Origin of the sequence: Mycolicibacterium chengduense (assembly GCF_033741155.1) — a bacterium.
Taxonomy (GTDB): Bacteria; Actinomycetota; Actinomycetes; order Mycobacteriales; family Mycobacteriaceae; genus Mycobacterium.
Genome location: NZ_JAWQNH010000002.1, coordinates 1 through 110,733, shown reverse-complemented (window position 1 = coordinate 110,733; position 110,733 = coordinate 1). Strand labels below are relative to the sequence as shown.

Sequence of the window (110,733 nt, the reverse complement as noted above, 5' to 3'; positions counted from 1 at the left end):
CGCCACCGCCTTGGACGTCGCGGCCGGGGAGCGGACCGACCCGCTTCGGGTCAGGGAGGCCGTGCTGGCGCTGCGGGCCGCGAAGGGCATGGTGCTCGACGCCGGCGACCACGACACCTGGAGCGCCGGGTCGTTCTTCACCAATCCGGTGGTCGAGCCGGCGGTCTTCGAGCGCATCCAGGCCGCGCACCCGGGCCGGGTGCCCAACTACCCGGCTGCAGACGGGGTCAAGTTGGCCGCCGGCTGGCTGGTCGAACAGGCCGGATTCGGCAAGGGATTCCCCGGTCCCGACGCGGTGGCGACGTTGTCCAGCAAGCATGCGCTGGCGCTCACCAACCGGGGCGGCGCCACCTCCGAGGACCTGATCGCGCTGGCCCGGACGGTGCGCGACGGGGTGCGCAACCATTTCGGGATCGAACTCACACCCGAGCCGATTCTGCTTGGCTGCCGGGTCTAGGTACCCTTGATCCACGTGAGCCCTGCAGGTGAGACGTCCCCGCTAGTGAATCGGCGGCGTGCCCTCACCGTGCTCGCCGCCGGCAGTGCCGGTCTGCTGGCCGCGTGTGCGGGCAAATCGATCAGCCCCCACGCCGAGTCCGCGGCCCCGCCGCCGACGCCGGTGATCACCTACACCCCGGTCGACAAGGCCGACGACGTCGCGCCGACCTCGCCGATCGGTGTCTCGGTCAGCGACGGGTGGTTCCAGCACATCAGCCTCACCAACGCCACCGGCAAGACGGTGGCCGGGGCGCTCAACCCGGACCGCACCGGCTTCAAGGTGACCGAACCGCTGGGTTACGGCGTGCAGTACACCTGGGCCGGGTCGGTGGTCGGTCGTGACGGCAAGGCCGTGCCGGTCGAAGGCAGCTTCACCACCGTCAACCCGACGACCACCGTGAACGGCCAATTCCAGTTGGCCGACGGCCAGGTGGTGGGTGTCGCGGCGCCGATCATCCTGCAGTTCGACGCGGCCATCGACGACAAGTACCGGGCCGATATCGAGAAGGCGCTGAAGGTGACCACCACGCCGCCGGTGGAGGGCAGCTGGGCCTGGCTGCCTGACGAGGTGGGCGGGTCCCGGGTGCACTACCGGACCAAGGAGTACTACCCGGCCGGCACCAAGGTGAATGTGCGGGCTGCCCTCTACGGCGTGCCCTTCGGTGAAGATGCTTACGGCGCAACCGATTCCACCCTCGACATCAGCATCGGCCGGCGTCAGGTGGTCAAGGCCGAGGCGTCCAGCCACCGCATCCAGGTGATCACCGACGAGGGCGTCATCATGGATTTCCCGTGTAGTTACGGCGAGGGCGACCTGGATCGCAACGTCACCCGCAGCGGCATCCACGTGGTCACCGAGAAGTACGAGGACTTCTACATGACCAATCCGGCTGCCGGGTACGCTAATGTCCGCGAGCGTTTCGCGGTGCGGATCTCCAACAACGGCGAGTTCATCCACTGCAACCCGAACAGCGTCGGCGCGCAGGGCAACACCAACGTCACCAACGGCTGCATCAACCTGAACCTGGAGAACTCGCAGCAGTACTTCAACAGCGCGATGTACGGCGATCCGGTGGAGGTCACCGGCACCCGCATCGAGCTGTCCTACGCCGACGGTGACATCTGGGACTGGGCGGTGCCCTGGGACGAGTGGAAGGCCATGTCGGCGCTGAGCTCCCAGAAGCCCAAGGACATCCCGGTATCCGCGCCGGCCACACCGACCGACGCGCCCACCCTGTCCGGCACGCCGACCACCACGACCCCGACGACCACCACGACCCCGACGACCACCACGACCCCGACGACTACTGCCACGACGAGTCCGGCCGCTACCCCCGGCGGTTGAACCGCCCGTGGGGGGCCTGATCGCGCGGGCGGATCACGATCTGGTCCAGGTTGACGTGCGCGGGGCGCGATGCGACGAAGCCGATCACCTCGGCGACATCCTCGGCCACCAACGGGGTGATGCCCTCGTACACCTTGTCGGCGCGGCCCTGGTCACCCTTGAACCGCACCAAGGAGAACTCGGTCTCGACCGCGCCGGGCGCAATCTCGGTGAGCCGCACCGGTTTTCCGAGTAGTTCGCCGCGCAGCGTGCGGTGCAGTGCGCCCTGGGCGTGTTTGGCCGAGGTGTAGCCCGCCCCGCCGTCGTAGGTTTCGGACGCTGCGATGGAGGTGACCGTGACGATCAGCCCGTCACCGGAGTCCACGAGTTTGGGCAGCAGCGCCCGGGTCACCCGCAGCGTACCCAGCACGTTGGTCTCCCACATCCACCGCCAATCGTCGAGGTCGGCATCGGCGACGGGCGCCAGGCCCTTGGCTCCGCCGGCGTTGTTCACCAGCACCGAGACGCCGTCCAGTGTCTCGGCGAGCCGGGCGACGTCCGCGTCGGAAGTGACGTCCGCCACAATTGCCGACCCGCCGATCTCGTCGGCGAGCGCCTCGATGCGGTCGGCGCGGCGAGCCACGCAAGCCACGTGAAAGCCAAGGCCGGCAAGGGTTTTCGCGGTCGCCGCACCGATGCCGGAGCTGGCGCCGGTGACCACGGCGACGCGAGGGGGGACTGAAGAGGAACTCATATCCCGAACTTTAGTTGCCGTGCTAAGTTCACCGTGTGTTGCAGACCAGTCCGGTGATGTTCGTGCGGCGTGCGTGTTGTTGTTGCGCATCCCGCCGCGCCCGACTGTTCTAGCGAACTCTTTCGTCCTCGCTGAAGTCGACGGTGTGGCAGAAGCCCCCACCCCGAACTTCAGACAAGGACCCCCGCTATGCGCACCGCCACCCTCACCGCCACTTCCGCCTCCACCGCCGCTGCCGCCCCGAGCGTGGCCCATTCCAAGGCCCAGGCTCACGCCAAGCGCGCGTTGTTGGCCCGCCACCACATCGTCGCCCCGTCGCTGAAGGTCGCCGACGCGGCCGCCGCGGCCGTGTTCGGCGCCGCCCGCCAGCGCGGACCGATCGCCCGCGACGCCATCGCCAGGATCACCGGCCTGAGCATCGCTACGGTGAATCGGCAGGTCACCGCCCTGCTGGAGGCGGGCGTGCTGCGTGAGCGCGCCGACCTCGCGGTCTCCGGTGCCATCGGGCGGCCGCGTGTTCCGGTGGAGGTCAACCACGAACCCTTCCTCACCCTCGGCCTGCACATCGGCGCCCGCACCACCAGCATCGTGGCGACCGACCTGTTCGGCCGCACCCTCGACGTCGTCGAGACCCCCACCCCGCGTGGCGCGCAGAATGCCGCGCTGGCCTCGTTGGCCGGTAGCGCCCGGCGTTACCTGAGCCGCTGGCACCGCAGGCGCCCGCTGTGGGTCGGGGTGGCCGCCGGTGGTGTCCTCGACAGCGTCTCCGGCTACCTGGACCACCCGCGGTTGGGCTGGTCGGAGGCGCCGGTCGGCCCGGTGCTGGCCGAGACGCTGGGCCTGCCGGTGTCGGTGGCCTCGCACGTCGACGCGATGGCCGGTGCCGAGTTGTTGCTCGGGGTGCGCCGACCGGGTAGCCAGAGCGGCACCAGCTTGTACGTCTACGCCCGCGAGACGGTCGGTTACGCATTGTCCATCGGCGGCCGGGTGCATTCGCCGGCCAGCGGCCCCGGCACCATTGCCGCACTTCCGGTGAACTCCGAATTGCTCGGTGGCAGTGGACAATTGGAGTCCACCGTTAGTGACGAGGCGGTGCTCACCGCGGCCCGGGCCCAGCGCATCATCCCGGCCGAGGGGCCGGCGTCGACGCTGACCGCGGTGCTGCGGGCGGCCCGCGCCGGACACGAGGGCGCCGTCGCGCTGCTCAACGAGCGAGCCAGGGTGCTCGGCGAGGCGGTGGCCCTGCTGCGCGACATGCTCAACCCCGACGACCTGGTGGTCGGTGGACAGGCCTTCACCGAGTACCCGGAGGGCATGGAGGTGCTGGAGCGGGCGTTCGTCGCGCGCTCGGTGCTGCCGGCCCGGGATATCCGGGTGACCGCGTTCGGCAACCGCGTGCAGGAGGCGGGCGCCGGTGTGGTGTCTCTGGGCGGCCTCTACGCCGACCCGATCGCCGCCATGCGCCGCGCGCAGCTGCGCCGCGGTGAGCTCGTGACGCCCGGGGTGTAGACATGTCGGTGTGCGTCTTCCAACGGATCTGAGCGCCGTCGCCCCTCCGGTGGCCAAGCGGGTGGCAGTGCTGTCGGTGCACACCTCGCCGTTGGCCCAACCGGGTACCGGTGACGCCGGCGGGATGAACGTCTACGTGCTGCAGACCGCGCTGGAACTGGCTCGGCGCGGCGTTGAGGTGGAGATCTTCACCAGGGCGACATCCTCGGCCGACGAACCGGTGGTGCGGGTCGCTCCCGGCGTGCTGGTGCGCAATGTGGTGGCCGGTCCGTTCGAGGGGCTGGACAAAAACGACCTGCCGACGCAGTTGTGCGCGTTCACCGCGGGCGTGCTGCGCGCCGAGGCCAACCACGAACCCGGCTACTACGACATCGTGCATTCGCACTACTGGTTGTCCGGTCAGGTCGGCTGGCTGGCCCGCGACCGATGGGCGGTGCCGTTGGTGCACACCGCGCACACGCTTGCGGCGGTGAAGAACGCGTCGTTGGCCGCCGGGGACACCCCGGAGCCCGCGTTGCGCGCGATCGGCGAGCAGCAGGTGGTGGACGAGGCCGACCGTCTGATCGTGAACACCGAACTCGAAGCGCAACAACTGGTTTCGCTGCACCACGCCAACCGCGCCCAGATCGACGTGGTGCACCCCGGAGTCGACCTGGAGGTCTTCACGCCCGGCGGCAAGGGCGCCGCGCGGGCCGCGCTCGGGCTGGATCCGGCCGAATCGATCGTGGCCTTCGTGGGCCGCATCCAGCCGCTGAAGGCACCCGACGTGCTGCTGCGCGCGGTGGCTGCGGTACCGCGCGTGCGGGTCGTGGTGGCCGGCGGACCGTCCGGGTCCGGGCTGTCCGCCCCCGACGGCCTGATCCGGCTGGCCGACCAGCTCGGCATCGCCGACCGGGTCACCTTTCTGCCGCCGCAGTCGCGCAGCCAACTGGTCGAGGTCTACCGCGCCGCCGACCTGGTTGCGGTGCCGAGCTACTCGGAGTCGTTCGGGCTGGTCGCGGTCGAGGCGCAGGCCTGCGGCACCCCGGTGGTGGCCGCCGCGGTGGGCGGCCTGCCGGTCGCGGTGCGCGACGGCGTGACCGGGGCCCTGGTCGACGGTCACGACCCCGGCGACTGGGCCGCGGCTATCAGCGCGCTGCTGGCGAGCGGGCCCGAACGGCTGAGCGCGGCGGCCGTCGCGCACGCCGCCGGCTTTTCCTGGGCGCACACCGTCGATGCCCTGCTGGGCAGCTACGGTCGGGCCATTGCCGACTACCGGGCGCGGCATCCGCGCCGGGATGCCGCGGCGCGCCGCGCCGGACGGCGGTTCAGCATGCGTCGGGGGGTGCGGTTGTGACGACGACGCCGGTGCACGATCTCATCGAGGCGACGCTGCAGGAGCACGAGCTGGAGTACGCCCACCACCCGGGTGCCCATGGTGGGCTGCCCGGGCTGGTGGTGGCGCTGCCGGGGGAACGGCGCCTGAAGACCAACACCATCCTGAGCATCGGCGAGCATTCCGTGCGGGTGGAGGCGTTCGTGTGCCGCAAGCCGGACGAGAACTTCGAGGGCGTCTACCGGTTCCTGCTCAAGCGCAACCGCAGGCTCTACGGCGTCGCCTACACCCTGGACAACCTCGGCGACATCTACCTGGTGGGCCGGATGGCATTGGAGACCGTCACCGCCGACGAGATCGACAGGGTGCTCGGTCAGGTACTCGAAGCGGTCGACTCGGACTTCAACACGCTGCTGGAGTTGGGTTTCCGGTCCTCCATCGAGAAGGAGTACCAATGGCGGGTCGCTCGCGGGGAATCGCTGAAGAACCTGCAGGCCTTCGCGCATCTGATCGACCAGGCCGACTCATGACAGAATGCCCGTCATGCCGACCCTGATCCTGCTGCGCCACGGCGAGAGCGACTGGAACCAGAAGAACCTGTTCACCGGATGGGTCGATGTCGACCTCACCGACAAGGGCCGGGCCGAAGCGGTGCGCGGCGGCACGTTGTTGCGTGAACAGGGTGTGCTGCCCGACGTGCTGTACACGTCGCTGCTGCGGCGCGCCATCACCACCGCGAACCTGGCGCTGGACGCCGCCGACCGGCACTGGATTCCGGTGCACCGCGACTGGCGGCTCAACGAGCGGCACTACGGCGCGCTGCAGGGCCTGGACAAGGCCGAGACCCTGGCCAAGTACGGCGAGGAGCAGTTCATGGCCTGGCGGCGCAGCTATGACACCCCGCCGCCGCCCATTGAGAAGGGCAGCGAGTTCAGCCAGGACGCCGACCCGCGGTACGCCGACATCGGCGGCGGCCCGCTGACCGAGTGCCTGGCCGACGTGGTCGCCCGGTTCGTGCCCTATTTCGAGCAGGCCATCGTGCCCGACCTCAAGGCGGGCAAGACCGTGCTGATCGCCGCGCACGGCAACTCACTGCGCGCGCTGGTCAAGTACCTGGACGGGATGTCCGACGACGAGGTCGTCGGCCTGAACATCCCCACCGGCATCCCGCTGCGCTACGACCTGGACGCGGATCTCAAGCCCACGGTCCCGGGTGGTCAGTACCTGGACCCGGAGGCCGCCGCGGCGGGCGCGGCGGCGGTGGCCGCGCAGGGCGCCAAGAAATAGCCCGGCAAACAGGGGGTTAACTCAGGTGAACGCGGGCCGAACTCCTGTGTTTGCTTGTGTGACATGTCCCGATTTGGCCGCACGCTGCTGGGATGACGTTCACCGGATGCGTACGATTTTCGCGTGAGTGTGGCATCCGTGCTGCTGCTGACGGCAGCCGTGACGCTGCTCGCGCTCGGGATCGGCGTGGCGGCGGGCGCCGTCATCTCCCGGGCCCGCCAGCAGCGCCGAGCGCGTCGTGATGCCGAAGAGGGCGGGATCACCGTCTCCCAGATGCTCAGCCACGTGGTGGGTCTCTCACCGATGGGCGTCGTGGTGGTCGACGCGTTCCGCGATGTGGTCTACATGAACGACCAGGCGGCCGAACTCGGGCTGGTGCGTGACCGTCTGCTCGACGAACGTGCGTGGAATGCCGTCCAGCGCTGCCTGTCCACGGGCGAGGATGTCGAGATCGACCTGTCACCACGCAAACGCGCACCCGCGGGCCGGTCCGGGTTGTCCGTGCGCGGGCACGTCCGTCTGCTCACCGAGGAGGACCGCCGGTTCGCGGTGGTGTTCGTGGGGGACCAGTCCGAGCAGGCGCGGATGGAAGCCACCCGCCGCGACTTCGTGGCCAACGTCAGCCACGAGCTGAAGACCCCCGTCGGGGCGATGGGGGTGCTGGCCGAGGCGCTGCTGGCATCGGCCGACGATCCCGAGACGGTGCGCCGGTTCGCCGACAAGATGCTGGTGGAGTCGCACCGGCTGGCCAGCATGGTGGGCGAGCTGATCGAGTTGTCTCGATTGCAGGGCGCCGAGCCGCTGCCCGATCTCGAGGTGGTCGACGTGGACTCCGTGGTGTCCGAGGCGCTGTCCCGGCACAAGGTCTCGGCCGACAACGCCGACATCTCGATCACCACCGACGCCCCGACCGGCTACCGGGTCCTCGGCGACCAGGGCCTGTTGGTGACGGCCATCGCCAACCTGGTGTCCAACGCCATCGCGTACTCCCCGAACGGGTCGAGTGTGTCGATCAGCAGGCGCAGGCGCGGCAACGATATCGAGATCGCGGTGACCGATCGCGGTATCGGTATCGCCAGGGCCGATCAGGAACGGGTCTTCGAGCGGTTCTTCCGGGTGGACAAGGCCCGGTCCCGCGCCACCGGAGGCACCGGGCTCGGCCTGGCGATCGTCAAACACGTTGCGGCCAACCACAACGGCACCATCAGGCTGTGGAGCCAGCCAGGAACCGGCTCGACGTTCACCCTGTCGATTCCCGCCTACCCCGACACCGACGACTCGTACGAACGAGACGACCGAGAGGACTGAGTAAACCGATGACCAGTGTCCTGATCGTGGAAGATGAAGAGTCCCTGGCGGATCCGCTGGCCTTCCTGTTGCGCAAGGAGGGGTTCGAGGCCACCGTCGTGGGCGACGGCCCGTCTGCGCTGGCCGAATTCGAGCGGGTGGGCGCCGACATCGTCCTGCTCGACTTGATGCTGCCCGGCATGAGCGGCACCGACGTCTGCAAGCAGCTGCGGTCGCGGTCCAGCGTGCCGGTCATCATGGTGACGGCGCGGGACAGTGAGATCGACAAGGTGGTCGGCCTGGAGTTGGGCGCCGACGACTACGTCACCAAGCCGTACTCGGCGCGTGAGCTCATCGCCCGGATTCGTGCGGTGCTGCGCCGTGGCGCCGACGCCGACGAAACCGCTTCCGGTGACGGGGTTTTGGAGGCGGGCCCGGTGCGCATGGATGTCGAGCGGCACGTGGTCAGCGTGAACGGCGAGCCGATCACCTTGCCGCTCAAGGAGTTCGACCTGCTGGAGTACTTGATGCGCAACAGCGGTCGGGTGCTGACCCGCGGTCAGCTCATCGACCGGGTCTGGGGTGCCGACTACGTGGGGGACACCAAGACCCTGGACGTGCACGTCAAGCGGCTGCGCAGCAAGATCGAGGCGGATCCGGCCAACCCGGTGCACCTGGTCACCGTGCGCGGCCTGGGGTACAAGCTGGAGGGCTAGGTGTACTGACCAGCCAGGCGCGCTACTCGGCGGCGCGGGTCGCCGGGTGCACGGCGATCAACCCGAGCAGGCCGCGGCGCCGGCACATGGCGGCCAGTTCGGCGTAGGCCTTCTCGCCGAGCAGCTCGGTCAGCTCGGGCGCGTAGGACTCCCACACCGGCCGGGCGCCGACGTGGGCGGCCGGGTCGCCGGTGCAGTACCAGTGCAGGTCCGCACCGCCCTCGCCCCAGCCGCGCCGGTCGTACTCGGTAATCGTGGTCTTGAGGATGTCGGTGCCGTCCGGGCGGGTCACCCACTCCTGCGTGCGCCGTATCGGCAGCTGCCAGCACACCTCCGGCTTCATGGTCAGCGGTTCCACACCCAGCTTGAGCGCCTTGCTATGCAGCGCGCAGCCGATACCGCCGGCGAAATCCGGCCGGTTCAGGAAGATGCACGCGCCCTTGTACTTTCGGGTACGCAGGTTGGGCTTACCGTCGTACTCGTCCATCTCCAGGTAGCCCTTGCGGCCCAGTCCCTTGTCGCGGTACTGCCAGTCGTCGGCGGTCAGCTGTTTCACCGCATCGTCGAGCGAGGCGCGGTCGTCGTCGTCGGACAGGAACGCGCCGTGCGAGCAGCAGCCGTCATCCGGGCGCCCGGCCACCGTGCCCTGACAGGCCGGTGTGCCGAACACACAGGTCCATCTGGACAACAGCCAGGTCATATCCGCGGCGATGACGTGCTGCGGATTCTCGGGGTCGAAGAACTCGACCCATTCCCGGGCGAAGTCCAGTTCGACCTCGTTGCCCAACCCGCCGACGTGCGATGTGCTCACGGGAGTAAACGGTAAACCCACTAACGTGGTCCGCGTGCGATTGGGCGTGCTCGACGTAGGCAGCAATACGGTTCATCTGTTGGTGGTCGACGCGCGCCGCGGCGGCCATCCGACGCCGATGAGCTCCACCAAGGCAGCGTTGCGCTTGGCCGAGTCGATCGACTCCTCGGGCAAGCTCACCCGCAAGGGGGCCGACAAGCTGGTGGACACGGTCACCGAGTTTGCGAGCATCGCCACCAGTTCGGGCTGCTCGGAACTGATGGCCTTCGCGACCTCGGCGGTCCGCGATGCCACCAACTCCGAAGAGGTGCTGGCCCGGGTGCAGACCGAGTCCGGGGTCTCGCTGCGGGTGCTCAGTGGCGTGGACGAATCCCGGCTGACGTTCCTGGCGGTGCGCCGCTGGTACGGGTGGAGCGCGGGCCGGATCATCAACATCGATATCGGCGGCGGTTCGTTGGAGCTGTCCAGCGGTGTCGACGAGGAACCCGAGGTGGCGTTGTCGCTGCCGTTGGGGGCGGGCCGGCTGACCAGGGAGTGGCTGGCCGACGATCCGCCGGGGCGGCGCAAGGTGGCCGCGCTGCGGGACTGGCTGGCCAACGAGATGTCGGAGGCGGGCTCGACGATCCAGGCAGCGGGCAGCCCGGATCTGGCGGTCGCCACCTCCAAGACGTTCCGTTCGCTGGCCCGGCTCACCGGCGCGGCGCCGTCTGCGGCCGGGCCGCGCGTCAAGCGCACCCTGACCGCGGCGGGATTGCGGCAGCTCATAGCGTTCATCTCTAGGATGACAACGGCCGACCGAGCCGAGTTGGAAGGGGTGAGTGCCGAACGGGCGCCACAGATCGTGGCCGGAGCCCTGGTAGCTGAAGCCAGCATGCGCGCGCTCGGTATCGAGCAGGTGGAGATCTGCCCCTGGGCGTTGCGGGAAGGGCTGATCCTGCGGAAACTCGACAGTGAGGCCGACGGCACAGCCTTGGTGGAGACACCATTGCCCAAAGGCAAAACACGATGACAGAACCGAACGACACCACCAGCACCCGCCCCATCTCGGTGGCAGAACTGCTGGCGAAGAACGGCAACATCGGCGCCCCGTCGCCGGGCGGTCGACGCCGCCGCCGGCGCGGCAACGCCGATGCCGTCACCGTGGCCGAACTCACCGGCGAGATCCCGATCGTCAACTATCACACCGACGAGCACCAGGCGATCGACACCGACATCGCCCCGGACACCGACACCGACACCGACACCGAAGTCACCGTCGAAGCCCAGTCGGTACTGGAACAGCCCCAGGTCACCGAGCCGGACGACTCAGAGCTAGACAACCCAGAGCCCGAGGCCCAGTCCGAGCCCGAACCGCACCACACGCACCATGGCCTGCGCCGCTCGGCTGCGCTGCCCGCGGGCGGCGCCGAGGAGATGAGCCCTGACCCGCTGATCGACGACGACGAACTCGGCCCCGTCGATCTCACCGATGTCGATCTCACGGCTGTCGATCTCACCGATGTCGAACCCGGGACGGACGCAGCCGCGGACGGGTCGCCGTCGGCCTTCCCGTCCTACCTGTCCCGGGCGCCCCGCCCGGAGGACATCGACCTGGGCGGCCCGGACGCCGCGGCCACCCTGGCCGACACCGCCGTGGTCACCGACGAGCCCGACGAGCTCACCGTTGACGCCGAAGCGGAGCCGGCCGCCACTCGGTCGCCGTTCCTCAACGGGGTATGGATCGTCGCGCAGAGCATCTTCGCCGTGCTCTTCGGTGCCGGTTTGTTCGTCGCCTTCGACCAGCTGTGGAAGTGGAACAACATCGTTGCGCTGGTGTTGTCGGTGCTCGTCATCCTGGGCCTGGTGGTCGGGGTGCGCGTGGTGCGCAGAACCGAGGACATCGCCAGCACCCTCATCGCGGTGGCCGTCGGGGCGCTGGTGACACTCGGCCCGCTGGCCCTGCTGCAGTCCACCTGATTCGGTGCGTCCCGCCATCAAGGTCGGCCTGTCCACCGCCTCGGTGTACCCGCTGCGGACCGAGGCTGCCTTCGACTACGCCGCCCGCCTGGGGTACGACGGGGTCGAGTTGATGGTGTGGGCCGAACCGGTCAGCCAAGATATCGACGCCGTCGAGGCGCTGTCGCAGCGCTACGGCATCCCGGTGCTGTCCGTGCACGCGCCGTGCCTGCTGATCTCGCAGCGGGTGTGGGGCGCCAACCCGATTCCCAAATTGGAGCGCAGCGTGCGCGCCGCCGAGCAGCTGGGCGCCCAGACGGTGGTGGTCCACCCACCGTTCCGCTGGCAACGGCGCTACGCCGACGGCTTCGCCGCGCAGGTCGCCGAGCTGGAGAGCGGCAGCGAGGTGCTGGTGGCGGTGGAGAACATGTTCCCGTTCCGCGTCGACCGGTTCTGGGGTACCGGGGCGCCGTCGGTGGAGCGGATGCGCAAGCGCGGGGGCCGGCCCGGCCCGGCGATCTCGGCCTTCGCGCCGTCCTACGACCCGCTCGACGGCGGCCACGCGCACTACACCCTCGACCTGTCGCACAGCGCCACCGCGGGCACCGATGCGATCGAGATGGCGCGGCGGATGGGTGCGGGGCTGTCGCATCTGCACCTGTGCGACGGCAGCGGCGCGTCCACCGACGAGCACCTGGTGCCCGGCCGCGGCACCCAGCCCGCCGCGGAGATCTGCCGGATGCTGGCCGCTTCCGACTTCACCGGACACGTGATCCTGGAGGTCACCACCTCACAGGCCCGCACCGCCGCCGAGCGGGAGGCGCTGCTCGTCGAATCGTTGACCTTCGCCAGACAACACCTGCTGCGCTGAGGCTGCCCACGGTGCCCCGGCGGGGCTGTCCGTGCAATGCTTTGCCCGTGTCAAGGATTGCAATCATCGGCGGGGGCAGCATCGGTGAAGCGCTGCTCTCGGGACTGTTACGGGCCGGCCGCCAAGTCAAGGACCTGGTCGTCGCGGAGAAGTTCGCCGAGCGCGCCCGGTACCTGTCCGACACCTACTCGGTGTTGGTCACCTCGGTCGCGGACGCGGCCGAGAACGCCACCTACGTGATCGTCGCGGTGAAACCGGGTGACGTGGACGCGGCGCTGGCCGATATCGCCGAGGCGATCGGCAAGGCCGAGGACGACAGTGCCGAGCAGGTCGTCGTCAGCGTGGCGGCCGGCGTCAGCACGTCGTTCTACGAGTCCAAGCTGCCCGCTGGCGCCCCGGTGATCCGGGTGATGCCCAATGCGCCGATGGTGGTCGGCGGGGGCGTCAGCGCGCTGTCACGGGGCCGCTTCGCCACCGAGGAGCAACTCAAGGAGGTGTCGGCGATCTTCGACACCGTGGGTGGGGTGCTCACCGTGCCCGAGTCGCAGCTCGATGCGGTGACGGCGGTGTCGGGATCCGGCCCGGCGTACTTCTTCCTGATGGTCGAGGCGATGGTCGACGCAGGGGTCGATGCGGGTTTGCCACGGGCGGTGGCCACCGACCTGGTGGCCCAGACCATGGCGGGTTCGGCGGCGATGCTGCTGGATCGCCTGGACAGCGCACCAGATGCCGCATTGGACACCACAGCGGCACAGTTGCGGGCTATCGTGACCTCACCGGGTGGTACCACCGCCGCTGGGCTGCGCGAACTGGAACGCGGGGGCCTGCGGGCAGCGGTCGGCAACGCCGTGGCGGCGGCGAAAACCCGCTCTGAGCAGCTCGGAATTACATCAGAGTAATTCAAGAATTTCGGACGGATTACCCCACACCCGTCGCAATAACCCCAATGGCCACGCTATTCTCCTCGTTGTATGCACGCGTTCGTGCCAGCGGTGGGGAAGCCGCTGGAACTGGCCGTGCCTTAAGGATTGGGTTGCGATGACGTCAATGAACGGGCCATCGGCGCGGGATTCGGCTGGCGATGGCCAGCCCAAAGCTCAATTTCTCACCGTTGCCGAAGTGGCCAGCCTGATGCGAGTCAGCAAGATGACCGTTTATCGGCTGGTGCACAACGGTGAGCTGCCGGCGGTGCGGGTGGGCCGGTCGTTCCGCGTGCACGCGAAGGCCGTCCACGATCTGCTGGAGACCTCGTACTTCAGCGCGGGCTAGAAGCCGGTTTCCGCTGGCATCGGGTTGCCCGGTAATGTGGCCCGGTCAGTTCCTTCATTTTTTGGTAGGTAGCGGAGTTCATGGGTTCAGTCATCAAGAAGCGGCGTAAGCGCATGTCGAAGAAGAAGCACCGCAAGCTGCTTCGCCGTACGCGGGTCCAGCGCAGAAAACTCGGTAAGTAGTCTTTCGCGCTTCTCGGTAGGCTCGCCCGATGGATGCGCAGGGATCCGGCGACAGCGGTGACACCAGGGGTACTGGAGGCTCGGCAGCGAGCCCCAAGGTCGTCCTGGTCACCGGTGCGTGCCGGTTTCTCGGTGGCTACCTGACGGCGCGCCTTGCCCAGAACCCGGCGATCGACCACGTCATCGCGGTCGACGCCATCGCGCCGAGCAAAGATCTGCTCCGCCGGATGGGGCGCGCGGAGTTCGTCCGCGCCGACATCCGCAACCCGTTCATCGCCAAGGTCATCCGGAACGGCAACGTCGACACCGTCGTGCATGCCGCCGCGGCGTCCTACGCGCCGCGGGCCGGCGGCCGGGCCACGCTCAAAGAGCTCAACGTCATGGGCGCGATCCAACTGTTCGCGGCGTGCCAGAAGGCGCCGTCCGTGCGGCGGGTGGTGCTCAAGTCGACCTCTGAGGTCTATGGGTCCAGTGCCCGGGATCCGGTGCTCTTCACCGAGAACGAGAGTGCGCGCCGCCCGTTGGGTGAGGGTTTCGCCAGGGACAGCATCGACATCGAGGGGTACGCGCGCGGGCTGGCCCGGCGCAGGCCCGATATCGCGCTGACGATCCTGCGGCTGGCCAACATGATCGGCCCGGCCATGGACACCGCGCTGTCGCGGTATCTCGCGGGTCCGGTGGTGCCCTCGGTGCTCGGTCACGATGCCCGGCTGCAACTGCTGCACGAACAGGACGCACTCGGCGCGCTGGAGCGCGCCACCATCGCCGGTCGTGCGGGCACCTTCAACATCGGCGCCTCGGGCATCATCATGATGAGCCAGGCGATCCGGCGCTCGGGCCGGGTCGCGCTGCCGGTGCCGCGGCAGGCGCTGCAGCTCGTCGACTCGCTGAGGCGCGCAACAAGTTACACTGAGCTCGATCGCGAGCAGCTGAACTACTTGAGTTACGGCCGGGTGATGGACACCGCGCGGATGCGCAACGACCTAGGCTACCTGCCCAAGTGGACCACTGTGGAGGCATTCGACGACTACGTGCGTGGTCGTGGTTTGACGCCGATCATCGACCCGAAATGGGTACGCTCAATGGAGAGCCGCGCCGTAGCTGTGGCGCAACGATGGGCGGGGTAGCGGCAGCCGACTCGGGCACTCCAACGGGGCGGGGGAGAGGGTAGCGACGTGGCGGGTGAGTCAAAAGCCAAAGTGATTCCGCTGCATTCGAATTCGGGACGGTCCGCGGCCGCGCAGCGTCGTGCGGCGCAGCGTGCGGACAGCGTGCGCCGGCATCCTTCCCTGCTCACCGATCCGGGCACCCGTGCCTCCGCCGAGCAGATCGCCGCGGTGGTGCGTGAGATCGACCAGCGCCGCGGCGCGGGCGCGACGGACGAGCAGGACACTCCCAACGAACTGTCAAGGGCCATCACCGCCATCGCCGATTTCGCCGTGAAGCGGATGACCGGTGACTACACCGTGGACGAGTTCGGCTTCGACCCGCACCTGACCAATGCGGTCGTAATGCCAATGTTGCGAGTGCTTTTCACGTCATGGTTCCGGGTTGAAGTCAGCGGGATCGAAAACCTCCCGCGCGAAGGCGCCGCCCTGGTCGTGGCCAACCACGCCGGTGTGCTGCCGTTCGACGGGCTGATGGCCTCGGTCGCCGTGCACGACCACCACCCGCTGCACCGGGACCTGCGGCTGCTGGCGGCCGACCTGGTATTCGACCTCCCGGTGGTCGGTCAGGCCGCACGCAAGGCCGGCCATACCGTCGCGTGCACCTCCGACGCGCATCGGCTGCTGGCCGCCGGTGAGCTGACGGCGGTGTTCCCCGAGGGCTTCAAGGGCCTCGGTAAACCTTTCAAGGACCGTTACAAACTGCAGCGCTTCGGTCGCGGCGGGTTCGTCTCGGCGGCGCTGCGGGCGCAGGTGCCCATCGTGCCGTGCTCGATCGTGGGCTCAGAGGAGATCTACCCCAAGATCGGCGATATCAAGTTGCTGGCCCGGCTGTTCGGGCTGCCCTACTTCCCGGTGACGCCGCTGTTCCCGCTGGCCGGCCCGCTCGGGGTGGTGCCGCTGCCGTCGAAATGGCATATCCAGTTCGGTGAGCCCATCCCCACCGCGGATTACGACGAGTCGGCGGCCGAGGATCCGATGGTCACGTTCGAGCTGACCGACCACGTGCGCGAGACCATCCAGCACACCCTGTATCAGTTGCTGGCGGCCCGCCGGAACACCTTCCTGGGTTAAGCCTTCTGACTCGCGACCATCTTGGCGATGGCGGCGTCGCGGGCGGCGGCGATCTGCGCGCTCACCTCGTTGGCCTCGTCGATCTGCGCCTCGCCCAGCATGGTCACGATGCTGGTGGCCACCGGCGCGCCGGCATCGTCGGTCACCTCGGCCCGAACCTCGCAGATCACCGTGCCGTGGGACTCGATCACCGAGTCCAGGTAAGAGTCGAACCACAGCTTGTCGCCAACCTTGATCGGCCGGTGGAAGATCAGCTTCTGATCGCGATGCAGCACCCGCTCCAGGTTGATCGGCACGTCGAAGTTCTCGAACAGATCGAGCTGCACCCGGCGCCCGGCCACGGCCAGGAAGGTCAGTGATGCGACGGTCCCGTCCTGGTGCGCGGGGTGCTCGTCCTTGACGGCGCTTGCGAACTCCCGGATCTTCTCCCGGCCGACCTCGAAGTAATCGGGGTAGCGGTAGTGGGTTCCGATGATGTCGTCCGCAATGCCCATGGCGGGAGAGCCTATCAGCGGCGACGGGACGCAACCGCGGCCAGCGCCCCGCCGGCCGCACCCAGGGCCAGCGCCGATGGCACCCCGATCCGGGCCGCCTTGCGCGCGGTCCGGAAGTCACGGATCTCCCAACCACGTTCCCTGGCAACGTCGCGCAGCGCGGCGTCGGGGTTGATCGCCACCGCGGTACCCACCAGCGACAGCATCGGGACGTCGTTGAAACTGTCCGAGTACGCCGTGCAGCGGCGCAGGTTGAGGCCCTCCCGGATGGCCAGCGCGCGGACGGCGTGGGCCTTGCCGCTGCCGTGCAGGATGTCGCCCACCAACCGGCCGGTGAACACCCCGTCGACCGATTCGGCGACGGTGCCCAGTGCGCCGGTCAGCCCCAGCCGCTCGGCGATGGTCGCCGCCAGCTCGTACGGGGTCGCCGTGACCAACCACACCTGCTGACCGGCGTCCAGGTGCATCTGGGCCAGCGCCCGGGTGCCCGGCCAGATCTTGTCGGCGATGATCTCGTCGTAGATCTGCTCGCCCAGCTCCGCCAGTTCGGCGGTGGAGCGCCCTTCGATGAAGGCCAGCGCCTTGCGTCGCCCGGCGGCGACGTCGTCGCTGTTCTCCTTGCCGGTGAACTGGAACTTGGCCTGCGCGTAGACGATTCCCAGGATGTCCCGGTAGGTGAAGTACTTGCGGGCGGCCAGCCCGCGCGCGAAGTGCACCAGCGAAGAACCGTGCACCAGGGTGTTGTCGACGTCGAAGAAGGCGGCCGCGGTCAGATCGGGCGGCGGCGGTGGGGGCGGCGTGGTGGCCGCTTCGGCGCTGGCCTCGCCAGCGATCACATCGCTTTCGACCCCGTCGATATCGGCGGCACCGGACTCGGACACCTCACAACCCTAAGTCACGGCACCCCCGATACTGGTGGTGTGGACCATGAGGTGGTGTTGCTCACCCGGGCTGGGTGCAGCATCTGTGAACGCGCGGCCCGGACGCTGGCCGCGCTGGCCGACGAACTGGGCTTCACCCTGCGGAGCACCGACGTGGACGTGGCGGCCGCCGCAGGAGACCCCCGGCTGCGGGCCGAGTTCGGCGACCGGGTGCCGGTGGTGCTGCTCGACGGCGCCGAGCACAGCTACTGGGAGGTCGACGAGCAGCGCCTGCGCGCCGATATCGCGCGGGCCTGAACGAGCCGAGAACCGGCGCTGAACCGGTACAGCAAATTTGGTAGCACGGCTGGTAAACGGCTACTTTGGGAGCCGGACCGGGCAAGCGAAGCGACGGCGAGAAACCGTCCTGGGCGAGCGAAGCGACGGGGAGAAGAAGACCAGGTGATGATGCCGTGAGCGTCCTGCTATTCGGGGTATCGCACCGCAGTGCGCCGGTCTCCGTGCTCGAACAGCTGAGCACCGACGAGTCGGATCAGGCCAAGATCATCGACCAGGTGCTGCAGTCCTCGCTGGTCACCGAGGCCATGGTGCTGTCCACCTGTAACCGGGTCGAGGTCTACGCGGTGGTCGAGGCCTTCCACGGCGGCCTGTCGGTGATCGGTCAGGTGCTCTCCGAGCATTCCGGAATGGGTCTACAGGACCTCACCAAGTACGCCTATGTGCGCTATGCCGAAGCGGCCGTCGAGCACCTGTTCGCCGTGACCAGCGGCCTGGACTCGCTGGTGCTCGGTGAGCAGCAGGTGCTGGGCCAGGTGCGCCGGGCCTACGCCGCCGCCGAGTCCAACCACACCGTCGGCCGCACCCTGCACGAGCTGTCCCAGCGCGCCCTGTCGGTCGGTAAGCGGGTGCACTCCGAAACCGGGATCGACAGCGCGGGCGCCTCGGTGGTGTCGGTGTCGCTGGACATGGCCGAGAAGCGGGTGGGCTCGCTGGCCGGTCGCACGGCCGTGGTGATCGGCGCCGGCTCGATGGGGGCCTTGGCGGCCAAGCACCTGGTGCGAGCCGGGGTGGAACGCGTCGAGGTGGTCAACCGGTCGCTGCCGCGGGCCCGCCGACTGGCCGCCAACATCGCCGAACTCGGGGTGGCGGCGCACGCCCATGTGCTCGACGACATCTCCACGGTGCTGGCCGACGCCGACATCGTGATGAGCAGCACGGGCGCGGTGCGCCCGGTGGTGTCGCTGGCCGATGTGCACCACGCGCTGGCGCGGCGTGACAACGAGGGCGCCGGCGCCCGGCCGTTGGTGATCTGCGACCTCGGCATGCCGCGCGACGTCGACCTGGCCGTCGCCGGCCTGCCCGGCGTGCACGTCATCGACATGGACCGCATCCAGCGTGAGCCGGCGGCCAAGGGTGCGGCGTCCGACGCCGAGGCGGCCCGCGCCATCGTCGCCCACGAGGTTGCCCAATACCTGGCCGGCCAGCGGATGGCCGAGGTCACCCCGACCGTGACGGCCCTGCGCCAGCGTGCCGCCGACGTCGTCGAGGCCGAATTGCTGCGCCTGGACAACCGGCTGCCCGGCCTGGACGCCGCGCACCGCGACGAGGTGGCGCGCACCGTCCGCCGCGTCGTCGACAAGCTGCTGCACGCGCCGACGGTGCGGGTCAAGCAATTGGCCGGCGCACCCGGCGGCGACAGCTACGCCGAAGCCCTGCGTGAGTTGTTCGAGCTCGACCCGCAGGCCGTCGACGCGGTGTCGGGCGGCGAATTGCCGCTGATCGCGACCGAAATCGACGCGCCCGAGTGATCCGAATCGGCACCCGTGGCAGCCTGCTGGCGACCACTCAGGCGGGCGTTGTCCGCGATGCCCTGATCGCCTCGGGGCACCCCGCAGAGCTGGTCGTCATCAGCACCGAGGGGGACCGCAACCAGGGCCCCATCGCCGAGATCGGGGTCGGCGTGTTCACCGCCGCGCTGCGCGAAGCCATCGACGACGGGCGGGTCGACATGGCGGTGCACTCCTACAAGGATTTGCCGACGGCCCCCGACGAGCGCTTCGTGATCGCCGCGATCCCACCACGCGAAGACCCGCGCGATGCCCTGGTGGCCCGCGACGGGATGGTGCTGGGGGAGTTGCCACCGGGCTCGGTGATCGGCACGTCGAGCCCGCGACGGGCCGCACAGCTTAGAGCACTGGGTCTCGGTTTGGAAATCCGCCCCCTACGAGGCAACCTAGACACCAGGTTGAACAGGGTAAGTAGCGGTGATCTCGACGGTATCGTCGTCGCCCGGGCGGGGCTCGCTCGCATCGGACGACTCGGTGATGTCTCCGAGTCCCTGGAACCGGTGCAGATGTTGCCGGCACCGGCTCAGGGCGCGCTCGCGGTGGAGTGCCGTGCACGCGACGCAGACCTTGCCGCGGTGCTGGCGGAGTTGGACGACCCCGACACCCGCGCAGCGGTCACCGCCGAACGAGCCTTGCTCGCCGAACTGGAGGCGGGGTGTTCAGCGCCGGTGGGTGCGATCGCGGAAGTGGTCGAGTCCATCGACGAGGAGGGCCGAGTCTTCGAGGAGCTGTCGCTGCGCGGTTGCGTGGCGGCGCTGGACGGATCCGACGTGATCCGTGCGTCCGGTATCGGTTCGCCCGATCGGGCCCGGGAGCTGGGGCTTTCGGTGGCCGCGGAGCTGTTCGAGCTGGGTGCACGCGACGTGTTGGCAATTGAGCGGAGTGACAGATGACTGGGCACGCAGGGACCCGAGGCCGCAAGACCAAGCCGGGCCGCATCACGTTTGTGGGGTCCGGTCCCGGGGACCCCGGGCTGCTGACCAGCCGGGCGCGCACGGTACTGGCCAACGCCGCCCTGGTGTTCACCGATCCGGACGTGCCCGAGGCGGTGCTGGCGCTGGTCGGCTCCGAGCTGCCGCCGCCGTCCGGACCGCAGCGCGAGGAGGCTACCCCGGCCGACGGTGCCGCCGAGGCGGCGGCCCCCGTCATCCCGGGTGGCCCCGATGTGCGGCCTGCGCTGGGTGATGCCGCCGAGGTCGCCAAGACGCTGGCCAACGAGGCCCGGCACGGTGTCGACGTGGTCCGGCTGGTGGCCGGCGACCCGCTGTCGGTGGACTCGGTGATCACCGAGGTGAACACGCTGGCCCGCACCCACCTGAATTTCGAGATCGTGCCCGGCTTGCCGGACACCACCGCGGTGCCGACCTACGCCGGGTTGCCGCTGGGGTCGTCGCACACCGTCGCCGACGTGCGCGGTGACGTGGACTGGGCGGCGTTGGCCGCCGCGCCGGGCCCGCTGATCCTGCACGCCACGGCTTCGCACCTGCCCGACGCCGCGCGCACGCTCATCGAGTACGGACTGGCCGACAGCACGCCCGCGGTGGTCACCGCGCACGGCACCACCTGCCAGCAGCATTCGGCCGAGACCACACTTGCGGGCTTGGGGGACAAGGCAATTCAGCAGGCCGCCGAGATCCCGGTGGGCACCCCCGGCTCGCTGGCCGGCCCACTGGTGGTCACCATCGGCAAGACCGTCGCCAATCGCGCGAAGCTGAACTGGTGGGAGAGCCGCGCGCTGTACGGCTGGACCGTGCTGGTGCCGCGCACCAAGGACCAGGCCGGCGAGATGAGCGAGAAGCTGATCGGCCACGGCGCGTTGCCGGTCGAGGTGCCGACCATCGCCGTCGAACCGCCCCGCAGCCCAGCCCAGATGGAAAGGGCCGTCAAGGGATTGGTGGACGGCCGGTTCCAGTGGGTGGTCTTCACCTCCACCAACGCCGTGCGGGCGGTGTGGGACAAGTTCAACGAGTTCGGTCTGGATGCACGGGCCTTCTCCGGCGTCAAGATCGCCTGCGTCGGCCAGGCCACCGCCGACCGGGTGCGCGCGTTCGGCATCAACCCCGAACTGGTGCCCGTCGGTGAACAGTCCTCGCTGGGCCTGCTCGACGAATTCCCGGAGTACGACGACATCTTCGACCCGGTGAACCGGGTGCTGCTGCCGCGTGCCGACATCGCCACCGAGACGCTGGCCGAGGGTCTGCGCGAACGCGGCTGGGAGATCGAGGACGTGACCGCCTACCGGACGGTGAGGGCGGCTCCGCCGCCGGCGCACACCCGCGAGATGATCAAGACCGGCGGCTTCGACGCGGTCTGCTTCACCTCCAGCTCCACGGTCCGCAACCTGGTGGGTATCGCGGGTAAGCCGCACGCCAGGACCATCGTGGCCTGCATCGGTCCCAAGACCGCCGAGACCGCGGCGGAATTCGGCCTGCGCGTGGACGTGCAGCCCGAGACCGCGGCCGTCGGCCCACTGGTCGAGGCGCTGGCCGAGCATGCGGCCCGGTTGCGCGCCGAGGGTGCGCTGCCGCCGCCGCGCAAGAAGAGCCGCCGGCGATAGACGGAGTCCTTCCTGTGTCTTTTCCGAGGCACCGGCCCCGCCGGCTGCGCTCCACGCCGGCCATGCGCCGGCTGGTGGCGCAGACGTCGTTGGAGCCACGGCATCTGGTGCTGCCGATGTTCGTCGCCGACGGGATAGCCGAGCCGCGCGAGATCTCCTCGATGCCCGGCGTGTACCAGCACACCCGTGATTCACTGCGCCGTGCTGCCGCCGACGCGGTGGCCGCCGGGGTGGGGGGATTGATGCTGTTCGGCGTGCCGCGCGACGAGGACAAGGATGCGACCGGCTCGGCGGGCGTCGACCCCGAGGGCATCCTGAACGTGGCGTTGCGGGACCTGGCCGCCGACCTCGGTGATGCCACCGTGCTGATGGCCGACACCTGTCTGGACGAGTTCACCGCGCACGGGCACTGCGGCATCGTCGATGCCCGCGGCCGGGTCGACAACGACGCCACCAATGACCGCTACGTGGAATTGGCTGTCGCCCAAGCACATTCGGGCGCACAGGTGGTGGGTCCGAGCGGCATGATGGACGGTCAGGTGGCGGCCATCCGCGACGGACTGGACGCCGCCGGGCACAGCGACGTCGCCATCCTGGCCTACGCGGCGAAGTTCGCCTCCGCCTTCTACGGACCGTTCCGCGAGGCGGTGTCCTCCAGCCTGGTCGGTGACCGCCGGACCTACCAGCAGGACCCCGGCAATGCCCGCGAGGCCGTGCACGAGATCGAGCTCGACATCGACGAGGGCGCCGACATGGTGATGGTCAAGCCCGCGATGAGCTACCTGGACGTGGTGCGGGCCGCGGCGGACATCTCGCCGGTGCCGGTGGCCGCGTACCAGATTTCCGGCGAGTACTCGATGATCTGCGCGGCCGCCGCCAACGGGTGGATCGACCTGCAGGCCTCGGCTTTGGAGTCGCTGATCGGGATCCGGCGCGCCGGTGCGGACATCGTGCTCACCTATTGGGCGGCCGACGTCGCCGGCTGGCTGGCGTGACCGAACCCGACGACAAGCCCGCCGGTCGCCCGGACGACGTCGACACCGGCTTCTGGCTCTGGATGACGGCGCTGCCGTTGATGGTGATCGGCCATGTCATCGATGCCGTCTCGGCGCCGACGAAACCGTTGCCGGCGGTCGCCTACGCGTTCACGGGGTTGTTCCTGGTGATCGCCGCCGCGCTGGTGGTCACGTTTGCGGTGCTGATGCGGGCCGGCTACCGGTGGGCGCGGACCCTGCTGACGGCGGGTGGTCTGACTGCGGTGGTGTATTCGGTGACCAGCCTGTTCACCGTGGACCGCGGGCCGGTCGCCGCACTTGCGTATGCGGCATGCACGATCGTCGGATCGGTGCTGATCGTGGGCGGCGTGTACCTGCTGCACCGCCAGGACAGCCACGAGTACCTCACCCGCTAGGCTGGCCCGACCATGTCCACAGCACCGCGTCCTCGGATCATCACTGTTGCGTTCTGGCTGACGATGGTGGGTGCGGTGTTGCTGCTCGCCGGTGGCCTGATCGGCGTGAGCACCTCCCTGACCACTCCGGCGAGCGCGTTCCCGGATTCGCTGGGCCAGGGACAGGCGCACCGCATCCTGATGATGCACGGCGGCGTCGGCGCGGTGTTGGCCGTGGCGGGTCTTGGCCTCAGCTTCCTGGCCGGGCGCACCCGTAACGGCGACAAGCGGTTCCGCCGTGCCCTGGCGGCCCTGGCCGGCGGGGTGGTGTTCGTCGTGTTCCTGCTGGCGCTGTTCGCGCCCTACAACCTCGAACTGCTCGCGTTGATCGGGGTGGTACCCGTCGCGGTCGGCGCGACGCTGTTCACCCGGCCGGCGGCCGCGGCGTGGTTCGAGGACGCGACGTGACCGAACCCGCCCCGCCCACGACCGACGATGTGCTGTTCCGTGAACCGGGCGCCAGTTGGTGGTGGCTCATGGTCGGGCCGGCCTCGGCGGTCGCGATGGCACTCATCCAGCTGACCGGTGGCGCCGGTGTGCAGCTGGCCGTGCCCGCGGTGTTCCTGGTGCTGGTGACCGGGTTTCTGGCGATCCAGATCAAGGCCGCACGTATTCACACCTCCGTCGAGCTGACCCCGCGCACCCTGCGGCAAGGCACCGAAACCATCGACATCGCCGATATCGTGCGGATCTTTCCCGAGGCGAAGGGCGCCGAGGCCGCGAAATGGCAGTCCTACCGGGCGCTCGGGGAACTCACCGGGGTGCCCAGGGGCCGCACCGGGATCGGCCTGAAGCTGACCGATGACCGATCGGGTCAGGCCTGGGCGCGGCGGCATCGCACGCTGCGTGCCGCGCTGGAGGGACTGGTCGGGGAGGCGTTGCCGTGAACCGTCGTGCCGTCATCGAGCTCGTGCTGGCCGCCGTCGCGGTGCTGGGCTGTGTGCTGAGCTGGCAGGCCGCGAGCGAGACCGCCCGGGTGGACCCCATCCTGGAGGGTGAGCCGGCGACCACCTCGGTGGTGTACTACCCACCGTTGGTCGTGCTGGCGCTCATCCTCGCCACCACGGCGGGCGTGCTGGTGGTGCTGGGCATCGCGCGGATACGCCGTCAGAACGGCGGCTCGTCGGGATCGCACACCCGCGGCGGCGGCGACCAATCATCGGGCAGCTCTTCGGGTTCCATCGGCTCGTTGACGTAGGTGCACCACGGGCTGGTGCTCGGGGCGTCGCCTTTGAATACCCGCTTCAACCGCCGCATGTGGTTGCGGTCGGCGATGCGCCCGAGTTCGCGGCGACGCGCGAACTCGTAACGTCGCCCGGCTTCGTTGATGGGTCGTAGCCGTCGGTTGCGGGCGCGGGCACGCTCCCGGCGCGCGGCCCGAGACGGAAGCCGGCGCGGCGGCGAGGGTTCTCGGCAGTGGGCCCGCCCGAACACCCCGAACAGGTCCGCCCCGCCCGGTGTGGTTTGGTACGTGCGACCGCCGGGAGCGGTCCAGATGACGGTGCCCACAGAGATTTTTCTCGGATACAGGTTGTCGTGCGTGTCGCACGACCGATTTGTCGGACGCCGCCGGTAACGTCAGGCGGTTAATTCGAGTTCTGGAGGTGGCACCGTGGCGAAGCCCGACGACGAGGCTACTCGCAATGCGATCGGCGAAGCATTACGCGTAGACGAGGGTTTTCCCGCGCCACAGCCGATTGGAACAAAGTTCAAAGTCTGTAACACTGTACCCATGACCGAACTGGCCGAGCAGCCGCAGCAGACCGACGCCCTCCCGCTGGGCCCCGACTCGCTGGTGTGGAAGTACTTCGGTGACAACCGGATGTACCTGATCGGTCCGCGGCCCGCCGTGCTGCAGAACATGCTGGCCGAACTCGGCCAGGGCGTGCTGGACCACTCCACCTTCTTCTCCGACACCGCCGAGCGGCTCAAGCGCACCATCCCGCCGATCTTCCGCACCGTGTACGGCACCGAGCAGGACAACGCGGGCATCCAGGTCCGCGACTTCCATCACCACGTCAAGGGTGATATGCCTGGTCCCGATGGCGAACCGGTGGGGCGCTATCACGCCCTGGATCCGGACACTTACTTCTGGGCGCACGCCACCTTCGTCGAGCAGATCTATTACTTCGCCGACACCTTCGTCAAACGCCTCACCGCACAGGAGAAGGAACAGATCTGGCTGGAATCCAAGACCTGGTACCGCCGCTACGGCGTCAGCGACCGGCCGATGCCGGCCACCTACGCCGAGTTCGAGCAATACTGGGACCGGATGATGAACGAGGTGGCCGTCGCGCACAAAAGCGCCAAATACGGTGTGGGCTATGTGACCAAAGGCTTCCCGTGCCCCAAGGCCGTGCACCCGGCCATCTGGAAGCTGGTGGCCATGGTGTTCGATCCGCTCGCCGCGTTCCTCACCACCGGTGGTCTGCCGCCGCGCGCACGTGATCTGCTCGACTTACCGTGGACCGAGCGGCAGGAGCGCAACTACCAGCGCTTCGCGGCGTTCTGGCGGTCCACGCCGGTGAACTGGGTGTGGGACCGGCTGCCGATGTCGGTGCGCTACAACAAGTTCGCACAGCGGGCTTATGCCCAAGCCGACGCCCAAGCCTGATATGACGCCCGACGCCACCCAGGCCATCCTCGACGCGGCGCTCGTCGAATTCGAGCGGCACGGTTTTCGCCGGGTCGCCCTCGATGACGTCGCCAAGCGAGCCGGGGTCAGCCGCACTACCATCTACCGCCGGTTCGCCAACCGCGACGAACTGGTCGGCGCGGTCATCGAGCGCGAGAACGTGGCGCTGTTCGCCGATATCGCACACGAACTGAAAAGTGCCGGGCCGCAAGCCAACTACTACGTCGAGGCATTCACCCTGTCGATCCTGCGGTTCCGCAGGCATCGGGTACTCAACCAGATGATGGTCGACGAACCGGCGCTGGTGCTGGAGCTGATGCACCGGCATTACGGCGCCGCGGTCGAGCGGATGGCCGACGCGCTGCGGGTCATCTTCCCGCCCGGCTTCGCCGACCGGATCGGCGCGCAGGCCGTCAACGAGTTCGCCGACACCATCCTGCGTTACGCGGCAATGGTCCTGCTGTTGCCCAGCGTGGAGCCGGTGCAGACGGCCGAAGAGATCCGGGCGTTCGCCGCCAAGCACTTCCTGCCGAGCCTGCCCGCGGCGGTGCGCACCGTCAGCACGTAACACGGGCGTCATCGTCCCCACCTGGGCGCGTTACACGCGATGTCTAGCTTCGGTAGGTGCCCGGACCTCGACTCAAACAGCGCACCGCGACCCTGGGCGGTGTCAGCTACACGTTCAACGGCCTCGTCGACGTGCTGGCCAAGGCCACCCCGCTGCGTTCGGGTGACCAGCTGGCGGGTTGCGCGGCCGCCTCGGATGCCGAGCGCGCCGCCGCCCAGTGGACGCTGGCCGATATCGGCCTGGACGTGTTTCTCGAAGAACTCGTCGTGCCCTACGAGGACGACGAGGTGACCCGGCTGATCATCGACAGTCACGATCGGACTGCGTTCCAGAAGATCTCCCACCTGACCGTGGGCGGGCTGCGGGACTGGATCCTCGACGTCGCGGCGGGACCGGACGCGGCCGACACCCTGGCGTCGGTCGCGGCGGCCATCACACCCGAGATGGCCGCCGCCGTCAGCAAGATCATGCGCAACCAGGACCTGATCGCCGCCGCCAGGGCCATGCCGGTGAGCGCGGCGTTCCGCACCACCGTCGGGTTACCCGGCACGTTGGCCACCCGGCTGCAGCCGAACCACCCGACCGACGATCCTCGCGGGATCGCCGCGGCCGTGCTGGACGGGCTGCTCATGGGCTGCGGTGATGCGGTCATCGGGATCAACCCGGCCACCGACTCGCCGGAAGCGACGGCCGACCTGCTGCTGCTCCTCGACGAGATCCGCACACGCTACGGCATCCCGGTGCAGTCCTGTGTGCTGTCCCATGTCACCACCACCATCGACCTGATCGGGCGGGGCGTGCCGGTGGACCTGGTGTTCCAGTCGGTGGCGGGCACCGAAGGCGCCAACGCCGCGTTCGGTGTCGATATCGCTGTGCTGCGTGAGGGTTTGGCGGCGGGCCGGTCGCTGCACCGCGGCACCGTCGGCGACAACGTGATGTACCTGGAGACCGGTCAGGGCTCGGCGCTGAGTTCCGGCGCGCACCTGGGCATGGGCGGGCTGCCCGTCGATCAGCAGACGCTGGAGGCCCGCGCCTACGCCGTCGCCCGGGACCTGGAACCACTGCTGGTCAATACCGTGGTCGGGTTCATCGGTCCGGAGTATCTGTACGACGGGAAGCAGATCATCCGGGCCGGTTTGGAGGATCACTTCTGCGGCAAGCTGCTCGGCCTGCCGATGGGGGTGGATGTCTGCTACACCAATCACGCCGAAGCCGACCAGGACGATATGGACACCCTGGTGACGCTGCTGGGCGCGGCCGGTGTCGCCTTCGTGATCGCCGTTCCCGGCGCCGACGACGTCATGCTCGGCTACCAGAGTCTGTCCTTCCACGACGCCCTGTACGCCCGCCAGGTGCTCGGCCTGCGCCCGGCGCCCGAGTTCGAGGCCTGGCTGCGCAGCTTGGGTATGAGCGATGCACACGGGCGGGTGCTGCCCGTCGACGTCGACCAGTCCCCGCTGCGTGCACTGGCGGGCGCATGACAAGCCCTGCGGCGCAGCAGTTCTGGAGCGAGCTGCGGCTGACCACCCAGTCCCGGATCGGGCTGGGCCGGGCCGGCAACGCGCTGCCGACCACCCGGGTGCTGGAATTCGCCGCCGCGCATGCGGCGGCCCGCGATGCCGTGCACCTGCCGCTGGACCTCGAGGCCACCGTGGCCGCTGTCACCGCGGTGGGCATCGGCGCACCGGCTGTGGTCGCCAGCCAGGCCGACGGGCGCAGCGAGTATCTGCGCCGGCCGGACCTGGGGCGGCTGCCCGCCGATCTGGAGGCGGTGCCGCGCGGCGATGCCGATATCGGGGTGGTACTCGCCGACGGACTGTCCCCGCGCGCGCTGACCGAGCACGGCGCGGGTCTGCTCACCGCATTGGTCGACGTGCTCGACGAGCGGTATTCCATTGCGCCACCGGTGATTGCGACCCAGGCGCGGGTGGCGCTCGGGGACCATATCGGGGCGCGGATGGGGGTGCGCACGCTGCTCGTGCTGATCGGTGAGCGGCCGGGCCTGTCGGTGGCCAGCAGCCTGGGCATCTATCTCACCCATCTGCCGATGCCCGGGCGCACCGACGCCGACCGCAACTGCATCTCCAACGTGCATCCGCCGGAAGGCCTCGGTTACGCGGCCGCGGCTCGGGTGGTGGCCGGGCTGGTCGATGGCGCACGCCGGTTGGGCCGCTCCGGTGTCGACCTGAAGGACACCTCCCGCGCCGACGAACTCGGACCGGGGGCGCGGGCGATTTCGTAGCCTGGACGGTGTGACGACACTGGACTTGATCGCGCCCGCGTTCATCGAGATGGCCCATTCGATCGTGTGGGCCTCGGTGGCCACCGTCGACGCCGACGGCCGGCCCCGCAGCCGGATCCTGCACCCGATCTGGGAGTGGGACGGCACCGACCTGTTCGGCTGGATCGCCACCGCGCCCACCCCGATCAAGAAGGCGCATTTGGCGGCGCACCCGTACGTTTCGGCGAGTTACTGGACTCCGAGCCACGACACCTGCAGTGCCGACGCGTTGGTGGAGTGGTACACCGACGACGAGACGCGCACCCAGGTGTGGGACAAGTTCGCCACCGGACCGGCGCCCGTCGGGTACGACCCGAGCATCATCCCGGGATGGGACGGGCCCACGTCGCCGTCGTTCGCGGTGCTGCGGCTGACGCCGTATCGGCTGCGGGTGATGCCCGGTTCGGCGATGCTGACCGGCACCGGCGGAGTGCTCACCTGGCAGCGCTGATTGGTTTGGCGGTGACGGGGTACGAGACCCGACGTGACTTCGATCATCGCCGATGTCCTGACCGTTCTCGATCCCCGCACGGGTGATGTGGTGAGCCGGGTTCCGGTTGCGGAGCCCTCCTCGTGCGACGGCGCGGTACGCGCCGCCACGCTGGCCTTCCCCGAGTGGGCCGCCACCGCCGCGGCCGAGCGGGCTGCCGCAGTGAGCGCCGCAGCCGACGATGTCGAGGCCGCGGCCGACGAGCTCGCCGACCTCGTCGAGGGTGAGACCGGGAAGCCGGCGCAGGATGCCCTCGGTGGGGTGCGCGCGGGTGTCGGGAAGCTGCGCCAGTACGCCGAACTGGGTCCGCTGCACCGCGGCGCCGCACTCCAGGGCAAGTGGGCGGCCACAGATCTGATGATTCCGCAGCCGCGCGGGGTGGTGGCCGTGCTCACCCCCTGGAACGATCCCGTCGCGGTGGCCGCCGGGCTGCTCGGTGCGGCGCTGGTGACCGGAAACACCGTGGTGCACAAGCCCAGTGAACGCTGCCCACGTGCGGGTCGGCGGTTCGCGGAGCTGCTGGCGGCGCATCTGCCCGACGGTGTGTTGCAGATCGTCGACGGGGACGGCAGCGTCGGAGCGCGGTTGGCCGGCGCCCCCGCGGTCGAGCTGGTGGCCCATGTCGGGAGCAGCCAAACCGGCCGCGCCATCGCCCGGGTCTGCGCCGAGCGCGGCGCCAAGGCACTGCTGGAGAATGGCGGCAACGACGCGCTCATCGTGGACGCCGGGGTGGATCCGGGGTGGGCGGCCGAGCAGGCGGCGCTCGGTGCGTTCGCCAACGCCGGACAGATCTGCGTCTCGGTGGAGCGGGTGTTCGTCGTGGAGTCGATCGCCGACGAGTTCGTCGCCGCCCTGGTCGAACAGGCCCGGCGCTGGGCCGACCGGATCGGTCCGCTGGTCGACGAACGGCATCGCGACCTGGTGCACTCGCACGTCACCGATGCCGCGCGGCGCGGGGCCCGCGTCCTCACCGGTGGGGAGAAGTCCAGCGGCCCTGGCACTTTCTATCCGCCGACGGTGCTCACCGACTGCGCCCCGCCGATGTTGGTGATGTGTGAGGAAACGTTCGGCCCGGTCGCGCCGGTGCGGGTCGTCCCGGATTTCGACACGGCGCTCACGGAGGCCGCCGACGACCGATACGGCCTGGCCGCCACCATCCTCACCGCCGACATGGTGCACGCGCAGCAGGGTTGGCGGCGCCTGCCGGTCGGCACGGTGAAGATCAACGACGTGTTCGGGGGAGCGCCGGGCGGAGCGGCGCAGCCGCGGCGGGCCAGCGGGTCCGGATTCGGTTTCGGCCCAGAACTGCTCGACGAGATGACCGCGACCAAGGTGGTGCACTGGTCGGCGGTTCAACCCCGCTGACACGGGGAACCCTCATCGCATGGCTACGTATCGAGTGCTCAATCCCAAGGGCGAGGTCGTCGACACCAAGGACATCGAAAGCGCCGACGACGCGCACGCCTGGTTCGTCGACCAGAAGGCCGAACCCGAGCTGGGCTGGCGGATGGAAGTGGCGTCCGCCGACGGTGATTGGGCGTTCTTCGACAGCAGCGAAGGCGACCGGAAGTACTAGTCTGCGCGGCGCAGCAGCACGGCCTGTTCGAACGGCAGCCTCGCGAACAGGAAGCGCACCGGCCCGGTGACCGCTTGTGCCGCTGCGGGTTTGGAGACCACTCGCGGGTCGGTGTAACGGGCGGTGCGGCCGCCGCGCGTGATCCGGCCGCCGCCGCTGGCTGTGATGTTCTTGAGCCAGTCGCGATTCGGGCCGTAGGTGAGCATGATCGCCACGCCGTCACTGGTCCCGAACACCGATAGCGGTGTGCGGTAGGGCTTTCCGGACGTGCGGCCGACGTGGTGCAGGATTCCCATGGTGGGCAGCCAGCCCGCCCACAGTCGCTGGATGGGATTGGTGACGTGCCGGTTGAACCGGGCCAGCCATTGCGGGAGCTGCATGCCCTCGATCCAACTCGCGTTCGCGCCCGATCTCAAGACCCGGTGAACCGCTCGACCAGCAGTCGCAGTCGCGCGTCGTGGTGGTCCGGGCGCAGCCGACCGGTGCGATTGAGGGTGAGCAATCCGTGCAGGGCGGACCAGAACACCTCGGTGAGCGTGTCCGCGTCCGGCTCGCCGACCACGCCGGCCACGGCGCGGCGCAGTTCGGCGAAGGTCGCCGCGAGTGGGGCCGGGGTGTCGTCGGCGGCGAAGCGCAACGTGGTGGCCCGGGTGAACATGGCGTCATAGACGGCGGGGTGCTCGCGGGCGAAGGTGAGGTAGGCCTGTGCGATCCGAGTCAGCGCGGTGTCGGCGGTGCCCGCGTCGGTGCGGGTGGCTCGAAGTGCCTGGGCGAGTTCGTCGAATCCCTCGAGGGCGACCGCCTCGGCGATCTGCTCCATGCCGGCGAAATGTTTGTACAACACCGGCTGGCTGTATTCGATCTCGGTGGACAGCCGGCGTGTGGTGACGGCATCCCACCCTTCGGCCTCGGCCAACGTGCGCGCTGTTGCGACGATCAGTCGTCGGCGCGCCTGTCGCTCCCGCTCGCGGCGGTCCTCGATCGCCATGCTCGGACATTAACATGGCTAGCTTAAATAGCGCCGCTATCGGAGTCGTTATCGGGAACGGGGATTGCCGAACAATTCCAGCACCGCCCGGACCATCGCGGTGCGGTCGGAGCGTCGGATGTAGGCGCCGATGGTCAGCGCGGGGCGGTCCTCGATCCCCAGGACCACGGCGTCGACGAGGTCGAGGCCGGCGGTGAAGGCCCGGGGAACCACGGCGGCGCCCAAGCCCTGTGCGGCACAACGGGCCACGTCGGTGATCTGACCGAGCTCGAAGATGATCTCTCGATGCAGCCCGGCGTCGCGGAACAGGGCGTCCACCATGGTGCGCAATTGCGAGCCCGCATGGAACTCGATGAACGGTCCCGACGCCGCCAACTCGGCGAGGGTTGCCGTGCCGGCCACGGCGCGGGACATGGCGACCGGTGCGATGGCCACCAGTGGTTCCGGCGATGACAGCGGGTGAAAGACCAGCCGCGGGTCCGGCGGCGGTGACACCGCCCCGGTCAGCGCGATGTCGAGGGAGCCGTCCGCCACAGCACCGAGCAGCTCCGCACTCGGCCCCGCCGTCATGGTGATACGTGCGCCAGGATGCCGGCGCCGCAGATCCCCCAGAACGGCAGGCAGGTCCAGCACGCGCGTCGCCGTCTGGGTGCTGCCGACGCGCAGGGTGCGCAGCGCGCCGGCCGTATGCGCGCTCATCTGGGCGCGTAACTCGTCGGCCAGTTCCACGATGCGGCACGCCGTGGGCAGGAACAGCCGGCCGGCCTCGGTCAGCACCACTCGACGGGTGGTCCGTTCGAACAGCCGGACGCCGAGTTCGGCCTCCAGCTGCGCGATCTGCGTGCTCAGCGCCGACTGCGAGAGGTGGCAGCGGCGGGCCGCGGCAGTGAACGAGCCGGCCTCGGCCACCGCCATCGCAAAGGTGAGCTGACGTAGTTCCATCTGTCTAGCAGATTAATGCCCACCGATCTATCCATCAATCAGATGTCTTATCTGTGCCAGACTCGTGCGGCCATGTCCGGACAAATCAGGAGAGTGATCGACGTGAATCGTGCCACCGGGCCGATCGCGGTACTCGGTGCCACCGGCGCCCAGGGCGGTGCGGTGGCCGCCGCCCTGCGCCACCACGGCCTGCCAGTGCGCGCGGTGGTGCGTAATCCGACCGCCCAACGGGCCAGGGCATTGGCGGACGCCGGCGCCGACGTGGTGGTCGCCGACCTCGCCGACGAGCAGGCGCTCGCGACAGCCTTTACCGGTACCGCAGGCGTCTTCGCGGTGACGACACCGTTCGAGGAAGGGCCCGAGGCCGAGGTCGAACAGGGCCTGCACATCCTGGCCGCCGCCGAACGGGCCGCCGTGCCGCACCTGGTGTTCTCCTCGGTGGCCGGTGCCGACCAGCGATCCGGTGTCCCGCATTTCGAGAGCAAGGCCGCCATCGAAGCCGCCCTCGCCCGGTCCGCGGTACCACACACCATCGTGGGTCCCACCTACTTCTTCGACAACCTGTTGGGCGGTGGCGAACAACTCGACGCCGGCGTGCTGGAGCTGGCGCTGCCGGCCGATCTCCCGCTACAGCAGCTGGATCGTCGGGACCTGGGCGCGTTCGTCGCGCACGTCTGCGCCGAACCCGAGCAGTTCATCGGACGTCGTATCGACCTGGCTTCCGACACGATCACGCCGCATCAGATGGCCCGGGCCCTGCAGCGCGCGCTCGGCAGGCCGATCCGCGTGGTCAGCCCCGACCCGGCCGATATCGCGTCGGCGGATATGCGGGCCATGTACACCTTCCTGACCGACCGCGGCTACGCGGCCGACACGCGGTGGTTGCACCGCACCTACCCGGATATCGGCTGGCATCGGTTCGACGACTGGCTCGACGACACCCTGTCCGCGGATCGGGAGGGCTGAACCCGTGCGCGCACTCGCCGTACTGGTCGCCGCTCTCGTGGCGGTGTGCGGAGCCCCGCCCGCGGCGGCCGATGCCACCGATGCCGTTGGCCCGCAATACGATTCCGTCCACGTGTACGTCGACCCCGGGCAATTCGACGCGTTCACGCACAGCTGGGTCGACACGTTCGGCGGCACGACGAGCACCGCGGTCACCACGCACGTCACCCCGACGCCGAGTACCACCCGGTCCCAGCTCATCCTGTCGCCGGTGGGCACCCTGTCGGTGTTCGGATTCCACACGCCGATCCCGTACCCATTCGGTACCGAACGCGGCGGCTGGCTGACCACCGACCTGGACGCCGCGCTGGCCCACGCGCAGGCGGCGGGCGCCGGCACGCTGGTGCAGCCCTTCGACGACCCCATCGGCCGCGATGCCGTCATCCAGTTTCCCGGTGGCGTGAACACGCAGCTCTACTGGCACACCACCGCGCCCGCCTACCCGCCCCTGCAGACCGTTCCCGACAACCGGATCTACCTGACGCCGGACACGGTCGAGGCCTTCCTCCGGTCCTACCGCGAATTCACCGGCGCAACAGTCGATTCCGATCAGCCGGCCGCAGACGGTGCGCTACTGGGCAAGCCCGGCACGTCGTTCCGCCAGATTCACCTGTCCGGCCCGTTCGGCAACACCATGGTGTCGGTCACCGACGGACACCTGCCGTATCCCTTCGGACGCGAGGTCGCCGGTTACGCGGTGGCCGATGTCGACGCCACGCTGGCCAAAGCGCAATCCGCAGGCGCACATGTGCTTTCGCCGCCGGCCGGGGACGCCGGGAGCGCGGTCCTGCAATTCCCCGGCGGTTATATCGCCGAGATCCACCGGACATGAGGAGTGCCATGGTCGCCGTCGGAATGATCGGGCTCGGAGACATGGGCGCGCCGATGCTGGCGCGTCTGCTGGCCGCCGGATACCGGGTGAGCGCCCATGACGTCGATCCGGCGCGGTCGCATTCGGCCGCCGACGCCGGCGCCCGCACGGTCGAGTCACCCGCCGAGGTGGCGGCCGACTCCGATGTCGTCATCAGCCTGGTCATGTCGCAGGACATCCCCGCCGCTCATTTCGGGGAACAGGGGGTATTGGCGGGGCTGCGCCCGGACACCGTGCTGGTCGTCGGCTCCACCACCACGCCGGAGATGGTTCGGCAGATCCGTCAGCGGGCGGGCGAGGACGCGCTGCTGGTCGATGCCCCCATCGTCGGGGGCGTCCGGTACGCCCGTGAAGGCACGGTCACCTTCCTCGCCGGGGGCAGCGCCGAGGCCGTCGACCGGGCCGAACCCGTGCTCTCGGCGCTGGGCACTGTCGAACGCGTCGGGCCGTACGGATCGGGGGCGGCCTACAAGCTGATCACCAACGCCTTCGTGATGGCAGCCGAAGCAGGATTGCGGGAGGCGCTGGACCTCACCGACATCCTCGGTGGCGACTACGCCACGGCACTGCGACTGTTCGGTCTGGGCCCGATGGCTGCCGTGACGGCCAGGGCGCTGGACTCGTCGAACCCGCGGCCGTTACGCGCCTCCGCGCAGGATTTCGACACCTTGTTGTCCGTCGTGGACGACGCCGCGTCGTTGCCGATCTCGGCCGCCGGTCGGGACCGGCTGTGGGCCGCGGTGAACGCCGCACCCGGGTTCGAGCCCCAATTCGTCGACCTGACCCGGCGCACCACCGCCCGCAGCCCGTACCGGGCGGACTGAGCAGCGGCAAGCACCGTTCGGAGGCCTCCACTACACCCTGTAGTTGGTGTGCCGGGCGGAACTGGGACACTGGACACCATGACAAGCACGGCTGCCTCCGCTGCATTGTTCGCCGACGCCTGCTCCGTCATCCCCGGTGGGGTGAACTCGCCGGTCCGGGCGTTCAGCGCGGTCGGCGGCACCCCGCGGTTCATCACCAAAGCCGACGGCTACTGGCTGACCGACGCCGACGGCAACCGCTACGTCGACCTGGTCTGTTCCTGGGGCCCGATGATCCTGGGCCACGCCCACCCGGCCGTCGTCGACGCCGTGGCGCGGGTGGCGGCCGACGGGCTGTCCTTCGGTGCGCCGACCCCGGCCGAGACCGAGCTGGCCCGCGAGATCATCGACCGTGTCGCCCCGGTGCAGCGCATCCGGTTCGTCAACTCCGGCACCGAGGCCACCATGAGCGCCATCCGGCTGGCTCGCGGATACACCGGCCGGCCCAAGATCATCAAGTTCTCCGGCTGCTATCACGGCCACAGCGACGCGTTGCTGGCCGACGCCGGTTCCGGCGTCGCGACACTGGGCCTGCCGTCCTCGCCCGGTGTCACCGGCGCGGCCGCCGCGGACACCATCGTGCTGCCCTACAACGACGTCGCCGCCGTCGAAGAGGCATTCGCCGCGCACGGCGAGCACATCGCCTGTGTCATCACCGAGGCCTGCCCCGGCAACATGGGCACGGTCGCGCCGCAGCCCGGCTACAACGCCGCGCTGCGCCGCATCACCGCCGAACACGGCGCCCTGCTGATCCTCGACGAGGTGATGACCGGATTCCGGGTGAGCCGCTCCGGCTGGTACGGACTGGACCCGGTGGAGGCCGACCTGTTCACCTTCGGCAAGGTGATGAGCGGTGGGCTGCCCGCCGCGGCGTTCGGCGGCCATGCCGAGGTGATGGAACGGCTGGCCCCGCTGGGCCCGGTGTACCAGGCCGGCACCCTGTCCGGGAACCCGGTGGCGATGGCCGCCGGGCTGGCCACCCTGCAGGCCGCCGACGACACCGTGTACGCCGCCCTGGACGCCAACGCCGACCGGCTGGCCGGGCTGCTCACCGAGGCGCTCACCGAAGCCTCGGTCGCCCATCATGTTTCGCGGGCCGGGAACTTCCTCACGGTGTTCTTCGGCGACGCCGCGCCCACGAACTTCGCCACCGCCAAGGCCACCGAGACGTGGCGTTACCCGGCTTTCTTCCACGCCTTGCTGGACGCGGGTGTCTATCCGCCGTGCAGCGCGTTCGAAACCTGGTTCGTCTCAGCGGCGCTCGACGACGCCGCGTTCGACAAGATCGCCGGGGCCCTGCCGCACGCCGCCCGAGCCGCCGCGGAGGCCACCCAGTGACAACCGTGCCGGTCCGCACGACGGTGCACGTGATGCGCCACGGCGAGGTGTTCAACCCGGAGAAGGTGCTCTACGGTCGGCTGCCCGGCTATCACCTGTCCGATCGCGGTCAGGCCCAGGCGCGAGCCGCGGCCGACTGGCTGGCCTCTCATGACGTCACCTATATCGTCGCCTCCCCGCTGGAACGCGCCCAGGAGACCGCCGCCCCGATCGCGGACAAGCACGGGCTTGTCGTCGACACCGACGACGGCCTCATCGAATCGTGGAACCAGTTCGAGGGCAAGCGGGTGGCCCCCGGCGACGGGGCGTTGCGGGATCCGCGCAACTGGCCGCGGCTGCGCAATCCGATGAAACCGTCGTGGGGCGAGCCGTACGACGAGGTGGCCACCCGGATGACGGCCGCGCTGCATCGGGCCCGGCTCAAAAGCCAAGGGCACGAGGCGGTCTGCGTCAGCCACCAGCTCCCGGTGGAAACCCTGCGCCGGGCCATGACCGGACGCCGGCTGGCGCACCTGCCGTTACCGCACAGCCGGTTGTGCAATCTGTCCTCGATCACCTCGTTCGTCTTCGACGACGACCGCCTGGTCCGGTGGGTGTACACGGAGCCCTGGGGTCTGTAGTGCGTATCGTTGCCGCGCTGGCGTTGCTGCTGGCTGTCCTCACCGGTTGTTCGACCGGTGACGATGCCGTCGCGCAGGGCGGCACGTTCGAATTCGTCGCCCCCGGCGGCAAGACCGACATCGTCTACGACCCACCCGAAAAACGCGGTACCCCTGGCAAGATCAGCGGACCCGATCTGATGGACCCCAACCGCACGCTGTCCCTTGACGATTACGCGGGCAAGGTCGTCGTCATCAACGTGTGGGGCCAGTGGTGCGGGCCCTGCCGTTCGGAGATCCCGCAGCTGGAGCAGGTGTTCGAGCAGACCCGGGCCGACGGTGTGCAGTTCCTCGGTATCGACGTGCGCGACTACAACCGAGACGCGGCAAGGGATTTCGTGGTCGACCGCAAGGTCAGCTACCCGTCGATCTACGACCCCGCGATGCGCACCATGATCGCCTTCGGCGGTAAGTACCCGACCACCGTCATCCCGTCCACCGTGGTGCTGGACCGGCAGCACCGGGTGGCCGCCGTGTTCCTGCGCGAACTGCTGGCCGCCGACCTGCTGCCGATCGTGCAACGGCTGGCGGCCGAAAAGTGACGGCGCAGTGACCGATATCGACCAACTCGTCGCCACCGGCCCGGTGCTGCTGGCCCTGGCGATCAGCATGCTGGCCGGGCTGGTGTCCTTCGCGTCGCCCTGCGTGGTGCCCCTGGTCCCCGGCTACCTGTCGTATCTGGCCGGTGTGGTCGGCGTGACCGAGGCCCCGGAGACCGGCGGCTCGCGCACCGGACGGTGGCGGGTAGTCGGCGCGGCCGGCTTGTTCGTGGCCGGGTTCACCGTGGTGTTCGTGCTCGGCAGCGTCGCGGTGCTCGGCATGACCACCGCCGTCATCACCAATGAGGCGTTGCTGCAACGCATCGGTGGTGTGGTCACCATCCTGATGGGTCTGGTGTTCATCGGTTTCATCCCGCTGCTGCAGCACGAGGCCCGGTTCGCGCCGCGCCGGCTGTCGACGCTGGGCGGGGCACCCCTGCTCGGCGCGGTGTTCGCGTTGGGGTGGACGCCGTGCCTGGGACCGACGCTGACCGCGGTGATCGCGGTGGCCTCGGCCACCGAGGGCTCGGCGGTCGCCCGCGGCCTCGCCCTGGTCATCGCGTACTGCCTCGGCCTCGGCGTGCCGTTCCTGCTGCTGGCGTTCGGATCGTCGCGGGCGGTGCGCGGGCTGGGCTGGCTGCGTGCGCATACCCGCGGCATCCAGATCTTCGGTGGGGTGCTGATGATCGCGGTCGGCATCGCCCTGGTGACCGGACTGTGGGGGGACTTCGTGGGCTGGGTGCGCGACGCGTTCATCAGCGACGTGAGGTTGCCGATATGAACCCGCTGATGAAGGTGTGGGCGCTGATCCGCAACACCTGGCGCACGCTGACCTCGATGGGCACCGCGCTGGTGCTGCTGTTCCTGTTGGCGCTGGGCGCCATCCCCGGCGCGCTGCTGCCGCAACGCAGTCTCAACGCCGGCAAGGTCGACGAATACCTGGCCCAGCACTCGACCATCGGGCCGTGGCTGGACAAGGTCCAGGCCTTCGACGTGTTCTCCAGCTTCTGGTTCACCTCCATCTACGTGCTGCTGTTCGTCTCGCTGGTGGGCTGCCTGACCCCGCGGCTGGCCGAACACATGCGCAGCCTGCGCGCCGTGCCGGTGGCCGCCCCGCGCAACCTGGCGCGGCTGCCCAAACACCACGAGGCCGAGGTCAGCGGTGACGCCGCCCAGCTGGCCGCCACCATGAGCGAGCGGCTGAAAGGCTGGCGGCGCACCACCCGTACCGAGAGCGACGGCTCCGCCGAGGTCACCGAAATCTCGGCGGAGAAGGGGTATCTGCGCGAGTTCGGCAATATCGTCTTCCACTTCTCGCTGCTGGGTCTGCTGGTCGCCGTCGCCGCGGGCAAGCTGTTCGGTTACGAGGGCAACGTCATCGTGATCGCCGACGGCGGCCCCGGATTCTGTTCGGCCTCACCGGCGGCATTCGACTCGTTCCGGGCCGGCAACACCGTCGACGGCACGTCGCTGTACCCGATCTGCTTGAAGGTCAACGACTTCGACGCCCAGTACCTGCCGAGCGGGCAGGCGGTCAGTTTCGCCGCGAACATCGAATACCAGGACGGCGCCGACCTGTCCACCGACACCTGGCGGCCGTACCGCCTGGAGGTCAACCACCCGCTGCGCATCGGCGGGGACCGGGTGTACCTGCAGGGCCACGGCTACGCGCCGACGTTCACCGTGACCTTCCCGGACGGGCAGCAGCGCACCACCACGGTGCAGTGGCGTCCCGACGACCCGCTGACCCTGCTGTCCTCCGGCGTCATCCGGGTGGATCCGCCGGGGGGCACCTATCCCAACCCCGACGAGCGGCGCAAGCACCAGATCGCGGTGCAGGGCCTGCTCGCGCCCACCGAACAGCTGGACGGCACCCTGCTGTCCTCGAGTTTCCCGGCGCTCAACGACCCCGCGGTGGCCATCGACATCTACCGCGGTGACGCCGGCCTGGACACCGGCCGGCCGCAGTCGCTGTTCACGCTCGACCCGCGGCTGATCGGGCAGGGCCGGCTGACCAAGCAGGCCCGGGTCAACCTCAAGGCCGGTGAACAGACCCGCCTCAACGACGGCACCACAGTCCGGTTCGACGGCGCGGTCCCGTTCATCAACCTGCAGGTCTCGCACGACCCGGCGCAGGTGTGGGTGTTGGTGTTCGCCATGTCGATGATGGCCGGGCTGCTGGTGTCGCTGGTGGTGCGGCGGCGCCGTGTCTGGGTTCGGCTTACCCCGGGCCCGGCAGGTACCGTAAGCGTCGAGCTGGGGGGTCTGGCCCGAACCGACAATTCCGGGTGGGGTGACGAGTTCGAGCGGCTCACCGTGAAGCTGCTGGGAGAAGAGTGACGCGCGCATGAATACAACGCATATCGATATCGGGCTGTCCCGCTACTCGGACTGGGCCTACACGTCGTCGGTGGTGGTGCTCGTCGTCGCGTTGATCCTGCTGGCCATCGAGTTGGCCTACGCGCGGGGCCGCAAGGTCGAGGCGCGCGAGCTGGTCGGTGCCGGCGGGCCTGCCGCAGTGGGCGCCGACAGCGCGACCCCCGGCGTCGTCGCCGACACCCCGTCCCGCCCCGCGGACGAGCGCATCGGGCGCGCCGGGCTGGCGCTGGTGTACGTCGGCATCGCGCTGCTGGCGGTCTGCATCGTGCTGCGCGGCCTGGCCACGGCCAGGGTGCCGTGGGGCAACATGTACGAGTTCATCAACCTGACCTGCTTCTGCGGTCTGATCGCCGGCGCAATCGTGCTGCGCAAACCGCAGTTCCGTGCGCTGTGGGTGTTCGTGCTGGTGCCGGTGCTCATCCTGCTGACGGTGTCCGGGCGCTGGCTCTACACCAACGCCGCCCCGGTGATGCCGGCGTTGCAGTCCTACTGGCTGCCCATCCATGTCTCGGTGGTGAGCCTGGGTTCCGGGGTGTTCCTGGTCGCCGGCGTGGCCAGCATCCTGTTCCTGCTCAAGATGTCACCGCTGGCCGATCGCGACAACGGCTTGGGCCGGATGATCCGGCGGTTGCCCGACGGGCAGACGCTGGACCGGATCGCCTACCGCACCACCATCTTCGCGTTCCCGATCTTCGGGTTCGGCGTCATCTTCGGCGCCATCTGGGCCGAGGAGGCGTGGGGCCGCTACTGGGGCTGGGACCCCAAGGAGACGGTGTCGTTCATCGCCTGGGTGGTGTATGCGGCGTATCTGCACGCGCGGTCCACGGCCGGCTGGCGGGACCGCAAGGCGGCCTGGATCAACGTCGTCGGGTTCGTGGCGATGGTGTTCAACCTGTTCTTCATCAACCTGGTCACCGTCGGGCTGCACTCGTACGCGGGGGTGGGCTGACAGTGCCGTTGCCGCCGGACCAACCCGCCAATTTCCGTCAGCAGCAACGCTTCAGTGTTCCCGGCCAAGATCCGGCGCAAGAGGTGCCACCGGAGTGGACCGCCCCCACGCCGCCGCACGGCATCCCCGCCGTCGTGGTGCCGCCCGCCGCTGCGGCACCGGCACCGGCCGACCAGACCAGCCCCTTCCCGCTGCCCGCGCCGTACCTGGACCTGTCCACGGTGGCGCTGCTCGGCCAGCCCAAGCGGGCACCCTCGCGGGGCTGGCGGCGCTGGGTGTACCTGGCCACCTTCAAAACCCTGAATCTGGGGGAGAGCCCCAAGGTCACCGATTACAACAACCTGCTCGGCGAGGTGGGCCGGCCGCTGCGCGGCTGCTATCGGATCGCGTTGCTGTCGCTGAAGGGCGGCGTCGGCAAGACCACCATCACCGCCACCCTCGGCGCCACGTTCGCCTCTACGCGCGGTGACCGCGTCATCGCGGTGGATGCCAACCCGGACCGCGGCACGCTGAGCCAGAAGGTGCCGCTGGAGACCCCGGCCACGGTGCGGCACCTGCTGCGCGACGCGGAGGGCATCAACAGCTACAGCGATGTCCGCCGCTACACCAATCAGGGGCCGAGCCGGCTGGAGGTGCTGGCCTCGGAGAGCGATCCGGCGGTGTCGGAGGCGTTCAGCTCCGAGGACTACACCAGGACCTTGGACGTGCTGGAGCGGTACTACAGCCTGGTGCTCACCGACTGCGGTACCGGGATGCTGCACTCGGCCATGGCCGCTGTGCTGTCCCATGCCGACGTGCTGATCGTGGTCAGCTCGGGATCGGTGGACGGGGCCCGCTCGGCGTCGGCCACCTTGGACTGGCTGGACGCGCACGGGCATCAGGACATGGTGCGCAATGCGATTGCGGTGGTGAACGCGGTGCGCCCGCGCTCGGGCAAGGTGGACCTGCAGAAGGTCACCGACCATTTCGCGCGGCGCTGCCGGGCGGTGCTGCAGGTGCCGTTCGACCCGCATCTGGAGGAGGGCGCGGAGATCAGCCTGGAGCGGCTGAAGCCGCAGACCCGCGAGGCGTTGATCAAACTGGCCGCGGTGGTCGCGGCGGGATTTCCCGGCTCGGCTTAACGCTCAACTGCGCGGGTTGTTGTCCCCGTGGCCGAGGCGGCGCAGGAAATCGGGGTCGTCGTCGGGACCGATCACCCGGGTACGTGGGCGGGTGGCCGCTGCCCGGACCACCCGCCACACCGCGTAGGAAAGCCCGGCCACGATCAGGACCAGGAGCAAGTACTGCACGGAAAACCTCCTTGATCCGAATATACGCGCCGTGGGTAGGCTCGGGCCCGTGTCTGATGGTCGACCGGGAACCCGGATGTTGCGTGACGTCGGAGCCTATCTGCTGGCCCGGCTGGCGCTCGCCGCGGTGCTCACCGCGGTGATCGTCGGAATCGGCCACCTCTTCGGGATCCGCGAGTTCCCGTTGATCGTGGCGGTGTTGTTCGCCATCGTGTTGGCGCTCCCGCTGGGTATCTGGCTGTTCGCGCCGCTGCGCCGCCGTGCCACCGCCAGCATCGCGGCATTCGACGAACGCCGCCGCAAGGATCGGGAGTCGTTGCAGGCCCGGTTGCGTGGTGACGACGGGTCGGAACAGACCTAGCACGCCGCGGCCCGCACGACGCCGCGCAGCCAGGCGTGCCGGTGGTCGGTGTCGAACACGCGGTTCCAGATCATCTGATACGGCAGCAGCGCCACCTCCGCGGGCGCCGGTAGTGCCCGCAGTGTGTCGTCACGATCCCACGCCGCGCATAGTCGGGCGGGAAGTGTTGCGATCAAATCCGTTCCGGGCAGCAATGCCGGTGCCGACGAGTGGTACGGCACCGTGACGGCGGCCGTGCGCGGGCGGCCCAGCGCCGCCAGAGGGCGGTCGACGGCGGTCTGGCGGCCGTCGGCGGTGTCGATCACGATATGCGGATGGCGCAGGTAGTCGTCCAGCGTGATGCCGGCCGCACCCGCCAGCGGATGGTCATGGGCCAGCACACAGACGAAGTCTTCCACGAAGAGCGTTTCGGCCTGCAGGTCCGGCGGCAGATCCCCACCGTACAGTCCGATATCGACTGCACCACTGCGGATCTGGTCGATGATCCCGTCCAGGCGCAGGTTGTGGAAGCGGACCGCGGTGGCGGGGGACTGGGTGCGCACCTGCTGGCAGATCGCCGGGCCGAAGGTCTGCACGGCGTAGTCGCTGCCGGCCAGGTTGATCGGCGCGCTGGACTGGCTCGGGTCGAAGTCGTTGGGGGACAACAGATGTTGCAATAGCGGGACGACGGTGGTGAGCTGGTCGTAGATGTCCTGCGCCCGGGCCGTCAGCCGGAAACCGTCCGGGTCGCGCACCAACAGCGGATCGTCGAGCACCCGGCGCAGCCGTTGCAGCGCGCGGCTCATCGCCGGCTGGCTCAGCCCCACCCGCGCCGCGGCCCGGGAAACCTGGCGTTCCTCCAGCAGTGCTACCAGCGGGGTGAGCAGGTTGAGGTCCACCCGATCGATATGCGTGGTGAGCATACTTTGCATCATAGATATGCATGTGACAGATGGGTGGGGAACGCGCAGGCTGGGTGTATGAAGATCTCCGGCAACACCGTTTTCATCCCCGGCGCCACCAGTGGTATCGGCCTGACCCTCGCACTTGCGCTGCGGGACAAGGGAAACAAGGTCATCGTCGGCGGACGCCGGCAGGAGCTGCTGGACCGGATCGTGGCCGAGCACCCCGACGTGGACGCTGTCCGGATCGACACCGCCGACCCGGCCGGCATCACCGCGGCCGCCGCGCAGGTGCTGGCCGCCCATCCGGACCTGAACGTGTTGATCACCATGGCCGGGGTGATGAGCATCGAGGACTGGCGTCACCCCGAAACCTTCCTGGCCTCGGCCGAATCAACCATCACCACCAACGTATTGGGCCCGATCCGGTTGATCGCCGCATTCATCGAACACCTGCAGAACCAACCGGCGGCCACGGTGATGACGGTGTCCTCGGGACTGGGATTCACCCCGTTGCGGGTGACACCCAGCTACAACGCCTCCAAGGCGGCCATCCACCTGTTGACCGAGACGTTGCGCCTGCAATTCGCCGGGACGTCGGTGGAGTTCAAGGAACTCGAGCCGCCGGCGGTGCGGACCGACCTGGTCCCCGGGCAGCGCGACAGCCAGTGGGCCATGCCGCTGCAGGATTTCGTCGACGAGGTGGTGGACATCCTGGAAAACCAGCCCGACGCCAACGAGATTCAGGTCGAGAACGTCAAGTTCCTGCGCTACGCAGAGGTGCGTGGGGACTACGAGCACGCCATCGCGGTGCTCAACTCGGCCGACCCGCACGCAAGCTAACCGAAGGTCAGGGCCACCGCCACCGCGACCGACCACACCAGCATGGTGAGTCCGGTGTCGCGCAGTACCGGGATCAGCTCCCGCCCGCCGAGGCCGCGCCGCACCGGTCCGGTGGCTCGCACCGCCAACGGTGCGGCCAGCAGGCCGACGGCGCACCACGGGGTGGCCACCATGAGCACGAACGTCATGGCGAACGCCACCCCGACCAGTACCTGGTACAGCAGCCGGGTGCGGGCGTCGCCGAGTCGCACGGCCAGGGTGATCTTGCCGGTTTCGCGGTCGGTCGGGATATCGCGCAAGTTGTTGGCGACCAGCACGGCCGAGGACAGACAGCCGACGGCCACCGCGGCCGCCAGTCCCACCCAGTCCACTCGCAGTGCCTGTGTGTACTGCGTACCCAGCACGGCGACCAGCCCGAAGAAGACGAAGACGGCCACCTCGCCCAGCCCGCGATAGCCGTAGGGCGTCGACCCGCCGGTGTAGAGCCACGCACCGGCGATGCACGCGGCACCGACGGCGATCAGCCACGGCTCGCTGACGATTGCCAGCGTCAGGCCCGCCGCCGCGCCGACCGACAGGCTGACCAACGCCGCCGTCAGCACCGCCCGCGGGGAGGCGACCCGGGAACCCACCAGCCGCAGCGGGCCGGAGCGCACATCGTCGGTGCCGCGGATGCCGTCGGAGTAGTCGTTGGCGTAGTTCACCCCGACGATCAGGGCCAATGAGACCAGCAGTGCCAACAGCGCCTTCCACCACACCGCGCCGTCGAGCGCGGCGGCTGCCCCGGTCCCAGCCAGCACGGGGGCGACGGCGTTGGGCAGGGTACGAGGGCGTGCGCCTTCCACCCACTGCGCGAAGGTTGCCATGCGGGCCATCGTCGCATGGTGTTTCGAAATGGCGTGACGAGCGGCACCTTGTCACGTGGCGCACACCACGTGACACTTGTCTCATGACCGACCGACTGAGCAAGACCGAGATCGCCAAAGACGCCTTGCAAGAGGGCGTCGAGTCGGTGGCGTCGACCGTGGGCGAAGTTGCCAGCATCATCACCACCGCGGTCAAGGACGTGGCCAACGCGATCGGTGGGCTGGCCACCGACGCCTTTGCCATCCGCGACGCCGCCAAGCAGGCCGCCGAAAAGGCGGACCTCAACGCCGAGCTGGCGGAGCCCACCGCCGACTGACCCAGCAGAATGGGCGGATGCTCGGAGTAATCGGCGGTAGCGGCTTCTATTCGTTCTTCGGTCCCGATGCTCGCCGCATCAACCTGGACACGCCCTATGGCGCGCCGAGCGCGGCGATCACCGTCGGTTCCGTCGGCGAGCACGAGGTCGCCTTCCTGCCGAGGCACGGCGTGCGCCACGAGTTCTCACCGCATACGGTGCCCTACCGCGCCAACATGTGGGCGATGCGCGCGCTGGGTGTCCGGCGCATCTTCGCGCCGTGCGCGGTCGGCAGCCTGAACCCGGCGCTGGGTCCCGGTGCCATGGTGGTGCCCGACCAACTGGTCGACCGCACCAGCGGGCGTGCGGACACCTATTTCGATGCCGGTGGGATTCACGTGGGATTCGCCGATCCGTACTGCCCGGCGTTGCGGGCGGCAGCCGCCGAGCTCCCCGATGTCGTCGACGGCGGCACCATGGTGGTGATCCAGGGGCCGCGGTTCTCCACAAGGGCCGAGAGCCGGTGGTTCGCCGATCAGGGGTTCAGCCTGGTCAACATGACCGGCTACCCGGAGGCCGTGCTGGCCCGCGAACTGGAAATATGTTATGCCGCAATAGCGTTGGTGACAGACTTGGATGCCGGTGTGGAGGCCGGGGCCGGCGTGCGGGCGGTGGACGTGTTCGCCGAGTTCGAGCGCAACATGGTCGGCTTCAAGAAGCTGGTGCGGGAGGCCATCGAGAATGCCGCGGCGGCCGCGCCGCAGCGGGTCTGCACGCACTGCCTGGCGCACGATGGTGTGACGCTGCCGTTCGAGTTGCCCTAGCTTCCATCGAACTTGACAGGTGTCGATAATGAGCGGATGACACCGACGTCCCCCTCGGCGCTCTGCGCGCACTATGGCATCGACTTCCCGCTGTTCGCCTTCAGTCACTGCCGCGATGTGGTCGCCGCGGTGACCAACGCCGGCGGCTTCGGGGTACTGGGTGGCGCCGCCTTCACCCCCGAGCAGCTGGACCGCGAGCTCACCTGGATCGACCAGCACGTGCACGGTAAGCCCTACGGCGTCGACATCATCGTGCCTGCCAAATTCGAGGGCAAGGGTGAGCAGCTCAGCAAGGCCGATCTGGCCGCCCGGATCCCGCAGGACTACCGCGACTACATCGACAACCTGCTCCGCGAGCACGGCATCGACCCCGACCCCACGCCGCGCACCGGCGCCCCGGTGCTGGCCGGTGGCACCGGCTCGGACCTGCTGCAGGTGGCGCTGAGCCATCCGATCAAGCTGATGGCCAATGCGCTCGGGGTGCCGCCGGACTACATGATCGAGGCCGGCCGCGAGCACGGCATTCCGGTGGCGGCGCTGGTCGGCGCCAAGGAGCACGCCGTCAAACAGGTCGCCGCCGGCGTGGATCTGATCGTGGCGCAAGGTACCGAAGCCGGCGGGCATTGTGGTGAGGTGTCGACCCTGGTGGTGGTCCCAGAAGTGATAGATGCGATCGATGATGCGGTCCCGGTGCTGGCCGCCGGTGGCATCGTGACCGGCAAGCAGATGGCGGCGTCGGTCGCGCTCGGCGCGGCAGGGGCGTGGACCGGCTCGGTGTGGCTGACGACCGAGGAAGCCGAGACCGAGCCGCACACCGTGGCCAAGATGCTGGCCGCCAGCTCGCGTGACACCGTGCGGTCGGCGGGCCGCACCGGTAAACCGTCCCGGCAGCTCGTGTCGGATTGGACCGATGCCTGGGCGCCCAAGGGTGGCCAGCAGCCGTTGCCGTTGCCGTTGCAGAACATGCTGAGCGAACCCGTGCTGCGGCGTGTCGATGCGCTGGCCGCCCAAGGGCATGAGGGCGCCCAGGCACTGGCCACGTATTTCGTCGGTCAGGGTGTTGGGTTGATGAACAAGGTGAAGCCGGCCCGGGACGTGGTGTTGGAGTTCATCGAGGATTACGTCGCCGCCACCGAGCGGCTCAGCGGCTCGCTGCCGGACTAACCTGGCTCTCTATGTGCCGGCTGTGCGTGAAAGCCGTTGTCTCACAGCGGGCATAAAGATTACGACGGCATGATGTCGGTGTGACGATCCTGCTCGCCGACGCCGCCGCAGCGGATCCCTACCATCACGGTCTTTCGTTGCTGCGGGGCTGGCTGCCCATCGTGATCCAGCTGGTGGCCGCCGCGATCCTGATCGCGGCCATCGGGTGGCGCACCAGGCGCTGGCGTCTGCTCTGGTTGCCGCTGGCGCTTTTGCTCGGCGTCGCCGCCGCGGCCTGGGCGAACTGGTTCATCGACTCCCAGGGCATGGCAGACGACCCGGCCCCCGACGAACTGTGGGTGTGGATCGGCCTGAGCGGGCTCGCGATCGGTGTCGCGGTGTTTGGTTGGGCGACGGCGCCGTGGTGGCGGCGCGGTGTCTCGGCGCTCGCGGTGGCGGGATGTCTGCTCAGTTCGGCACTGGCGGTCAATCTGTGGGTCGGCTATTTCCCGACCGTGCAGACGGCGTGGAACCAGCTGACCGCTGGGCCGCTGCCCGACGAAACCGACCTCGCCACCGTGCAGGCGCAGAAGGCCGCCCACAGCGTGCCCGCCCACGGCGCCGTCGTCCCGGTGACCATTCCGGCCGACGCCTCGGGATTCAAACATCGCACCGAACTGGTCTACCTGCCGCCGGCCTGGTTCGCCGGTGCTACCCAGCTGCCGGCCGTGATGATGATCGGCGGTGAATTCAACACGCCTGCGGACTGGCTGCGCACCGGGGACGCTGCCGCGACCATGGACGCTTTCGCCGCGGCGCACGGCGGCAATGCCCCGGTATTCGTCTTCGTCGACAGTGGCGGATCGTTCAACAACGACACCGAGTGCGTCAACGGACCGCGCGGCAACGTCGCCGACCACCTCACCAAGGATGTTGTGCCGTATGTGAATTCGACCTTCGGGGTGAGTTCCGCGGCGGCCAACTGGGGTATCGTCGGGTGGTCGATGGGCGGCACCTGCGCGGTCGACCTCACGGTCATGCATCCCGACCTGTTCAGCGCGTTCGTCGACATCGCCGGGGACCTGGGGCCGACCGCCGGCACCCACGACCAGACCGTCAGCCGATTGTTCGGGGGCAGCGAGGCTGCGTGGGCCGCCTTCGACCCCACCACGGTGATGAACGCGCACGGCAGCTATCGGGGCGTCGCCGGGTGGTTCGAGATTTCCACCACCCCGCAGACCCCGCACAAGATGGATCAGGCCGCCGCTGCCGATGCGGTCGGGCTGGGCGGCCGGGATGCCGGTGGCAATCCCGGTGATCAGACGGCGGCCGCCCACTCGTTGTGCGCGCTGGGCACCGCCAAGGGGATGGACTGCGCGGTGATCGCCGCCCCTGGCAAGCATGACTGGCCGTTCGCCAAGGCGACGTTCACCGCGTCGCTGCCCTGGCTGGCGGGCCAGCTCGGTACCCCGGGAGTGCCCCGTACCGGTTTCCCGGCGGCCGCGACTGCCGGGCCGACCTCGGTATCGACCAATGTGGCGGAGCCGGCTACCGGTAAGTGATGCGCACCGAGATGGGGTCGCTTTCCATGGCTCGCATGGTCAGCGCCGTCGCAGTGCCGCCGAACGTGCGGGCCCGGGTGCGCACGTCGTCCTCCGGCTCGAAGGTGGCTGTGCCCGCTCGCCATTGATCGTTCACCCGCACGCGGACCTCGGGGTGCGCGGCGATGTTGTGTGCCCACCCGGCGCGTCGCCCGTGCTGGGAGATGACCCATACGCCGTTCTCGTCGGCGCGGCCGGCGAGCGGGACGCGGCGCGCCACGCCGGTCTTGGCGCCGGTGGTCTCGAGTTCGACGATGAGGCGGGGCCGCAGCCCGAGCTTGTCGAGCGTGGCGACCACGGGGTTCATCACCCACCGACCGAGCCGGCGCTCGAACGTGAACTTACGCAATCCGTCAGACATGGTTACCGACGTTAATAGAACAATCACTCAATAACAAGAGCCTCAGTCCGGTGGCTCCTCTTGTGGGGTGTCGGTATCGACGTCCGGGGTGTCCTTGTCCAGGTCGCCGTCCTCCGTCGTGATCGGCGGGGGCTGATCGGCTGGGTCGTCGGCGTAGATGCCGTCTCCGCGGGGCATGGTCACTCCTCGCTGTCAGGACGGGGCGCCCGTGTCGGTGCGCTCGGTCGGGGTTCCGGTGAGCGTCGTACCGGGGGCCACCGTCGACGGTGTCTCGGTCATGACCGAACTCGACGGCTTGGTTTCGACCGGGGTGCTCACCATGGGCTTGTCCTGGCCACCGCAGCCGGTCGATATGCCGACGGTCAGGGCGGCGGCGCCGATGGCGATGGAGATGCGCCGGAAACTCGGCATGGGTTTCTCCTCAGTTCGGGGATGGTTTTCACGTCGGCGAGGTGCTGCTGTGCGGTAACCGCCCGGACGCCTGGAACACGACGCGGCGGGCGATGCTGACGGCATGGTCGGCGAACCGCTCGTAGAACCGGCCGAGCAGCATGACGTTGGCCGCGGCGATCGGCCCGTGCTCCCAACGATCATCGAGCACCATCGTGAACAGCCTGCGGTGCAGCGCATTCATCGCCTCATCGCCGTCGGTGATGTGCTGGGCGGCAACGAGATCGGTACGGAGCACCGCCGAGTGCGCGCCTTCGGCCAGCGCCACGGCTTGCCGGCCCATGGCGGCGAACACATCCAAGGCGACCGGTGGCACCGGGGTGGATGCGCGCCGCCGGCTCACCTTGCTGATGTTGGCAGCCAACCCGCCCATCCGGTCGGCATCGGCCGAGATGGCGAAGGCCGACATCACCACCCGCAGGTCGTGGGCCACCGGCGCCTGCCGGGCAAGAATGGCAAACGCCCGCTCGTCGACACGATGGTGCAGGGAGGTCAACCGGGCCAGTTCGATTCCGACCCGATGTGCGGCATCGTCATCGTCGTGCACCAACGCCGCCGTCGCATATGTCATCACGGAGGCCGCGAGTTCACACATCTGCCCGAGCTCGACCGTCAGGTGGTCGATCTCGGCGTGGAACTCGGTGCGCATGGTGCCGGATACCCGTCGGCGTGACCCGACAAAACTCCTCACTCAAGCCCGTCGGTCGGCGCAATGGTGCCGTCGTCGGTGTGCACCGCCGGCCGGCCCAGCAACACCCCGAGGCCCACCATCGCCAACCCCAGGGCCAGGTGAAGCCAGTTGTCGGCGGTGTTCAGCGGCACGAAGTTGGCGCTGCTGGCGTGGTCGATCACCACCCCGTAGAGCGTCAGAACGAGGTAGATCACCCCGGCCACCACGAGGAAGCCGCGGGCGGCGGTGCCGGTGCGCGACGCGAGCAGCCCGGCGATCCCGAAGGCCAGATGCACCACGTTGTGCAGGACCGAGACCGCGAACACCCCGAGCAACATGCTGCCCGAGTGATGCCCGGCCCAGGTCAACATGTCGGTGTGCGTGGTCAGTCCCGGTATGAAGCCGGCAATGCCGACGACGAGGAACAAGGCGCCGACCACGAGGGCCGCGATGCGCACGGCCGGCATGTGGGTGCGGGTGTGGGGAGTGGAAGTGGTCATGGCCACGGGTTACCCCGGACTGTGCCGTTGAGCCGGTCTTGATTGGTCGCGCGCGAACGGGGGTACCCGCAGCCGGAAGTCATCTGCGTAAAGGAGCGAATTGATGAGTGAGTTCACCATTCCCGGACTCTCCGACAACGACAGCCGCGAGATCGCCGATTTGCTTCAGCGGCAGCTGAGCACCTACAACGATCTGCACCTCACGCTCAAGCATGTGCATTGGAATGTGGTGGGGCCCAACTTCATCGGCGTGCACGAGATGATCGATCCGCAGGTGGAGCTGGTGCGCGGCTTCGCCGACGATGTCGCCGAGCGGATCGCGGCGCTGGGTGCCTCACCGCAGGGTACGCCCGGGGCGATCCTCAAAGACCGGGTGTGGGACGACTATTCGGTGGGCCGCGACACGGTCCAGGCGCACCTGGCCGCACTGGATCTGGTGTACAACGGGGTCATCTCCGATATTCGCAAGTCGATCGAACGGCTCGACGAGCTGGATCTGGTGTCCCAGGATCTGCTGATCGACCAGGCGGGTCAATTGGAGAAGTTCCAGTGGTTCGTCCGGGCGCACCTGGAGAGCGCGGGCGGCACCCTGGCCAACGAGGGTGAGCAGACCGAGAAAGGTGCTGCCGCGGCGGCGCGCTGATCAACTGCTGCTGCGCAGGCCCGCGGCGAAGCGGAGGTCTTCTACGAGTGACGTGAAGGCGGCCGCACGTCCGTCGTCGGGCCCGCGCAGCACCGCCGACGGGTGAATGGTGACGACGACGTCGGGAGCCGGTGCCTCCTCCGCGTCCGGAAACGCGAGTACCTCCGCGTCTGGAAATGCGAGTACCTCCGCGTCCGGAAACGCGAGTACCTCGCGGCGGTGCGCCGTGAGCCGGAAGTCGTTGCCCAGCAACGATTGCGCGGCGGTGGCACCCATCAGGACCACGGTGTCCGGGGCCACCGCCGCCAATTCGGCCAGCAGCCAGGGCGGCATGCCACCACCTCGGTCCGGCTCGGCTTCTGGTGAATGCGGCGCTTGCCGCGCTCGGTGAATTTGAAGTGTTTGACGGCATTGGTGACGTACACCTGTGTGCGGTCCACCGACGCGGCGTCGAGCGCCTTGTCCAGCAGCCGGCCCGCTGGCCCCACGAAGGGCCGGCCCATCCGGTCCTCCCGGTCGCCGGGCTGCTCACCGACCAGCATCAGGCGTGCCGACCGCGGTCCGGCGCCGAACACCGCCTGATCGGCATCGTGGTACAGATCGCAGCCGCGGCACCCGCCGGAACGGACAAACTGCGGGTGGCCGGTACGAAGTCCGCGGCGCCGGGCTGGTCCATGCTTCGGGGTACCCGCGGGACGACCGGCGGAATCGGCCAGACTGGTCGGATGCCCGAGCATCCTGTTCGTGCCGTCCTGCGGCTTTCGGCACCCATCGGCCTGGCATTCGTCCCGCTGGGCATGGCGTTGGGATTCCTGGTGGTGCACGCCGGGCTGGCGTGGTGGTGGGCGCCGGTGTTCGCGGCGGTCATCTATGCCGGCTCGCTGGAGTTCCTGATGGTCGGCCTGGCCGCGGCCGGCGCACCGATCGCCACTGTGGCGTTGACCAGTTTCGTGGTGAACTCCCGGCACGTGTTCTACGCCCTGTCGTTTCCGCTGCAGCGGATCGACGGCGCGGCCGCCAAGCTGTACAGCACGTACGTGCTGTCCGACGAGGCCTACGCTGTCGGCGTCAGCCCGGCGGCCGCCACCTGGACCAGCCGCCAGATCCTCTTGATGCAGTGCGCTTTTCACCTCACCTGGGCCGCTTCGGCCGGACTGGGCGGGTTGGTGGGTGCGGCCCTGCCGGTGCAACGCCTGCAGGGGCTCGACTTCGCGCTGACCGCGTTGTTCGTGGTGCTGGCCATCGACGCCTACCGTCAGCACCCGGACCGGCTCACCGCGGTGATCGCGGTGCTGTGCGCGGTAGTGGCCTGGCTGGTCGCTCCCGGGCAGCTGCTGGTGTGCGCGTTCGCCGCGTTCACCGCAGCACTGTTGGCGCGGTTCGTGGTCGATCGTCGGCGGACCGATGGCTGAGCCCGGACACATCGCCGCACTGGTGGCGGTGAGCGCGGCGGTGACGTGGGCGCTGCGGGCGTTGCCGTTCGCCGCGTTGGCTCCCATGCGACACAGCGTCGTCATCAGGTATCTGAGCGTGCACATGCCGCTGGGCGTGATGGTGATACTTGCCATGTACACCCTGCGTGACGTGCCCGAAGCCGCTGTGCGTCAGCAGGTTTGGACGGCGATCGCGGTGGCCGTCACGGCGGGTCTGCATTTGTGGCGGGGCCACGCCTTGGTGTCCATCCTGGCGGGCACCGTAATCTACGTGACATTGGTGACGGCGTGGTGAGACGGTGAGCGTCGTGAACATCTTCCCGGGAACCGAGCTCGCCGCGCGGATCGAGGCCGCCGAGACGGCGCTGATCAGTGCCGGCGCCACCGATGTCCGTCCGCTGGCCGGGGGCGCGGCGTGCTTCGCCGGGCCCGATTCACCGCTGACCAAGGTGGTGGGCCTTGGCTTCGGCGGAGTCCCGGCCGACGCCGACCTCGACGAGATCGAACGGGAGTACGCCCGCCGCGGAGCGGCCGTCCAGGTGGAGCTGTCGAATCTGGCTGACCCGCAGATCGGCGCCATGTTGACCGGCCGCGGCTACCGGCTGGTGTCGTTCGAGAATGTGCTCGGCACCCGGCCCGTCGCCGAGCCCGGCGTACCGGGCGTCCGGGTCGACAAGGCCCGTGCCGACGAGCTGCGAGCCTGGGTCGACGTGGTCGTCGACGGTTTCGCGCACCCCGACGCCGAGGGGGTGCCCAGCCATGAGGAGTTCCCCCGCGACGTGCTCGCCGCGGCAGTGCGGGATATGGTCGCCGCCGGTGCGGTGACCTACCTGGCGCGCTGCTCGGCGAGCGAAGCGACGGGGGATGAGCACGGGGTGAGCGCCATCGCGGGCGGGGCCAGCATGCGTATCACCGATGGGGTCGCTCAGCTGACCGGGGCCGCCACCGCGCCGGCGTTCCGTCGGCGCGGCGTGCAGAGCGCGCTGCTGTCCGCACGGTTGTCCGATGCGGATGCCGCAGGCGCCGATATCGCCGTGGTCACCACTTCACCGGGGTCGCGATCGCAGCAGAACGTGCAGCGCAAGGGTTTTCAACTGCTCTACACCCGGGCGATCCTGGTGCGCTGATCGGTGCACCCAGTCAGTAGAGCAGGGTGCGCAGGTGATCCTCGGCGTAGTACGCCTGCAGTTGTTCCAGCGTCTGTTCCGGCTTGAACGAGTGGGCGAGCTGTGCCGTGCTGGGCACCGCTTCGGGGTTCCAGGTCTCCGGCTTCCACGCGTCCGAACGCAGGAACGCCTTGGCGCAATGGAAGAACACTTCTTCGACGGTGACTTCGAGGGCCAGGATGGGGCGTTTGCCCTTGACGGCCATCGCGTCGAAATACGGTGCGTCGGAAACGATCTTGGCGCACCCGTTGACGCGCACGGTGTCCCCACGCCCGGGGATGACGAACAGCGTGCCCACCCGCGGGTTCTGCAGCACGTTGAGGTAGCCGTCCACCCGTTTGTTGCCAGGGCGTTCCGGGATGGCGATGGTGTGCGCGTCCAGCACGTGCACGAACCCGGCCGGGTCACCCTTGGGGGAGACGTCGACCCGGCCCTGGGCGTCGGTGGTGGCGACGAAGCACAGTGGCGAGTGCGCGATCCAATCCCGGTGGATATCGGAGAGCCGGTCGCTGACCTTGTTGGCGACGGCGGCGGTCGGCTCCCCGACGATGGTCCGGAGTTCTTCGGCGGTCGTGACCTCGGTTCGCATACCGTCCATCATCCGGGGTCCCCGAACCGCAGGGAAAGTGCTTTTCGGTCCAGCTTGCCGATCCCGCGCCGTGGCAGCGCATCGACGACGTGGATCTCGCGCGGTGCGGCGGTCACGTCCAGCGTCTCCGCGACGAGCGCGCGGATCTCGGTCAGGACCGGCACCGTGGCACCGGGAACCATCACCACGGCCGCGGCCACCCGCTGTCCCAGCCGCGCATCGGGAACCCCGAACACGGCGCACTCGGCCACTGCGGGATGGCCGGCCATGGCGTTTTCCACCAGTTGCGGTAACACCGTGAGCCCACCGGTGCTGATGGCGTCGTCGACCCGGCCGAGGATGGACAGCGCCCCGGAACCGTCGAGCGCGCCGAGGTCGTCGGTGCGGAACCAGCCCGGCTCGGCGAAGGGGTCCGGGGTCACCGGATTGCGATAGCCGTCGGCCACCATCGGCCCGCCGAGCACCACCCGGCCGTCGTCGATCCGGACCTGCACACCGGCCAGTGCCCGGCCGTCGTAGACGCAGCCACCTGCTGTCTCACTCATGCCGTAGGTGCGTATCACCCGGATCCCGGCGTCGGCCGCGCGTCCGCCGACCCCCGCCGGCATCGGGCCACCGCCGATCAACACCGCGTCCAGATGTGCCAGTGCCGCCGCCGCGGCCGGCTCGTCGAGCAGCTTGACCAGTTGGGCGGCCACCAGTGCGGCGTAGCGCCGGCCGGACCCCATCGCGGCGACCGCGGAGACCAGTTCGGTGGCAGCGAAGCTCGCCGGGATCGCCACCGGCGTGGTGCCGGCCAGCACGCTGCGTACCAGCACCTGTAACCCGGCGATGTGATGGGCGGGTAACGCCAGCAGCCAGTGGCCGGGCCCGCCGAGGCGGTCATGGGTGGCGTGTGCGCTCGTGGTCAACGCCGCGACCGACAGCATGGCGCCCTTGGGGATTCCGGTGGTGCCGGAGGTCGGCACCACCACGGCGATGTTCTCGCCGATGTTCTCGCCGGCGCGAAGTGCGTCGGTCAGCAGGGCGCCCTGGCGCGGGTCGTCGGCCGGGACGGGCAGCAGCGCGCCGGCGTTTTGCCCGGACAGCACCGCCTCGATCGCGGGCAGCGCCGACAGGGCCGCCACGCCGGGCTCGATGGGCAGCGGTCGCAGGACGGTTATGGGGTCTCCTCGTCGTCGTCCTCGGCCGGGTCGCCGTCCCGTGGGTCGTCGAGCGGCCAGCCCTTGGCGGCCAGCCGATTCCGCACCCGCTCCACGTCTTCTTCGCGGGGCAACTCGTCGGTGATCTGGGTGATCAACACGCCGATGTCGATATGGTCGAACTCGCCGCGGTCGATCAGGTCCTGGGCGACGGCCTTGACCTCGTCGTTGCTGAGCCGGCGGGTGAGCAGTGCCATCAGCGGTACCCGATCAGGACCCGGAACACCCTCGGGATAGCCGGCGTTCAGCCACGCCACGATCTTTGCGAGAAACGCGTTCACGGCTCGTCCTCCTCCCTTGAGTCGCATCGATGGTAGTGCGCGCGGTCACGGGCTGCTTCCGTCGCGCGCAGACAAACCGGCTGCCATGTCCGTTCTCAGGAGAACGCACCGGGGCGCCAAGATGAACACTGGGTGAACTCCTGTGGGGCAGTTGAAAATCGCCTGGTCAGACCATATTGGTAGGCGCCCTACCCGCTGGTCAAACGGGATGGCGTTACCCCAGAATTAGCGCCATGAGCGCAGAGATGATCATCCTGGTGCTGTTGATTGGGACAGCGCTGGCTTTCGACTTCACCAACGGATTTCACGACACCGGAAATGCGATGGCGACGTCGATCGCCACCGGTGCGCTTAAGCCCAAGACCGCCGTGATCCTCGCCGGTGTGCTCAACCTGGTCGGCGCCTTCCTCTCGGTCGAGGTGGCCGTCACCGTGACCACGTCGGTGCTGAAGGTGCAGGACAGCAAGACCGGGCATCTGCTGTCGGGCATCGACGCGTCGATGGGCTTGACCATCATCTTCGCCGGCCTCATCGGCGGCATCCTGTGGAACCTGCTGACCTGGTTGTTCGGCATCCCGTCCAGCTCGTCGCATGCGCTCTTCGGCGGTCTGATCGGTGCCGGCCTGGCCGCGCTCGGCCTGTCCGGGGTCAACTGGCCCGGCGTGTTCCAGAAGGTGATCATCCCCGCGCTGGCCGCCCCGTTCATCGCCGGCCTGGTCGCGGCCGTCGGCACCTGGCTGGTCTACCGGATTACCCGCAACGTGATGAAGAAGCGCCGCGAGGACGGCTTCCGCTGGGGCCAGATCGCCACCGCCTCGCTGGTGGCGCTGTCGCACGGCACCAACGACGCGCAGAAGACCATGGGTGTCATCGCGCTGGCGCTCATTACCACCGGGCATCTCACCGGCGACGTGAAGAAGGACGGCCTGCCGTTCTGGATCATCGCCTCCTGCGCCCTGGCCATCGGGCTGGGCACCTACATCGGCGGCTGGCGCGTCATCCGCACCCTGGGTAAGGGCCTCGTCGAGATCGAGTCGCCGCAGGGCTTGGCCGCCGAGGCCTCGTCGGCTGCCATCATCCTGAGCTCGTCGGCCGCCGGCATGGCGCTGTCCACCACCCACGTCGCCACCGGCTCGATCCTCGGTAGCGGTGTCGGCAAGCCGGGCGCCGAGGTGCGCTGGGCGGTCGCGGGCCGGATGGCCATGGCCTGGCTGATCACCCTGCCGGCCGCCGCGCTGGTGGGTGCGCTGTCCTACTGGCTGTCCTTCGGGCTCAAGTCGGCCACCGGATCCCAGCTCGTCGGGGACGGCGTCATCTTCGTGATCCTGGTGGCGCTCTCGGGCTACATGTACTGGCGTGCCCAGCAGCAGAAGGTGGACCACAGCAACGTCAACGCCGACTGGGACGAGTCGACCAACTCGGTGGTGCCCGCCGAGGTCCGCGAGACCCGCCCCGACAAAGCCGCCGTCTGATCGCGACGCGACGAGAAGGAATGTGACGCAATGACTTACGTAGAGGCAATCCTCAAGGTGCTGGTGGTGGGGCTCATCCTGGGTGCCGGCCTGCCCGCCCTGTTCGCCACCGGACTGGTGGCCTTCTCCAGCGGATCGGGCGGCACCAACAACGACGGCACCGCGCAGGCCCCCAACCCGGCACTGCGGGCGCTCGGGCTGCTGCTGTTCGCCCTCGTCGGGGTGGTGGTGCTGATCGGCATCCTGTGGATCACCAAGGCCACCATCATCCACCACTTCGGTTTCAACCCCGTCCCGTTCATCCCGGGTAAGTGAGACGCAGATGACCGATACCAACGCGTTCGACAGCGTCCTGCAATGGTTGCGTGAGGGCTACCCGGAGGGCGTGCCGCCCAAGGACTACTTCCCGCTGCTGGCTCTGCTCAAGCGTTCGCTCACCGAGGAAGAGGTCGTCAAGGCCGCGCAGTCCATCCTCCGGACGAGTGAGGCCGAGACGGTCACCGAGGCCGAGATCCGCGCCGCCGTCGAGGCCATCATCGAGAAGGAGCCCAACCCCGAGGAGATCCACCAGGTCGCCTCGCGGCTGGCCTCGGTCGGCTGGCCGCTGGCCGCGCCAGTTAGATAAGCGGCTCGAACAGAACACCCCCGGTCCACCGGACCGGGGGTGTTGTCGTGCAGCCGGTCAGAACTGCGGGATCTCGATCTCGGAGAACAACACCCGGACCCCGCCGGTGGACAGCCGAGCCATCGCCGCGAAGAACTCGCCTGCCTCGGGCGTGGTGACGGCGGCGCTGGCGGCGTCGTAATCGGCGTAGTAGAGGTCGATGGACCGGTAGGCCGGTGTCGGGCTGCCGTCCTCCTTGGGCCACACCTTGGACGCCTCGAACCGGACGTACCCCGGGATGCGCCGGGCGGCCTCCAATTGTTCTGCGGGATAAGCGCTCTCGAACGCGGCAGGATCGGTGGGGTTGTCGTAGATGACGGTGATCTTGGTCTCGGGCACGGGCTTCCTCTCAATTGCGGACGTCGCGGCGCAGTGGATGGGTGGGTGGCACCTCGACGAAGATCAGCAGTATGCCGTCCGGATCGGTGACGTGCATTTCGTGCAGGCCCCAGGGCTCCTCCTGCGCGGGCCTGGCGACGGTGACCCCGCGGCCGGCCAACTCTGCTTGCGTGGCATAGACATCGCGGACCTGCAGCCACAGTGCAATATCCCGTCGCTCCGCTCGCCCCGCAGGTGTTCCGCCGCCGGACGGCTCGCCGTGGCCGGCCAGCTCCAGCAGCGACTGGCCGGCGTAGAACACCGTGCCCGCGCCGTATTCGCGGGCGATGGCCAGCCCGATCTGATCGCGGTAGAACGACACGGATTTCGGATAGTCCGCCGGCCTGATGAGCATCCGGCTGGCCAGGATTTCCATGCACCCTGTCTATCACGGTCTATCACGGATTCTCGGCGGCCAGCCGGTACCCGCGCACGGCGATCGGACCGAACACGGCGACGAGTCCGGCTACCCAGGCCACCGATTGCAGCACCGGCCACAGCACCGGTCCGCCGCCGGCCAGCCCACGCATCGCCTCGATGGCCGGTGACATCGGCTGGGCCCGCACGATCGGTTGCACCCATCCGGGGAACACGTCGACCGGCACCATCCCGGAATTGAAGAACAGCAGCAGAAAGCACACCGTCGACAATCCCGTGATGATGTTCTTGCCGCCGGACTGCACGGCCACCGCCACGATGACCGTCGAGAAGCCGATCACCATCAACACCGGGATGAGAACGAATCCCACTGCGCCCGGCCAGCCTTCGGTGAAACGCAGACCCATCGCCAGTCCGACCGCGGTGAGCGCCACCGCGCCGGCCAGCGCGCGGGCGCTTTCCGCGATCAGCCGCCCGGTCAGCGCGCTGGCCCGGTGCACGGGCAGCGCCCACAACCGGCTCAGCAGTCCGGCTTCTCGCTCGTCGGGTATTGCGGCCCCGGTGCCCATCGCGCCGAACAGCGCCCCGGCCACCGCGCACATCGGCACCAGGCCGTAGAGGCTGCTGGACCCGGTCAGCTGCCGCACCGAGGTGCCGACCACCAGTGCGTACACGACGAGCAGGAAGGTAGGGAAGATCAGCGACTGGATGAGCACCACCGGGGCGCGCCGCCAGCCCAGCAGCAGCCGCCGGGCGTGCACCCGGGATTGCCGGATCATGCCGCCCGCCTCTGCATGCGGACGGCGATCGCACCGAACACCACCAACAGCCCCATGCACCAGGCGATGCTCGCGCCGAGCCGGACATGCTGGCCCACCGCGAGCCCACGCAGCGTGTCGGCGAGCACCGATACCGGTTGATGGCGTACGAACGGGCCCAGCCACGACGGAAATGCTTGGGCCGGAGCGATTCCGGTGGACAACATCACCAGCAGCAGCTGGGGGACCAGCAGCGTCTGGCCGGCGGCCTCGGTGCTGCCGGCGACCGAACCCATCGCGTCGGCGCCCAGCGACAGTGCCAGCGACAGCAGCAAGGACAGCCCGACGAAGACCAACAGGTCGGCCACCCCACCGTGGAACCCGAACCCGAACGCGCACCCCACCGCCAGCGCTGCGCTCAGTGCCGCGGCCGCGCGCAGCAGCGCTGACAGCATGCGCGCGGTCACCGGTGCCAGCGCCGTGATGGGCAACGACCGCATCCGGATTCCCATGCCGCTCAGGTGATCCCGCGCGGCGCGGTCGGCCGTGGTCATCGCGGTGAAGATCATTGCCTGCACCACGATGACGGGCAGGATATACTGCGGGTAGCTCATCCCGTCGGTCTGGATGACCTTGCGCAGGGTGATGTCGAAGCAGACGAAGAACGCGACCGGTCCGCCGATCGCGAACAGCAGGTCGCCGTCGCGCAGGGTGCCCAGTACCGAGCGCCGGGTCAAGGCGCCCAGAGCCGTCACGCCGGCGACCCGGTCAGTTCGAAGAACACCTCGTCCAGCGACGGCTTGCGCAGCGCGATATCGGCGACCTCGATGTCGAGGGTCTCGATGCGACGGAACACCTCGCTCAAGGTGGCCAGCCCGTCGGGTGCGGGCAGCGACAGCGTGCCGGTATCCGGATCCGCCGTGATCTCGGTTCCGGTGCCGGTGATATCGACCAGCGCGGCGGCGATGCGGGGACCGTCGGCCGGGCGCACCGGGGTGACCCGGCACACCGTGGCGCCGACGCGGTGCTTGAGTTCGTCGGCCGTGCCCTCGGCGATCACCCGGCCGTGGTCGATGACGACGATCGAATCCGAGAGCGCGTCGGCCTCCTCCAGATACTGGGTGGTCAGCAGCACGCTGGTGCCCGCGGCGGTCAGCGAACCGACCAGGTCCCACACCTCCCGTCGGCTGCGCGGGTCCAGGCCGGTGGTCGGCTCGTCCAGGAACACCACGGCGGGCGCGGCGACCAGCCCACAGGCGATGTCGGCCCGGCGGCGCATACCGCCGGAATAGGTGCCGACGCGGCGGTCGGCGGCGTCGGTGAGGCCCAGTGCCGACAGCAGCTCGTCGGCCCGGGCGCGGGCCTTGGCCCGGCTCAGCCCGTTGAGTTCGGCGAACAGGACGAGGTTCTCCCGGCCGGTGAGCATCCCGTCGATGGCGGCGTACTGGCCCGTCAGCCCGATGTGTTTGCGGACGTCGGCGGCCTGGTGCACCACGTCGAACCCGGCGACGGTGGCCCGGCCGGAAGTGGGCCGGATCAGGGTGGACAGCACATTGATGGTCGTGGTCTTGCCTGCCCCGTTGGGTCCCAGCACGCCGAGCACCGTGCCCGCCGGCATGCTGAACGTCACGCCCTGCAGGGCCTGCCTGTCGCCGAAACGTTTGGTGACGTCTTCCAGCTGGATCGCATAGTCGGACACGCGGTTGAGTATGACAGGCTAACCTAAGTTGGCGATGGGTCCGGGCGTCGCCGAGAGCGGTCGCTGGCCTGTAAGCCGATGGCGAAGGCGGCCAGATCGCCCAGGTTCATCGGGTCGCGCCCGGTCAGCTCCCGGATACGGCCCAGCCGGTGCCGCACGGTGTTGGTGTGCAGGAACAACTCGCGTGCGGTGTCGATGACGGACCCGTTGGTGGCCAAGAAGGTTCGCAGCGTGCGCACGTGTTGGGTGCCGCGGCTGCGGTCCATGTCGGCCAGCGGATCGATGAGCTGATGCCGGAACGGCGCCAGCCGATTCGACGGGAGGCCCTCGAGCAGGCTGCCGACGGTGCTCAGCTGGTCGGGTCCGACGCTGCCGCCGTGTTGGCGCGCCATGTCCAGCGCGATGCGCGCCTGGCTGATGGCCGAGCCGAGTTCGATCAACGGTGAGGGCGCCGAATGACCGGACGGCAGGGACAGTTCGGCGGCCGACTGGCGAAACTCCCCGCCGTCGGGGGTCAGCACCAGGCACACGTCCGGGGCGTCGCCCACCAATGCGGCGGGAAACGTCATGGCCAGCACGGCACCCGCGCCCGCGGGCCAGGCCGAACACGCCAATTCTGGTGCGCCCAGGCCCGGCCAGTCCAACAGCTGGGACAGCGCGTCGGGCAGCAGCATGCGCCGCTCCACCAGCGACAGCAGCTGTCCGACCCGCTCCCGCGACAGCGCCGACTCGATGTCCCGGTCACCTTGGGCGGCTTGCGCGAACCGGGCGATGACCTCCAGCACGGCCGGTTCCGGCGGCCGACCGCGTCCCACCCAGGACAGACTGCCCACGCCCTCCACGTCGAGCGTGCCCGGCCCGGCACCGTCGGCCCGGTCGGCACCGTCCACCACGAAGTAACCGCCGAGCACCGTGCCGGCCCGGTCCAGCAGCTGGCGTACCGTCTCGCCCCGGCGTTGCGATGAAAGAAGCTCCGGCACAAGGCTATTGGTCGCACGGGCTACGGCGATCTCGCCGCCCATCCGAAAGTCGGCGACGAACCGGCTCAGGGCCGCGAACGGCACCGCCGGTGGTGCCACCAGCAAGGCCAGCCCCTGCCGACGGCACGCTGCGACCAGCGCGTCGGGTACGGCATCGTGCACATCACCGATGCCGAAGCACAAGCCCGACGCTCCCGCGGTGCCCAACGCGCCGACGAAGTCCACGCAGTCCTGGGGTGTCTGCAGACTGATCCCGACCGTGCACACCAGTTCACCACCGCGTAGGTAACGCGACGGGTCCCGCAGTTCGGTGGTGTGCGCCCAACTGATGGGCCGGTCCAGGTCGCCGATGGCGTCGTCGGGGGCGCTCAGCCCGAGCACCGAACCGAGCAGGTCGCGCGCAGTCGGGTCCGGCATCAGCCGAGCGTAACGCCGGCGTCACACCGACGCCCGGCCGACGTTGTGCGATCGGCCAATGCGCAGGGCTGTCGATGGTGCATCTGCTGCATCTTTGCCGTCGATGCTGGCATGTCCGCGGTCCGGGGTTGATAGTTCGTCCAACACGTCCTGAGGAGCAGCACATGTCAGCACCCGGCTCGGCACCCGGCATCGACGCGCCGCAGGCCCTGCGGCGCGAGTTCTCCCTGTGGTCGGCCTTCGCGTTCGCGTTCGCCTTCATCTCGCCGATCGTCGCCCTCTACGGCATCTTCGGTCTCGCACTGGCCGCCGCCGGACCCAGCTTTTGGTGGGGTTTCGCGCTGGTGTTCGGCGGTCAGCTGCTGGTCGCTCTGGTTTTCGCGATGCTGGTGTCCCGCTGGCCGCTGGAAGGATCCATCTATCAGTGGTCGCGGCGGCTGCTCGGCACCACCTACGGCTGGCTGGCGGGTTGGGTGTACATGTGGACGCTGGTGATCGCGATGGCCACGGTCGCACTCGGCGCGGCCGGTTTCGTGGCGAACATCGCCGGTGTGCAGGCCCCCTCGGGTGGGCTGCGGGCCGTCATCGCGCTGGTGATCCTGATCGGCGGCACGGCGATCAACCTGATCGGCCGGGGCGCGCTCAAGGTGTTCATGACCGCCAGCATCGTGGCCGAGGTGATCGGCTCGATCGGGCTGGGCACCTGGTTGCTGCTGTTCCACCGGCAGAACTCGGTCTCGGTGCTGTTCGACGGCGGTGGCCCGGACACCGGCACCTGGGCCTACCTGAGCGGACCGTTCCTCATCGCGGTGGCGTTCATCGGGTTCTCCTTCGTCGGCTTCGAGAGCGCGGGCGCCATCGCCGAGGAGGTGCACGAACCGCGGCGCTACCTGCCCAAGGCGGTGCTGTTCTCGCTGACGTTCATCGCGCTGGTGGTGGCCTACTCCAGCCTGGCGATCATCCTGGCCATCCCGGACCTGGATGCCGTGGTGGCCGGGTCGGTGGCCGACCCGGTGTACGAAACGCTCACCACCGCACTGGGACAGGGCATCGCCAAACCGGTCGAGGTGTTGTTCGTCATCGGGTTCATCGCGAGTTTCCTGGCGCTGCAGACCTCGGCGTCCCGGGTGATCTGGGCGTACGCCCGCGACGGCGCGTTGCCCGGGGCCACCGCGCTGGCAAGGTTGCGCGGTAACGCACGTATCCCGGTGCTGGCCATCGGTGTGACCACCGTCGTCGGTGGCGCGCTGTTTCTGCTGAGCATCGTCGCCGGCGACATCTACGCCCTGATGGTCAACTTCACCACCGGCGGGTTCTATCTGGCATTCCTGTTCCCGCTCATCGGATTCGTGGTGGTGTTGGCGCGCAGGCAGTGGCGCGACGGCGCGTTCTCGCTGGGCCGGGCCACGGTGCCGGTGGCCGTGCTCGCCGCGGTGTGGGCGGTGCTGCAGATGCTCAACATCTCCTGGCCGCGCCCGGTATACGACCAGCGATACCTGGACTGGTCGGTGTGGATCGGCGTGGCGGTGGTGCTGGCCGTCGGCCTCGCCACGCTGGCCGGGGTACGGGGGCGCATCGTGGGCACCGAGGTCGCCGAGGAACTCGGGACCACCCGTGTCTGAGCGGCCGGCAGCTGAGCCACCGGTGGCGGTGGTCACCGGCGGCGCCAGCGGTATCGGCGCGGCCGTCGTATCGGCATTGCGCGGTCGGGGCTACCGGGTCGCAGCACTGGACCTGAGCGCCCGGGCGGACGCTGATCACGTTGCTGTGGTTGATGTTTCGGATGGTTCGGCGGTGTCCGGTGCCGTCGCCGAGATCCGCCGCACGCTCGGTCCGATCACCGCGCTGGTGACCTCGGCCGGCCATTACGAGATGGCGCCGGTCGCCGAGATCGACACCCGGGCGTGGCGGCGGATGCTGCGGGTGCATCTCGGCGGACTGTTCCACGCCACCCGGGCCTGCCTGCCGGACATGCTGGAGCGCCGATCCGGCGCGGTGGTGGCGGTTTCCAGCGAACTCGCCGTCGGCGGCGGCGAACACGATGCGCACTACGCCGCGGCCAAAGGCGCGATCCTGGGCCTGGTGCGCAGTCTGGCCGCGGAGGTGGCCGACCGCGGTGTCCGGGTGAACGCCGTCGCGCCCGGCCCCACCGACACGCCGCTGCTGGCGCCCGACTCGCCCTGGCGCGCACCGGAATACCTTGCGACACTGCCGCTGCGCCGGCTCACCGCCCCGGCCGAGGTGGCCCGCTGTGTGGAGTACCTGGTGTGTGATGCCGGCTTCAGCACCGGTGATGTGGTGAACGTGAACGCGGGGGCGGTGATATGAGCGGGCTGGCCGGGCGGGTCGCTCTGGTCACCGGTGCCGCGCAGGGGATGGGTGCCACCCATGCCCGGCGACTGGCCGCCGCGGGAGCAACGGTGGCCGTCAACGACATTCGGGCCGGTAGCGCGCTGGATGAGCTGGCCGCCGAGATCGGTGGGCTGGCGGTGCCTGGCGACGTCGCCGACCCCGAGACTTGCGACCGGCTCGCCGACACCGTCGCCACGGCGACTGGGCGCCTCGACATCCTGGTAGCCAACCACGCGTACATGACCATGGCCCCACTGCTGGAGCACGACGAACAGGATTGGTGGCGCGTCGTGGACACCAACCTCGGCGGCACCTTCCACCTGATACGGGCCGTGCTGCCGTATATGCGCCGGTTGGGGGCGGGTCGCATCGTGGTGATCAGCAGCGAATGGGGTGTCACCGGCTGGCCGCAGGCCACCGCGTACGCCGCGTCGAAGTCCGGGCTGATCGCGCTGGTGAAGACGCTGGGCCGGGAACTTGCCCCGGAGCGGATCATCGTCAACGCGGTGGCGCCGGGGGTGATCGACACCCCACAGCTGCGCGTCGACGCCGACGCGGCCGGAGTCGACCTGGCGACCGTGCAGGCACAGTACGCGCGATCGATCCCGTTGGGGCGCATCGGAACCGCCGACGAGATTGCCGCGGCGGTGCGGCTATTGACCGATTTCGATCTGGAAGCGGTTGTCGGACAAGTGATCTCCTGCAATGGGGGATCGACGAGGGGCAGGGTATGACGGAGCGTTATGTGCGGTCGCAGACCGGCAAGGTCGGGCAGGTGGACGCGCAGGCGGTGCCACGCTACGCGGGTCTGGCCACCTTCGCGCGGTTACCGCAACGCCACGAGGTGCCCGACCACGATATCGCCGTGGTGGGAGTGCCGTTCGACAGTGGCGTCACCTACCGGCCGGGCGCCCGGTTCGGTCCCGCCGCCATCCGGCAGGCCTCCCGGCTGCTCAAGCCCTACCACCCGGCGCTGGACACCAGTCCGTTCGCCAGGGCACAGGTGGTCGACGCCGGTGACATCTCGGCGAACCCGTTCGACATCGGCGAGGCGGTCGACCAGATCCGCGCCGGAGTGACCGACCTGCTGGCGCGCCGCGAGCAACGCGTGGTGTTGCTCGGCGGCGACCACACCATCGCGCTGCCCGCGCTGCAGGCCGTGCACGCCGTGCACGGACCGGTGGCGCTGGTCCATTTCGACGCCCACCTCGATACCTGGGACACCTATTTCGGTGCGCCGTGCACGCATGGCACGCCGTTCCGACGGGCCGCCGAACAGGGCTTGCTGGTCAAGGACCGTTCGGCACACGTCGGCATCCGCGGATCGTTGTACGACCGGGCCGACCTGCTCGACGACGAATCCCTCGGTTTCACCGTGGTGCACTGCCGCGACGTCGACCGGATCGGGATCGACGGTGTCATCGAACGCATCCTGACCCGGGTCGGCGAGCACCCCGTCTACGTGTCGATCGATATCGACGTGCTGGACCCGGCATTTGCGCCCGGCACCGGGACACCCGAGATCGGCGGGATGACCAGCCGTGAACTGGTCGCCGTATTGCGCGCGATGCGGGGGCTGCGGATCGTCGCCGCAGATGTGGTGGAGGTCGCCCCGGCATACGACAATGGTGAGGTGACCGCGGTGGCCGGGGCGAATGTGGCCTACGAGTTGATCAGTCTGATGGCCGATGAGTTCTGACGTGGCTTGGGGCGAGCGAAGCGACGGGAAATTTGCCTGGCCTGCGGGCAAATCGGCGGCGGCGTCCTTCAGCTTCGACGTGGACGCCGAGTCGGCCGTGTTGTGGGGTAACGACGCCGTCGCGGCCCGGATGAGCGTGATATCCCATCAGGCGTACGGACCGCTGGTGGGGGTGCCGCGCATCCTCGATCTGCTGGAGCGCCACCAGATCCCGGCGACCTTCTTCGTGCCGGGCCATACCGCACACCGCTATCCGGACGCGGTGCGCAGTATCGTCGCCGCCGGGCACGAGATCGCCCACCACGGTTACCTGCACGAGCAACCGACGGCGCTGACCATGGACGAGGAGATCGAAGCCCTCGACCGCGGACTGGCGGCCCTGGCCGAGGTGGCCGGGGTGCGCCCGGTCGGGTACCGCGCGCCGATGTGGGACCTGTCCTGGCGCACGCCGGACCTGCTGGCCGAGCGCGGATTCCTCTACGACTCCAGCCTGATGGATGCCGACCACCCCTACGAGCTCGCGGTCGGGGACACGTCGCTGGTGGAGATCCCGATCCAATGGGCGCTCGACGACTGGGAGCAGTATTGCTACCTGCCCGACGTCTCGGGCAGCGGACTGATCGAAAGTCCGCGCAAGGCAAGGGAATTGTGGCAGCTGGAGTTCGACGCGCTGCGCGACGCCGGCGGCTGCTGGGTGCTGACCAACCACCCGTTCCTGTCCGGGCGGCCCTCCCGCGCGGCCGAGCTGGGTGACCTGATGCGTTACGTGGTGGAGCACACCGACGTGTGGACCACCAATCTCGGCACCATCGCCGAGCATGTCCGCTCGCTGGGGCTGACGCCGCGCAGCATCACCCCGCCGTGAGCACTGACCGGTCTAGACCCCGCGTTTCATGATGGCGTCCAGCAGGCTGGGGGCCACACCGTCGAGCACCTTGGCGGTCACCGCCATCCGCGGTGCGATACGCACCGGGCGAGTGCGCGCGGCCGTCACCATCCAGTCGGCGGCCTCGTCGGCCGAGAGCCCCGGCATGCCCACGAAAGCCTTGGTGGGCTCGATCATCGGCGTCTTCACCAGCGGATAGAACAGCGTCGTGGTGTGCACGCCCTTGGCCGACCATTCCGTCTCGGCGACCCGGCTGATCGCCGTGAGCGCGGCCTTGGACGCCTGGTACGCGCCGAAGAACGGTGACGATTCGTTCATCACGCCCCATGTCGACACGTTGATCACGTGGCCGTCGCCACGGGCGATCATGCCCGGCACCAGTGCGCGCATCAGCCGCAGCGGCGCGTAATAGTTCAGCGCCATCGTGCGCTCCAGGTCATGCCAGCGGTCCAGCGATTCGATCAACGGCCGCCGGATGGACCGGCCGGCGTTGTTGACCAGAATGTCGATCCCGCCATGGCTTTCGAGCACCTGCGCGGCGACGGCGTCGACGGCGTCCAGGTCGGACAGGTCGGCGGACACCGCCTCGGCGATGCCGCCGTCGGCGCGGATGCCGTCGGTGAGGGACTGCAGCAGCTCGGCGCGCCGGGCCACCACGACGACGCTGGCCCCGCACGCGGCGAGTTTGCGGGCGGACGCCTCACCGATTCCGGACGAGGCGCCGGTGACCAGGATGCGCTTGCCGCGCAGCTCGATCTCCGGGCCGCGGTGCAGGTGTTCGGTCAGCGGCGGGCGCATGCTGGTCAACAGCACGGCGTCGGTCAGCCGGCGCAGGGGGTTCTTGGCCACCCAGCCAATCTAGAAGTAGCGCGGGAACCGGCTCCAATCCGGGTCGCGCTTTTCCAGGAAAGCGTCGCGACCTTCCACGGCTTCGTCGGTCATATAAGCCAAACGCGTTGCCTCACCGGCGAATACCTGCTGGCCGACCAGACCGTCGTCGATCAGGTTGAAACCGAACTTGAGCATCCGGATGGCCTGCGGCGACTTGCCGTTGATCTCGGCGGCCCACTGCAGGCCGGTTTTCTCCAGATCCGCGTGGTCGACCACCTCGTTCACCGCGCCCATCTGGTACATGGTCTGTGCGTCGTAGGCGCGGCCCAGGAAGAAGATCTCGCGGGCGAACTTCTGGCCGGTCTGCCGGGCCAGGTAGGCGCTGCCGAATCCGCCGTCGAAGCTGCCGACGTCGGCGTCGGTCTGCTTGAACCGGGCATGCTCCCGGCTGGCCAGGGTCAGGTCGCAGGTCACGTGCAGGCTGTGCCCGCCGCCGGCCGCCCACCCGTTGACCAGGCAGATGACCACCTTGGGCATGAACCGGATGAGCCGCTGCACCTCCAGGATGTGCAGCCGACCGGCCCGCGCCGGGTCCACCGTCTCGGCCGTCTCGCCGGCCGCGTACTGGTAGCCACTGCGGCCACGGATGCGTTGATCGCCACCGGAACAGAACGCCCAGCCACCGTCCTTGGCCGACGGGCCGTTGCCGGTCAGCAGGATCACCCCGACGTCAGGGGACATCCGGGCGTGGTCGAGCACCCGGTACAACTCGTCCACGGTGTGCGGGCGGAACGCGTTGCGCACCTCCGGCCGGTCGAACGCCACCCGCACCGTCGGCTGCGCGACACCGTCGACGACATGCCGGTGATAGGTGATATCGGTCAATTCGAAGCCGGGCACGGGCTGCCACAGCGTGGGGTCGAACGGGTTGTCGCTCATGCTGCGACTGTATTGCGCAGCACGCTCAGGTTTGGCACAGGGTGCGCTCGGGTATCAACCTGCCGCACAGCGGCGCCGACGCGCGCCCAGTACAGGAGGGTGACGATGAAGTTCTCTGCGGGTTTGGTGACCATGGTCGCGGCGGCCGGACTGCTCGTAGGATGCTCCGCCCCTTCCATCACCGGCGGTGACACCTCGTGCAAGAGCTTCCTGGGAGCCGATGAGAAGACCCAGACCGACGCGGTCGCCAAGATGCTCAAGGACGAAAAGGGCACGGACGCAGCCCAACTGGAGATCACCGGGACCCGGCTTTCGGTGCAGACGTTCTGCCAGACCGCCGGCAAGCAGGACAGCAAGATCAAGGAAGCCCCGCACCTGTAAGGGCTAGATCGGGTCGAACCGGAACACCGGGATCCGGCCGGCCAGCGCCTCGAACTCGTCGGGGTGCGGCCCGGTGACCAGACCGGCGTTGCGGATGAAACTCACCCCGGTGGGCACCAACACGGGGAACTGCCGCAGCAGTGGGCGGGCCGCGTCGACCGGCATCTCCACCACGCGCACCCGGGTCGTGCGGCGGCCCTGGTGCAGGGTGGCCTCGGCCGCGGCGCGGACATTGGCCACCCAGTCCGCGCCGGGCAGTCCGCCGACCACGTAGCGGTGCCCGTCCACGGTCATGGGGGTGACCGGGGTCGAGCGCAGCTTCCCGGATTTGCGCCCGACCACGGTGAGCACCAGCGGGCCCTTCTCGCCGCCGACGCCGAGCTTGTTCAGCCCGATCATCACCTTGTTGACGTACTTGAGCCACCAGGGCGGACGCACCCGTTCCTGTGCCATGACGCCAGCTTAGAACGCGATCCCGTGCTGCCGAAGGGCCCGCATCAACCCGTCGGGCCGCTCGGCGGTGGGCAGCGGGTCCACCAGGGCGAAGGCGCAGCCGATGGCGCGGGCCCCGCCGTCGGCCTCCTCGCTGTCGCCGACCATCAACGCCCGGGACGGATCGATGCCCAGGCGCGCCAGCGCGATGCGGAAGATCGCGGGATCCGGTTTGATCGCGCCCACCTCGAAGCTCAGCACGTATTCGTCGGCGGCCGTGCCCGCGGCGGCGAAGGCCGGCCGCAGGTCGAAGGCGATATTGGACACCACCGCCGTCTTGATGCCTGCCGCCCGCAATCCGTTCAGCGTGGCCGCGGTGTCGGGATACGGCGTCCACGACGCGGGGTCGACCAGCTTGGGGTACAGCGCCGCGGCATCCTCACCGGTGAGCCCGGATTCCCGCAGTACGTGCAGGTAGGCCTCCCGGTGCAGATGCGGTTCCAGGTCCCGGCGAGACCAGTTGTGCTGCTGTTCGGGCGACATCGGCACCGCACTGCCGGTGGGGGCGGTCACCCGGCGCATCAGCTCGGCCTGCACATGGCCGTCGACGGCCTGCTCGTCCACCGTGATGCCGGCGAACCAGCTGTCGTCTTCCTCGAGTCGGAACAGGGTGCCGGAATAGTCGAAGAGCACCGCGCGCAGATCAGTCACGGGTTCCATCTTGCTAGAAGGGGTCGGGAACGCCCGGCGTCACCGGCCAACCGAACGCCGTCGCCGCCCGGGCGACCGAGCCCGGGGTGAGCTCACCGACCAGGCCGGCCGAGGTCAGCGCCGCCATGCTGACCCCGCCCAGGTAGACGGCGCCCAGCTCTCGTGCGGAGATGGCGATATCCGCTGGGGCGCTGGTCTTTGCGCATTCGGCACCGTCGGGCCCGCCGCGCAGCCGGTACCGTCCGGTGTTCCACGGACAGAACTCGTCGGTGACCTCCAGCACGATGTCGATGTCGGCGGCGTAGCGGCGCAGGGCCAGGGCGGCCGGTACATCGACCAGCCGGGTGAAGATCCCGTCGAACACCTGGCACCCCAACGCGCGCGGGTCGGCGACCAGGTGGCGCAGCGGCTCGTCGAAGGTGGCGCCGTCGTATCTCACGGTGCGCACCAGATCCATCTCGAGCAGGAACCGCCACATCCGGGCGTAGGCGCGCGGGTTGGTGGCCCGGACCTCCTGGATGTGCAGTTCGGAATGGGGGCCGCTGGACTCCCACAGGTGCTTGGGCCGGTAGACCGCGAACGCGCTGGGTGTGCCGTCTGGCTCGTGATGCAGGGCGAACCGGATGCGGCCGGACTCCTTGCGGCGCTCCTCGCCGTCGTGGATCCAGTGTTCCCACCAGGGGCGCGGGCGGTCCATCCGGCCGGGCAGCCCGGCCACCGCGGCGTCGTAGATGGCGGGTGCGGTGTCCAGCAGCGTTCCGGCGTCGGTCTCGGAGACCGCGCCGTCGCCCAGCTCCACCCCGGGGCGGAAGGTGAGCTCCCGCACCTGGCCGGACAGCTCGACGTTGACGCTGGACAGGCCGTAGCCGAATCGGCCGTAGATCGATGCCTCGGAGGCGAACAACATGGCGACCGCCTCGGTGCCGGCCGACCGGATGCGCTCCAGCTGATGGCGCATCATCGCGGTGAGCAGGCCTCGGCGCCGGTGGTCGGCCGCCACCGACACCATGGTGACGGCGGCCACCGGGATCGACGCGCCGCCGGGCACGATGACGTTCTTGGCGAAGTCGCCTGCGGTGGCGACCCAGCGCTTACCGTCGTGAAAGCCGAACATGCGCTCGTAGTCGGTGAATTGGCGCTCGGAGTCGATCTCGTCCTGCTGGGGTTCCTTCAGGAACGCCCAGTACACCGCGGTCTGGAAGCTCTGGAAGTCGTCGTCATCGGTTACGGTGCGCAGGGTCAGGTCGGACACACCCTCATGCGTACCGCACGGCACCGGTGTCAGTCATCTGAATATCGGGTGGCCTTGTGCAGCAACACATCGCGCTCGCGTTCGTTGCCGGCCAGCGCTGCCGCGGCCCGGAGGGCGTCGGCCCCCTCCTCGGGCCGACCCATCCGGGCCAGCAGTTCGACGCGCACGCTGGGCAGCAGGTAGGACCCATCCAGACCGGTGATGCCGTCGACGATGCGCAGGCCGGCGGCCGGCCCGTCGGCCATCGCCACCGCGACGGCGCGGTTCAGCTCGACCACCGGTGACGGCGAAATCTGCAGCAGCGCATCATAGATCGCCACGATGCGGGGCCAGTCGGTGTCGGCGCTGGTCGGGGCGACGGCATGGCATTCGGCCAGCGCGGCCTGTAACCCGTAGGGGCCCCAGCCGCGGCCGGCGCGCGCGGTTTCGGCCCGCCGCAGCGCCTGGATGCCACGCTGGATGCCGGCCCGGTCCCAGCGGGTACGGTCCTGATCCTCCAGCAGGATGGCGTTGCCGTCGGCATCGGTGCGGGCGGCGAACCGCGCGGACTGGAACTCCATCAACGCCAGCAGCCCGTACACTTCGGGCTCGTCGGGTACCAGAGCTGCCAGAACCCGCGCCAGACGCATTGCCTCACTGCACAATTCGTCGCGGATCCAGCGGCTGCCGAACGACGCCGAATAACCCTCGTTGTAGATCAGGTAGATGACGCCGAGCACCGTCGCCAGGCGGGACCCGAACTCGGCGCGGTCGGGTACCTCGAACGCCAGCCCGGCCAGGCTCTTCTTGGCGCGGGTGATGCGGGCGGCCACCGTTTCTTTCGGGATCAGGAAGGCCTGCGCGATCTCGTCGGTGCTCAGCCCGCCCACCACGCGCAGCGTCAGCGCGATCTGCGCCTCCCGGGACAGCACCGGGTGGGTGGCGGTGAAGATGAGCCGCAGCACGTCGTCGTCGATGCGATCGGGGTCCCAGTCGTCGTCGACGTGGTCGGCCAGGTCGCGGGCCAGCACCGCGTACTTGGCGTCCAGGTTGTCCTGGCGGCGCCAATGGTCGACGGCCTTGCGTTTGGCCACCGTGGTCAGCCAGGCGCCGGCGTTGCGCGGCACCCCGGTCTGTGGCCACTGGGTCAGTGCGTCGACCATGGCGTCGGCGGCCAGATCCTCGGCCAGCCCGATGTCACCGACCCAGCGGGTCAGGGTCGCGACGACCTTGGCCGCCTCCATCCGCCAGACCGCGTCGACGGTCCGGCGGATATCGGTGCCCATGCCGTCATTGTGCCGGGAACGTCAGCCCACCGAGCGGGCCGCGCCGGCCCAGAACTGCGCCCGCACCGCTTTCTTGTCCGGCTTGCCCAACGCGGTCACCGGCACCGCGTCGACGACGACGACCTGCTTGGGTGCCTGCACCGAACCCTTGCGGTCCTTGACCGCGGCCTGGATCTCGGCGGTGATGCTCGCGACGGCGGCTTCCGAGCCGTCGGTGCCGGGGCGCAGCACGACCACGGCGGTCACCGCCTCGCCCCATTTCTCGTCGGGGGTGCCGATCACGCACACCTGGGCGATGGCGGGGTGCTCGGCGATGACGTCTTCCACCTCCCGCGGGAACACGTTGAAACCGCCGGTGACGATCATGTCCTTGGTGCGGTCGACGATGTAGTAGAAGCCGTCCTCATCCTCGCGGGCCAGGTCGCCGGTGTGCATCCAGCCGTCCTTGAACGTCTCTGCGGTCGCCTCCGGCAGATTCCAGTAGCCGCCGGACAGCAGCGGTCCGGACACACAGATCTCGCCGACCTCGCCCTGGGGCACCGGATTCCCGTCCTCGCCCAGCAGTGCCACCCTGGCGAACAGGGTGGGCCTGCCACACGAGGTCAGCCGCTTGTCGTCGTGGTCGCCCTTGGCCAGGTAGGTGATGACCATCGGGGCCTCGGATTGGCCGTAGTACTGCGCGAAGATCGGGCCGAACCGGTCGATCGCCTCCTTGAGTCGCACCGGGTTCATCGCCGAGGCGCCGTAGTACACGGTCTCCAGCGAGGACAGGTCCCTGGTGTGCGAATCGGGGTGATCCATCAGCGCGTAGATCATCGAGGGCACCAGCATGGTGGCGGTGATCTTCTGCTCCTCGATCACCCGCAGCACCTCGGCCGGGTCGAACTTGGTCAACACCACCAGTTCGCCACCCTTGATGATGGTCGGCACGAAGAACGCCGCGCCGGCATGCGACAGCGGGGTGCACATCAGGAACTTCGGGTGCTCGGGCCACTCCCACTCGGCGAGCTGGATGGTGGTCATCGTGGTGATCGACTGCACGGTGCCGATCACGCCTTTCGGCTTGCCGGTGGTGCCGCCGGTGTAGGTCAGCCCGCCGATGTGGTCGACGGGCAGGTCCGCGGCGACCAGCGGCTGCGGCTCGTACTTCGCGGCCTCGGCGGCCAGGTCCTTGGCGACACCGTTGAGCGCCTCGGGGACGGGGCCGATGGTCAGCACCTGCGTGAGCGAGGGCACCTTCTCCAGCAGCCCCAGGGCCCGCTCCACGAAGGCCGGCGTGGGGTCGATGACCAGCGTGCTGACCCCGGCATCGGTCAACACGTAGGCGTGGTCGTCCAGCGAGCCTAGAGGGTGTAGTGCGGTGCGGCGGTACCCCTGGGTCTGCCCGGCACCGATGATCATCAGCACCTCGGGACGGTTGAGCGACAGCAGCCCGACGGCGGCTCCGGTCCCTGCCCCCAGCGCCTCGAACGCCTGAATGTACTGGCTGATGCGTTCGGCGAGCTGGCCGCCGGTCAGCGTGGTGTCGCCGAGGAACAGCACGGGCTTGTTCTTGTTGCGCTTGAGGGCGCCGACGGTGAGATGTCCGGAATGGATCGGGTGGCGCAGCAATTCGTCACTCATAAGGACACATTAGAACGTGTTCCAGAAATGAAGCCAGGGGATGCCCCGAATTCCCCGGCGGCGCGGCGCAGCGCCGGGGAGTTCGAGGTCAGGACCTCAGCGCCCGGCGGCGGCGCGGGCGGCTGCGGCCGCCTTCTCCGCGAGGTCGGCCCGCCACTGGATCTCCTTCTGGATCCATTCGTTGTCCTGTGGGAACTCGTCGGACTCGCTGACCCGGCGCACCTCCAGCTTCACGCCGGGCCCGAGCGGGCACTTGCGGGCCCATTGCTTGGCCTCCTCCTTCGACGACACGTCCAGGATCCAGAAACCGTTGAACAGTTCCTTGGTCTCGGCGTAGGGGCCGTCGGTCACAACGGGCGGGTCGGCGTCGAAATCGACGACGAAGCCCTCCTCGGGCGCGGTCAGTCCCTCGCCGGCCAGCATCACGCCGGCCTTGATCAGTTCCTCGTTGTAGCGGCCCATCGCGGCGATGATCTCGTCGAAATCGATGTTCTCGGTGACGAACTCTTCGGCCGCGGGGGTGGACCGCATGATCAGCATGTAGCGCGACATCGTGTGCTCTCCTCGGGTTCGGGGCTTGCCTCTGTTCGGATGGCCCTCGCAAGTACGTCGAACGACAACCCTGCCAAATCGACACGCACGCGGAAAAAACTTTGAACAATCGTGTCCATGCCCGCCGACCTGGTCATCAACGCACACATCCGCACCGTCGACGAGGCGCGGCCCACCGCACGGTCGCTGGCCGTGGCCGACGGCCGGATCGTCGCGATCGACGACACCGACGGCTGGGTGGGCCCGGACACCATGGTGCTCGATATCGACGACGGGTGCGTGCTACCCGGGTTCGTCGAAGCTCACGGCCATCCGTTGATGGAGGCGGTCGCGCTGTCGGACCGGATGGCCGACATCCGGCCGGTGACGCTGGGCTCGGCCGACGACGTCGTCGCGGCGGTTCATGCCGAGGTCGCCCGCCGCGGCGCCGACGGCGCCTACCTGAACGGTTGGGACCCGCTGTTGCAACGCGGCCTGCCGGAGCCGACCCTGGCGTGGCTGGACGGGGTCGCGGCCACGCCGCTGGTGATCATCCACAACTCGGGGCACAAGGCGTTCTTCAACACCGCGGCGGCCCGGGTCGCCGGGTTGGACCGCAATACCCCGGACCCCAAAGGTGCCCGGTACGGGCGTGATGCCGACGGTGAGCTGGACGGCACCGCCGAGGAATCGGCCGCGGTGTTCCCGCTGCTGGGTGGGGCCATCAAGGTCAGTGACTACCCGGCGATGCTGCTGGCCGAATGCGACCGGCTGAACCGGGCGGGGCTGACCACGTGTTCGGAGATGGCGTTCGACCCGATGTTCCGGCCGATGCTGGCGGCGCTGCACGACCGGTTGACGGTGCGGCTGCGCACCTACGAGATGTCCACGGCCGAACTGCACACCGACGCGGACCCCGGCGACGGGGACGACATGGTCCGCCAGGTGGGCATCAAGATCTGGGTGGACGGTTCCCCGTGGATCGGCAATATCGACCTGACCTTCCCGTACCTGGACACCGAGGACACGCGCATCATCGGTGTCCCGGGTTCGTGCGGGCACGCCAACTACACGCGCGAACAGCTCACCGAGATCGTCGGCGCGTTCTACCCGCTGGGCTGGCAGATGGCCTGCCACGTGCACGGCGATCACGGGGTGGACACCATCTTGGACGTGTATGAGCAAGCGCTGCAGGCCAATCCGCGCGCCGACCATCGGCTGCGGCTGGAGCATGTCGGTGCCATCACCGCGGCGCAGTTGCAGCGCGCACACGAGTTGGGTGTCACCTGCAGCCTGTTCGTCGACCACCTGCACTACTGGGGTGACGTGATCGTCGACGGACTGTTCGGGCCCGAACGCGGTGAGCAGTGGATGCCCTGTGGCTCGGCGGTGGCCACCGGCATGCGGATCTCGCTGCACAACGATCCGCCGGTCACGCCAGAGGAACCGCTGCGCAATATCGGCGTGGCCGCCACGCGCACCGCGCCCAGCGGTCGGGTGCTGGCACCGAAGGAGCGGCTGACGGTGGAGCAAGGTCTACGTGCGCAGACCATCGACGCCGCCTATCAGCTGTTCGCCGACGACATGATCGGTTCCATCGAGGTGGGGAAATACGCCGATCTTGTTGTGCTGAGCGCAGATCCGGTGCAGACCGCGCCGGAGGACATTGCCGGCATCGAGGTGCGGATGACATTTCTGGCCGGCCGGCAGGTCTACCCGAAGCCGCCCGGCGCCACCGTGTGACACAGTTGAGCCGTGAAATACGGGCAGGGCTGGGAGCCGAAGGCGGTCGACTGGTCCTCGACCCGGGGCCGCATCCTGCTCGAGGCGTCGGTGCTGTTCGCCCAGCGCGGTTACTTCGGTACGTCGACGCGGGATATCGCCGACGCCGTGGCCATCCGGCAGCCGTCGTTGTTCCACCATTTCCAGGCCAAGCACGAAATCTTCCGCACCCTGGTCGAACTCGACCTCGGGCCGACCATCGATCGCATGCAGCGCCGACTCGACGAGACCACGTCGTGGGCGGAGAAGCTGCACCTCGGGATCGCCTACGACGTGCTGGAAAGTCTGGCCCAGCCGTTCGATGCGCGCGGGCTGTACCACGATGCGGTGCTGGCGCTCGACGAATTCGAAGCCGAGCGCGACGGCATCGCGATGTTCCACGACCAGGTCGAACGGCTGGTCGAAGGGGGTCGGATGGCGGGGGAGTTCGTGGCGTTCGAGCCCGGCTTCGTACTGCGTGTGATCAACGGCACGCTGTTCGAGACGCTGCGTGAGCAGGGCGGCCCGTCCGGTTCGATGCACGGTGAGCGCCCCTTGCAGGCAGCCGATTTCGTGCTGCGGGCGCTGCTGGTGGACCAGTCCCGGCTGCCCGCCGTGCGGGAGGTGACGCGGGGTCGGTTGCCCGCGCCGGCGTCCGTCGACGCCCACTGACCACCCGCCTCCTTCGGTGACGACTGCGTTAACTGTGTAAAAAACTCCGTCCAACGCTTCCCTATCGATCGATAGCGGCCTATCGTTCGATAGGCACGCAGGTGTGAGCTGAGCCACGCCGGTATCGGTACGACCTTTGGAGGAACCTTGACGAAAGCCCTGAAGAAAGCCCTGATCACCGGGCTGGCCGGGGCCGCGCTGCTGGTCACCTTGCCCGCAATGGCCGCCTGCACGTCGTCGGACACGTCCACGTCGCAGCCCAGTGGCCCGGCCAAGGTGGCGCCACCGGCCATCCTGCAGGCCGGCACGCTGAAGATCTGCGCGGCCAATGACGGCACACCGCCCAACCTCTACCACGACGAGACCGGCGCGCTGGTCGGCAGCGAGATCGACCTCGGCAAGGCGCTGGCCGCCGAGATGGGTTTGAAACCGCAGTTCGTCGAATCCGCCTTCCCCGCACTCATTCCCACGTTGCAGGCCAAACAGTGCGACGTGATCATGGCGCAGCTCTACATCAAGCCCGAGCGCGAGGCGGTCGTCGATTTCGTGCCCTATCTCTACTCGGGCACCGGAATCGCGGTGTCGAAGGACAAACCGGCGGCCATCACCGGGATGGACGACAGTCTGTGCGGCAAGAAGGTGATCGTCGCCGTGGCCACCACCGCCGAATCGCTGACCACCGCGCAGTCCGAGAAGTGCACGGCCGCCGGCAAACCGGCCGTGGACATCAACCGCAACAGCCACGCCGACGTGGCGCTACAGCAGGTGCAGAACGGGCAGGTCGACGCCTACCTCGATACCGCCGAGACGCTCGGTTACTACGCCACCAAGACCGGCGCCAAGATCCAGATGGCCGGACAACCGTTCGGCACCATCAAGATCGGTGCGGCAACACTGAAGGGCGACAAGGAACTACACGATGCCATTGCCGGGGCGCTGGCGACGCTGGAAAGCAACGGCACCTACGAAAAGACCCTCGCGCAGTGGGGCCAGACCGCGCTGAGCATCCAGAAGTAGCCGGCCGTGACCTTCGATTGGCAGTTCTTCTGGAAAGCCCTGTTCACCCCCAGCGAGCCGTTCCTCGACGGGTTGGTGCTGACCATCGTCATCTCGATCGTGGCGATGGTGCTGGCCACCCTGCTCGGACTGGTCCTGGCCTTGATGCGGCGCTCACAATTCGCCGCGGTGCGCTGGTGTGCCGGCGTCTACATCTGGGTCATCCGCGGAACGCCGCTGTTGGTGCAGCTGGTCATCATCTACACCGGCCTGGCTGCGGTCGGCTTGTATCAGTTCCACGATGTGTCGCTGGCCGGTCTGTCGGTGAAGGCCGCCGTCCAGGCCGCCATCATCGGATTGATGATCAACGAGAGCGCCTATATCGCCGAGATCGTACGAGCCGGACTCGATTCCGTGCCCAAGGGACAATTCGAGGCCGCCGCGTCGCTCGGTATGACCCCGATGAAACTGATGCGGTGGATCATCGTGCCGCAATCGCTGCGGGTGATGGTTCCACCGCTGGGCAACTCGTTCAACGGGATGATGAAAACCACCTCGGTGCTGTCGGTGATCGGCGTCAGTGAGATGTTCCTGGTGACCCAGTCCATCAGCTCGGCGACCTTCCACACCTTCGAGATCTTCATCGTCGCGGCCATCTATTACCTTGCCCTGACCACGATCTGGACCTTCATCCAGGCCGGGATCGAGAACCGGCTGTCACGCCAACTCGGTATCCAGGTGCGGGTCCCGATCGCCCAGCGCCTGCTCGGTGCTCGGCGGGCTGCGTCAAGCCCTGCCCTGCAGCCCCAGGCATGACCGCCATAACAGGAGAACCGGTGAACGACAACGATAGTGCTCCGATCGTCTCGGTCCGTGACGCGCGCTGCACGCTGGGCGGTCGACGGGTGCTCGACGATGTGAATCTCGACGTCGACCGCGGGCAGGTGGTGGTGCTCATCGGACCGTCCGGGGCCGGCAAAACCACACTGTTGCGCTCGCTCAACCATCTCGAGGAACTGGACAGCGGTGAGATCCGCATCGCCGGGCAGTCCATCGCGCACGGTGCGGGGGGCCGCAAGATCAACAAGACCGAGCTCGCCCGCAGGCGGCGCGAAATCGGGTTCGTGTTCCAGCATTTCAATCTGTTCCCACACATGACGGCGCTGGAGAACGTGTGGAATGCGCCGGTCCGGGTGCTCGGCCAGCCGAAGGACAAGGCCCGCGAAGATGCCAGGGCGCTGTTGCAGCGAGTCGGCTTGGGGGACAAGGCGGAGTCGCGGCCCAGCCAACTCTCGGGTGGGCAGCAGCAGCGGGTCGCGATCGCCCGCGCCCTGGCCATGCGTCCGAAGGTCATGCTCTTCGACGAACCCACCAGTGCGCTGGACGTCGAGATGGTGGGTGAGGTGCTCACGGTGATGCGCGAGCTGGCCCGCGACGCGATGACGATGGTGGTGGTGACCCACGAGATGCGGTTCGCGCGGGAGGTCGCCGATCGGATCATCGTCATGGACGCGGGCCGGATCATCGAGGACGCGGCGCCCGAAGAACTGTTCACCAGCCCGAAAAACGAACGCACCAAAGCCTTCCTGTCCACCATCCACTGAACACCGGATACCGACACATTCTCACGAGGGAGTTGTTCAGCAGTGCCCACAACCAACGGTGCATCGTCTTTCACCGGCGCGATCGCCACCCCACACGTGCTGGCGACGGACGCGGCGACGGCGGCCTACCGTGACGGCGGCAATGCCATCGACGCCGCGATCGCCGCAGCGGCCGTGCTCACCGTGGTGTACCCGCACAACGTCGCGCTCGGTGGTGACCTGATCGCGCTCGTCCGCACCCCGGACGGAACCGTGCGCTGTGTCAACGCGTCGGGTTGGTCCGGTGCCGGCGCGGATGCGGCCCGGATGCGCGCCGCCCACGGTGACCGCCTCCCGATACGCGGAGCGGACTCGATCACCGTCCCCGGTGGTGTCCGCGGCTGGGAAGCTCTGCACGGCTTCGGCTCTCGGCTGCCATGGGATCGACTGCTGCGTCCGGCCGAGCTGGCAGCCGAGGCGGGCGTGCCGGTCGCCCGATCGCTGGACCAGCACCTGCGTGACCCGGAGAACGCCGACCTGTTCGCCCTGGCCGACTTCGACCGGATGTTCGGGCCGGGCGGGCGGCCGATGGGCCGGGGCGAGCACCTGCGCCAGCCCGCGCTGGCCGAGACACTGAGCACCCTGGCCGGTGCCGGACCCGACGAGTTCTATGCCGGCGGGCTCGCGGATCGCACCGTGCAGTATCTGCGCTCGCACGGATCGGTGCTCGACACTGCCGACTTCGCCGAGTTCCGGCCGGAGATCACCGATCCCATCTCGATGGACTTCCACGGTGTGACCGTCCTGACCAGCCCACCGAACACGCACGGGTTCGTGATGTTGCGGGCCCTGACGGCCATCCGCGATCTCGGCCTCGACGCGCCGCTCGGCGCCGACCTGTCCACCGTGATGCGAGTCTTCCACCAGGCCAACCGGATACGGTCCACTCGGCTGGCCGATCCACGCCTGGCGCAGGTCGATGTGTCCGCGCTGGTCAGTGCTGACCTGGCAGCGGCGCCGCCGCTGGGAGCCCCGGCGGCCGCGGCGGCGGTGCCCCGCGGCGACACCGTCGGCGTCGCCGCCGCCGACGGCGACGGTTACGCGGTGTCGCTCATCCAGAGCGTCTACCACGCCTTCGGTTCGGGGCTGATCGACCCGCAGACCGGCATCCTGTTCCACAACCGTGGCACCAGCTTCGCGCTCGATCCGCGCTCGCCGAATGTGCTGGCGCCCAGGAAGCGTCCGCTGCACACCCTGATGCCGGTACTGACCACTCGGGACGGCGCGGTCGCTCATGTGCTGGCGACGATGGGCGGCCAGGGTCAGCCACAGATCCTCACACAGGTGCTGCTACGCATGATCGACGGGGCGAGCGCCGCCGATGCGGTGGCCGCACCCCGCGCGGTGGTCGGGCAACAGGTGGGCGACTGTACCGACGACACGGTGCTCGCCGAGACCGGCGTCGATCCGGCCGCACTGAGCGCCCTGGCCGCATCCGGCCTGGATGTGGTGCAGACGCCGTTGTACAGCGAAGGACTCGGACACACCAACGTGGTGCAGGTGGGCGGCGACGGGCAGCTGATCGCGGCGTCGGACCCCCGTGCCGACGGGTCGGGTGTGGTGGCGCAGTTCCCGTTCGGTCACCACCCACCCGGTGCGGCGACCTGATCGCCTGCCGGGTTTGTCGGAAAGCCGGCTGGCGCGGGAGGCGCCATGGCACGCTTTGCGGATGTCGGAGTTGCCCGCACCCAGGTTCCTCGATGAACGCGTCGCACACTGGGCGGCCACCACACCCGATGCGGAGGCGGTGACGTACCTGCAGCGCAGCTGGACGTGGGCGCAATGGGACGACCGGGTCCGGCGGCTGGCCGGGGCGCTCGCGGCGCGGGGCGTCGGGCGCGGTGGCGTCGTCGCGTTCCTGGACAAGAACCATCCCGCGTGCGTCGAGGCGACGTTGGCGGCGGCGTCGCTCGGCGCGGCCAACGCCATCATCAATTTCCGGTTGGCGGCCGAGGAATTGGACTACGTGATCAACGATTCCGGTGCCACCGTGTTGTTCGTCGGCGCCGAGCTGCGACCGGCCGTCGAAGCCATCCGCGACAGGCTGCCGGCGGTCACCGAGCTCATCGAGGTCAAACCCGACGGGGCGGACGCCTACGAGGAGATGTTGGCCGTGGCCAGCCCGGTCGGCCGGTCGCCGGAGGTCGCTCCCGACGACGTGTGCATCATCATGTATTCCTCGGGCACCACCGGCCGGCCCAAGGGTGTCGCACTGACCCAGGCCAACGTCATCGCCCACACCGTCAACGCCTTTGACGGCTGGACCGCCGAACCCGGTGACAAGAATCTGGTCGCCATGCCGCTGTTCCATGTGGGCGGCACGTCGTACATGCAGTACGGCCTGCAGAACGGGGTGCCCAGCTATATGACGCGCGACGTCGACGGTGCCGCGCTGGCCGGCGGCATCGTCGCCGGTGCCAACCGAACGTTCCTGGTGCCCGCCGTGCTGGCCAAGGTGCTCGACACCGGTGCCGACGCGGTGAAGTTGTTCGGCGCGCTCAAGACGTATGCCTACGGTGCCTCGCCCATGCCGTTGCCGCTGTTGCGCCGGGCCCTGCAGGCGTGGCCGGACACCGAGTTCATCCAGGTCTACGGGCTGACCGAGGTGTGCGGTGTGGTGACCCGGCTGATGCCAGAGGATCACCGCAGCGGCAACGAGGAGCGCCTGGTCAGTGCCGGCACCCTGATCCCCGAGGCGCAGCTGCGTGTCGCCGACCCGAATACCGGCGAGGAGGTGCCCACTGGGGAACAGGGTGAATTGTGGTTCCGCACACCGCAATTGATGAAGGGCTACCTGAACAAGCCGGAGGCCACCGCCGAGGCCGTCACCCCTGACGGGTGGTTCCGCACCGGCGACATCGGCCGGGTCGACGCCGACGGCTATGTCTTCGTCGAAGACCGGCTCAAGGACATGATCATCTCCGGTGGCGAGAACATCTACTCGATCGAGGTGGAGCGGGTACTCGCCGAGCATCCGGCGGTCGCCGAGGTGGCGGTGTTCGGGGTGCCCGACGAGAAATGGGGTGAGGCCGTCAAGGCCGTCGTCGCTTTGGACGGCGACGCCGGCGGCGACGTCTCGGCGGACGAGCTGATCGCGTGGGCGCGGGAACGTCTGGCCGCCTACAAGTGCCCGAAGACCGTCGACTTCACCGACGCGCTGCCGCGCAACCCTACTGGCAAGATCATGAAGAAGGACTTGCGCAAAGCACACTGGGAGGGCCGCGATCGCGCCACCGTTTGACGCGCCGCTCGACGATCTGCTGCAGCGGCTGCACGTTGTCGCGCTGCCGATGCGGGTAAGGTTCCGCGGGATCACCGAGCGGGAGGTGGCGCTGATCGACGGGCCCGCCGGCTGGGGTGAGTTCGGCGCGTTCCTGGAGTACGAGCCGCCCGAGGCCGCATTCTGGCTGGCGGCCGCAATCGAAGCGGCGTACGGGGTCGCACCGACGCCGCGGCGGGACCGGATCCCGATCAACGCGACGGTGCCTGCGGTGCCCGCGACGCAGGTGCCCGAGGTGCTGGCCCGGTTTCCCGGCGCCCGCACCGCGAAGGTGAAGGTCGCCGAGCCCGGGCAACGCCTCGCCGACGACGTCGCTCGGGTGCAGGCGGTGCGAGCCCTGGTGCCCGTGGTCCGGGTGGACGCCAACGGGGGCTGGACGCTGGAGCAGGCGGTGCGGGCGGCTGCCGCGCTCGGCCCGCTGGAGTACCTCGAACAGCCTTGTGCCACAGTCGAAGAACTCGCGCAGCTGCGCGGGCTGGTCGACATTCCGGTGGCCGCCGATGAGTCCATCCGCAAGGCCTCCGATCCGTTCCGGGTGGCCAGGCTGCACGCCGCGGATATCGCGGTGGTCAAGGTCGCCCCGCTGGGTGGGGTCGGGCGGCTGCTGGACATCGCCGCGGCGATCGGCATCCCGCTGGTGGTGTCGAGTGCCCTGGACTCCGCGGTCGGGATGTCCCGCGGCCTGCTGGCCGCGGCGTGCCTACCGGAGTTGCCGCACGCCTGCGGGCTGGGCACCGGCGGCTTGTTCGTCGAGGACGTGGCGGAGGTCGCGTTGCCCACCGACGGCTTCCTTCCGGTCGGCCCGGTCGTTCCCGACCCGGCCCGGTTGGCCGGCCTTGCGGTGCCGGCGGATCGGCGGCAGTGGTGGATCGACCGGGTGCGGGAGTGCTACCCGCTGCTGTGATGGGCCGGGTATCGGTGCCCCGGTTCCGGGTGACAAATGGTTGCCGAAAGCGATATCGCATGCGATATCGCTTTCCAGACTCGAGTGCGGCTCAGAACATGTCGTCCAGCGACGGCGGACGGCCGCACAGCTTCTGCACCACCCACTGGTTCAGCGAGACCCGCTGCTCGGCCGCCTCCACCATCAGCTTGCCGTGCAGCACGGGCGAGGTGCGCACCACGAACCGGCCGCTGTACCTGCGGTCGGTCAGTGACGGCGGCGGGTCGAAACCGTCCGCAACCATCTCGGCGACATAGGCGCTCACCTCCTGCTCGATGGCGGCGGTCGCCTTCGCGGCAGTGCTGCCGTAGGCGAACTGCACGGGAAACTCCAGACACAGGCCGATGTACTTCCCGGCATCGGGGGACCACTCGGCGCGATACGTGTAGCGCGGCATCGCCAGATCATCACGCGCGGCACCGACACCGCGTACCGGCCGGTTCGGACGCCATGTCCTGATCTGTGGGGGCCATGTCCTGGACGCCATCGCCGGTGACGGTCACGATGAGACGGTGACGCGATCGGTGGTGATCCTCGGCTTCGGCGGGGTGCAGGCCCTCGACATCGTCGGGCCGTTCGACGTGTTCACCGGCGCCAGCCTGCAACTGGCGGCCGAGGGTCGGGCGGGCGGCTACGACGTGCGGCTGATCTCGATGGACGGGCGCCCGATCGCGACCAAGACCGGGCTGGAGTTCGTTGCCGCGCCACCGCCGGATCCCCGCGCGCCGATCGACACCGTGGTCATTCCCGGCGGCTTCGGCGTCGAGGAAGCCCGCAGTAACCCCGCCGTCATCGACTGGATCCGCACCGCGGCCGGTGGCGCCCGCCGCGTCGTCACCGTGTGCTCGGGGGCATTGCTGGCCGCCGAAGCTGGACTGCTCGACGGCTGCACGGCCACCACGCATTGGGCCTTCGCGCCGCGGCTGGCCGGCGAGTACCCCGGCGTCACGGTCGACCCGGAGCCCATCTTCGTACGCAGCTCCGACCAGGTGTGGACGGCAGCCGGTGTCACCGCGGGCATTGACCTGGCCCTGCACCTCGTCGAAGAGGACCACGGCACCGAGACCGCTCAGATGGTCGCCCGGTGGCTGGTGCTCTACCTGCGCCGCCCCGGCGGTCAGACCCAGTTCGCGGCGCCGGTGTGGATGCCGCGAGCCAAACGTGCGCCCATCCGTGCCGTGCAAGAGGCCATCGAATCCGAACCCGGTGCCGCACACAGTATCTCTTCCCTTGCACAGCGCGCGGCGCTGAGCCCGCGGCACTTCACCAGATTGTTCACCGAGGAGGTCGGCGAGCCGCCCGGCGCGTATGTCGAGCGGATCCGAACCGATGCCGCCCGCCGGCAGCTGGAGGAAACCGACGACACCGTCACCGTGATCGCCGCCCGCTGTGGATTCGGCAGCGCCGAAACCCTGCGTCGCAACTTCGTTCGGCGCGTTGGTGTTTCCCCAGACCAATACCGCAAGTCATTCGCATAGAGGAGAAGCCATGCAGATCGCCATCGTGTTGTATCCCGGATTCACCGCACTCGATTTCATCGGCCCGTACGAGTCGCTGCGCTGGTTGCCCGACGCCGAGGTGCGTTTCGTCTGGCATGAACCGGGACCCGTCACCGCCGACTCCGGGGTGCTGGTGGTCGGCGCGACGCATTCCTTCGACGAGACCCCCTCGCCCGACGTGATCCTCATCCCAGGGGGATTCAGCACCATGGAGCACGCCCGCGATCAGGCCCTGCTGGACTGGGTGCGCCGGGCACACCGCACCGCCACGTGGACGGCGTCGGTGTGCTCCGGATCGATCATCCTGGCCGCCGCCGGGGTGCTGGACGGCAAGCGGGCCACCTCGCACTGGGCGGCCCTGCCCACGCTGCGCACCTTCGGGGTCGAGCCGGTCGGTGACGAACGGATCGTGCACCAGGGTGACGTGGTGACCGGCGCCGGGGTGTCGGCCGGTATCGACCTCGGATTGTGGCTGGCCGCCCAGATCGCGGGGGAGGACCGAGCCAAGGCCATCCAGCTGTCCATGGAGTACGACCCGCAGCCGCCGTTCGATTCCGGGCACTTCTCCAAGGCGTCCACCGCGACCAAGGCGTCGGCCACCGCCCTGATGTCGCGCGAGCTGTTGAAACCCAGCGCACTGAAGGCCACCACGTTGCTGCTGTGGGACCAGGCCATCAAGAAGGTGCGCGCCCGCAAGTAGGGTCGGCCGGGTGAACCTGGCTTACGACGACCGCGGCAGCGGTGATCCCGTCCTGTTCATCGCCGGCCGCGGCGGCGCCGGTCGCACCTGGCACCTGCATCAGGTACCCGCATTCCGGCGCGCCGGTTACCGCGTCATCACGTTCGACAATCGCGGCATCGGCGCCACCGAGAACGCCAGCGGCTTCACCACCGAACAGGTGGTCGCCGACACCGCCAAACTCATCGAGGACGTGGTCGGCGGGCCGGTGCGGGTCGTCGGCGTATCCATGGGCTCCTTCATCGCCCAGGAACTGATGCTGGCCCGCCCCGACCTCGTCACCCAGGCTGTGCTGATGGCCACCCGCGGCAGGCACGACAAGGCCAGGGAGTTCTTCAGCACCGCCGAACGCGAGCTGGCCGCCGCCGGCATCACGCTGCCCCCGGCCTACGACGCCAAGATCCGATTGCTGGAGAGCTTCTCGCCGACCACCCTCAACGACGACCGCGCGGTGATGGACTGGGCCGAGATGTTCACCATGTGGCCCACCAAACCCACCCCCGGGTTGCGCAGCCAGCTGGACGTCGCCCCGAAGGCCAACCGGCTGCCCGCTTACCAGGGCATCACGGCGCCGGTCCTGGTCATCGGGTTCACCGACGACGTCGTCATGCCGCCGCACCTCGGCCGCGAGGTGGCCGACGCGATTCCGCGCGGCCGGTATCTGGAGATCGGTGCCGCCGGACACCTCGGTTTCATCGAGCAGCCCGACACCGTCAACACCGCGATCCTGGACTTCTTCGGCGAAGGCCGCACGGAGTTGCCCATCGAGCCCACCCCGCTGGGCCGGGCATAGGCTGACATGGTGAACCCCTCGACGACCCAGGCGCGCGTCGTCGTCGACGAACTCATTCGTGGCGGCGTACGCGACGTGGTGTTGTGTCCCGGTTCACGCAACGCGCCGCTGGCCTTCGCCCTGCACGACGCCGACCGCGCCGGGCGCCTGCGGCTGCACGTCCGGATCGACGAGCGCACCGCCGGATACCTGGCCATCGGCCTGGCGGTCGGCGGCGAGATGGCCCCGGTGTGCATCGCGATGACCTCCGGCACGGCGGTGGCCAACCTCGGGCCGGCGGTGATCGAAGCCAACTACGCCCGCGTGCCGCTGATCGTGCTGAGCGCCAACCGGCCCTACGAGCTGCTGGGCACCGGAGCCAACCAGACCATGGAGCAGCTCGGCTACTTCGGCACCCAGGTGCGGGCCACCATCAGCCTGGGACTGGCCGAGCAGCCGGCCGAGAACGACCTGGCCGCGTTGAACGCGCAGTGGCGCTCGGCCACCTGCCGGGTCCTGGCGGCCGCCACCGGAGCACGCACCGCCAACGCCGGCCCCGTGCAATTCGACATCCCGCTGCGCGAACCACTGGTCCCCGCCGCCGACGATCACCCCGACGCCACCCCGCCAGGACGGCCGGGCGGCACACCGTGGACCTACACCCCGCCGGTCAGCTTCGACCAGCCGCTGGATATCGACCTCAGCCCCGACACCGTGGTGATCGCCGGACATGGGGCCGGCCATCACCCCAACCTGGCCGCGCTGCCCACCGTGGCCGAACCCACCGCGCCGGCCCCGGCCAATCCGTTGCACCCGCTGGCGCTGCCATTGCTGCACCCCGAGCAGGTCATCATGCTGGGTCGGCCCACGCTGCACCGCCCGGTGTCGGCGCTGCTGGCCGATCCCGCGGTACCGGTGTTCGCGCTCACCACCGGGCCCCGCTGGCCCGATGTGTCCGGCAACTCGCAGGCCACCGGCACCCGGGCGGTCGCCACCGGCGCACCCGACACGGGCTGGCTGCACCGCTGCGCCGACATCCACCGGCGCACCCTAGCCGCGGTGCACGCCCAGCTCAAGGAGCATCCGCTGACCACCGGCCTGCACGTCGCCGCCGCGGTGGCCGAGGCCTTGGGCGACGGTGATCAGCTGGTGCTCGGCGCCTCCAACCCGGTCCGCGATATGGCGCTGGTCGGACTGGCCGCCCCGGGTGTGCGGGTGCGGTCCAACCGCGGCGTCGCCGGTATCGACGGCACGGTCTCCACCGCCATCGGCGCGGCGCTGGCGCATGAGCGGGCACACGAGCGCACCGGCGGGGAGCGGCTCGGCAAGACCGTCGCGTTGATCGGTGATCTGACCTTCGTGCACGACAGCTCGGGCCTGCTGGTCGGGCCCACCGAGCCGCACCCCAAGAACCTGACCATCGTGGTGTCCAACGACAACGGCGGCGGCATCTTCGAATTGCTGGAGCAGGGCGATCCCCGGTTCTCCGACGTGTCCTCGCGGGTCTTCGGAACCCCGCACGATGTGGACGTCGGCGCGCTGTGCCGTGCCTACCACGTCGACAGCGCCCAGATCGAGGTCGACGATCTCGGAGCGGCGCTGGCCGAACCGTACGACGGGATGCGCGTGCTGGAGGTGAAGGCCGACCGGTCGTCGCTGCGGGCGCTGCACGCGTCGATCAGGGCGGCCCTGTAGTGCATGGTGTAGTACAGACCGGGGTCCGACGGCTGGAAGCCTTGTGGCGCAGCGTGATCCCGCATCTGCTCGGCGACGGCACCGAAACCAGGGCGCAGCGGGTGGTGCGTCGCGTCCGGGTCGGCATCGTGCTGGCGGCGGCGCTGGTGACATTCCAGTCCGTGCTGCTGGTGATCGGTGCCTGGGTCAACGACCGGCAGATCGAGCGCAATATGGGGGTGGCCGCGGCCGAGGTGCTCGACGCCGGCCCGCGCCGCTCGACCATCGAGTTCGTCACCCCCGACCGCGTCACCTACCGACCCGAACTCGGGGTGCTCTACCCGTCGGAGCTGGAGAACGGCATGCGCATCTACGTCGAGTACGACAAGACCGATCCCGACCTGGTCCGGGTGCAGCATCGCAACGCCGCGTTGGCGATCATCCCGGCCGGATCCATCGCGGTGCTGGGCTGGCTGATCGCGGGCGCCGCGCTGGTGGCGGTCGAGGTGGTGGACCGACGGCTCACGCCGAATCGATCAGCTTCTTGAGCCAGTCGTTGTCGTAGATGTCGATCTTGCGATCCTTGTTGAGGTCGTAGACGGTCGGCGTCCCGGTGCCGGTGGGATCGATCTCGTAGAGGAACTCGAAGTTCATGTCCTCCATCGCCTGCGCGTCCACCGCCGCGTCGCCGTCGGCGATCTGCCGGGCCTGCTCATCGGGCACGCCGGCCGTGCGGGCCATCGCGGCCAGCTCGTCGTCGGTGGGGCCTTTACCGCCGGGATCCTGGTGGGCCCACAGATCCTCGACGAACCGCTGGAACGCCACGGCCGGGGTGTGCTTGCCGGTGCCGGCCACGAACAACGCGTTGGCCACCCGTTCGGAATGGTGGTTGCCGTCCTTGTCCAGGAACGTCATCGGCCGGTAGGTGACCTGCAGCGCGCCGATGCCGATGTAATAGCGGATGGCGTCGCCGAAGTCGTGCTGCAGGTCGGCGCAGTGGGTGCACTGCGGTTCGGTGAAGATCTCGATCCGCACCGGCGCCTCCGGGAACCCGGCGACCACACCGAAACCGTCCTTGCTCGCCTCGGTCATCGGCTGCACCGGATCGGGCTGGGCGGCGCCGCTGACCTGCCTGGCGCACCCGACCCCGGTCAGCAGCGTGAACGCGGCCAACACCACCAACCATCGACGCACAGCGCAACCGTACCGCTGTCGTGCTGTTCGCACGCCATATGCCGGCACGCAACCGCGTGGTCAACCGCCACTGCGACAGTGGGCTCGTGCGCGTTGCAATCGTTGCCGAATCCTTCCTCCCGAACGTCAACGGCGTCACCAACTCGGTGCTTCGGGTGATCGAGCATCTCCGCCGCACCGGTCACGAGGTCATCGTCATCGCCCCGGACACCCCCCGCGGCCAGCCGCCGGCCGACCGGGTGCACGACGGCGTCCGGATCCATCGGGTCCCGTCGATGATGTTCCCCAAGGTCACCTCGCTACCGCTGGGCGTGCCCCGTCCGCGAATCGTCAACGTGCTCCGCGGATTCGATCCCGACGTGGTGCACCTGGCCTCGCCCGCACTGCTGGGCTGGGGCGGGGTGCACGCCGCGCGGTACCTGGGGGTGCCGACGGTGGCGGTGTTCCAGACCGATGTCGCCGGGTTCGCGCAGAGCTACGGGGTCGGCATGTTGTCCCGGGCGTCCTGGGCATGGACCCGGCGGCTGCACAGCAAGGCCGACCGCACCCTGGCGCCGTCCACCGCCGCAATGGAAGACCTTGCCGCCCATCGCATCCCGCGGCTGCACAAGTGGGGACGCGGGGTCGACATCACCGGTTTCGTACCGTCGGCCCGTGATGAGGCGCTGCGCCGCAGGCTCTCACCCGCCGGCTTGCCGATCGTCGGGTTCGTCGGCCGGCTGGCCCCGGAGAAGCATGTCGAACGGTTGGCCGGCTTGGCCGCCCGCGACGATCTGCAACTGGTGATCGTCGGCGACGGTGTGGACCGGTCCAAGTTGGCGACCCTGATGCCCCGCGCGGTGTTCACCGGCGCGCTCTACGGCGCGGAACTGGCCACCGCCTACGCCAGCATGGACGTGTTCGTGCACCCCGGGGAACACGAAACCTTCTGCCAGGCAGTCCAAGAGGCGATGGCCTCCGGTCTCCCGGTGATCGCACCCAACGCCGGCGGGCCCCGGGACCTGGTCACCCCGATGCACACCGGCCTGCTGCTGGGCGTCGAGGAGTTCGAGAAGCGGCTGCCCGGCGCCGTCGACCACCTGATCGCCGAACGAGCCCGCTACTCGGCGGCCGCCCGGCGCAGCGTGCTCACCCGCACCTGGCCCGCGGTCTGCGACGAACTGCTGGGCCACTACGAGGCCGTCATCGGCCTGCGCCGGCGCGCGGCCGCCTGAGCTCGACCTACCCCTGGGCCTCGATGGCCACCGGCTGCCACTCTTCCCATGTCCTGAGCCGACTTTCGTAGTCGGCCTTGGCCAGGGTCAGCGGCAGCTCGCCGAAGAACACCCGCAGCGGCGGCTTTTCCGCGTCGACGATCTTGAGCACCGCCGCGGCCGACGCCTTCGGGTCACCGGACTTCGAGGTGCGCGCGGCGCGCGCCCGCTGGGCGGCCTCGCGTGCCTCGTCGTAATCGGGTAGCGGTGTCGTGTGTTTGGCCGACGAGCCGGCCCAGTCGGTGGAGAACCCGCCCGGTTCGACGAGCGTCACGTGGATGCCCCACGGTGCCACCTCCTGCGCCAGCGATTGCGAGAAGCCCTCCAACGCCCATTTGGAGGCGTGATAGATGCCCACCAGCGGGAACGCCGTGATGCCGCCGATCGAGGACACCTGGATGATGTGCCCGCTGCGTTGCGCCCGCAGGTACGGCAGCGCGGCCTGGGTCACCCACAGCGCGCCGAACACATTCGTCTCGATCTGGTCGCGGGCCTGCGCCTCGGAGAGCTCCTCGATGAAGCCGAACTGCCCGTACCCGGCGTTGTTCACCACGACGTCGAGCCGCCCGAACCGGTCGTGGGCCTGTTTGACCGCCGCGAAATCGGCCTCCCGGTCGGTCACGTCCAGGCGCAGCGCCAGCAACGCGTCACCGTACTTGTCCGCCAGGTCATCCAGCGTGGCGGTGTCGCGGGCTGTCGCGGCCACCTTGTCACCGCGCTCCAGGGCGGCGATCGCCCATTCCCGGCCGAAGCCCCGCGAGGCCCCGGTGATGAACCACACCTTCTCTGTCATGTCGTCCCTCTCGTCGTGGGTGCACCCGATCGTTGTCAAGGCCGCCACCGTGCAGGCCATTCCCGGGAGCCCGAGACTCACAGGTAGTTTTGGTGCGGTGAACCGCGCGACGCTGGAAAAAGACCCACACGAGGTGGCGTCGATGTTCGACGCCGTGGCTCGCCGCTACGACCTGACCAATACGGTCATGTCGCTGGGGCAGGACCGGTTCTGGCGACGGCAGACGCGGGCCGCACTCGGCATCGGGCCGGGCGACACGGTGCTGGACCTGGCGGCCGGCACCGCGGTGTCGACGGTGGAGTTGGCGGCTTCCGGCGCATGGTGCGTGGCGGCCGACTTCTCGGTGGGGATGCTCGCCGCGGGCGGGGGCCGCGCGGTGCCCAAGGTAGGCGCGGACGCCACCCGGCTGCCGTTTGCCGACGGGGTGTTCGACGCGGTGACCATCAGCTTCGGATTGCGCAACGTCGTCGACCATGTGGCGGGCCTGCGGGAGATGGCCCGGGTGACCCGCCCGGGCGGACGGCTGGTGGTGTGCGAGTTCTCCACCCCGGCCAACCGGGCCTTCGCGACGGTGTACAAGGAGTACCTGATGAAGGCGCTGCCGGCGATGGCCTCGGCGGTGTCCAGCAACCCGGATGCCTATGTGTACCTGGCCGAGTCGATCCGGGCGTGGCCCGACCAGGCCGCGCTGGCCGGCCGGATCGCCGACGCCGGCTGGGGCGCGGTGCGCTGGCGTAATCTCACCGGCGGCATCGTCGCGCTGCATGCGGCGGTGAAACCGCCCGTCGACTGAGGCGGTCCGGTGAGCGTTCCCGTACTGGCTGTCGCCGGCCATCTCGGTGCCGGTAAGACGACCCTGCTGAACCATCTGCTGCGCAACGGTTCTGGTGTGCGGATCGGCGCCCTGGTCAACGACTTCGGCGCCGTCAACATCGACGCCATGCTGATCGCCGGCCAGGTCGACGCGATGGCCGCACTGTCCAACGGCTGCATCTGCTGTGTCACCGACGACGGCGAGCTGGCCGAGATGCTCGGCAAACTGGCCGCGGTCAAACCCCGGCTCGACCTCATCGTGGTGGAGGCCAGCGGTGTCGCCGAACCACCCGCGCTGGCCCGCACCATCATGGCGGTGGACGACAACAGGTTTCACTACGCCGGTCTGGTGCTGGTGGTCGACGCCGGCGCGCCCACCGGCCTGGAGCACGGCGCGCGCGTCGCCGACCTGATCGTGCTGAACAAGGTGTCGGCCGCCGAGGATCTCGAGGCGGTGCGGGCGACGGTACGCGCGCACAATCCGGTCGCACCCGTCGTCGCCACCGATTTCGCCAAGGTCGACCCCGGGCTGTTGATCGACCCGGCGCCCCGGCCGCCGCGCGCGCAGATGTCCTTCGACGAGCTGCTGCACGACGAGCATCACGATCACGAGCATCCGGAGTATCAGAGCATCGACTTCCGCTGCGACACCGCATTGAACCCGCGGTTGTTCATGAACCTGCTGCGGGATCGACCCCAAGGGCTCTATCGCGCAAAGGGTTTCGTGGACTTCGGCCCGGCGCACCGCTATCTGCTGCACGTGGTCGGCGGCTCGGTGCGGTTCGAGCGGACCCGGCGGGCCGGTACCGAACTGGTGTTCATCGGCACCGAGATCGACACCGATGCGCTGCGTTCGGCGTTGGACGAGTGCAGCCGGGTGCCCGCCGACGAGCAGGGGATCCTGGGCGTGCTCAAGTTCGTGGTGTAGGTATCCTGACCGCTCATCGGAAAACTGAGGAGCCGGGTTGTTCAAGGTCAACGAGTATTTCGACGGTGACGTCGCGTCGATCGCCTTCGCGACGGCCGACGGGCCCGCGACCGTCGGCGTGATGGCGGTCGGCGAATACGAGTTCGGCACCTCGTCGGTGGAGATCATGCACGTCGTCTCCGGTGCCCTGACCGTGAAACTGCCCGGCCGCGACGAGTGGGAAACCTACGCCGCCGGAACACAGTTCACCGTGCCGGCCGACAGCTCGTTCGGGGTGCGTGCCGACGTCGAGACCGCCTACCTGTGCGAGTACCGCTGACCATCACGCGAGCGGCCGTGTTTGCGCAGTGACACGCCGCAGAACGTGGCATTTTGGGGGCGCTCAGCTGAAGGGCTTGCGCTGATCCAGCCGCCGTGAGGCCCGCCCGGCCGTCCGCCACGCCCGGGCGATCCAGTCCTCGTCCTCGTCGGTGACCAGATTGCCCATCACCCGGACCGCGACGGTCATCAAGAAGTCCGACCGCATCGCCAACGGCCCGGTCGTCGGCAGGAACCGCGGGTAGGTCAGCAGCAGGGCCAGTCGGCGGGCCACCGAGAACCCGCGCGCGTAGTGCTCGGTGAGCACGGCGGGCCACGCGGCGGACAGATCCCCGCCATTCAACAGTTCGGCGGCCAGTCGCCCCGTCTCCAGCCCGTAGTCGATGCCTTCCCCGTTGAGCGGATTGACGCAGGCGGCCGCATCGCCGATCAGCATCCAATTGGGGCCGGCCACACCGGATACCGCACCGCCCATCGGTAGCAGCGCGGACAGTCCGGCGCGCGGCTCACCGGAGAAGCCCCATTCCTCCCGCCGTAATCCGGCGTAGTAGGACATCAGCCGCGGCAGCCGGACATCGGCGGGCCGCCTCGCGGTGGCCAGGGCGCCCACTCCGATGTTCACCTCGCCGTTGCCCAGCGGGAAGATCCAGCCGTAGCCGGGCAGCACATCGCCTTCGGGCGAACGCAGCTCCAGATGTGATGTGAGCCACGGCTCGTCGGCGCGCGGGCTGCCGGCATAGCCGCGGATGGCCACTGCGTAGACGGTGTCCTGGTGCCAGCTGCGCCCCAGCGCCCGGCCCAGCGTCGAGCGGGCACCGTCGGCGACGATCACGGTGCCGACCGCGATCTCGGTGCCGTCGGCGAGCACCAGCGCGCTCACGCGTCCCCCCGAGTCATGCTGGGCGTCAACCACCTTGGTGCCCAGCAGCATCTCGGCGCCCTCGTCGGTGGCGGCCATCCGGATCCGGTCGTCCAGTTCGGTGCGCGGCACGGCGCTGCTCGTGGGCGGGAAGGACGGTCCGGGCCAGCGGATCTCGACGTCGGCGCCGAAGCCGGACATCCGCAGACCGTGATGCCGGATCCGGCCGTCCAGCCAGTCACCCAGACCGAGTCGTTCCAGCTCGGCGACCGCGCGCGGCGTCAGCCCGTCGCCGCAGGCCTTGTCACGCGGGAACTGCGCCGAGTCGATCACCAGCACGTCCCGCCCGGCGCGGGCGGCCCATGCGGCCGCCGACGAACCGGCCGGCCCGGCCCCGACGACAACCACATCTGCTCGCCTCATAACGCCTCACAGTATGTTGGACGAATGAGGACACCGGCGAGCGTGGTGGCGGGGGTGGACTTCGGGGATCCGGAGTTTGCCGCACGGGTGCGCGAGGGGGTAGCCCGCGTCGAGGATCTGATGTCCACCGAGCTGGGCAAGGCCGATGAGCTGATGGCCGAGGCCGTCCAGCACCTGTTCCAGGCCGGCGGTAAGCGCTTCCGGCCGCTGTTCACCGTGCTCTCGGCGTCGTTGGGGCCCCAGCCCGACCATCCGGATGTGGCCATCGCGGGTGCGGTGATCGAGCTGGTGCATCTGGCCACCCTCTATCACGACGACGTCATGGACGAGGCGCAGGTGCGCCGCGGCGCGGACAGCGCCAACGCCCGGTGGGGCAACAACATCGCCATCCTGGCCGGTGACTACCTGTTCGCGACGGCGTCGCGGCTGGTGTCGCGGCTGGGCCCGGACGCGGTGCGGGTGATCGCCGACACCTTCGCCCAGCTGGTCACCGGGCAGATGCGGGAGACCCGCGGCGCGGTGACCGGCGCCGACGAGGTCGAGCACTACCTGAAGGTGGTCTACGAGAAGACTGCGTGCCTGATCGCCGCGTCCGGTCGGTTCGGTGCCACCTTCTCCGGTGCGGACGAGGAGCAGATCGAGCGGCTGGCGCGGCTCGGGGGAATCGTCGGCACGGCCTTCCAGATCTCCGACGACATCATCGACATCGACAGCGATCCCGACGAATCGGGCAAGCTGCCCGGCACCGACCTGCGCGAAGGCGTGCACACCCTGCCGGTGCTCTACGCGCTGCGCGAACCCGGTGCCGACGGTGACCGGCTCCGGACACTGCTGGACGGTCCGGTCGACGACGATGCCGAGGTGGCCGAGGCGCTGGCGCTGCTGCGCCGGTCGGCGGGGATGACGCGGGCCAAGGAGGCGGTCGGCGATTACGCCAGGCAGGCGCGCGCCGAGCTGGACCTGCTGCCGGACGGGCCGGGACGGGCCGCCTTGGCGACGCTGGTGGACTACACCGTCACGCGACACGGCTGAGCGGGTGCACAGGAACCTGCGAGGGGCGCGCGACGTTACACGTTGCGACGACGTTCGTAGGAAGGGAAACCGATGACCTGGCATCCCCATGCCAACCGGATGAAGACGTTCGCGCTGCTGGTCGGTATGTCCGCGCTGATCGTCTTCATCGGGTCGCTGTTCCGTAACCCGTCCATCCTGTGGCTGTCGGTGTTGTTCGCCGTCGGCATGAACGCCTATGTCTACTTCAACAGCGACAAGATGGCGTTACGGGCCATGCACGCGCAGCCCGTCACCGAGATGCAGGCACCGGCGATGTACCGGATCGTGCGGGAACTCGCGACCACCGCCCGCCAGCCGATGCCCCGGCTGTACATCAGCGACACCGATGCGCCGAACGCGTTTGCCACCGGGCGTAACCCACGCAATGCCGCGGTCTGCTGCACCACCGGAATCCTGCGCATCCTCGACGAGCGCGAACTGCGCGCCGTGCTGGGCCACGAGCTGTCGCACGTGTACAACCGCGACATCCTGATCTCGTGTGTGGCAGGAGCCCTGGCCTCGGTGATCACCGCACTGGCCAATATCGCGATGTTCGCGGGCATGTTCGGCGGGAACCGCGAAGGCGGCGCCAATCCGTTTGCCCTGCTGCTCGTCTCGCTGCTCGGCCCGATCGCCGCGACCGTGGTGAAGCTGGCGGTGTCCCGGTCGCGGGAGTACCAGGCCGACCAGTCCGGTGCCGAGCTGACCGGTGACCCGCTGGCGCTGGCCAGCGCGCTGCGCAAGATCGCCTACGGCGTGCAGGCCGCGCCGCTGCCGCCCGAGCCGCAGCTGGCCGACCAGGCGCACCTGATGATCGCCAACCCGTTCCGGGCCGGGGAGAAGATCGGCAAGCTGTTCTCCACCCACCCGCCGATCGAGGACCGGATCCGCCGGCTGGAGGGCATGGCGGGCCGCCGCCTCTGACGCCGAACGAATGGTCCCGATGACACGTTCGGGGTAGGCGGTGATGTCCAGCCAGGTGAACCGCAGCACCTGCCAGCGGTTCAAGATCAAGTAGTTCTGCCGGCGCCGATCCCTCCGGAACTTCTCCGGGTCGCTGTGGAAGGCCCAGCCGTCGATCTCGATGGCCACGCCGTGGTCGGAAACGCGATGTCGATCAGGTACGGACCGGCCGGATGATTGGTCAGCCAGCCGGTGATACGGGCCGCCCGCAGCGCCTTGACCACCAGCCGCTCGGCTTCCGACCGTGCGCCGTCTTGGGCGGCGTACAGCATCCGTCTGGGCCGTCACACAGAGCCCGCGCCAGCACACCAGGTCGGCTGGGGGAGATCCCGCCGACGCACCCGGCACCCGGCCCGTCGTCTGCCGTGACTGTTCCTCGGCACGGTGACCTCGGTGACCTCGGAAGTGAAGCGGGTCAGGCCTTGCCACCAGACCGCCGTGAGACCGGACGCGGCGGCCTGGTTGCCGTATCCCCATACGGCAGAACGGATTCGGGCCGCGTCGGTGAAGGGGCGGTCGTCGACGAAATAGACGCCGCGGGAGCGGCCACGGTTCCCCCGACAGCGATTTCGGCGCGCTCACCCGCGGTCACCGCGGGTAAGCGCGCCGAAGTCACCAGGTCAGGCCGCGCCCACCAGGGTTTCGACATAGGTCGGGGTGACCCGCAGCACGCCGGCGCTGGCGATGTCGTAGAACAATCCGATCACCTCGACGCCGGGTCGGTCGGCGACCAGGGGATGCTGCGCCAGGGTCTGCACCTGCACCGCGATGTTCACCATCGAGAGCTGGTCCACCCGGCTGAAGCCGGCCGCTGCCGCCGACCGGGCGACCGGATGGCTGCCGTCGCCGAAGGCTTCGATCGTCGGATCGCCGTGTGCCAGCCAGGATTTCAGATGCGCGTCGTCCGGGGCGCCGTGCAGCAGGGCCTTCATGGCACCGCAGTTGGAATGCCCGCACACCACGATCGAGGACACGCCGAGCTGGTCCACCGCGAAGGCGATGGCCGCCTCCACCGAGGCATCCCGCTGGCCGGCCGGGATCATGTTGCCGACGTTGCGGACGGTGAACAGGTCGCCGGGGCCGCTGCTGGTGATGACGTTGGGCACCACCCGCGAGTCCGCGCAGGTGAGGAACAGCGTCTCCGGTTGCTGCTCGTCCGCCAGCTCCTTGAGGTGCGGGCGCAGCACCGGCGCGGTCCTACGGTGATAGGTGGCCAGGCCGTCCAGCACCGACGGCGCCGGCTTCTCCTGCCAGGAGCTCCACGGCACGACGCCCGAGCGCTTGTCGAACGGGGTGAAGGCGCGCTCGGGGGGTCCGTCGACCGCACTGTCCATCTCGACGGCACCGACATCGTGGATGTGCACGGTGCCGCCGGTCGCCTCGTGCTGGCGGCGCCATTGCTCGATGGCCTCGTGTGCGGCGTGGTCGATGAAGTCGACGGACAGTTCGACCGTGGCGCTCGTACCCTGCGGGACCGAGCCCAGCACGCTGGTCAACCGGGGCAGCGACAAGAAGGTGCACGACCCTTCGATGTCGACGCGCCAGTGATTGTCCGACACCTCTTCGGCGGAGATCTTGGCGCGGACCACTCGCCACACCGTCAGCGCGACGGCCAGCGCCAGCCCGATCAGCACACCTTCGAGCAGGTTCAGGAACACCACGCACAGGATTGTGACCAGATAGACCGCGAGATCACCTGTGCGACGGGCTGTTTCGATATGTGCGAGCTTGACCAGTTGCATGCCGATGACGATGAGCAGTCCCGCCAGCGCGGCCGAAGGAATCATCTGCGCCAAGCCGGCGAACGGGATGGCGAACACCAGGATCCACACGCCGTGCAGGATGGCCGAGGCCCGGGTCTTGGCGCCGACGGCGACGTTGGTGGAACTGCGCACGATGACGCCGGTGACCGGGAGGCCGCCGACGGCGCCCGAGGCGATGTTGGCCGCGCCCTGCCCGATCAGTTCCCGGTCGAAGTTGGTACGCGGGCCGGTGTGCATGCGGTCCACCGACACGGCCGACAGCAGGCTCTCCACACTGGCGATCAGGGCGACCGTCAGCACGCCGGTGGCGAAGGCGCCCCAGTTGCCGTCGGGCAGGCTGGGCAGCGCCAAGGCGTCCAGCAGGGAACCGTCCAGCTGGATCCGGGCCACATCGAAGGGCAGCAGCACCGACAGTGCCGTGACGCCCACGATGGCAACCAGCGGGCCCGGCACCTTGCGGATGCCTGCTGGCACCCAGCGCCAGCCCACCAGGATCGCGATGACCAGCGCGCCGAGAAGCACCCCGGGGCCGTGCGCGGCGAAGAGCTGGCCGGGCAGTTCGGACACGTTGGCCCAGGCCGAGCTGTGCGAGCTTCCGCCGAGCAGGACATGCACCTGCTGCAGCGCGATGGTGACACCGATACCGGCCAGCATCGCGTGCACGACGACAGGGGAGATGGCCAGCGCCGCGCGGGCGACGCGGCTGAGACCGAACAGCACCTGCAGCACGCCGGCGCATACGGTGATGGCGCAGGTGACCTTCCAGCCGAATTCGGCCACCAGGCCGGCGACGATCACCGTGAGGCCGGCGGCGGGGCCACTCACCTGTAGGGGCGAACCGCCCAGCGCGCCGGCGACGATGCCGCCGACGGCGGCGGCGATCAGGCCGGCCAACACCGGCGCCCCGGAGGCGACCGCGATACCCAGGGATAGCGGCAGGGCGACCAGGAACACCACCAACGAGGCAGGTAGGTCGTACCGCAGAATTGTTTGTCGCATGTGAAAACTCCGTCGCGGGATGTGGGCACAAACGACGTCTTTGTCGCCGTTAGGACGAATTAGCTTGCATCGCAGAGCTTTACGATGATCTGCTTAGCAATTGCTAAGGGCGAGAGTATTTATCGTGCTGACGGACGGTCAAGGAAGATTCGGACTTGCATATCGAACCCAAATCTTCTGCTGTGTGCTGTCTCTCATTGTGCTGTGAAAGGTTTTGTACCGCAGATTGTTTCGATGCGTGTCACTTGATCGGGGTCAAAGTGATGTGAGTCATACCGTTTGTAAGATCTAAGAACTCGCTATGAAGTCCGTGACAGTACCCTGCAAGCTCCGCAGAATGGGTGTATGGCCACGATGTCGCTCCCTCCTCGTACCCATCAGCCGCGCCAGGCGATCCTGGGCCAGTTGCCCAAGATTCATCGCGCCGACGGGTCCCCCATCCGGGTGCTGCTGGTGGACGACGAGCCGGCGCTGACCAATCTGGTCAAGATGGCCCTGCACTACGAGGGCTGGGTTGTCGACGTGGCGCACAACGGCAAAGACGGGGTGGCCAAATTCGACGAGACCGAACCCGATGTGGTGGTGCTCGACATCATGCTGCCCGATATCGACGGTATGCAGATCCTGCAGCGGGTCCGGGAGGCGCAGGGGTACACCCCGACCCTGTTCCTCACCGCGAGGGACTCGGTGCTCGACCGGGTGTCCGGCCTGACCGCCGGTGCCGACGACTACATGACCAAGCCGTTCAGCCTGGAAGAGCTGGTGGCCCGGTTGCGCGGACTGCTACGCCGGTCCAGCCACACCACCCCGCCTGCCGACGAGGTGTTGACGGTCGGTGACCTCAAGCTCGACGGTGCCAGCCGCGACGTCACCAGGGACGGCGCCCCGGTCGCGCTGACCGGTACGGAGTTCGAACTGCTGCGGTACCTGATGCGTAATCCGGGCCGGGCGATCAGCCGCGCCGAGATTCTGGACCGGGTGTGGAACTACGGCTTCGGCGGGAAGTCCAGCATCGTCGACCTCTACATCTCGTATCTGCGGAAGAAGATCGACACCGATCGTGCGCCGATGATCCACACCGTGCGCGGTGTGGGCTACATGCTGCGACCGTCCAGCGATCCGGCGTGATCTGGTGGCCCCGGTCGCTGCGCCGGCAGTTGGTGCTCGGGGTGACGGCCATCGTCACCGTCGTACTCCTGACGGTCGGCGTGCTGTCGGTGTACAGCCTGCGCACGTATGTGGGCACGATGGGCGATACCGAGTTGTCGCGCTCACTGGCTGCGTTCAGCCACGCCTTCCACAAGTTCCAGCTCAAGAAGGACGAGGACGGGCACGCGATGGATTCGGATGCCCTCTCCGCCTTCGTCGGGCAGGCCCCGGGCAACCTCATCGCCCTGGTGCACGACGGTGAGGTGGTGGAGTCGGCGGTGTTCTCCGACGGGGAGCCGCGGTCCGCGCCGCCCGCGGTAGCGGCCGCGCTGGACGACGTCGATTGGTCTCGGTCCGGCCCGCGGACGGTCAAGCTGCCCGAGCTGGGTGCCTACCGGATGGCTGCCGAGCAGTCCAGCGACGGCGACTACCTGGTGTGCGGGGTATCGCTGGACAGCGCCAACCAGGTGATCGCACGCAAGACGATGACGTTGGCGGTGATCATCGTCGTCGCGCTGGTGGTGACGGCATTGGGCACGGTCATGGTGGTCCGGTACGCGTTGCGGCCGTTGCGCCGGGTCGCATCGACGGCGGCCAAGGTGGCCACGCTGCGTCTGGACGCCGACGATCACCGCATCACCGCGCGGGTACAGGCGCGCTACACCGATCCCGACAGTGAGGTCGGTGTGGTGGGCGAGGCGTTGAACCGGCTGCTGGCCAACGTGGACAGTGCCCTTGCCGAACTGGCCGCCTCCGACCGGCGCACCCGGCAATTCCTGATGGACGCCAGTCACGAACTGCGTACCCCGCTGGCGGCGATCCAGGGTTACGCCGAGCTGACCCGGCAGGACAGCGCCGAGCTGCCACCAACCACCGAGTACGCGCTGGCGCGCATCGAGGCAGAGGCCCGCCGGATGACGGGTCTGGTGGGGGACCTGCTGCTGCTGACCCGGCTCGGCGAAGGACAGGACCTGGAATCCGACGACGTCGACCTGGGCGATCTGGTGGTCGACGCGGTGAACGACATCGCGGTGTCGGCGCCGTCGCACCACTGGGTGACCCAGCTGCCCGACGCGCCGGTGTGGGTCCGCGGCGACCGGGCCCGGCTGCACCAAGTGCTCGGCAACCTGCTGACCAATGCGCGGATGCACACCCCGCCCGGCGTGACGGTGACGATCGGGCTGGACACCGATGGGGACCAGGCCCGCCTGACGGTCGCCGACGACGGTCCGGGAATCGACGCCGACCTGTTGCCGAACTTGTTCGGAAGGTTTGTCCGCGCCGATAAATCCCGATCCCGCGAGTTGGGCAGCACCGGCCTCGGACTGGCCATCGTGGCGTCCATCGTGGAAGCACACAAGGGCTCGGTGAGCGTCGAATCATCTTCGGAGAAAACGTGTTTCACCGTCGTTCTGCCGTTGGTGGCAGCCCCTGTGCTGGTATGAGAACGGCCGGTGACCGCTGGCGCTGCTTCCCGCCGGTCTGGCCTGGGCGGGGTGACCGGGTTAGGGTGTGGCCATGCTGAGCAAGATGCTGACCGCGCTGGTGGGCGCCGTGGCCGCCGCCGCGGTCGGGATGCCCGGCATGGCTGGCATCGCCGCCGCCGATCCCGCCCCGGCGCCCGCGCCTCCGCCGCCCCCCGACATCAGCGGTTACGCACTGGCCAAGCCCTCGCAGTTCATGCTGAACGACGGGTCGATGTATGCCTTCGTCGTCCCGGGCGGACTCACCTGCATCATGATGCGCACCACCGGTGATTACGGTTGCGGCGGGCAGATCCCGGCCCCGCCGGAGCCGGCCAACGCCGTGACCGGCGGGCAGGTCGGACCACCCGCCTTCGCGATGACCAACGCCTCGATCTACGGGTCGCTCGTCGGGAAGATCAACCCCCTGCTGCCCAACAACAAGATCAGCTACAAGAACATCACGTGCGGCACCGACGGCGTGATGACCACCTGCCAGAACTCGTTCGACCAGTCCGGCTTCGTGCTCAGCCCGTCCGGCAGCTTCATCGTCAACCAGACGAATCCGCTGGTGGATCGCCCAGAGGGCACCGCGCGCAACCCGTTCTTCAACTGACCGCGCGCTCCGGGGGTTTTCAGAAGCCGGAGCCGTGCACCTCGTGGCCGGGTTTTTCCACCATCAGCCCTCGGTAGGCGTCTTCCACCGTGGCGCCGTGGTTGATCACGCCGTCCACCTCCCGGGCAATGGGCATGGGGATCCCGTACTCCTCGGCGAACTCCATGATCACCGAGGCGGCCTTGACGCCCTCGGCCACCTGGTTCATCGCGGCGATGATCTCGTCGACCGTCTTGCCCTGGCCGAGTTGTTCGCCGACATGGCGGTTGCGGCTGCGCTGCGACGTGCACGTGACGATCAGGTCGCCCATCCCGGCCAGCCCGGCGAAGGTGTCACGATGCCCGCCCATGGCGACCCCGAGTTTGGACATCTCGGCGACGGCGCGGGCCATCACCATGGCCCGGGTGTTCTCCCCGATTCCCAGCGAGTACCCCATGCCGACCGCGATCGCGTACACGTTCTTGAGCGCACCGGCTATCTCGACGCCCACCACGTCGTCGGTTGTGTAGGTGCGAAACCTCCTGGTGCGGAACAAGTTTCCGAGATTGGCTGCCAGATGCTGGTCCGGCATGGCCAGCACCGCCGCCGCGGCATAACCTTCGGCGACCTCCCTGGCGATGTTCGGGCCGGCCAGGATGCCGGCCGGGTGCCCGGGTAGCACCTCGTCGACGATCTGGCTCATCCGCATGTTGGTGCCCTGTTCCAGGCCCTTGACCAGCGACACCACCGGAACCCAGGGCCGCAGCTCGTGAGCCAGCTCCACCAGGACGCCCCGGAACCCGTGCGATGGCACGCCCATGACGATGACATCGGCACAGTTGGCCGCCTCGGAGAAGTCGGTGGTGGCCCGCAGACCGTCGGGGAGCGCCACCTCGTCGCCGAGATACCGGGCGTTGCGGTGGTTCTCGTTGATGTCCTTGGCGGTGTCCTCCGAGCGCACCCACTGCAGGGTCGGGCCGCGCCGCGCGCAGATCGACGCGACGGTGGTGCCCCACGAGCCACCACCCAGGACGACGACGTTCGGTTCGCGTTGCGCAGCTGCCATGCGGCCAGGTTAGGTGGGGCGCCCCGGGTTGGGGGCCGATTCGATTGTTGCGCGGAAACCCCCGCGGGCTGTGCGACGATCGATTCAGTCGGTGGAGGGGTTCGGTGGCTTCAGTTTCAGAGGTGGCGGCGTCACGGCCGGAGACCTTGCTGACTGCCGCAGCTCAACTCGGCGGCAAGATCGGCGAACTGGAATCCGCGATCGCCGGCCAGCGGCGGGTCATTGCCGAACTGCGCGGATCGTGGGCGGGGACGGCCGCCGATGCCGCGGTGGCCCGCGCCGAACGGCACATCGCCGATATGGAGCTGTTGCGTGGGCGTCTGCTCGCCTGCCGGGCGGCGTTGCAGCGCGGTGGCGCCCAGTTGTCCTCGGCGCGGACCGGCTTGTTGTCCATCGTGTCCGGGTTGCGCGCCCAGGGGTGGCGGGTGGCCGACGACGGAACGTGCACACCACCGCTGAACGTCACGCGGGTGTTCGCGGTGCTGGCTCAGGCGTGGACCGCGATCGTCAAGAAGCTCCTGGACCTCTACGACGACATCGACCGCGCCACCGCGGAGGCGGTGCGGGCGGCCGCCGACGGTGTGGCACCGCAACAACCGGCCGGGGCGCCACCCCCGCCGCAGATCCCGGCGGCGGGCACCAAACCCGACGACGTGAAGAAGTGGTGGGACGGGCTGACGGCCGAACAGCGGCAGAAGTACCTCGCCGACCATCCCGCCGAACTGGGCAACCTCAACGGTATCCCGGCCGACATCCGTGACAAGGTGAACCAGGCGGTGATGAACGACGACCTGAGCCGCGTGCGAGATATCGCGGGCCGCAACGGAGTATCCGAGGACGATGTCCTCAAGGATCCCGCCAAGTACGGGCTGACCGCCGAGGACGCCACCCGCTTCTACAACGCCAGGCGCACCAGCGAGGGGTTGGCGCACCAACGCGGCTCCGACCCGGAGAACCCGCGGCCGGTGCTGCTGTGGGGCTATCAGCCGCTGGCCGACAACGGTCAGGGCCGGGCCGCAATCGCGATCGGCAATCCGGACAAGGCCCGCAACACCGCGGTGATCGTGCCGGGCACCGGCAGCAGTGTGCGTGATGGCTGGTTGGCCGACGGCCACGACGATGCCATCAAGCTCTACGACCAGTCCCAACTGGCCGATCCCGACGACCCGACGGCCGTCATCATGTGGATGGGATACGACGCGCCGGACGGTTTCACCGATCCCCGGGTGGCCAATCCGGACCTGGCCCGCTATGGCGGCGCGCTGCTGGCCGCCGATGTCAACGGCTTGTCGGCCACTCATGAGGGTGCGTCGCACGTGACGGTGATCGGGCATTCCTATGGTTCCACCACGGTGGCCGACGCGTTCGCCGGCAGTGGGATGCGCGCCAATGACGCCGTCCTGATCGGCTCTCCCGGAACGGATTTGGCCAAGAGCGCGGCCGACTTTCACCTCGACGGCGGCAAGGTCTACGTCGGTGCGGCCTCCACGGACCCGGTCAGTTGGATCGGCACGCCGGGGCCGATCCCGGCCAATGTGCTCAACCAGCAGCTCGGCTATCCGGTGGGGTTGCAGGCCGGCCTGGGCACCGACCCGGCCGGTGACGAATTCGGGTCGGTGCGGTTCCGTGCCGAGGTGGCCGGCCACGGCGGCTGGAGTGTGCACGATCATTCGCACTACTACGACATGGGCAGTGAGTCGTTGCGCGCCATGACCGATATCGCCAGCGGGAACTCCGACCGGCTGGCCGACGACGGCCTGCTGGCCGACGCCCGGCGCCAGCCGCACATCACCACCCCGAGTCATGTCGAGCTGCCGTTCGGCATCGATGTTCCCCTGCCGCACATCGACTCCGACATCCCCGGTACGCCGGCATTCATCGACCCCGAGGCAGATCGTGCAGGAAGTTCGGTGACCACAGAGCATGAATACAAATAGGGCAGCGGCGGCCATCGCCGCCATCGTGATGTTAGGAGGATGTGGGGTGAATGCCGGACATCCAGACCCGGAGCGGCCGGTCGATCCGCTGACCGCCGATCAGGCCACCCGGCAGGTGGTCGATGTCGGCAGGCAGCTGCGCAAAGTGGGCGATTTGCAAGGAGTCTCGGGTGGCTTCTCGTTCGAATCGTGTAATGACCAAGGGGAGCCGCCCTACCGCGGCAAGGTGGAGATGAGCTCGGTGCTGCCCACCGGGGCGACCCCGGACGCATACGCGCGCCGCGTCGCCGATGCGATGGTGGCCGCCGGGTGGACCGATGGTCCGCCGCCGGGCAAGAAGCCCTACGGCACCGTCATCAACAAGGACGGTGTGATGGTGGTGATGGGCCGCGCTCACGTGGACGGCCGGGTGGCCTACACCATCTTCGGGGAATGCCGCGACACCACCGACCACCGCGACGACGGGGCCACCATCGGTCACCCGATCACCGAGGAACTCCTGCGCGACGGCTGACTTCGCCCACCGAGTCGGTCGACCGGCGGGCATGTGATGTCGTCCGACCGGCGTACCAAAACCTTCCCGAGGCGTTACGCTCAGCCTAAATTCTCTTGCATACGCAACAACACGTCTATCTCGGGGAGAAAAAGTAGTGAAGAGCACCCTCATCGTCGCCGGGCTGATCGGCGCCGCCTCCGCCGGCGGTTTCGCGTTCGCCGCGCCCGCCTCGGCGGCATGCGCGCCGTCGTTCACGTCGATCCCGTGCACGATCGTCACCAACGTGGCGCAGGCGCCCGGCCAGGTCGCCGGCAACCTCGCGGTGGCGCCCATCGTTGCCGGCGCAGCGTTGGCCGCGGCACCGACTCAGCTCGGCCAGAGCCTGGTGGCTGCGCCGCAGACGCTGGCCGATAGCCTGGCGGCCGCGCCGGGGCAGCTGGCCGGCGGTCTCGCCGCCGCGCCGCGACAGCTCGCCGGTGGCCTGGCGGCCGCGCCGGGGCAGTTCGTGCGGGCCATCATGAACGGCGGGACGGACCCCGAGTCGAAGTAAGAGCGAATTCCTGCGAAGGCCCCGGAGGCGATGCCTCCGGGGCCTTTCGCGTTCGCTGAGCTATCCGAACTCGCGTGGTGTTTACGGACATTGTTATTGCGTACGCAAGGATGCGCCACGCACTTTTAGTTGCATTCGCAACCTCTTGACGCATGTCCACCCCGCAAACTTGCAGCTCCGTCAAATCAGGAGCCATAGCGACAGCTCAGCGTGTTTCTGTGAGCTCTCCGGTGCGGGACGTAGCGACACAAACTAGGCAACGGAATCGACCGAGTTGGGCTACGCTGATCGCAATCATCTTGCTCATGTGAGGCCCGTCATCCCGAATAAGGAGTAGCAGTGAAAAGCATCCTCCCGGCCGTGGCCGGTGCCGTCGTTGGCGCTGCGAGCCTCGGCGGCTTGGCATTCGCGGCCGCGGCGCCCGCGCAGGCGAGTTGTGCCCCGTCGTTCACCTCGATCCCGTGCACCATCGTGACCAACGTGGCGCAGGCGCCGGCTCAGACCGCCGCCGGTCTCGCGGTGGCCCCGCAGCAGCTTGCCGACGGTCTGGCCGTGGCACCCGGGCAGCTGCTCGCCAGCAAGGGCTGCCCTGAGTCGAATGGGGAGACGCCGCCGTGTGGCTTGCCGGCGGTGCCCGGTCAGCTCCTTGTCGGCGTCGGGACCCTTCCGCTGCAGGCCGCGGCCGGCGTGCAGCAGGTCGTCACCGCCCCGCAGACCATCGCGAACTCGCTCGCCAACGCCCCGGGCCAGTTCGTCCGCGCCATCCTCAACGGGGGAACGGACCCCGAGTCGTAGTAGCGCGTCCAGACTGACGACACGAGCCCGGAGACGGTCACCGTCTCCGGGCTCGTGTCGTCGGCTCAGCGGTAGTTGACGAACTGTAGCGCCACGTCCAGGTCGGCGCCCTTGAGCAGCGCGATGACGGCCTGCAGGTCGTCGCGCTTCTTGGAGCTGACGCGGATCTCGTCGCCCTGGATCTGGGCCTTTACGCCCTTGGGGCCTTCGTCGCGGATGATCTTGGTGATCTTCTTGGCGTGCTCACTGTCGATGCCCTGCTTGAGCGTGCCGGTCACCTTGTAGGTCTTGCCCGACGGCTGCGGCTCGCCGGCCTCGAACGCTTTCATCGAGATGTCCCGGCGCACCAGTTTCTCGATGAACACGTCGATGGCGGCCTTCACCCGCTCCTCGGTGGAGCTGACGATCTCGACGGCTTCTTCGCCCTTCCACGCGATCGTGGTGTCGGTCCCGCGGAAGTCGAATCGGGTCGCCAGCTCCTTGGCTGCCTGGTTGAGCGCGTTGTCGACCTCCTGGCGATCGAACTTGCTGACGATGTCAAAGCTGGAATCCGCCATTGGATCCTCCCTGTCCGTGTTGTCTCGGCGTGGGCCGTTTTCGTCTTCGGTACATCCTCGTTGTAGTCTTCTCCTCGCACCAAACCGGAGTCCGGGGGTGCGACACCCGGCAGGTTGCCCGAGCGGCCAATGGGAGCGGACTGTAAATCCGTCGGCTAACGCCTACACAGGTTCGAATCCTGTACCTGCCACACCTGGTCAGGCCCCCTTTCGAGGGGGCCTGACGTTCTTGCGGTCGAACATCTCTCACGGATTGTCACAAGGCTCGTGGAACTGTGCGCGAGTGCGACGTAAACCATCACCCCGACTGTTCCTGGAATCTTCGTTAGCTGCCAGGTTGCGTCCAGCAGAGTGGTGTACGAGTCGGACCTGATCAGCGGTACCGGCGTGTCGTAGCCGAGTGATTGAAGGTCATCGCGTGATTCTTCGA

At 68.9% G+C, this 110,733-nt stretch carries 126 protein-coding genes, 1 tRNA gene and 2 pseudogenes (1 of these 129 only partly in view); 88 read left to right on the top strand and 41 right to left on the bottom strand.

Annotated elements, in window-relative coordinates; all coding sequences use genetic code 11:
- Together SBI67_RS06055 and SBI67_RS06050 are read left to right on the top strand one after the other, a co-directional pair.
- On the top strand, positions 1–457 hold the end of the coding sequence (locus SBI67_RS06055; protein WP_318979693.1) for a UDP-N-acetylmuramate dehydrogenase. Its footprint begins 599 nt before the window's first position; the window shows 457 of its 1,056 coding nt (coding positions 600–1,056); the start codon falls outside the window, past its left edge; its stop codon occupies positions 455–457.
- 6 nt (positions 458–463) lie between these two features.
- Entirely contained in the window at positions 464–1,843 is a 1,380-nt protein-coding gene (locus SBI67_RS06050; protein ID WP_318979692.1) for a L,D-transpeptidase, read from the top strand.
- Here the strand turns inward: SBI67_RS06050 and SBI67_RS06045 are convergent.
- Positions 1,827–2,576, bottom strand: coding sequence for an SDR family NAD(P)-dependent oxidoreductase (locus tag SBI67_RS06045; RefSeq protein WP_318979691.1), 750 nt, complete (start codon positions 2,574–2,576; stop codon positions 1,827–1,829). The genes SBI67_RS06050 and SBI67_RS06045 overlap by 17 nt on opposite strands.
- Positions 2,577–2,765: 189 nt before the next feature.
- Between SBI67_RS06045 and SBI67_RS06040 the strand changes: the two genes are divergently transcribed.
- From SBI67_RS06040 to regX, 6 genes are all read left to right on the top strand, one after another.
- Positions 2,766–4,085, top strand: coding sequence for an ROK family protein (locus SBI67_RS06040; RefSeq protein WP_318979690.1), 1,320 nt, complete (start codon positions 2,766–2,768; stop codon positions 4,083–4,085).
- 10 nt (positions 4,086–4,095) lie between these two features.
- Positions 4,096–5,421 (top strand): D-inositol-3-phosphate glycosyltransferase, encoded by a 1,326-nt coding sequence (gene mshA, locus SBI67_RS06035; protein ID WP_318979689.1) that lies wholly within the window; start codon positions 4,096–4,098, stop codon positions 5,419–5,421.
- Entirely contained in the window at positions 5,418–5,930 is a 513-nt protein-coding gene (locus SBI67_RS06030) for a type III secretion system chaperone family protein (protein WP_318979688.1), read from the top strand. The genes mshA and SBI67_RS06030 overlap by 4 nt, the downstream gene beginning before the upstream one ends.
- Before the next feature lie 13 nt (positions 5,931–5,943).
- Positions 5,944–6,687: a phosphoglyceromutase gene (locus SBI67_RS06025; RefSeq protein WP_318979687.1), complete on the top strand. Its 744-nt coding sequence runs from the start codon at positions 5,944–5,946 to the stop codon at positions 6,685–6,687.
- Between the two features lie 123 nt (positions 6,688–6,810).
- Positions 6,811–7,995 carry a sensor histidine kinase gene (locus SBI67_RS06020; protein ID WP_318979686.1) on the top strand — a complete coding sequence of 395 codons (1,185 nt, stop codon included), beginning with the start codon at positions 6,811–6,813 and terminating at the stop codon, positions 7,993–7,995.
- An 8-nt stretch (positions 7,996–8,003) separates the two neighbouring features.
- Positions 8,004–8,690: a two-component sensory transduction protein RegX gene (regX, locus tag SBI67_RS06015; protein WP_318979685.1), complete on the top strand. Its 687-nt coding sequence runs from the start codon at positions 8,004–8,006 to the stop codon at positions 8,688–8,690.
- Positions 8,691–8,712: 22 nt separating this feature from the next.
- On the opposite strand, the gene SBI67_RS06010 is transcribed toward regX, so the two are convergent.
- Positions 8,713–9,501, bottom strand: coding sequence for a DUF3109 family protein (locus tag SBI67_RS06010; RefSeq protein WP_318979684.1), 789 nt, complete (start codon positions 9,499–9,501; stop codon positions 8,713–8,715).
- Between the two features lie 34 nt (positions 9,502–9,535).
- On the opposite strand from SBI67_RS06010, the gene SBI67_RS06005 reads away from it, so the two are divergent.
- From SBI67_RS06005 to SBI67_RS05970, 8 genes are all read left to right on the top strand, one after another.
- Positions 9,536–10,510, top strand: a complete 975-nt coding sequence (locus SBI67_RS06005; RefSeq protein ID WP_318979683.1) for a Ppx/GppA family phosphatase — start codon at positions 9,536–9,538, stop codon at positions 10,508–10,510.
- The gene (locus SBI67_RS06000; protein WP_318979682.1) at positions 10,507–11,457 is read left to right on the top strand and encodes an Rv0497 family membrane protein; all 951 of its coding nucleotides are present in this window, start codon (positions 10,507–10,509) and stop codon (positions 11,455–11,457) included. The genes SBI67_RS06005 and SBI67_RS06000 overlap by 4 nt, the downstream gene beginning before the upstream one ends.
- Positions 11,458–11,461: 4 nt before the next feature.
- The gene (locus SBI67_RS05995) at positions 11,462–12,307 is read left to right on the top strand and encodes a sugar phosphate isomerase/epimerase family protein (protein WP_318979681.1); all 846 of its coding nucleotides are present in this window, start codon (positions 11,462–11,464) and stop codon (positions 12,305–12,307) included.
- Positions 12,308–12,354: 47 nt separating this feature from the next.
- On the top strand, positions 12,355–13,206 hold the full coding sequence (gene proC / locus SBI67_RS05990; RefSeq protein ID WP_318979680.1) for a pyrroline-5-carboxylate reductase: 852 nt from the start codon (positions 12,355–12,357) through the stop codon (positions 13,204–13,206).
- 139 nt (positions 13,207–13,345) lie between these two features.
- Positions 13,346–13,576 (top strand): cell division/environmental response transcriptional regulator, encoded by a 231-nt coding sequence (locus tag SBI67_RS05985; protein WP_167156567.1) that lies wholly within the window; start codon positions 13,346–13,348, stop codon positions 13,574–13,576.
- 80 nt (positions 13,577–13,656) lie between these two features.
- Positions 13,657–13,758: a 30S ribosomal protein bS22 gene (locus SBI67_RS05980; protein ID WP_003402602.1), complete on the top strand. Its 102-nt coding sequence runs from the start codon at positions 13,657–13,659 to the stop codon at positions 13,756–13,758.
- Between the two features lie 29 nt (positions 13,759–13,787).
- Entirely contained in the window at positions 13,788–14,885 is a 1,098-nt protein-coding gene (locus SBI67_RS05975; RefSeq protein WP_318979679.1) for an NAD-dependent epimerase/dehydratase family protein, read from the top strand.
- 48 nt (positions 14,886–14,933) lie between these two features.
- Positions 14,934–15,998 carry a lysophospholipid acyltransferase family protein gene (locus SBI67_RS05970; RefSeq protein ID WP_318979678.1) on the top strand — a complete coding sequence of 355 codons (1,065 nt, stop codon included), beginning with the start codon at positions 14,934–14,936 and terminating at the stop codon, positions 15,996–15,998.
- Here SBI67_RS05970 and SBI67_RS05965 read toward each other — a convergent pair.
- Positions 15,995–16,492: an FAS1-like dehydratase domain-containing protein gene (locus tag SBI67_RS05965; protein WP_318979677.1), complete on the bottom strand. Its 498-nt coding sequence runs from the start codon at positions 16,490–16,492 to the stop codon at positions 15,995–15,997. The two genes, SBI67_RS05970 and SBI67_RS05965, sit on opposite strands and share 4 nt — an antisense overlap.
- 14 nt (positions 16,493–16,506) lie before the next feature.
- The gene (locus tag SBI67_RS05960) at positions 16,507–17,373 is read right to left on the bottom strand and encodes an HAD family hydrolase (RefSeq protein WP_413232409.1); all 867 of its coding nucleotides are present in this window, start codon (positions 17,371–17,373) and stop codon (positions 16,507–16,509) included.
- Positions 17,374–17,412: 39 nt separating this feature from the next.
- Between SBI67_RS05960 and SBI67_RS05955 the strand changes: the two genes are divergently transcribed.
- The 16 genes from SBI67_RS05955 to SBI67_RS05880 all read left to right on the top strand — a co-directional run bounded on the left by SBI67_RS05955 (position 17,413) and on the right by SBI67_RS05880 (position 30,777).
- Entirely contained in the window at positions 17,413–17,670 is a 258-nt protein-coding gene (locus tag SBI67_RS05955; RefSeq protein ID WP_318979676.1) for a glutaredoxin family protein, read from the top strand.
- 155 nt (positions 17,671–17,825) lie between these two features.
- Positions 17,826–19,181 (top strand): glutamyl-tRNA reductase, encoded by a 1,356-nt coding sequence (locus tag SBI67_RS05950; RefSeq protein WP_318979675.1) that lies wholly within the window; start codon positions 17,826–17,828, stop codon positions 19,179–19,181.
- Positions 19,178–20,113 carry a hydroxymethylbilane synthase gene (gene hemC / locus SBI67_RS05945; protein WP_266045132.1) on the top strand — a complete coding sequence of 312 codons (936 nt, stop codon included), beginning with the start codon at positions 19,178–19,180 and terminating at the stop codon, positions 20,111–20,113. Before SBI67_RS05950 ends, hemC begins: the two co-directional genes overlap by 4 nt.
- Positions 20,110–21,777 (top strand): bifunctional uroporphyrinogen-III C-methyltransferase/uroporphyrinogen-III synthase, encoded by a 1,668-nt coding sequence (locus SBI67_RS05940; protein ID WP_318979674.1) that lies wholly within the window; start codon positions 20,110–20,112, stop codon positions 21,775–21,777. The genes hemC and SBI67_RS05940 overlap by 4 nt, the downstream gene beginning before the upstream one ends.
- Positions 21,778–21,839: 62 nt before the next feature.
- Complete coding sequence (hemB, locus tag SBI67_RS05935; RefSeq protein WP_318980453.1) at positions 21,840–22,772, top strand: porphobilinogen synthase; 933 nt, start codon at positions 21,840–21,842, stop codon at positions 22,770–22,772.
- Positions 22,769–23,188 carry a hypothetical protein gene (locus SBI67_RS05930; RefSeq protein WP_318979673.1) on the top strand — a complete coding sequence of 140 codons (420 nt, stop codon included), beginning with the start codon at positions 22,769–22,771 and terminating at the stop codon, positions 23,186–23,188. Before hemB ends, SBI67_RS05930 begins: the two co-directional genes overlap by 4 nt.
- Before the next feature lie 12 nt (positions 23,189–23,200).
- Positions 23,201–23,635 carry a hypothetical protein gene (locus SBI67_RS05925; RefSeq protein WP_266045129.1) on the top strand — a complete coding sequence of 145 codons (435 nt, stop codon included), beginning with the start codon at positions 23,201–23,203 and terminating at the stop codon, positions 23,633–23,635.
- Positions 23,632–24,114 carry a transport-regulating membrane protein Mce1N gene (locus tag SBI67_RS05920; protein ID WP_318979672.1) on the top strand — a complete coding sequence of 161 codons (483 nt, stop codon included), beginning with the start codon at positions 23,632–23,634 and terminating at the stop codon, positions 24,112–24,114. Before SBI67_RS05925 ends, SBI67_RS05920 begins: the two co-directional genes overlap by 4 nt.
- A complete protein-coding gene (locus tag SBI67_RS05915) occupies positions 24,111–24,425 on the top strand; it encodes a hypothetical protein (RefSeq protein ID WP_318979671.1) in 315 nt (104 codons plus the stop codon). Before SBI67_RS05920 ends, SBI67_RS05915 begins: the two co-directional genes overlap by 4 nt.
- A gap of 534 nt (positions 24,426–24,959) precedes the next feature.
- Positions 24,960–25,841: an oxygenase MpaB family protein gene (locus SBI67_RS05910; protein WP_318979670.1), complete on the top strand. Its 882-nt coding sequence runs from the start codon at positions 24,960–24,962 to the stop codon at positions 25,839–25,841.
- A complete protein-coding gene (locus SBI67_RS05905; protein ID WP_318979669.1) occupies positions 25,816–26,430 on the top strand; it encodes a TetR/AcrR family transcriptional regulator in 615 nt (204 codons plus the stop codon). The genes SBI67_RS05910 and SBI67_RS05905 overlap by 26 nt, the downstream gene beginning before the upstream one ends.
- A gap of 56 nt (positions 26,431–26,486) precedes the next feature.
- Positions 26,487–27,911, top strand: coding sequence for an ethanolamine ammonia-lyase subunit EutB (locus tag SBI67_RS05900; protein WP_318979668.1), 1,425 nt, complete (start codon positions 26,487–26,489; stop codon positions 27,909–27,911).
- Positions 27,908–28,672: an ethanolamine ammonia-lyase subunit EutC gene (gene eutC / locus SBI67_RS05895; protein ID WP_318979667.1), complete on the top strand. Its 765-nt coding sequence runs from the start codon at positions 27,908–27,910 to the stop codon at positions 28,670–28,672. Before SBI67_RS05900 ends, eutC begins: the two co-directional genes overlap by 4 nt.
- Before the next feature lie 10 nt (positions 28,673–28,682).
- The gene (locus SBI67_RS05890) at positions 28,683–29,162 is read left to right on the top strand and encodes a pyridoxamine 5'-phosphate oxidase family protein (protein WP_318979666.1); all 480 of its coding nucleotides are present in this window, start codon (positions 28,683–28,685) and stop codon (positions 29,160–29,162) included.
- Positions 29,163–29,219: 57 nt separating this feature from the next.
- The gene (locus tag SBI67_RS05885; protein WP_318980452.1) at positions 29,220–30,566 is read left to right on the top strand and encodes an aldehyde dehydrogenase family protein; all 1,347 of its coding nucleotides are present in this window, start codon (positions 29,220–29,222) and stop codon (positions 30,564–30,566) included.
- A 19-nt stretch (positions 30,567–30,585) separates the two neighbouring features.
- Entirely contained in the window at positions 30,586–30,777 is a 192-nt protein-coding gene (locus SBI67_RS05880; protein WP_266045121.1) for a hypothetical protein, read from the top strand.
- On the opposite strand, the gene SBI67_RS05875 is transcribed toward SBI67_RS05880, so the two are convergent.
- The 3 genes from SBI67_RS05875 to SBI67_RS05865 are packed head-to-tail and all read right to left on the bottom strand — an operon-like array spanning position 30,774 to position 32,707.
- Complete coding sequence (locus SBI67_RS05875; protein WP_318979665.1) at positions 30,774–31,157, bottom strand: nitroreductase family deazaflavin-dependent oxidoreductase; 384 nt, start codon at positions 31,155–31,157, stop codon at positions 30,774–30,776. The genes SBI67_RS05880 and SBI67_RS05875 overlap by 4 nt on opposite strands.
- Positions 31,158–31,189: 32 nt before the next feature.
- Positions 31,190–31,765 (bottom strand): TetR-like C-terminal domain-containing protein, encoded by a 576-nt coding sequence (locus SBI67_RS05870; protein ID WP_318979664.1) that lies wholly within the window; start codon positions 31,763–31,765, stop codon positions 31,190–31,192.
- Positions 31,766–31,813: 48 nt separating this feature from the next.
- Complete coding sequence (locus SBI67_RS05865; protein WP_318979663.1) at positions 31,814–32,707, bottom strand: LysR family transcriptional regulator; 894 nt, start codon at positions 32,705–32,707, stop codon at positions 31,814–31,816.
- A 72-nt stretch (positions 32,708–32,779) separates the two neighbouring features.
- On the opposite strand from SBI67_RS05865, the gene SBI67_RS05860 reads away from it, so the two are divergent.
- The 10 genes from SBI67_RS05860 to SBI67_RS05815 all read left to right on the top strand — a co-directional run bounded on the left by SBI67_RS05860 (position 32,780) and on the right by SBI67_RS05815 (position 42,431).
- Positions 32,780–33,673 (top strand): NmrA/HSCARG family protein, encoded by an 894-nt coding sequence (locus SBI67_RS05860; RefSeq protein ID WP_318979662.1) that lies wholly within the window; start codon positions 32,780–32,782, stop codon positions 33,671–33,673.
- Positions 33,674–33,677: 4 nt separating this feature from the next.
- Positions 33,678–34,544: a VOC family protein gene (locus SBI67_RS05855; protein ID WP_318979661.1), complete on the top strand. Its 867-nt coding sequence runs from the start codon at positions 33,678–33,680 to the stop codon at positions 34,542–34,544.
- A gap of 8 nt (positions 34,545–34,552) precedes the next feature.
- Positions 34,553–35,407 carry an NAD(P)-dependent oxidoreductase gene (locus SBI67_RS05850; protein WP_318979660.1) on the top strand — a complete coding sequence of 285 codons (855 nt, stop codon included), beginning with the start codon at positions 34,553–34,555 and terminating at the stop codon, positions 35,405–35,407.
- 78 nt (positions 35,408–35,485) lie between these two features.
- Positions 35,486–36,784, top strand: a complete 1,299-nt coding sequence (gene hemL, locus SBI67_RS05845; RefSeq protein WP_318979659.1) for a glutamate-1-semialdehyde 2,1-aminomutase — start codon at positions 35,486–35,488, stop codon at positions 36,782–36,784.
- Between the two features lie 32 nt (positions 36,785–36,816).
- Positions 36,817–37,404 carry a histidine phosphatase family protein gene (locus SBI67_RS05840; RefSeq protein ID WP_318980451.1) on the top strand — a complete coding sequence of 196 codons (588 nt, stop codon included), beginning with the start codon at positions 36,817–36,819 and terminating at the stop codon, positions 37,402–37,404.
- Entirely contained in the window at positions 37,404–37,985 is a 582-nt protein-coding gene (locus SBI67_RS05835) for a TlpA disulfide reductase family protein (RefSeq protein WP_318979658.1), read from the top strand. The genes SBI67_RS05840 and SBI67_RS05835 overlap by 1 nt, the downstream gene beginning before the upstream one ends.
- A 7-nt stretch (positions 37,986–37,992) precedes the next feature.
- Positions 37,993–38,763: a cytochrome c biogenesis CcdA family protein gene (locus SBI67_RS05830; RefSeq protein ID WP_318979657.1), complete on the top strand. Its 771-nt coding sequence runs from the start codon at positions 37,993–37,995 to the stop codon at positions 38,761–38,763.
- Entirely contained in the window at positions 38,760–40,322 is a 1,563-nt protein-coding gene (gene resB, locus SBI67_RS05825) for a cytochrome c biogenesis protein ResB (RefSeq protein ID WP_318979656.1), read from the top strand. Before SBI67_RS05830 ends, resB begins: the two co-directional genes overlap by 4 nt.
- Positions 40,323–40,329: 7 nt before the next feature.
- Positions 40,330–41,310 carry a c-type cytochrome biogenesis protein CcsB gene (gene ccsB, locus SBI67_RS05820; RefSeq protein WP_266045110.1) on the top strand — a complete coding sequence of 327 codons (981 nt, stop codon included), beginning with the start codon at positions 40,330–40,332 and terminating at the stop codon, positions 41,308–41,310.
- Positions 41,311–41,312: 2 nt separating this feature from the next.
- Positions 41,313–42,431: a MinD/ParA family ATP-binding protein gene (locus SBI67_RS05815; RefSeq protein WP_413232408.1), complete on the top strand. Its 1,119-nt coding sequence runs from the start codon at positions 41,313–41,315 to the stop codon at positions 42,429–42,431.
- Positions 42,432–42,434: 3 nt separating this feature from the next.
- Here SBI67_RS05815 and SBI67_RS05810 read toward each other — a convergent pair whose 3' ends face one another.
- Complete coding sequence (locus tag SBI67_RS05810; RefSeq protein ID WP_318979655.1) at positions 42,435–42,599, bottom strand: hypothetical protein; 165 nt, start codon at positions 42,597–42,599, stop codon at positions 42,435–42,437.
- Positions 42,600–42,675: 76 nt separating this feature from the next.
- Here SBI67_RS05810 and SBI67_RS05805 point away from each other — a divergent pair, with 76 nt between their 5' ends.
- A complete protein-coding gene (locus SBI67_RS05805) occupies positions 42,676–42,960 on the top strand; it encodes a DUF4229 domain-containing protein (RefSeq protein ID WP_318980449.1) in 285 nt (94 codons plus the stop codon).
- On the opposite strand, the gene SBI67_RS05800 is transcribed toward SBI67_RS05805, so the two are convergent.
- Positions 42,957–43,862, bottom strand: coding sequence for a LysR family transcriptional regulator (locus SBI67_RS05800; RefSeq protein ID WP_318979654.1), 906 nt, complete (start codon positions 43,860–43,862; stop codon positions 42,957–42,959). The genes SBI67_RS05805 and SBI67_RS05800 overlap by 4 nt on opposite strands.
- A 57-nt stretch (positions 43,863–43,919) precedes the next feature.
- Here SBI67_RS05800 and SBI67_RS05795 point away from each other — a divergent pair, with 57 nt between their 5' ends.
- Complete coding sequence (locus SBI67_RS05795) at positions 43,920–44,684, top strand: SDR family oxidoreductase (RefSeq protein WP_318979653.1); 765 nt, start codon at positions 43,920–43,922, stop codon at positions 44,682–44,684.
- Here the strand turns inward: SBI67_RS05795 and SBI67_RS05790 are convergent.
- Positions 44,681–45,550 carry a 1,4-dihydroxy-2-naphthoate polyprenyltransferase gene (locus tag SBI67_RS05790; protein WP_318980448.1) on the bottom strand — a complete coding sequence of 290 codons (870 nt, stop codon included), beginning with the start codon at positions 45,548–45,550 and terminating at the stop codon, positions 44,681–44,683. The genes SBI67_RS05795 and SBI67_RS05790 overlap by 4 nt on opposite strands.
- A gap of 83 nt (positions 45,551–45,633) precedes the next feature.
- On the opposite strand from SBI67_RS05790, the gene SBI67_RS05785 reads away from it, so the two are divergent.
- The 4 genes from SBI67_RS05785 to SBI67_RS05770 all read left to right on the top strand — a co-directional run bounded on the left by SBI67_RS05785 (position 45,634) and on the right by SBI67_RS05770 (position 49,375).
- Positions 45,634–45,867, top strand: coding sequence for a hypothetical protein (locus tag SBI67_RS05785; protein ID WP_318979652.1), 234 nt, complete (start codon positions 45,634–45,636; stop codon positions 45,865–45,867).
- 17 nt (positions 45,868–45,884) lie between these two features.
- A complete protein-coding gene (locus tag SBI67_RS05780) occupies positions 45,885–46,670 on the top strand; it encodes an S-methyl-5'-thioadenosine phosphorylase (protein WP_318979651.1) in 786 nt (261 codons plus the stop codon).
- A gap of 36 nt (positions 46,671–46,706) precedes the next feature.
- Positions 46,707–47,834, top strand: a complete 1,128-nt coding sequence (locus SBI67_RS05775; protein ID WP_318979650.1) for an NAD(P)H-dependent flavin oxidoreductase — start codon at positions 46,707–46,709, stop codon at positions 47,832–47,834.
- 80 nt (positions 47,835–47,914) lie between these two features.
- Positions 47,915–49,375 (top strand): alpha/beta hydrolase, encoded by a 1,461-nt coding sequence (locus tag SBI67_RS05770; RefSeq protein ID WP_318979649.1) that lies wholly within the window; start codon positions 47,915–47,917, stop codon positions 49,373–49,375.
- On the opposite strand, the gene SBI67_RS05765 is transcribed toward SBI67_RS05770, so the two are convergent.
- The 5 genes from SBI67_RS05765 to SBI67_RS05745 are packed head-to-tail and all read right to left on the bottom strand — an operon-like array spanning position 49,362 to position 51,395.
- Positions 49,362–49,775 (bottom strand): nitroreductase/quinone reductase family protein, encoded by a 414-nt coding sequence (locus SBI67_RS05765; RefSeq protein ID WP_318979648.1) that lies wholly within the window; start codon positions 49,773–49,775, stop codon positions 49,362–49,364. The genes SBI67_RS05770 and SBI67_RS05765 overlap by 14 nt on opposite strands.
- Before the next feature lie 42 nt (positions 49,776–49,817).
- On the bottom strand, positions 49,818–49,952 hold the full coding sequence (locus SBI67_RS05760; protein WP_318979647.1) for a hypothetical protein: 135 nt from the start codon (positions 49,950–49,952) through the stop codon (positions 49,818–49,820).
- A gap of 15 nt (positions 49,953–49,967) precedes the next feature.
- Positions 49,968–50,186 (bottom strand): hypothetical protein, encoded by a 219-nt coding sequence (locus SBI67_RS05755; protein WP_318979646.1) that lies wholly within the window; start codon positions 50,184–50,186, stop codon positions 49,968–49,970.
- Positions 50,187–50,214: 28 nt separating this feature from the next.
- Positions 50,215–50,874 (bottom strand): phosphate signaling complex protein PhoU, encoded by a 660-nt coding sequence (gene phoU / locus SBI67_RS05750; RefSeq protein WP_318979645.1) that lies wholly within the window; start codon positions 50,872–50,874, stop codon positions 50,215–50,217.
- A gap of 38 nt (positions 50,875–50,912) precedes the next feature.
- On the bottom strand, positions 50,913–51,395 hold the full coding sequence (locus SBI67_RS05745; RefSeq protein WP_318979644.1) for a DUF4383 domain-containing protein: 483 nt from the start codon (positions 51,393–51,395) through the stop codon (positions 50,913–50,915).
- 103 nt (positions 51,396–51,498) lie between these two features.
- On the opposite strand from SBI67_RS05745, the gene SBI67_RS05740 reads away from it, so the two are divergent.
- Positions 51,499–52,038 carry a Dps family protein gene (locus SBI67_RS05740; protein ID WP_318979643.1) on the top strand — a complete coding sequence of 180 codons (540 nt, stop codon included), beginning with the start codon at positions 51,499–51,501 and terminating at the stop codon, positions 52,036–52,038.
- Here the strand turns inward: SBI67_RS05740 and SBI67_RS05735 are convergent.
- Positions 52,039–52,714, bottom strand: a pseudogene (locus tag SBI67_RS05735) (UdgX family uracil-DNA binding protein).
- Between the two features lie 49 nt (positions 52,715–52,763).
- On the opposite strand from SBI67_RS05735, the gene SBI67_RS05730 reads away from it, so the two are divergent.
- Genes SBI67_RS05730 through SBI67_RS05720 form a run of 3 tightly spaced genes read left to right on the top strand, consistent with a single transcriptional unit; the run spans position 52,764 to position 54,598 of the window.
- Positions 52,764–53,450, top strand: a complete 687-nt coding sequence (locus SBI67_RS05730) for an AzlC family ABC transporter permease (RefSeq protein ID WP_318979642.1) — start codon at positions 52,764–52,766, stop codon at positions 53,448–53,450.
- Positions 53,443–53,766 (top strand): branched-chain amino acid transport AzlD family protein, encoded by a 324-nt coding sequence (locus SBI67_RS05725; protein WP_318979641.1) that lies wholly within the window; start codon positions 53,443–53,445, stop codon positions 53,764–53,766. Before SBI67_RS05730 ends, SBI67_RS05725 begins: the two co-directional genes overlap by 8 nt.
- A 4-nt stretch (positions 53,767–53,770) precedes the next feature.
- Complete coding sequence (locus SBI67_RS05720) at positions 53,771–54,598, top strand: GNAT family N-acetyltransferase (RefSeq protein WP_318979640.1); 828 nt, start codon at positions 53,771–53,773, stop codon at positions 54,596–54,598.
- A gap of 13 nt (positions 54,599–54,611) precedes the next feature.
- Here SBI67_RS05720 and SBI67_RS05715 read toward each other — a convergent pair whose 3' ends face one another.
- From SBI67_RS05715 to SBI67_RS05705, 3 genes are read right to left on the bottom strand one after another with little or no spacing between them, the layout of a single operon-like run.
- Positions 54,612–55,226 carry a pyridoxamine 5'-phosphate oxidase family protein gene (locus SBI67_RS05715; protein ID WP_318979639.1) on the bottom strand — a complete coding sequence of 205 codons (615 nt, stop codon included), beginning with the start codon at positions 55,224–55,226 and terminating at the stop codon, positions 54,612–54,614.
- 8 nt (positions 55,227–55,234) lie between these two features.
- Entirely contained in the window at positions 55,235–56,389 is a 1,155-nt protein-coding gene (gene menE, locus SBI67_RS05710; protein ID WP_318980447.1) for an o-succinylbenzoate--CoA ligase, read from the bottom strand.
- Positions 56,386–56,709, bottom strand: coding sequence for a DUF3349 domain-containing protein (locus SBI67_RS05705; protein WP_318979638.1), 324 nt, complete (start codon positions 56,707–56,709; stop codon positions 56,386–56,388). The genes menE and SBI67_RS05705 overlap by 4 nt, the downstream gene beginning before the upstream one ends.
- Positions 56,710–56,942: 233 nt before the next feature.
- On the opposite strand from SBI67_RS05705, the gene SBI67_RS05700 reads away from it, so the two are divergent.
- The 3 genes from SBI67_RS05700 to SBI67_RS05690 are packed head-to-tail and all read left to right on the top strand — an operon-like array spanning position 56,943 to position 58,806.
- Positions 56,943–58,181, top strand: coding sequence for an inorganic phosphate transporter (locus SBI67_RS05700; protein WP_266045093.1), 1,239 nt, complete (start codon positions 56,943–56,945; stop codon positions 58,179–58,181).
- A 30-nt stretch (positions 58,182–58,211) separates the two neighbouring features.
- Positions 58,212–58,496 (top strand): hypothetical protein, encoded by a 285-nt coding sequence (locus tag SBI67_RS05695; protein WP_266045092.1) that lies wholly within the window; start codon positions 58,212–58,214, stop codon positions 58,494–58,496.
- A 7-nt stretch (positions 58,497–58,503) separates the two neighbouring features.
- The gene (locus SBI67_RS05690; protein WP_318979637.1) at positions 58,504–58,806 is read left to right on the top strand and encodes a DUF3349 domain-containing protein; all 303 of its coding nucleotides are present in this window, start codon (positions 58,504–58,506) and stop codon (positions 58,804–58,806) included.
- 57 nt (positions 58,807–58,863) lie between these two features.
- On the opposite strand, the gene SBI67_RS05685 is transcribed toward SBI67_RS05690, so the two are convergent.
- From SBI67_RS05685 to SBI67_RS05660, 6 genes are read right to left on the bottom strand one after another with little or no spacing between them, the layout of a single operon-like run.
- Positions 58,864–59,184, bottom strand: coding sequence for an EthD family reductase (locus SBI67_RS05685; RefSeq protein WP_318979636.1), 321 nt, complete (start codon positions 59,182–59,184; stop codon positions 58,864–58,866).
- Positions 59,185–59,194: 10 nt separating this feature from the next.
- Positions 59,195–59,599, bottom strand: a complete 405-nt coding sequence (locus SBI67_RS05680; RefSeq protein WP_318979635.1) for a VOC family protein — start codon at positions 59,597–59,599, stop codon at positions 59,195–59,197.
- A gap of 22 nt (positions 59,600–59,621) precedes the next feature.
- Positions 59,622–60,380, bottom strand: a complete 759-nt coding sequence (locus tag SBI67_RS05675) for an ABC transporter permease (protein ID WP_318979634.1) — start codon at positions 60,378–60,380, stop codon at positions 59,622–59,624.
- Positions 60,377–61,114: an ABC transporter permease gene (locus SBI67_RS05670; RefSeq protein ID WP_318979633.1), complete on the bottom strand. Its 738-nt coding sequence runs from the start codon at positions 61,112–61,114 to the stop codon at positions 60,377–60,379. The genes SBI67_RS05675 and SBI67_RS05670 overlap by 4 nt, the downstream gene beginning before the upstream one ends.
- Positions 61,111–62,058, bottom strand: a complete 948-nt coding sequence (locus SBI67_RS05665; protein ID WP_318979632.1) for an efflux ABC transporter ATPase subunit, DrrA-related — start codon at positions 62,056–62,058, stop codon at positions 61,111–61,113. Before SBI67_RS05665 ends, SBI67_RS05670 begins: the two co-directional genes overlap by 4 nt.
- 23 nt (positions 62,059–62,081) lie before the next feature.
- Positions 62,082–63,455 (bottom strand): PucR family transcriptional regulator ligand-binding domain-containing protein, encoded by a 1,374-nt coding sequence (locus tag SBI67_RS05660; protein ID WP_318979631.1) that lies wholly within the window; start codon positions 63,453–63,455, stop codon positions 62,082–62,084.
- Between the two features lie 164 nt (positions 63,456–63,619).
- Between SBI67_RS05660 and SBI67_RS05655 the strand changes: the two genes are divergently transcribed.
- From SBI67_RS05655 to SBI67_RS05635, 5 genes are read left to right on the top strand one after another with little or no spacing between them, the layout of a single operon-like run.
- Positions 63,620–65,077, top strand: a complete 1,458-nt coding sequence (locus tag SBI67_RS05655; RefSeq protein WP_318979630.1) for an APC family permease — start codon at positions 63,620–63,622, stop codon at positions 65,075–65,077.
- The gene (locus tag SBI67_RS05650; protein WP_318979629.1) at positions 65,070–65,783 is read left to right on the top strand and encodes an SDR family NAD(P)-dependent oxidoreductase; all 714 of its coding nucleotides are present in this window, start codon (positions 65,070–65,072) and stop codon (positions 65,781–65,783) included. The genes SBI67_RS05655 and SBI67_RS05650 overlap by 8 nt, the downstream gene beginning before the upstream one ends.
- Positions 65,780–66,541, top strand: a complete 762-nt coding sequence (locus SBI67_RS05645; RefSeq protein WP_318979628.1) for an SDR family NAD(P)-dependent oxidoreductase — start codon at positions 65,780–65,782, stop codon at positions 66,539–66,541. Before SBI67_RS05650 ends, SBI67_RS05645 begins: the two co-directional genes overlap by 4 nt.
- Positions 66,538–67,506 carry an agmatinase gene (gene speB / locus SBI67_RS05640; RefSeq protein ID WP_318979627.1) on the top strand — a complete coding sequence of 323 codons (969 nt, stop codon included), beginning with the start codon at positions 66,538–66,540 and terminating at the stop codon, positions 67,504–67,506. The genes SBI67_RS05645 and speB overlap by 4 nt, the downstream gene beginning before the upstream one ends.
- Positions 67,496–68,371 (top strand): polysaccharide deacetylase family protein, encoded by an 876-nt coding sequence (locus SBI67_RS05635; RefSeq protein WP_318979626.1) that lies wholly within the window; start codon positions 67,496–67,498, stop codon positions 68,369–68,371. Before speB ends, SBI67_RS05635 begins: the two co-directional genes overlap by 11 nt.
- 12 nt (positions 68,372–68,383) lie before the next feature.
- Here SBI67_RS05635 and SBI67_RS05630 read toward each other — a convergent pair whose 3' ends face one another.
- Positions 68,384–69,241, bottom strand: coding sequence for an SDR family oxidoreductase (locus tag SBI67_RS05630; RefSeq protein WP_318979625.1), 858 nt, complete (start codon positions 69,239–69,241; stop codon positions 68,384–68,386).
- 9 nt (positions 69,242–69,250) lie between these two features.
- Positions 69,251–70,162 (bottom strand): 1,4-dihydroxy-2-naphthoyl-CoA synthase, encoded by a 912-nt coding sequence (locus SBI67_RS05625; protein WP_266045079.1) that lies wholly within the window; start codon positions 70,160–70,162, stop codon positions 69,251–69,253.
- Between the two features lie 105 nt (positions 70,163–70,267).
- On the opposite strand from SBI67_RS05625, the gene SBI67_RS05620 reads away from it, so the two are divergent.
- Positions 70,268–70,543: a hypothetical protein gene (locus SBI67_RS05620; RefSeq protein ID WP_318979624.1), complete on the top strand. Its 276-nt coding sequence runs from the start codon at positions 70,268–70,270 to the stop codon at positions 70,541–70,543.
- A gap of 3 nt (positions 70,544–70,546) precedes the next feature.
- Here the strand turns inward: SBI67_RS05620 and SBI67_RS05615 are convergent, their stop codons facing one another.
- From SBI67_RS05615 to SBI67_RS05590, 6 genes are all read right to left on the bottom strand, one after another.
- Positions 70,547–70,996 carry a nitroreductase family deazaflavin-dependent oxidoreductase gene (locus SBI67_RS05615; protein WP_318979623.1) on the bottom strand — a complete coding sequence of 150 codons (450 nt, stop codon included), beginning with the start codon at positions 70,994–70,996 and terminating at the stop codon, positions 70,547–70,549.
- Positions 70,997–71,005: 9 nt separating this feature from the next.
- Positions 71,006–71,695 carry an HAD family hydrolase gene (locus SBI67_RS05610; protein WP_318979622.1) on the bottom strand — a complete coding sequence of 230 codons (690 nt, stop codon included), beginning with the start codon at positions 71,693–71,695 and terminating at the stop codon, positions 71,006–71,008.
- A 4-nt stretch (positions 71,696–71,699) separates the two neighbouring features.
- A complete protein-coding gene (locus tag SBI67_RS05605) occupies positions 71,700–72,938 on the bottom strand; it encodes a GNAT family N-acetyltransferase (protein ID WP_318979621.1) in 1,239 nt (412 codons plus the stop codon).
- 29 nt (positions 72,939–72,967) lie between these two features.
- Complete coding sequence (locus SBI67_RS05600) at positions 72,968–74,203, bottom strand: RNA polymerase sigma factor (RefSeq protein WP_318979620.1); 1,236 nt, start codon at positions 74,201–74,203, stop codon at positions 72,968–72,970.
- Between the two features lie 21 nt (positions 74,204–74,224).
- Complete coding sequence (gene fadD8 / locus SBI67_RS05595; RefSeq protein WP_318979619.1) at positions 74,225–75,826, bottom strand: fatty-acid--CoA ligase FadD8; 1,602 nt, start codon at positions 75,824–75,826, stop codon at positions 74,225–74,227.
- 96 nt (positions 75,827–75,922) lie between these two features.
- Positions 75,923–76,378: a YciI family protein gene (locus SBI67_RS05590; protein WP_318979618.1), complete on the bottom strand. Its 456-nt coding sequence runs from the start codon at positions 76,376–76,378 to the stop codon at positions 75,923–75,925.
- Positions 76,379–76,495: 117 nt separating this feature from the next.
- Here SBI67_RS05590 and SBI67_RS05585 point away from each other — a divergent pair, with 117 nt between their 5' ends.
- From SBI67_RS05585 to SBI67_RS05550, 8 genes are all read left to right on the top strand, one after another.
- The gene (locus SBI67_RS05585; RefSeq protein WP_318979617.1) at positions 76,496–78,100 is read left to right on the top strand and encodes an amidohydrolase; all 1,605 of its coding nucleotides are present in this window, start codon (positions 76,496–76,498) and stop codon (positions 78,098–78,100) included.
- Between the two features lie 12 nt (positions 78,101–78,112).
- A complete protein-coding gene (locus tag SBI67_RS05580; protein ID WP_318979616.1) occupies positions 78,113–78,790 on the top strand; it encodes a TetR/AcrR family transcriptional regulator in 678 nt (225 codons plus the stop codon).
- 147 nt (positions 78,791–78,937) lie between these two features.
- Positions 78,938–79,807, top strand: a complete 870-nt coding sequence (locus SBI67_RS05575; protein WP_318979615.1) for an ABC transporter substrate-binding protein — start codon at positions 78,938–78,940, stop codon at positions 79,805–79,807.
- 6 nt (positions 79,808–79,813) lie between these two features.
- Positions 79,814–80,602: an amino acid ABC transporter permease gene (locus tag SBI67_RS05570; RefSeq protein ID WP_318979614.1), complete on the top strand. Its 789-nt coding sequence runs from the start codon at positions 79,814–79,816 to the stop codon at positions 80,600–80,602.
- Entirely contained in the window at positions 80,599–81,390 is a 792-nt protein-coding gene (locus SBI67_RS05565; protein WP_413232407.1) for an amino acid ABC transporter ATP-binding protein, read from the top strand. Before SBI67_RS05570 ends, SBI67_RS05565 begins: the two co-directional genes overlap by 4 nt.
- A gap of 42 nt (positions 81,391–81,432) precedes the next feature.
- Positions 81,433–83,037, top strand: a complete 1,605-nt coding sequence (locus SBI67_RS05560; protein ID WP_318979613.1) for a gamma-glutamyltransferase family protein — start codon at positions 81,433–81,435, stop codon at positions 83,035–83,037.
- A gap of 61 nt (positions 83,038–83,098) precedes the next feature.
- Positions 83,099–84,670, top strand: a complete 1,572-nt coding sequence (locus tag SBI67_RS05555; protein WP_318979612.1) for a long-chain-fatty-acid--CoA ligase — start codon at positions 83,099–83,101, stop codon at positions 84,668–84,670.
- Positions 84,654–85,613, top strand: a complete 960-nt coding sequence (locus SBI67_RS05550; protein ID WP_318980445.1) for an o-succinylbenzoate synthase — start codon at positions 84,654–84,656, stop codon at positions 85,611–85,613. Before SBI67_RS05555 ends, SBI67_RS05550 begins: the two co-directional genes overlap by 17 nt.
- Before the next feature lie 91 nt (positions 85,614–85,704).
- Here the strand turns inward: SBI67_RS05550 and SBI67_RS05545 are convergent, their stop codons facing one another.
- Positions 85,705–86,049 (bottom strand): type II toxin-antitoxin system HicB family antitoxin, encoded by a 345-nt coding sequence (locus tag SBI67_RS05545; RefSeq protein ID WP_318979611.1) that lies wholly within the window; start codon positions 86,047–86,049, stop codon positions 85,705–85,707.
- A 115-nt stretch (positions 86,050–86,164) separates the two neighbouring features.
- Here SBI67_RS05545 and SBI67_RS05540 point away from each other — a divergent pair, with 115 nt between their 5' ends.
- Genes SBI67_RS05540 through SBI67_RS05520 form a run of 5 tightly spaced genes read left to right on the top strand, consistent with a single transcriptional unit; the run spans position 86,165 to position 90,884 of the window.
- Entirely contained in the window at positions 86,165–87,130 is a 966-nt protein-coding gene (locus tag SBI67_RS05540; RefSeq protein ID WP_318979610.1) for a GlxA family transcriptional regulator, read from the top strand.
- Positions 87,131–87,140: 10 nt separating this feature from the next.
- On the top strand, positions 87,141–87,851 hold the full coding sequence (locus SBI67_RS05535) for a DJ-1/PfpI family protein (protein ID WP_318979609.1): 711 nt from the start codon (positions 87,141–87,143) through the stop codon (positions 87,849–87,851).
- Between the two features lie 10 nt (positions 87,852–87,861).
- Positions 87,862–88,683 carry an alpha/beta fold hydrolase gene (locus tag SBI67_RS05530; RefSeq protein ID WP_318979608.1) on the top strand — a complete coding sequence of 274 codons (822 nt, stop codon included), beginning with the start codon at positions 87,862–87,864 and terminating at the stop codon, positions 88,681–88,683.
- 9 nt (positions 88,684–88,692) lie between these two features.
- Positions 88,693–90,357 (top strand): 2-succinyl-5-enolpyruvyl-6-hydroxy-3-cyclohexene-1-carboxylic-acid synthase, encoded by a 1,665-nt coding sequence (menD, locus tag SBI67_RS05525; RefSeq protein ID WP_318979607.1) that lies wholly within the window; start codon positions 88,693–88,695, stop codon positions 90,355–90,357.
- The gene (locus SBI67_RS05520) at positions 90,357–90,884 is read left to right on the top strand and encodes a DUF3592 domain-containing protein (RefSeq protein ID WP_318979606.1); all 528 of its coding nucleotides are present in this window, start codon (positions 90,357–90,359) and stop codon (positions 90,882–90,884) included. The genes menD and SBI67_RS05520 overlap by 1 nt, the downstream gene beginning before the upstream one ends.
- On the opposite strand, the gene SBI67_RS05515 is transcribed toward SBI67_RS05520, so the two are convergent.
- The gene (locus SBI67_RS05515; protein ID WP_318979605.1) at positions 90,859–91,530 is read right to left on the bottom strand and encodes a DsbA family protein; all 672 of its coding nucleotides are present in this window, start codon (positions 91,528–91,530) and stop codon (positions 90,859–90,861) included. The genes SBI67_RS05520 and SBI67_RS05515 overlap by 26 nt on opposite strands.
- An 86-nt stretch (positions 91,531–91,616) precedes the next feature.
- Between SBI67_RS05515 and SBI67_RS05510 the strand changes: the two genes are divergently transcribed.
- Positions 91,617–92,744 carry a glycosyltransferase family 4 protein gene (locus tag SBI67_RS05510; protein ID WP_318979604.1) on the top strand — a complete coding sequence of 376 codons (1,128 nt, stop codon included), beginning with the start codon at positions 91,617–91,619 and terminating at the stop codon, positions 92,742–92,744.
- A gap of 7 nt (positions 92,745–92,751) precedes the next feature.
- On the opposite strand, the gene SBI67_RS05505 is transcribed toward SBI67_RS05510, so the two are convergent.
- Positions 92,752–93,576 (bottom strand): SDR family oxidoreductase, encoded by an 825-nt coding sequence (locus SBI67_RS05505; protein ID WP_318979603.1) that lies wholly within the window; start codon positions 93,574–93,576, stop codon positions 92,752–92,754.
- A gap of 97 nt (positions 93,577–93,673) precedes the next feature.
- Here SBI67_RS05505 and SBI67_RS05500 point away from each other — a divergent pair, with 97 nt between their 5' ends.
- The 3 genes from SBI67_RS05500 to ppnP are packed head-to-tail and all read left to right on the top strand — an operon-like array spanning position 93,674 to position 95,636.
- On the top strand, positions 93,674–94,369 hold the full coding sequence (locus SBI67_RS05500; RefSeq protein WP_318979602.1) for a demethylmenaquinone methyltransferase: 696 nt from the start codon (positions 93,674–93,676) through the stop codon (positions 94,367–94,369).
- A gap of 9 nt (positions 94,370–94,378) precedes the next feature.
- Positions 94,379–95,317 (top strand): CobW family GTP-binding protein, encoded by a 939-nt coding sequence (locus SBI67_RS05495; protein WP_318979601.1) that lies wholly within the window; start codon positions 94,379–94,381, stop codon positions 95,315–95,317.
- A 37-nt stretch (positions 95,318–95,354) separates the two neighbouring features.
- A complete protein-coding gene (gene ppnP / locus SBI67_RS05490; protein ID WP_318979600.1) occupies positions 95,355–95,636 on the top strand; it encodes a pyrimidine/purine nucleoside phosphorylase in 282 nt (93 codons plus the stop codon).
- A gap of 63 nt (positions 95,637–95,699) precedes the next feature.
- On the opposite strand, the gene menJ is transcribed toward ppnP, so the two are convergent.
- The gene (gene menJ / locus SBI67_RS05485; RefSeq protein WP_318979599.1) at positions 95,700–96,917 is read right to left on the bottom strand and encodes a menaquinone reductase MenJ; all 1,218 of its coding nucleotides are present in this window, start codon (positions 96,915–96,917) and stop codon (positions 95,700–95,702) included.
- Between the two features lie 24 nt (positions 96,918–96,941).
- On the opposite strand from menJ, the gene grcC1 reads away from it, so the two are divergent.
- Positions 96,942–97,949 carry a nonaprenyl/(2E,6E)-farnesyl/geranylgeranyl diphosphat synthase gene (gene grcC1, locus SBI67_RS05480; protein ID WP_318979598.1) on the top strand — a complete coding sequence of 336 codons (1,008 nt, stop codon included), beginning with the start codon at positions 96,942–96,944 and terminating at the stop codon, positions 97,947–97,949.
- Positions 97,950–98,021: 72 nt separating this feature from the next.
- Positions 98,022–98,894 (top strand): zinc metalloprotease HtpX, encoded by an 873-nt coding sequence (gene htpX / locus SBI67_RS05475; RefSeq protein ID WP_024450738.1) that lies wholly within the window; start codon positions 98,022–98,024, stop codon positions 98,892–98,894.
- On the opposite strand, the pseudogene SBI67_RS29200 reads toward htpX, so the two are convergent.
- Both SBI67_RS29200 and SBI67_RS05470 read right to left on the bottom strand, forming a co-directional pair.
- Positions 98,883–99,475: pseudogene (locus SBI67_RS29200) on the bottom strand (endonuclease domain-containing protein); the annotation flags it as partial. The gene htpX and the pseudogene SBI67_RS29200 sit on opposite strands and share 12 nt — an antisense overlap.
- A gap of 78 nt (positions 99,476–99,553) precedes the next feature.
- Positions 99,554–101,695 carry a SulP family inorganic anion transporter gene (locus tag SBI67_RS05470; protein WP_318979597.1) on the bottom strand — a complete coding sequence of 714 codons (2,142 nt, stop codon included), beginning with the start codon at positions 101,693–101,695 and terminating at the stop codon, positions 99,554–99,556.
- Positions 101,696–102,040: 345 nt separating this feature from the next.
- Here SBI67_RS05470 and SBI67_RS05465 point away from each other — a divergent pair, with 345 nt between their 5' ends.
- From SBI67_RS05465 to SBI67_RS05455, 3 genes are all read left to right on the top strand, one after another.
- Positions 102,041–102,823, top strand: a complete 783-nt coding sequence (locus SBI67_RS05465) for a response regulator transcription factor (RefSeq protein WP_318979596.1) — start codon at positions 102,041–102,043, stop codon at positions 102,821–102,823.
- The gene (locus tag SBI67_RS05460) at positions 102,820–104,289 is read left to right on the top strand and encodes a sensor histidine kinase (RefSeq protein WP_318979595.1); all 1,470 of its coding nucleotides are present in this window, start codon (positions 102,820–102,822) and stop codon (positions 104,287–104,289) included. The genes SBI67_RS05465 and SBI67_RS05460 overlap by 4 nt, the downstream gene beginning before the upstream one ends.
- 73 nt (positions 104,290–104,362) lie before the next feature.
- Positions 104,363–104,923 (top strand): hypothetical protein, encoded by a 561-nt coding sequence (locus SBI67_RS05455; RefSeq protein ID WP_318979594.1) that lies wholly within the window; start codon positions 104,363–104,365, stop codon positions 104,921–104,923.
- Positions 104,924–104,942: 19 nt separating this feature from the next.
- Here the strand turns inward: SBI67_RS05455 and SBI67_RS05450 are convergent, their stop codons facing one another.
- Entirely contained in the window at positions 104,943–105,968 is a 1,026-nt protein-coding gene (locus SBI67_RS05450) for an NAD(P)H-dependent glycerol-3-phosphate dehydrogenase (protein WP_318979593.1), read from the bottom strand.
- Between the two features lie 104 nt (positions 105,969–106,072).
- On the opposite strand from SBI67_RS05450, the gene SBI67_RS05445 reads away from it, so the two are divergent.
- From SBI67_RS05445 to SBI67_RS05430, 4 genes are all read left to right on the top strand, one after another.
- Positions 106,073–107,905 (top strand): alpha/beta hydrolase, encoded by a 1,833-nt coding sequence (locus tag SBI67_RS05445; protein WP_318979592.1) that lies wholly within the window; start codon positions 106,073–106,075, stop codon positions 107,903–107,905.
- A 46-nt stretch (positions 107,906–107,951) separates the two neighbouring features.
- Positions 107,952–108,419 carry a lipoprotein LppJ family protein gene (locus tag SBI67_RS05440; protein WP_318979591.1) on the top strand — a complete coding sequence of 156 codons (468 nt, stop codon included), beginning with the start codon at positions 107,952–107,954 and terminating at the stop codon, positions 108,417–108,419.
- 136 nt (positions 108,420–108,555) lie between these two features.
- Complete coding sequence (locus SBI67_RS05435) at positions 108,556–108,951, top strand: hypothetical protein (RefSeq protein ID WP_318979590.1); 396 nt, start codon at positions 108,556–108,558, stop codon at positions 108,949–108,951.
- Between the two features lie 339 nt (positions 108,952–109,290).
- Positions 109,291–109,746 carry a hypothetical protein gene (locus tag SBI67_RS05430; protein ID WP_318979589.1) on the top strand — a complete coding sequence of 152 codons (456 nt, stop codon included), beginning with the start codon at positions 109,291–109,293 and terminating at the stop codon, positions 109,744–109,746.
- A gap of 65 nt (positions 109,747–109,811) precedes the next feature.
- Here the strand turns inward: SBI67_RS05430 and SBI67_RS05425 are convergent, their stop codons facing one another.
- Complete coding sequence (locus SBI67_RS05425) at positions 109,812–110,303, bottom strand: YajQ family cyclic di-GMP-binding protein (RefSeq protein WP_318979588.1); 492 nt, start codon at positions 110,301–110,303, stop codon at positions 109,812–109,814.
- Between the two features lie 108 nt (positions 110,304–110,411).
- On the opposite strand from SBI67_RS05425, the gene SBI67_RS05420 reads away from it, so the two are divergent.
- Positions 110,412–110,494, top strand: a tRNA-Tyr gene (locus SBI67_RS05420).
- Positions 110,495–110,733 lie beyond the last annotated feature (239 nt).

Bases quoted from the DNA above. Each gene is read 5' to 3' on its own strand.
- SBI67_RS05455 (WP_318979594.1), top strand. From the start codon at position 104,363: ATGCTGAGCAAGATGCTGACCGCGCTGGTGGGCGCCGTGGCCGCCGCC.
- SBI67_RS05680 (WP_318979635.1), bottom strand. From the start codon at position 59,599: ATGGAAATCCTGGCCAGCCGGATGCTCATCAGGCCGGCGGACTATCCG.
- SBI67_RS05535 (WP_318979609.1), top strand. From the start codon at position 87,141: ATGCAGATCGCCATCGTGTTGTATCCCGGATTCACCGCACTCGATTTC.
- SBI67_RS05755 (WP_318979646.1), bottom strand. From the start codon at position 50,186: ATGCCGAGTTTCCGGCGCATCTCCATCGCCATCGGCGCCGCCGCCCTG.
- SBI67_RS05610 (WP_318979622.1), bottom strand. From the start codon at position 71,695: ATGGAACCCGTGACTGATCTGCGCGCGGTGCTCTTCGACTATTCCGGC.
- SBI67_RS05745 (WP_318979644.1), bottom strand. From the start codon at position 51,395: ATGACCACTTCCACTCCCCACACCCGCACCCACATGCCGGCCGTGCGC.
- SBI67_RS05695 (WP_266045092.1), top strand. From the start codon at position 58,212: ATGACTTACGTAGAGGCAATCCTCAAGGTGCTGGTGGTGGGGCTCATC.
- SBI67_RS05690 (WP_318979637.1), top strand. From the start codon at position 58,504: ATGACCGATACCAACGCGTTCGACAGCGTCCTGCAATGGTTGCGTGAG.
- hemL (WP_318979659.1), top strand. From the start codon at position 35,486: ATGACAAGCACGGCTGCCTCCGCTGCATTGTTCGCCGACGCCTGCTCC.
- SBI67_RS05545 (WP_318979611.1), bottom strand. From the start codon at position 86,049: ATGCCGCGCTACACGTATCGCGCCGAGTGGTCCCCCGATGCCGGGAAG.
- SBI67_RS05840 (WP_318980451.1), top strand. From the start codon at position 36,817: ATGCGCCACGGCGAGGTGTTCAACCCGGAGAAGGTGCTCTACGGTCGG.
- SBI67_RS05625 (WP_266045079.1), bottom strand. From the start codon at position 70,162: ATGAGCGACAACCCGTTCGACCCCACGCTGTGGCAGCCCGTGCCCGGC.
- SBI67_RS05565 (WP_413232407.1), top strand. From the start codon at position 80,599: ATGACCGCCATAACAGGAGAACCGGTGAACGACAACGATAGTGCTCCG.
- SBI67_RS05965 (WP_318979677.1), bottom strand. From the start codon at position 16,492: ATGGGCATTGCGGACGACATCATCGGAACCCACTACCGCTACCCCGAT.
- SBI67_RS05585 (WP_318979617.1), top strand. From the start codon at position 76,496: ATGCCCGCCGACCTGGTCATCAACGCACACATCCGCACCGTCGACGAG.
- SBI67_RS05875 (WP_318979665.1), bottom strand. From the start codon at position 31,157: ATGCAGCTCCCGCAATGGCTGGCCCGGTTCAACCGGCACGTCACCAAT.
- SBI67_RS06025 (WP_318979687.1), top strand. From the start codon at position 5,944: ATGCCGACCCTGATCCTGCTGCGCCACGGCGAGAGCGACTGGAACCAG.
- SBI67_RS05645 (WP_318979628.1), top strand. From the start codon at position 65,780: ATGAGCGGGCTGGCCGGGCGGGTCGCTCTGGTCACCGGTGCCGCGCAG.
- SBI67_RS05675 (WP_318979634.1), bottom strand. From the start codon at position 60,380: ATGATCCGGCAATCCCGGGTGCACGCCCGGCGGCTGCTGCTGGGCTGG.
- SBI67_RS05635 (WP_318979626.1), top strand. From the start codon at position 67,496: ATGAGTTCTGACGTGGCTTGGGGCGAGCGAAGCGACGGGAAATTTGCC.
- SBI67_RS05700 (WP_266045093.1), top strand. From the start codon at position 56,943: ATGAGCGCAGAGATGATCATCCTGGTGCTGTTGATTGGGACAGCGCTG.
- SBI67_RS05805 (WP_318980449.1), top strand. From the start codon at position 42,676: ATGTTGCGTGACGTCGGAGCCTATCTGCTGGCCCGGCTGGCGCTCGCC.
- menJ (WP_318979599.1), bottom strand. From the start codon at position 96,917: ATGAGGCGAGCAGATGTGGTTGTCGTCGGGGCCGGGCCGGCCGGTTCG.
- htpX (WP_024450738.1), top strand. From the start codon at position 98,022: ATGACCTGGCATCCCCATGCCAACCGGATGAAGACGTTCGCGCTGCTG.
- SBI67_RS05465 (WP_318979596.1), top strand. From the start codon at position 102,041: ATGGCCACGATGTCGCTCCCTCCTCGTACCCATCAGCCGCGCCAGGCG.
- SBI67_RS05910 (WP_318979670.1), top strand. From the start codon at position 24,960: ATGACCGAACTGGCCGAGCAGCCGCAGCAGACCGACGCCCTCCCGCTG.
- SBI67_RS06045 (WP_318979691.1), bottom strand. From the start codon at position 2,576: ATGAGTTCCTCTTCAGTCCCCCCTCGCGTCGCCGTGGTCACCGGCGCC.
- SBI67_RS05660 (WP_318979631.1), bottom strand. From the start codon at position 63,455: ATGCCGGACCCGACTGCGCGCGACCTGCTCGGTTCGGTGCTCGGGCTG.
- phoU (WP_318979645.1), bottom strand. From the start codon at position 50,874: ATGCGCACCGAGTTCCACGCCGAGATCGACCACCTGACGGTCGAGCTC.
- SBI67_RS05985 (WP_167156567.1), top strand. From the start codon at position 13,346: ATGACGTCAATGAACGGGCCATCGGCGCGGGATTCGGCTGGCGATGGC.
- ccsB (WP_266045110.1), top strand. From the start codon at position 40,330: ATGAATACAACGCATATCGATATCGGGCTGTCCCGCTACTCGGACTGG.
- speB (WP_318979627.1), top strand. From the start codon at position 66,538: ATGACGGAGCGTTATGTGCGGTCGCAGACCGGCAAGGTCGGGCAGGTG.
- grcC1 (WP_318979598.1), top strand. From the start codon at position 96,942: ATGAGGACACCGGCGAGCGTGGTGGCGGGGGTGGACTTCGGGGATCCG.
- SBI67_RS05865 (WP_318979663.1), bottom strand. From the start codon at position 32,707: ATGGAACTACGTCAGCTCACCTTTGCGATGGCGGTGGCCGAGGCCGGC.
- eutC (WP_318979667.1), top strand. From the start codon at position 27,908: ATGACAAGCCCTGCGGCGCAGCAGTTCTGGAGCGAGCTGCGGCTGACC.
- SBI67_RS05740 (WP_318979643.1), top strand. From the start codon at position 51,499: ATGAGTGAGTTCACCATTCCCGGACTCTCCGACAACGACAGCCGCGAG.
- SBI67_RS05940 (WP_318979674.1), top strand. From the start codon at position 20,110: ATGACTGGGCACGCAGGGACCCGAGGCCGCAAGACCAAGCCGGGCCGC.
- SBI67_RS05425 (WP_318979588.1), bottom strand. From the start codon at position 110,303: ATGGCGGATTCCAGCTTTGACATCGTCAGCAAGTTCGATCGCCAGGAG.
- SBI67_RS05655 (WP_318979630.1), top strand. From the start codon at position 63,620: ATGTCAGCACCCGGCTCGGCACCCGGCATCGACGCGCCGCAGGCCCTG.
- fadD8 (WP_318979619.1), bottom strand. From the start codon at position 75,826: ATGAGTGACGAATTGCTGCGCCACCCGATCCATTCCGGACATCTCACC.
- SBI67_RS05800 (WP_318979654.1), bottom strand. From the start codon at position 43,862: ATGCTCACCACGCATATCGATCGGGTGGACCTCAACCTGCTCACCCCG.
- SBI67_RS05760 (WP_318979647.1), bottom strand. From the start codon at position 49,952: ATGCCCCGCGGAGACGGCATCTACGCCGACGACCCAGCCGATCAGCCC.
- SBI67_RS05785 (WP_318979652.1), top strand. From the start codon at position 45,634: ATGACCGACCGACTGAGCAAGACCGAGATCGCCAAAGACGCCTTGCAA.
- SBI67_RS05470 (WP_318979597.1), bottom strand. From the start codon at position 101,695: ATGCGACAAACAATTCTGCGGTACGACCTACCTGCCTCGTTGGTGGTG.
- SBI67_RS05730 (WP_318979642.1), top strand. From the start codon at position 52,764: ATGCCCGAGCATCCTGTTCGTGCCGTCCTGCGGCTTTCGGCACCCATC.
- SBI67_RS05765 (WP_318979648.1), bottom strand. From the start codon at position 49,775: ATGTCTGACGGATTGCGTAAGTTCACGTTCGAGCGCCGGCTCGGTCGG.
- SBI67_RS05795 (WP_318979653.1), top strand. From the start codon at position 43,920: ATGAAGATCTCCGGCAACACCGTTTTCATCCCCGGCGCCACCAGTGGT.
- SBI67_RS05925 (WP_266045129.1), top strand. From the start codon at position 23,201: ATGTCCACAGCACCGCGTCCTCGGATCATCACTGTTGCGTTCTGGCTG.
- SBI67_RS06040 (WP_318979690.1), top strand. From the start codon at position 2,766: ATGCGCACCGCCACCCTCACCGCCACTTCCGCCTCCACCGCCGCTGCC.
- SBI67_RS05870 (WP_318979664.1), bottom strand. From the start codon at position 31,765: ATGGCGATCGAGGACCGCCGCGAGCGGGAGCGACAGGCGCGCCGACGA.
- SBI67_RS05780 (WP_318979651.1), top strand. From the start codon at position 45,885: ATGCTCGGAGTAATCGGCGGTAGCGGCTTCTATTCGTTCTTCGGTCCC.
- SBI67_RS05620 (WP_318979624.1), top strand. From the start codon at position 70,268: ATGAAGTTCTCTGCGGGTTTGGTGACCATGGTCGCGGCGGCCGGACTG.
- SBI67_RS05905 (WP_318979669.1), top strand. From the start codon at position 25,816: ATGCCCAAGCCGACGCCCAAGCCTGATATGACGCCCGACGCCACCCAG.
- SBI67_RS05615 (WP_318979623.1), bottom strand. From the start codon at position 70,996: ATGGCACAGGAACGGGTGCGTCCGCCCTGGTGGCTCAAGTACGTCAAC.
- SBI67_RS05880 (WP_266045121.1), top strand. From the start codon at position 30,586: ATGGCTACGTATCGAGTGCTCAATCCCAAGGGCGAGGTCGTCGACACC.
- SBI67_RS06000 (WP_318979682.1), top strand. From the start codon at position 10,507: ATGACAGAACCGAACGACACCACCAGCACCCGCCCCATCTCGGTGGCA.
- SBI67_RS05450 (WP_318979593.1), bottom strand. From the start codon at position 105,968: ATGGCAGCTGCGCAACGCGAACCGAACGTCGTCGTCCTGGGTGGTGGC.
- SBI67_RS05590 (WP_318979618.1), bottom strand. From the start codon at position 76,378: ATGTCGCGCTACATGCTGATCATGCGGTCCACCCCCGCGGCCGAAGAG.
- regX (WP_318979685.1), top strand. From the start codon at position 8,004: ATGACCAGTGTCCTGATCGTGGAAGATGAAGAGTCCCTGGCGGATCCG.
- SBI67_RS05850 (WP_318979660.1), top strand. From the start codon at position 34,553: ATGGTCGCCGTCGGAATGATCGGGCTCGGAGACATGGGCGCGCCGATG.
- SBI67_RS05980 (WP_003402602.1), top strand. From the start codon at position 13,657: ATGGGTTCAGTCATCAAGAAGCGGCGTAAGCGCATGTCGAAGAAGAAG.
- SBI67_RS05505 (WP_318979603.1), bottom strand. From the start codon at position 93,576: ATGACAGAGAAGGTGTGGTTCATCACCGGGGCCTCGCGGGGCTTCGGC.
- resB (WP_318979656.1), top strand. From the start codon at position 38,760: ATGAACCCGCTGATGAAGGTGTGGGCGCTGATCCGCAACACCTGGCGC.
- SBI67_RS05725 (WP_318979641.1), top strand. From the start codon at position 53,443: ATGGCTGAGCCCGGACACATCGCCGCACTGGTGGCGGTGAGCGCGGCG.
- hemB (WP_318980453.1), top strand. From the start codon at position 21,840: ATGCGCCGGCTGGTGGCGCAGACGTCGTTGGAGCCACGGCATCTGGTG.
- SBI67_RS05860 (WP_318979662.1), top strand. From the start codon at position 32,780: ATGTCCGGACAAATCAGGAGAGTGATCGACGTGAATCGTGCCACCGGG.
- SBI67_RS05975 (WP_318979679.1), top strand. From the start codon at position 13,788: ATGGATGCGCAGGGATCCGGCGACAGCGGTGACACCAGGGGTACTGGA.
- SBI67_RS05715 (WP_318979639.1), bottom strand. From the start codon at position 55,226: ATGCGAACCGAGGTCACGACCGCCGAAGAACTCCGGACCATCGTCGGG.
- SBI67_RS05555 (WP_318979612.1), top strand. From the start codon at position 83,099: ATGTCGGAGTTGCCCGCACCCAGGTTCCTCGATGAACGCGTCGCACAC.
- SBI67_RS05775 (WP_318979650.1), top strand. From the start codon at position 46,707: ATGACACCGACGTCCCCCTCGGCGCTCTGCGCGCACTATGGCATCGAC.
- SBI67_RS05600 (WP_318979620.1), bottom strand. From the start codon at position 74,203: ATGGGCACCGATATCCGCCGGACCGTCGACGCGGTCTGGCGGATGGAG.
- SBI67_RS05790 (WP_318980448.1), bottom strand. From the start codon at position 45,550: ATGGCAACCTTCGCGCAGTGGGTGGAAGGCGCACGCCCTCGTACCCTG.